The organism is Kitasatospora sp. NPDC091207, from assembly GCF_044768625.1.
Lineage (GTDB): Bacteria > Actinomycetota > Actinomycetes > Streptomycetales > Streptomycetaceae > Kitasatospora.
On the sequence record NZ_JBIVVS010000006.1, the window covers coordinates 55,843 to 147,466 of the forward strand.

Genomic DNA, 91,624 nt, shown 5'->3' on the forward strand with positions numbered 1-91,624 from the left:
CTTCTCCAGCCGCTCGACGATGAACCCGTCGTGCAGTTCCCCGCCCTCGCGCTGGCCCCTCACCACCCGCGCCCCGAACCGGACCCGGACCCGGACGCCGGGCCGGGCGTCCTGCGCCATCACGGCGGGCACCTCGTAGTCGAAGAACTTGTCGATGGTCAGGACGCCCTTGTCCACCACCACCCGGGCCACTGGCAGGTGCTCGGCCCGCTTGGCTCCGTGCCACGTCCGGGGCTTGGCCCGGCGGACGGTGTCCCGGATGAAGGCAAGCTGCTCCGGCGCCGCCCCGGCCTCGTCACTCCCCTGCGTGTTGCTCATCGCTCCCAGTACTACCAGGTCACACCGACAGGACGCCCACGGCGCCCGCGCCGCACCGCACGCCACAACGCCGCAGGCGGCGGCCGCCCCCGGTTCGGGGCGACCGCCGCCTGCGGTCCGATCCGATCAGCCGACCGCGGGTCAGTCCTGCACGGCCTTCTTCAGCTGCTCGACCCGGTCGGTCCGCTCCCAGGTGAAGTCCGGCAGCTCACGGCCGAAGTGGCCGTACGCGGCGGTCTGCGAGTAGATCGGGCGGAGCAGGTCCAGGTCGCGGATGATCGCGGCCGGACGGAGGTCGAACACGTCGGTGACGGCCTTCTGGATGGCGAGCACCGGCACCGTCTCGGTGCCGAAGGTCTCCACGAAGAGACCGACCGGCTCGGCCTTGCCGATCGCGTACGCGACCTGCACCTCGGCGCGGCTGGCGAGGCCGGCGGCGACGATGTTCTTCGCCACCCAGCGCATCGCGTAGGCGGCCGAGCGGTCCACCTTGGACGGGTCCTTGCCCGAGAAGGCGCCGCCGCCGTGGCGGGCGAAGCCGCCGTAGGTGTCGATGATGATCTTGCGGCCGGTGAGGCCGGCGTCGCCCATCGGGCCGCCGATCTCGAAACGCCCGGTCGGGTTGACCAGCAGGCGGTAGCCCTCGGTCACCAGCTTGATGCCCTGCTCGGCGAGCGCCTTGAGCTCCGGCTCCACGACGAACTCGCGGATGTCCGGGGTGAGCAGCGAGTCGAGGTCGATGTCGCTCGCGTGCTGCGAGGAGACGACCACGGTGTCGAGGCGGACGGCCTTGTCGCCGTCGTACTCGATGGTGACCTGGGTCTTGCCGTCGGGGCGCAGGTACGGGATGGTCCCGTTCTTGCGGACCTCGGAGAGGCGACGCGAGAGGCGGTGGGCCAGCGTGATCGGCAGCGGCATGAGCTCGGGCGTCTCGTCGGACGCGTAGCCGAACATCAGGCCCTGGTCACCGGCGCCCTGCTTGTCCAGGTCGTCCTCGTCACCCTCCACCCGGGCCTCGTACGCCGTGTCGACACCCTGTGCGATGTCGGGCGACTGGGCACCGATGGACACCGACACGCCGCAGGAGGCGCCGTCGAAGCCCTTCTTGGAGCTGTCGTAGCCGATCTCCAGGATCTTGTCCCGGACGAGCTGCGCGATCGGCGCGTACGCCTTGGTGGTCACCTCGCCGGCCACGTGCACCTGGCCGGTGGTGATGAGCGTCTCCACGGCGACCCGGGACGTCGGGTCCTCTCGCAGGAGAGCGTCAAGGATCGTGTCGCTGATCTGGTCAGCGATCTTGTCGGGGTGTCCCTCGGTCACGGATTCCGAGGTGAACAGGCGGCGAGACACAGCGCTCCCTGGGGTTGCAGCGGCTGCTGACTGAAGGCCCCCGGCGAACCGGGGACATCCGGAAAGACTTGATTCCTGGAGTGTAACGGTCAGCTACCGGCTATCGGGACTCGATTCCGGAAAAGGAGACCGGATGCCCACCTCTTGAGATCAGTCGGCGACCGGTTGCCACCGCTTCACGACCAGGTCCCAGACCACGTCGGCGAGCGCCTCCTTCGGGCCCACCGGCACGGCCGTCTCACTGCCGTCCGAGCCCAGCACCACGGCCTCGTTGACGTCCGTACCGAACGCCTTGCCGTTGCCGACCTCGTTCACCACCAGCAGGTCACAACCCTTGCGCGCGAGCTTGGCGCGGCCGTTCGCCAGCACGTCGTCGGTCTCCGCCGCGAAACCCACCACCAGTTGACCCGAACGGGGCCGGCGGGCCGAGAGCTCGGCCAGGATGTCCGGGTTGCGGACCAGCGCGACCGGCGCCGGCTCGACCCCGTCGACCTTCTTGATCTTGCCGGCGGCGTACTCGGCCGGTCGGAAATCGGCCACCGCGGCGGCCATCACCACCGCGTCGGCGTCCTGCGCCGCCTTCGCCGCGGCCTCCCGCAGCTCCAGCGCGGTGGACACGTGCACCACGTCCACCCCGGCCGGGTCGGGCAGCTCCGCGTTGGCCGAGAGCAACGTCACCCGGGCGCCGCGCGCGGCGGCGGTCGCGGCGAGCGCGTAGCCCTGCTTGCCGGAGGAGCGGTTGCCGAGGTAGCGCACCGGGTCCAGCGGCTCACGGGTGCCACCCGCCGAGACCACCACGTGCCGGCCGGCCAGATCGGCGGCGGCGACGCCCCGGCGCAGCAGCGCCCGGCAGGCGTCGAAGATCGCGGACGGCTCGGGCAGCCGCCCCTTGCCGGTGTCCTTGCCGGTCAGCCGCCCGACGGCGGGCTCCAGCACGATGACACCCCGGCGGCGCAGCGTGGCGACGTTCTCCCGGGTCGCCGGGTGCTCCCACATCTCGGTGTGCATCGCGGGCGCCAGGACGACCGGGCAGCGCGCGGTGAGCAGGGTGTTGGTCAGCAGGTCGTCGGCCAGCCCGTGGGCCGCCTTCGCCATCAGGTCGGCGGTCGCGGGGGCGACCACGACGAGGTCGGCGCTCTGCCCGATCCGCACGTGCGGCACCTCGTGGACCCGCTCCCAGGTCTCGGTGGCGGCCGGCCGGCCGGAGAGCGCGGCCCAGGTGGCCTCGCCGACGAAGTGCAGCGCGGCCTCGGTGGGCACCACGGTGACCTGGTGGCCGGATTCGGTGAACCGCCGCAGCAGCTCGCACGCCTTGTAGGCGGCGATGCCGCCACTGACGCCGAGGACGACGCGCGGGGCGTCCGCCCGGTCCGTGCTCGCGCTCATGCTTCCCACTCTCTCCTCGCTCGGGACGTGCTCACCCTACGGCCCCCCGCCGGACGGCGGCGCGGAGGACCCCGCCCCACCGCGGGCCCGCCGGCGGCACCGGCCGGCCCGCGGCCGCGGGAACGCCGAAGGGCCCGCCGGAACGAGTCCGACGGGCCCTTCGAACAGCATGAGGGGACCGGGTCAGGCCGCCTCGACCGCCTCGGCGGTGAGCATGCCGGCGTTGATCTCGCGCAGCGCGATCGACAGCGGCTTCTCGTGCACGTGGGTGTCGACCAGCGGGCCGACGTACTCCAGCAGGCCCTCACCGAGCTGCGAGTAGTACGCGTTGATCTGGCGCGCGCGCTTGGCGGCGTAGATCACGAGGCTGTACTTGGAGTCGGTGGCCTCAAGCAGCTCATCGATCGGCGGGTTGATGATGCCCTCGGGCGCGGTCATCGAAGAGGACACGCTAGAACCTTCCGAAAGGGTGGAAAAGACAGACAGGTCAGGCTACACCGAGCAAGGCTAGCAGTTCGGCCGCTACCTGCTCGACCGAGGTGTTGACAAGACTCGTGTCGAACTCCGGCTCGGCGGCCAGCTCGACGGTGGCCGCCTCCAGCCGCTTCGCGATCACGTCCTGCGGCTCGGTGCCCCGGCCGGTGAGCCGGCGGACCAGCTCGTCCCAGCTCGGCGGAGCCAGGAAGACGAGCTGTGCCTCGGGCATCGACTCGCGCACCTGGCGGGCACCCTGCAGGTCGATCTCCAGCAGGACCGGCACGCCGGCTTCCAGCTTCTCCAGCACGGCCTGGCGCGGGGTGCCGTAGCGGTTGCCCGCGAACACCGCCCACTCCAGCAGCTCACCGTTGGCGATCAGCTTGTCGAACTCGTCGTTGTCGACGAAGTGGTACTGGACCCCGTGCTGCTCGCCCGGCCTCGGGTGGCGGGTCGTCGCCGACACCGAGAGCCAGACTTCGGGGTGCTGCTTCCTCATATGAGCGACGACCGTGCTCTTGCCGACCCCCGAGGGGCCGGAGAGCACGGTCAGCCGCGGACGCTCACTCATGCACCGATTATCCCGGATCGCGGACGCTCCCGGGACCACGGGGCACGGTCAGGCGGCACCGCCGCCGAACTCCCGCTCCAGGGAGGCGATCTGGTTCGTGCCGAGGCCACGGACACGACGGCTCTCGCTGATGCCGAGGCGCTCCATGATCTGCTTGGCGCGGACCTTGCCCACGCCGGGGAGGGACTCCAGCAGCGCGGAGACCTTCATCTTGCCGATCACGTCGTTGTCGGCCTTGCCGGCCTTGATCACCTCGTGCAGGGAGGCGCCGGAGTGCTTGAGCCGATTCTTGACCTCGGCGCGCTCCCGGCGAGCCTCGGCGGCCTTGGCGAGCGCGGCGGTGCGCTGTTCAGGGGTAAGGGGCGGAAGAGCCACGCCGTTCACCTCAGGGTGTGGAAGGAAGGGATTGAGCTATGACTGGTTTGGTTCCCAGGGCACCGGCCGCAGGGGAACCTCACGGCTCCTGACCTGCGAGAGCAACGGGAATCGCGGCTCTTCGATGACCTATCGCCGGACACTACCCGGATTGCGGCGCCGCGTCAGGAAAAGAACACGAAAAGTCCTGGTCAGCCAAGGCCGACCAGGACTTTCCCGGGCAAAATGACCGCGATTGCGGACCTTTGGCACCACCGATGTGACGGCGCTCACGTCAAGTCCGGAGACCTCGCGCCACCCCGTCGCGCCATCGCGGCACCTCACGCCACCTCCGCGGCGGCCGTTCCGCGCCCTCCGACAGCGCTGCGGCGCCCGCTACTTCACCGCGTCCGCGTACTCCTGGACGAAGCGCTCCGCGGCCTCCCGCAGGGCCGGCACCGACGGGCCGTGCCGCAGGACGTCACGGCTGACGCTGGGCACCACGTTGCGCACCGAGGCGCCGAACACCCGCGGCAGGTCGGCCATCGTGGCGCCCTGGGCGCCGATCCCCGGGGCCAGCAGCGGGCCGTTGATCGCCAGGTCGACACCGGCGTCGGCCAGCGTCGCGCCGACCACCGCGCCGAAGGAGCCGAGCGGCTCGGCTCCGGCGTTCTCGGCGGCCAGCTGCCGCAGCACCGAGGCCGCCACCGACGCGCCGTCCGCGCCGGTCGCGCGCTGCACCTCCGCGCCCTCCGGGTTGGAGGTGAGCGCCAGCGCGAACACCCCGGCGCCGTTGGCCGCCGCCAGGTCGAGCGCGGGGCGCAGCGAGCCGAAGCCCAGGTAGGGACTGACGGTGACGGCGTCCGAGAAGAGCGGGCTGCCCGGCGCCAGGAAGGCCTCGGCGTAGGCGGCCATGGTGGAGCCGATGTCGCCGCGCTTGGCGTCCATCAGGACCAGCGCGCCGGCCGCCCGGGCCTCCTCGACGGACTTCTCCAGCACCGCGACGCCCTTGGAGCCGAAGCGCTCGAAGAAGGCCGCCTGGGGCTTGAGCACGGCCACCCGGTCGGCCAGGGCCTCCACCACGGTGCGGCTGAAGGTCTCCAGGCCCGCCACGGAGTCCTCCAGGCCCCAGGCGGCGAGCAGGGAGGCGTGCGGGTCGATGCCGACGCAGAGCTGGCCGCGGGTGTCGAGGGCGTGGCGCAGGCGGGCGCCGAAGGGGGCGAGGGTCATGACGTCCTTCCGGGGCGTAGGGCGTGGGTGAGGGGGCGGGGGGTGGGGGGTGCGGAGGGCGCGGGGCCCGGCGGCGGGCCTCAGGAGGCCTTGGCGCTGCCGACGGCGGCCGCCAGGTCGCGGAAGCCGCCGGCCCGGACGCGGGCCGAGAGGCCCTTGTGGACGCGCCGGCACCAGAACGGACCCTGGTAGATGAAGGCGCTGTAGCCCTGGACCAGGTCGGCGCCGTGGACGATGCGCTGCCAGGCGTCCTCGGCGGTCTCGATGCCGCCGACCGAGACCAGGGTCAGCCGGCCCTCGGTGCGGGCGCGCAGGCGCTGCAGCACCTCCAGCGCGCGGGCCTTGAGCGGGGCGCCGGACAGGCCGCCCATGCCGATCTCCTCGATCCGGGCGGCGCTCTCGCGCAGGCCCTCGCGGCCGATCGTGGTGTTGGTGGCGATGATGCCGTCCAGGCCCAGCTCCAGCGCGAGGTCGGCGACCGCGTCGACGTCCTCGTCGGCCAGGTCGGGGGCGATCTTGACCAGCAGCGGCACGTGGTGCGCGGTGGAGCGGTCGGCGGCCTCGCGGACGGCGGCGAGCAGCGGGCCGAGGTGCGAGACGGCCTGGAGGTTGCGCAGGCCCGGGGTGTTCGGGGAGCTGACGTTGACCACCAGGTAGTCGGCGTACTTGGCCAGCCGCTCGGTCGACTTCACGTAGTCGGCGGTCGCGTCGGCCTCCTCGACCACCTTGGTCTTGCCGATGTTGATGCCGACGACCGGGGTGGAGGAGGTGTGCGGGCGCTGGGCGAGGCGGGCGGCGACCCGGGCCGAGCCCTGGTTGTTGAAGCCCATCCGGTTGATCAGCGCGCGGTCCTCGACCAGGCGGAACAGCCGCGGGGCCGGGTTGCCGGGCTGCGGCTCACCGGTGACGGTGCCGATCTCGACGTAGTCGAAGCCGAGCATCGACAGTCCGTCGATGCCGACGCCGTTCTTGTCGAAGCCGGCCGCCAGGCCGAACGGGCCGGGCAGGTCGAGGCCGAGGGCCGTGGTGCGCAGCGCCCGGTCGCGCGGGGCGAGCACCAGCCGCACCAGGCCGCGCAGGCCGGGCACCGAGGAGGCCAGCCGGACCCAGAAGAAGGCCAGGTGGTGGGCCTTCTCGGGGTCCATCTTCTTGAAGACGAGGTCGAACAGGAGCTTGTACAAAGCGGTCCTCCATCGGGGGGCGGGCCCAGTCCGTCGGAAGAACGGTGATGGCGGGCCTGGGGGTACCCCCGGCCGAAGGCTGGGGGAGGGTGGGAATGGAAGTGGGGGGCACCCGGCGGTTCGGTGCCCCCCACTGAGGTGGTGCTACTTCGCGCGGCCGGCGTTGATCAGCTGGGCGTGCTCCTGGAGCGACATCACCCCGACCTCGTCGCGCAGCAGCGCGTCGATGCCCTGGACGGCCGCGCCCATGGCCTGGACGGTGGTCAGGCACGGCACGCCGCGCGAGACGGCGGCGGTGCGGATCTCGTAGCCGTCGAGGCGGCCACCGGTGCCGTACGGCGTGTTGATGATGAGGTCGACCTCACCGCCGTGGATCAGCTGGACGATGGTCTGCTCGCCGTTCGGGCCCTCGCCCTCGCTGTGCTTGCGCACCACGGTGGCGGGGATGCCGCCGCGCTGCAGCACCTCGGCGGTGCCGGCGGTGGCGAGCAGCTCGAAGCCGAGGCCGACCAGCGCGCGGGCCGGGAAGACCAGGTTGCGCTTGTCCCGGTTGGCGACGGAGACGAAGACCTTGCCCTTGGTCGGCAGCGCGCCGTAGGCACCGGCCTGCGACTTGGCGTACGCCGTGCCGAAGACCTTGTCGATGCCCATGACCTCGCCGGTGGAGCGCATCTCCGGGCCGAGCACGGTGTCCACGCCGCGGCCGTAGATGTCGCGGAAGCGGCTCCACGGCATCACGGCCTCCTTGACGGAGATCGGGCAGTCGGCGGGCAGGGTGCCGCCGTCGCCCTCGGCCGGGAGCAGGCCCTCGGCGCGCAGCTCGGCGACGGTGGCGCCGAGCGAGATCCGGGCGGCGGCCTTGGCCAGCGGCACCGCCGTGGCCTTGGAGGTGAACGGCACCGTGCGGGAGGCGCGCGGGTTGGCCTCCAGCACGTACAGGATGTCGCCGGAGAGGGCGAACTGGATGTTGATCAGACCGCGCACGCCGACGCCGCGGGCGATCGCCTCGGTGGAGGTCCGCAGCCGCTTGATGTCGTAGCCGCCGAGGGTGATCGGGGGCAGCGCGCAGGCGGAGTCGCCGGAGTGGATGCCGGCCTCCTCGATGTGCTCCATCACGCCGCCGAGGTAGAGCTCGGTGCCGTCGTAGAGCGCGTCGACGTCGATCTCCACCGCGTCGTCGAGGAAGCGGTCGATCAGCACCGGGTGCTCGGAGATCAGACCGGCGTGCCGCTCCAGGTAGGAGGCCAGCGAGGGCTCGTCGTAGACGATCTCCATGCCGCGGCCGCCCAGCACGTACGAGGGGCGGGCCAGCACCGGGTAGCCGATCTCGTCCGCGATCGCCTTGGCCTCCTCGAAGGAGAAGGCGGTGCCGTGCTTGGGGGCGGGCAGGCCGGCGTCGCGCAGCACGCGGCCGAAGGCGCCGCGCTCCTCGGCGAGGTCGATCGCCTCGGGCTGGGTGCCGACGATCGGCACGCCGTTGTCCTTGAGCGCCTGGGCCAGGCCGAGCGGGGTCTGGCCGCCGAGCTGGACGATCACGCCGGCCAGCGGTCCGGCCTGCTGCTCGGCGTGGACGATCTCCAGCACGTCCTCCAGGGTGAGCGGCTCGAAGTAGAGCCGGTCGGAGGTGTCGTAGTCGGTGGAGACGGTTTCCGGGTTGCAGTTGACCATGACGGTCTCGTACCCGGCGTCGGCCAGCGCGAAGGAGGCGTGGACGCAGGAGTAGTCGAACTCGATGCCCTGGCCGATGCGGTTCGGGCCCGAGCCAAGGATGATCACCGCGGGCTTGGTGCGCGGGGCGACCTCGTTCTCCTCGTCGTAGGACGAGTAGAAGTACGGGGTCTTGGCGGCGAACTCGGCGGCGCAGGTGTCGACGGTCTTGAACACCGGGCGGATGCCGAGCGCGTGCCGGACCTCGCGGACCACGTCGGTCCGCAGGCCGCGGATCTCGCCGATCTGCTGGTCGGAGAAGCCGTGCCGCTTGGCGTGCCGCAGCAGCTCGGGGGTGAGCTCGTCGGCCTCGGCCAGCTCGGCGGCGATCTCGTCCAGCAGGAAGAGCTGGTCGACGAACCACGGGTCGATCTTGGTGGCCTCGAACACCTCCGCCGCGGTGGCGCCGGCCCGGATGGCCTCCATGACGGTGTTGATCCGGCCGTCGGTGGGCACCACGGCCTTCTCCAGCAGCGCGGCCTTGTCGCCGACCGGGCCGGCCCAGGTGAACTGGGAGCCCTTCTTCTCCAGCGAGCGGAGCGCCTTGTTGAGCGCCTCGGGGAAGTTGCGGCCCATGGCCATGGCCTCGCCGACCGACTTCATGGTGGTGGTCAGCGTCGCGTCGGCGCTCGGGAACTTCTCGAACGCGAACCGCGGGACCTTCACCACGACGTAGTCGAGGGTCGGCTCGAACGACGCCGGCGTCTGCTCGGTGATGTCGTTGGGGATCTCGTCCAGGGTGTAGCCGACGGCGAGCTTCGCGGCGATCTTGGCGATCGGGAAGCCGGTCGCCTTCGAGGCCAGCGCCGAGGAGCGCGAGACGCGCGGGTTCATCTCGATGACGATGACCCGGCCGTCCACGGGGTCGACCGCGAACTGGATGTTGCAGCCGCCGGTGTCGACGCCGACCTCGCGGATGACGGCGATGCCGACGTCGCGCAGGATCTGGTACTCGCGGTCGGTCAGCGTCATCGCCGGGGCGACGGTGATCGAGTCGCCGGTGTGCACGCCCATCGGGTCGAAGTTCTCGATGGAGCAGACGACCACGACGTTGTCGTTCTTGTCGCGCATCAGCTCCAGCTCGTACTCCTTCCAGCCGAGGATGGACTCCTCCAGGAGCACCTCGGTGGTCGGCGAGAGGGTCAGGCCCTGGCCGGCGATCCGGCGCAGCTCCTCCTCGTCGTGGGCGAAGCCGGAGCCGGCGCCGCCCATGGTGAAGGAGGGGCGGACCACGACCGGGTAGCCGCCGAGGGTGTCGACCCCGGCCAGCACCTCGTCCATGGTGTGGCAGATCACCGAGCGGGCGGACTCGCCGTGGCCGATCTTGGCGTTGACGGCCTCGACGACGCCCTTGAAGAGCTCGCGGTCCTCGCCCTTGTGGATCGAGTCGACCTTCGCGCCGATCAGCTCGACGTTGTACTTGGCGAGGACGCCGTTGGCGTCCAGCGCGATCGCGGTGTTGAGCGCGGTCTGCCCGCCGAGGGTCGGCAGCAGCGCGTCGGGGCGCTCCTTGGCGATGATCTTCTCGACGAACTCCGGGGTGATCGGCTCGACGTAGGTGGCGTCGGCGATCTCCGGGTCGGTCATGATCGTGGCCGGGTTGGAGTTGACCAGGATGACCCGCAGGCCCTCGGCCTTGAGCACCCGGCAGGCCTGCGTGCCCGAGTAGTCGAACTCGGCGGCCTGGCCGATCACGATCGGGCCGGACCCGATGACCAGGACGGACTTGATGTCGGTGCGCTTAGGCACGCTGGCCCTCCATGAGCTCAACACTGTTCTTGTCGTCGCCTCGCATGAGCTCGACGAACCGGTCGAAGAGGTAGGCCGCGTCGTGCGGGCCGGCTGCCGCTTCGGGGTGGTACTGGACACTGAAGGCGGGCACGTCCAGCGCCTGGAGTCCCTCGACCACGTCGTCGTTCAGGCAGACGTGGGAGACCTCGACCCGGCCGAAGGGCGTGTCGCTCACCTTGTCCAGCGGCGCGTTCACGGCGAAGCCGTGGTTGTGCGCGGTGACCTCGACCTTGCCGGTGGTGCGGTCCTGCACCGGCTGGTTGATGCCGCGGTGGCCGTACTTGAGCTTGTAGGTGCCGAAGCCCAGCGCCCGGCCGAGGATCTGGTTGCCGAAGCAGATCCCGAAGAACGGGGTCCTGCGCTCCAGCACGCCCTGCGCCACGGCGACCTGGTGGTCGGCGGTGGCCGGGTCGCCCGGACCGTTGGAGAAGAAGACGCCGTCCGGGTCGACGGCGTAGATGTCCTCCAGTGTGGAGTTCGCGGGCAGCACGTGCACCTCGATGCCGCGCTCGGCCATCCGCTGCGGGGTCATCGCCTTGATGCCGAGGTCCAGCGCGGCGACGGTGAACTTCTTCTCGCCGACGGCGGGCACCACGTACGCCTCGGTGGTGGCGACCTCGGGGCAGAGGTCGGCGCCCTTCATCTCGGGCGACTGCTGCACCCTGGCCAGCAGGGCGGCGTCGTCCGCCAGCGCCGGGCCGGAGAAGATGCCGCAGCGCATCGCGCCGCGCTCGCGCAGGTGGCGGGTGAGGGCGCGGGTGTCGATGCCGCTGATGCCGACGACGCCCTGGTTGACGAGCTCCTCGTCGAGCGGGCGGCGCGAGCGCCAGTTGGAGGCGACCCGGGCGGGGTCGCGGACGATGTAGCCGGCGACCCAGATCCGGCGGGACTCGTCGTCCTCGTCGTTCCAGCCGGTGTTGCCGATCTGCGGGGCCGTCATCGCGACCACCTGGCGGTGGTACGACGGGTCGGTCAGGGTCTCCTGGTAGCCGGACATGCCGGTGTTGAAGACCGCCTCGCCGAAGGTCTCGCCGATCGCGCCGTAGGCCTGGCCGCGGAAGGTCCGGCCGTCCTCCAGGACGAGCACGGCGGGGACACGGTCCCGCCGTTGGCGCTGCGTGGTGGGGGCAGGTGCGGTCATTGAGCGGCCTCTTCCGTCTTCGTCTGCGTACGTGTTGCGAGGTGAGCGATCGCCTCGACCCAGGCGGTGTGCTCGTCGGGGTGGTCGGCCCGGAAGCCGGAGTCCAGCGCGGTGCCCTCGTGCGTCCAGGTGACGACGAGGAGTCCGGACGGGACGACCTTGCCGGCGATCCCGGAGTCCGTCCGGGCACCGGTCAGGTGCTCGGCCGGGATCCAGAAGTCGATGTCGCCGGGGCGCTGCACCAGCAGGCCGTCCGCGCCGAGGGTCAGGTCGGCGCGGCTGCGGGTGCCCAGGCCGTGCGCCACGACCCGGTCCAGCCAGTTCCCGGCGGTGGTGGTGCCGTGGTACCGGCCGCTGGTCTCCAGGATGGTCCGGCCGGCACGGGCCGGCACGGCGGGCAGCGGCGGGATGCCGGACTGCAGGGTGCGCCGCCAGTTCCAGCCCTGGCGCATCAGCCAGTAGATCAGCCCGATCACCAGCAGCAGGCCGACGGCCCAGCCGATGTACGCGGGCCAGTCGGTGACCCTGGCCTGCTCCTGGGCGAGCCGGGTGACGGTGCTCACGCGAGCCCGCCCTGCTCGACCAGCTCGCCGGCCAGCACGGTGGCGGCGCCGCGCAGGAAGGTGGCGTGCACCCGTCCGGGCAGGTCCAGCCCGCGGTAGGGGGTGTTGCGGCTGCGGGTGGCGAAGCTGTCGGGATTCACGGCACCACGGTACGCGGGATCGAAGAGCACCAGGTTGGCGGGCTCACCGACCGAGACGGGCCGTCCGTGGCCGGTGAGACGGCCGATCCGGGCCGGGCGGTGCGACATCCGGTCGGCGACGCCCTCCCAGTTCAGCAGGCCGGTGTCGACCATGGTCTGCTGCACCACCGAGAGCGCGGTCTCCAGGCCGACCATGCCCATCGCGGCGACGGCCCACTCGCAGTCCTTGTCCTCGGACGGGTGCGGGGCGTGGTCGGTGGCGACGGCGTCGATGGTGCCGTCCGCGAGCGCCTTGCGCAGTGCCTGGACGTCGGCCGCGGTGCGCAGCGGCGGGTTCACCTTGTACACCGGGTCGTAGGAGCGGACCAGCTCGTCGGTCAGCAGCAGGTGGTGCGGGGTCACCTCGGCGGTGACGTTCCAGCCCTTGGCCTTGGCCCAGCGGATGATCTCCACCGAGCCGGCCGTCGAGACGTGGCAGACGTGCAGGCGGGAGCCGACGTGCGCGGCGAGCAGCACGTCGCGGGCGATGATCGCCTCCTCGGCGACGGCCGGCCAGCCGCCGAGCCCGAGCTCGCCGGAGACCTGGCCCTCGTTCATCTGGGCGCCCTCGGTGAGCCGCGGCTCCTGGGCGTGCTGGGCGACGACCCCGTCGAAGGCCTTCACGTACTCCAGCGCCCGGCGCATGATCACCGCGTCGTCCACGCACTTGCCGTCGTCGGAGAAGACCCGCACCTCGGCGGCCGAGTCGTGCATCGCGCCCAGCTCGGCGAGCTTCTTGCCCTCCAGGCCGACGGTGACGGCGCCGACCGGGCGCACGTCGCAGTAGCCGGACTCCTGGCCGAGCCGCCAGACCTGCTCGACGACGCCGGCGGTGTCGGCCACCGGGAAGGTGTTGGCCATCGCGTGCACGGCGGTGAAGCCGCCCATCGCGGCGGCCTGGGTGCCGGTGAGCACCGTCTCGGCGTCCTCGCGGCCGGGCTCGCGCAGGTGGGTGTGCAGGTCGACCAGGCCGGGCAGGACGATCAGGCCGGTGGCGTCGATCTCGATGTCCGCCTCGACCGCGAGGCCGGTGCCGATCTCCTTGACCACGCCGTCGGCGAGGTGGAGGTCCTGCGGGGCGCCGCCGAGGATCTGGGCGTTGCGGATCAGGTAGGTGGTCACTGAGCGGTCTCCACGGAGTCGGTGCGGGGGGCGGCGTCGGCGAGCGTGGCGCCGCCGAGCAGCAGGTACAGGACGGCCATCCGGACGGAGACACCGTTGGCGACCTGCTCGACCACGGTGCAGCGCGGCGAGTCGGCGACGTCGGCGGTGATCTCCATGCCGCGGACCATCGGGCCCGGGTGCATCACGATGGCGTGGTCGGGCAGCTGCGCCATCCGGCTGCCGTCCAGCCCGTAGCGGCGGCTGTACTCGCGCTCGGTCGGGAAGAAGGCGGCGTTCATCCGCTCGCGCTGCACCCGGAGCATCATCAGCGCGTCGGTCTTGGGGAGCACGCTCTCCAGGTCGTAGCTGACCTCGCAGGGCCAGTTGTCGATGCCGATCGGCAGCAGCGTCGGCGGGGCCACGAAGGTGACCTGGGCGCCGAGGGTGGTGAGCAGGTGGACGTTGGAGCGGGCCACCCGGCTGTGCAGGATGTCGCCGACGATGGTCACCCGCCGGCCGGCGAGGTCGCGGCCGAGGCCCGCGTTGAGGTGGCGGCGCATGGTGAAGGCGTCGAGCAGGGCCTGGGTGGGGTGCTCGTGGGTGCCGTCACCGGCGTTGATGACGCTGCCGTGCAGCCAGTCGGACTGGGCGAGCCGGGCCGGCGCGCCGGAGGCGTGGTGCCGGATGACGACCGCGTCCGCGCCCATCGCCTGCAGGGTCAGCGCGGTGTCCTTGAGGCTCTCGCCCTTGGAGACCGAGGAGCCCTTGGCGGAGAAGTTGATGACGTCGGCGGAGAGCCGCTTCTCGGCGACCTCGAAGGAGGTCTTGGTGCGGGTGGAGTCCTCGAAGAAGAGGTTGACGACCGTTCGACCACGGAGCGTAGGCAGCTTCTTGACGGCCCGTCCGGAGAGCTGGGCCAGCTCCTCGGCGGTGTCCAGGATCAGCAGCGCGTCGTCGCGGGTGAGATCGGCGGCGGAGACGAGGTGGCGCTTCACGCGGGCTACTCCGGGAGGTGCGGTGCGGACGGCTGGGAGTCGGGGGCCGGCGGGGTGCGCTCACCACGCGGGGGCCGCGAGGAGGCCGCGTGGTCGCGGTCGCCGACCAGGACGGCGTCCACGCCGTCGCTGTCGGCCAGGCGGACCTGCACCGCCTCGCGCAGCGAGGTGGGGAGGTTCTTGCCCACGTAGTCGGCGCGGATCGGCAGCTCGCGGTGGCCCCGGTCGACCAGGACGGCGAGCTGGACGGCGCGCGGGCGGCCGATGTCGCTGAGCGCGTCGAGCGCGGCCCGGATGGTGCGGCCCGAGAAGAGCACGTCGTCGACCAGGACGACGAGCCTGCCGTCGATGCCGCCGGCCGGGATCTCGGTGTGCTCCAGGGCGCGGGCGGGCTTCAGCCGCAGGTCGTCCCGGTACATGGTGATGTCCAGCGTCCCGAACGGGATCTCCCGGCCGGTGATCTGGACCAGCCGGTCGCGCAGGCGGCGGGCGAGGTGCACGCCCCTGGTGTGGATGCCGAGCAGCACGACGTCCTCCGCGCCCTTGGCGCGCTCGACGATCTCGTGCGCTATCCGGGTGATCACCCGGGCGATGTCCGTGCCGTCCAGCACCTGGTGCGGTGGACGCGGCGTGGATTCGTGATGTGTGGTCATGCCGAAGCGGACCTCCTTCCCCGCCTCACTGGACGGGCCTTAAAGGATGTCTGGAACGCCCCCGCCGACGCGGCGCGGGCTCCGGTCATCGTACCAGCGCGACTGACGGCAAACCGGCGTCCATGATTCCGCTTCATCGGGTTAACGTCCTCGACGCATCGCCGACGCGGGCCATTCGCACGACTGCCCCATTCGGCTTGACGCAGCTACCTCACTCTACGTAACCTCACAGTGAGTTACGAGACTGACGTCGAACCCACCGGTAACGGCGTCGGCAATCGCCCGTGACCCACCACTGAACGCGAAGCAATCTCGTCCGGGGAGATCAATGTCCAGCGACTACGCGAAGCAACTCGGAGGAAAACTCCGAGCGATCCGCACTCAGCAGGGGCTCTCCCTGCACGGTGTCGAGGAGAAGTCCCAGGGGCGCTGGAAGGCAGTCGTCGTCGGCTCGTACGAGCGCGGTGACCGTGCGGTCACCGTGCAGCGGCTGGCCGAGCTGGCGGAGTTCTACGGCGTCCCGGTGCAGGAGCTGCTGCCCGGCGGCACGCCCGGTGGTGCGGCCGAGCCGCCGCCGCGCCTGGTGCTGGATCTGGAGAGACTGACCCAGGTCCCCTCCGAGAAGGCCGGCCCCCTGCAGCGCTACGCCGCGACCATCCAGAGCCAGCGCGGCGACTACAACGGCAAGGTGCTCTCGATCCGCCAGGACGACCTGCGCACCCTGGCCGTGATCTACGACCAGTCCCCGTCGATCCTGACCGAGCAGCTGATCTCCTGGGGTGTGCTCAACCCCGACGCGCGCCGTGCGGTGCGCGAGGAGGAGGCGAGCTGAGGCTCGCCCCACCGGCTTCCACCAGCAGGAACAGGCGGGGCCCAGCAGAAACGTCACGGCGCGGCACCCCGGACGGGGGGCCGCGCCGTCGCGCGTCCGGCCGCCGGCGCCGGGCCGGGTCCGGCAGGCAGGGTCCGACGGGCCGGACTCAGCAGACCGTGCCCAGGCTGTACCCGGGCTCCGCCGCCACCCCGTCCAGTCGCACGGCCGCCGAGGCCGGCGCCCAGTCCTGCCCGCCGCTGGCCCAGGCCCACGCCCTCCGGCGGAGGTCCTGGTCACCGGCTCCGTCGCCGGGCCGGCCGGCGGCCTCCTCGCGGTCCGCGCCGTCCACCGTCGAGCCCCGCGTGCCGTGCAGCACCGCGAGCCCCGGCAGCTCCCGGGCCAGACCCGCGCAGAGCACCGCGCAGACCAGCTCCAGGTCCTCGTCGTTGATCCGCACCACGCCGTCCTCCCACTGGAGCACCCGGGCGGCGGCCGTCAGCCGGCCACCGGGCGCGTCCACCGCGAGGCGCAGCTCGTACACCCCGCCACCGGCGCCGACCAGCATCCGCCGGAACACCTCGGCGCCGCGCCGGTACGCCTCCCGCACGGCGCGGCCGTGCTCCTCGTAGAGCCCGCCGTCCAGCAGCAGGTCCGCGTGGCGCAGGGTCAGCCCGCTCTCCCGGGCCCGGACCAGCCGGGGCACGAAGTCCAGGGCGAGCTCCTCGCCCTGGTAGGCGAGCAGCTGGGTCTGCAGCGGCGGATTGACCAGGTAGCGGTCGCGGGCACCCGGCTCGGCCGGGTCGAGGCCGTGCAGCAGGCAGAACTCCTCGAAGTCCTGCGGGTGGAACATCCGGGCCCGGACGGTGTCGAAGCCGCGCCGGGCCTCGGTGAGCAGGTCGGCGGTCTCCCGCAGGTAGGTCTCGTAGTCCGGGGCGTCGGAGAGGCGCCAGGCGCCGGCGCGCTCGAAGTCGGCGGCGCTGGTCAGGACACCGATGACGAAGGCCTGCTCGGCGCCGTCCGCCCGGCGGCGCTCGTGCCGCGCCCGCGCCCGCGCCCGCGGGCGGGGGCCGGCGGCGGTGCAGTCGGGGGTGCGGCGGGCGCGGCCGTTGCGGCTCATCGGTGGCTCCTGGGGCGGTGGCGGTCAGCGGCGGGGTTGCCGCCGACCTTGTCCTCCCCAGCCCCGCGTGTCGCACACGTACGGCGTGTCACAGGAATGTAACCGACCGTGAGACCGGCGTGTCGCGCGCCCGCCGGGCCGGGCGCGGCCCGTCCGTCAGGCCGGGCCGGTCACGCCGGACGCGGGACCCGGGCGAGCTGGCGGGACTGGGCGACGAGGCGGCCGGACTCGTCCCAGACCTCGGCGTCCTCCTCGAAGTAGCCGCCGGCCACGTTGCGGGTGGCGTGGGTGACGCGCAGCCAGCCCGGCACCGGCTTCGCCCGCAGGTGGACGGTCAGCTCGACGGTGGGGGCCCAGCCGGGCATGCCGAGGTCGAAGGTGACCGGCGGCAGCGCGTCGGCGACCAGCAGGAGCAGCAGCGGGTCGGGCTCGCGGCCGTCGGCGAGCCGGAACCAGCCCTGGATCCGGCCGTGGCCGGAGGGCTGCCCGAGCGCCCAGCCGATGGTGGCCGGGTCGAGCCGCAGGTCGAACCGCTCCAGCAGGGCGGCCTGCGCGATCAGCTCCTTGGGGGCGTGCTCGACGCCGACGCACTGGTCCGGCGGCGGCAGCTGCGGTGGCACCGCGGTGGTGCGCACGTCGCCGGCCGCGTCGGCGAGGTCGCCGTGGGTGGCGACCACCCGCAGCCGCTCCACGCCGTCCTGGCTGAGCGAGGCGGTGCCGGTGGAGAGCGAGCGGCCGCTGCGCAGCACCTCGGTGCGGACGGTGGCCGGGCCGGGGTGGGAGGCGGAGAGGTAGTAGCCGCTGATCGAGACCGGGTCGGCGTGCCCGCCGTGCTCCAGGGAGAGGGCGTGACCCGCCATCGCGAGCAGCAGCCCGCCGTTGACGCCGCCGCCGATCTGCCAGCCGGCGCCCAGTTCACCGTCGTAGCGGCCCGGCTCGGCCGGGTGCCGGCTGAGGGCGATGCCCTGGTCGAACTCGCTGCGGATCGCCGTGGTCATGGGGGGTGGCCTGCCCTTCGCTGCGGGATCACCGGCGAGCGGGGTCACCGGCGCACCAGGTTACTGGCGAGTAGGACCCAACATACGCCACCCGGCCCGAACGCACGACGGCCGCCGGACCCCTGTTCGGGGTCCGGCGGCCGTACGTCGGGTGCCGCTACCGGCGGATGCTCGGCTTGAGCTCCAGGAAGCGGGCGAGCAGGCCGTTGACGAAGGCCGGGGAGTCGTCCGTGGAGAACTCCTTGGCGATCTCGACGGCCTCGTCCAGGACGACCGCGTCCGGGACGCCGTCCTCCCAGATGAGCTCGTACGCACCGAGCCGCAGGACGTTGCGGTCCACGATCGGCATCCGGTCGAGCGTCCAGCCCACCGCGTACTCGGAGATGAGGTCGTCGATCCGGCGGGCGTGCTGGACGTACCCCTCGATCAGCTCCATGGTGTACTCACCGACCTGCGGGGTGCCCTCGTCCGGCTTGGGCTCCCGGGCCCGGGCCACCCAGTCGGCGAGGACCCGCTGCGGGTCGACCCCGCGGTGGTCGGCCTCGAAGAGGATCTGGAAGGCTCGCGTACGGGCCTTACTGCGTGCGGCCGACACGGACTTACTTCACCCGGCCGAGGTAGCCGCCGTCGCGGGTGTCGACCTTGATCTTCTCGCCGGTCACGATGAACAGCGGCACGGCGATCTCGGCACCGGTCTCCAGGGTGGCCGGCTTGGAGCCACCGGTGGAGCGGTCGCCCTGGACGCCCGGCTCGGTGTGGGAGATGGTCAGCTCGACCGAGGCCGGGAGCTCGATGTACAGGGGGGCGCCCTCGTACATGGCGACCAGGGCCTCGAAGCCCTCCAGCAGGTACTTCGCGGCGTCGCCGACGACGGCGGGCTCGATCGTGGTCTGGTCGTAGGTGTCCGTGTCCATGAACACGAAGTTCTCGCCGTCCTTGTACGAGAACTGCATGCCACGCTTGTCGACGTTGGCGGTCTCGACCTTGGTGCCGGCGTTGAAGGTCTTGTCGACGACCTTGCCCGTCAGGACCTCCTTGAGCTTGGTGCGCACGAAGGCCGGGCCCTTACCGGGCTTGACGTGCTGGAACTCGACGACGGACCAGAGCTTGCCGCCCTCCAGCTTGAGAACCATGCCGTTCTTGAGATCGTTCGTGGAAGCCACGGGCGCACTTACTCCTGGATATAGCTGTCAAGGAACCAAGGGACGCGTCCTGCCGCCCGCGGCCGCCTCCGGGCGGTCACGGATCACAGGGCGAGGAGCTCCTTGGTGGTGATGGTGAGCAGCTCGGGCCCGCCCTCTTCGAGGGGGCGCACCACGAGCGTGTCCTCGATCCGGACACCGCCCCGGCCCGGGAGGTGAACCCCTGGACCGACGGTGACCGGCACGCGGCTGTCCAGTTTACCCATGTCCGACGGCCCGAGGCGCGGGGCCTCCCGGATCTCCAGCCCGATGCCGTGCCCGACGGGGTGCGGCGAGCTCTCGGTGTGCCCGGCCGCGTGGAGGATCTCCCGGGCGGCCTGGTCGGGCACGTACTGCTCGACGCCCGGACCGAGCGCCTCCCGCCCGGCCCGCTGGGCCCGGAACACCAGCCGGTGCAGCTCCACCTGCCAGGGCGCGGGGGCCGCGCCGATCACGAAGGTCCGGGCGGTGGAGACGCCGTACCCCCGGTACTGCGCGCCGAGGACGACGGTGAGGAAGTCGCCCTCCTCCACCCGCCGGTCGGTGGGCTGGTGGGCCTGCTGACCGGAGTGGCTGCCGGTGCCGACCGAGACCGGGAAGGCCGCCCGGTCCGCGCCGTGGTCGATCATCCGGCGTTCCAGTTCCATCGCCAGGTGCCGCTCGGTGCGGCCCACCAGGATCGACTCCAGCAGTTCGCCGAGCGCCTGGTCGGCGATCTCGGCCGCGATCCGCAGGTCGGCGATCTCGTGCTCGTCCTTGACCACCCGCAGCCGCTCGACCGCCCGGCCGAGATCGGCCAGCCGGACGCCCTCGGCCAGGCCCGCCACCGCCCGGTGCCGGGTGACGGTCAGGTCGTGCTCCTCCACCGCGAGGTCGCCGACCCGGAGCCGGGCCGCGGCCGCGGCGCCGGCCAGCGCGGTGTCCGCCCCCGCCGCCACCGGTACCCGGGTGACGTCCTCGGCGATCAGGTGCTCACCGGTGTCGTCCGGCGGCAGGTCGTCCGGCAGCGCCAGCAGGACCTGCTCCCGGGTCAGCAGCAGCGTCGCGCCGCACGGCGGGCACCCGGTCAGGTACCGCACGTTCGCCGCCCGGGTGATCAGCGCCGCATCGGCCCCGGTCGCACTGCAGTGCACCCTCAGACGCTCCCGCCGGCCCGCGTACGCATCAGACATGCGTCGAGCCTACGGAGCCGCACCACGATCCGCCCGCCGAGCGGATCCGACCGGGCCCCGGACCGGGCAGCCGGGCCGGTGGCGGGCGGACGGGCATGGCCGGGCGGCCTCCCCGGACGGGCGGTCGGAGCGGGCCCGGCCGTCGTGAGCCCCGGCGTGTGCGCGGTCGCGCGCGGCCGACGGCAGTACCTCCGACGGCCCGCGGCCGAGCCGGGCCCGACGGCCCGGGAATGGGCCGGGCGGCGGCCGCGTTGGACCACACGAAAACGACTTCCATTTCGGTGTCCGGCCTCGACCGGGCGCCGGGGCGGCCCCGCCGGGCCGCCCGGACCAGGAGGAGGACCCATGGCCAGCAGCGAACTGCGCCCCGTCGTGAGGCTCAGGTCCACGGCCGGAACGGGCTTCACGTACGTGACCCGCAAGAACCGCCGCAACGACCCGGACCGGCTGGTGCTGCGCAAGTTCGACCCGGCCGCGCGCCGGCACGTCGACTTCCGCGAGGAGCGCTGACCCCGGCCCGCACCGGCCCGCACCCCGACTCCCCCGCCCCACCCTCCGACCCGAGAGGAGCCCCGCTGATGAAGCCCGGCATCCACCCCTCCTACCGCCCGGTCGTCTTCCGCGACACGGCCGGCGGCCTGACCTTCCTGACCCGCTCCACCCTGACCGGCGACCGGACGATCACCCGGGAGGACGGCACCACCCGTCCGGTGGTCGACGTCGAGATCTCCGCGGCGAGCCACCCCTTCTACACCGGCCGGTCCCGCGTCCTGGACACCGCCGGCCGCGTCGAGCGCTTCCACCAGCGCTACGGCACGCGGCACGGCTGATCCGGCGGACAGCCGGAGGCGGCGCCCACCCGATCCGCTCGGGTGGGCGCCGCCTCGCGCGTCGAGGACGCCCGGCTACGTGGCGAGGTCGGCGGCGTCCTCGGCCGCCGCCCCCTGGGCGGGCACGTCACCCGCGGGCAGCGTGGACCGCGGACTCCAGCGCCGCTCGACACCGGCCAGCCGCCAGTAGGCGATCGCCGCTGCCCAGACCACCACGAACAGCCCGACGATGACGTAGCCGACGTTGTCCAGCGAGAGGTCGGCGATCCAGCCGCTCACCGGGTCGGTGAGGTCCAGCTTCTCGTGCAGCACCCCGACCAGCTCGATGGTGCCGATGATGAAGGCCACCGCGATCGACAGCCCAGTGATGGTCAGGTTGTAGTACACCTTGCGCACCGGATTGGAGAACGCCCACTGGTACGCGAAGTTCATGAACGTCCCGTCCAGCGTGTCGAACAGGCTCATCCCCGCCGCGAACAGCAGCGGCAGGCAGACGATCGCGTACCAGGGCAGCCCGGAGGCCGCGCCGGAGCCGGCCATCACCATCAGCGTCACCTCGGTCGCGGTGTCGAAGCCGAGGCCGAGCACCATCCCCACCGGGAACATCTGGCCGGGCCGGGTGATCGAGCGGGTCGCCCGGTTCAGCACCCGGGCCAGCAGGCCGCGCGCGTTGAGGTGCTCCTCCAGCTCCGCCTCGTCGAAGCGGCCCTCGCGCATCGACCGGAACACCTTCAGGATGCCGAACAGGGCGGCCAGGTTGAGCGCGCCGATCAGGTACAGGAAGGCACCGGACGCCGAGGTGCCCACCACGCCCAGCCACTGGTGGGTGGGGGACTCGTCGTCCATCAGCGTGTTGGCCAGCTGGGCGCCGCCCGCCACCAGGGCGGCCATCAGGACCACCATCGAGGAGTGCCCGAGGGCGAACCAGAAGCCCACCGAGACGGGCCGCTTGCCGTCCGCCATCAGCTTGCGGGTGGTGTTGTCGATCACCGCGATGTGGTCGGCGTCGAAGGCGTGCCGCATGCCGAGGGTGTAGGCGGTGATCCCCAGGCCCACCCCGAAGACCTGCGTACCGACCGCGTAGCCCTCGGGTGCCACCAGGAAGAAGAGCGTCCCGAACGCCACCACGTGCATGGCCAGGATCACCCCCATCAACCCGGCCGTACGGATGGTGTCCTCACGCTTCCAGCGGAAGGCGGGCAAGGCGGACGGCGCCGCGGGGGCGGCGGTTTCGGGCAGGTTCATCGTGGGATCACGCTCCAGCACCTCGTGGAAAGTCGTTCGTGAGATGCCGTGGCCGGTCTCCTGGCTTACGGGGCTCCCGTGCCCGCCTTCCCGGGTGCGCGAGGCACCCAGTGGCGTCGTGGGCACGGACGACTCCCCCGATCACAGTGGCGAGGGCCGCTCCGGACTCCGGACTCCTGAGAGTCCGTCACCGGTCTTCCCGAACACCACGGCGGGCAACACCGTAGGGTCCCCCGCCACACCCTTGCAAGGCTGCGCACCTACGCAGGTGTCCGGAATCACAGCCCCGGGGCTGCGAGAATGTCCGCATGCATCTCGTACCGGCCGACCGCGCGGGCCACCGCACCATCGACGGGCACCGGGTCTGCGAGGCCATCGCCGCGATCGGCGACACCGGGCACGTCCGGTCCTGGGCCGAGCGGTTCTCGTTGCTCGCCGACCCCGGGCGGCTCGCCCTGCTGCTCGCCCTGCACCGGGCCGGCCCGCTCGCCGTCACCGACCTGGCGGTCGCCACCGGGATGCGCGACCCGGCCGTCTCGCAGGCACTGCGGCTGCTGCGCACGGCGGGCGTGGTCACCGGCGACAAGGACGGGCGGGTGGTGCGCTACCGGCTTCTGGACGAGGCGATGCGCCCCCTGCTGGACGCGTGCGCCGCCGCCGAGCACCACGAACCGGCCGGCTCGCCCGAGCACCACGAGCCCGCCGGCTCGCCCGGGCACCACGAGCCCACCGCCGCACCCGGGCACCACGAACCGGCCCCCGTGGCCGGGCCCCACGAGCCCACCACCGCGGCCGGCTGACCCACCGTCCGGCCACCGCCCCGGCGCACGCCCGGATGAGTACGATCATCGCGTGCTGATCCGCCGCAGGCCCCGGGGCCGGGCCTGGCCCGACGACGACCGCTGGAACACCCGGCCGGTCGAGGCACGCGTCCTCGCGGTCGTCCGCACCCTCACGTCCGCCACCCGCGTCCTCGACGCGCTCACCCTGCTCCGCGACCGCGACAGCGTCCGCTTCTACCTCACCGTCAACCCCGGCTCGGCCTTCACCGCCGGACTGGACGCGTTCCTGCGCGGCCTGCCCGGGTTCACCCTCCTGGACTGGCGGGAGGCCACCCGGCACCGCTTCGACCTCGCCGTCGCCTGTGCCGTCCACTCCTCGATGGGCCGGCTGGACGCCCCGCTGATCGTCCTGCCGCACGGAGCCGGCTACAACCGCCTGGTGTCCCAGTCCACCGGGGACACCGTCACCCCCGCCGGCCTCTCCCGCCGCGAACTGACCCACCGCGGGCGGGTGTTCGTCGAGGTCCTGGGCCTCTCGCACGAGGAACAGCTGGACCGGCTGCGGATCTCCTGCCCCGAGGCCCTGCCGCGCGCACGGGTGGTCGGTGACCCGTGCTTCGACCGGATGCTGAACAGCCTCGACGCCCGGGACGGCTACCGGGCCGCGCTCGGCGCCGTGGACGGCCGCCGGCTGGTCGTGGTCAACTCCACCTGGAGCGAGCACTCCCTGTTCGGCCGCCACCCCCGGCTGCCGCTGCGGCTGGTCGACCGGCTCCCCGCCGACGAGTACACGGTGGCCGTCGTCCTGCACCCCAACATCTGGGCCCGGCACGATCCGCGGGCCCTGCTCGCCGCCGCCGAACGCTCCGGGCTCCGGCTCGTCCCGCCGCACCAGGGCTGGCAGGCCGCGCTGGTCGCCGCCGACTGCCTGATCGGCGACCACGGCTCGGTCTCCTTCTACGGCGCCGCGCTGGAACGCCACACCCTGCTGGTCGCCACCGGCGCCGACGAGCTCGACCCGCGCTCCCCCAGCTACGCCTTCGGCCAGGCCGCGCCGCCGCTCGACCCGGACGGCGATCTGCTGGCCCAGCTCGAACAGGCCGTGGCCGAACACGATCCGGCGGCCCTGCGACCGCTCACCGACCGCTCGCTCGGCGCGCGCGGGCAGTCGGCCCGCCTACTGCGCCCGCTGCTCTACTCCTACCTGCCACGGCTGGACGAACCGGCCGGCGAACCCCGTCTGCCGCCCTACCCCGAACCGCGCCTGCTGCCGGGCACCACCCGCGGCCCGTCGGCGTACGACGCCGAGGGGACGGTCTCGGGCACCGAGGTCGCCCTGCGGCGCTACCCCGTCGGGCCGGACCACGGGCCCGCCCGCGGCATCTACGCGGTCGCCGCCGAAGAGCACCGGCTCGAACTGCGCGACGTCGCCGAGGTGCTGGCCCGTACCGAGGTCCGGGCCGAACTGCCCGCCGAACGCTGGCTGGCCGATGCCTTCCGCTCCCCCGGGCTCGGCCTGGCGGTGGCCGCCCTCGGCAAGAGCCGCCACCTGCTGCGGCTGCCCGCCGGCCTGCTGCTGGAGGCCCGAGCCGAGCGGCCGTGGGGGGCACCGAAGCCTCTGCTCGACCCGCTGCTGCTCGGCGCGGCCGTGGCCCTCTGGCTCCAGCACGGCGGTGACCCGGCGGCCCTGCCGCAGAGCGGGCTCACCGTCCGCACGGGCGAGCGCCGCGTCCGGGTCACGTTCACCGCCCGGCCGTGACGGCGCTCGGCGGCCCCGGACCGGGCCCGTCACCGCCCGGCCGTGACGGCGCTCGGCGGCCCGTCTACGCCTCGCGCCCGCCGAGGACGCCGGCCCGCCCGCGCAACTCCCGCAGCCGGGCCCGCGCACCCGCGGCCAGCGCCCGGTCGCCCAGTTCCTCCGCCAGTTCGGCGAGCAGCTCGCGAGCCTCGGCCTCCTTGACCAGCTCGTCCCGCGCGGCGGCCCGGTCCGCCGCCGAGGTGACCAGCCGCACGGCTTCGGCCGGCTGCCCCAGCGCCCGGTGCGCACGCCCCTGGACGAGCGGCAGCTTCACCAGCATCGAGCGGTCCCGCGTCCGCTCGGCCAGGTCGGTCGCCTCGGCCAGGACGGCCAGCGCCGCCTCCGCGCGACCCGCCGCGACCAGGGCCCGGCCCAGCTGGTAGCTCTGCACCACCACACCGTGCGGGTCCCCCGCGTTGGCCTCCCGGGCCCGGGTGAACAGCTCCACCGCCCGCTCCGGCCGCCCGTCGGCCAGGCAGAGCAGTGCCTCGGTCTCGACCAGCACACCGGCCAGTCGCGGGTCGTCCACCAGCGGCAGCAGCTCGGCCGCGGCGGCCAGTTGCTCGGCCGCCGCCGGGTACCGCCCCAGCTCGTAGTGGGCCCGGGCCAGCTGGTTGCGCATTCGGATCCCGGCGTCCGGGCGGTTGTCCCACTGCGCCGCCTCGACGCCCAGGAGATGGGAGGCGATCCAGTCGCCGTAGTGCTTCCGGCCGTGGTACAGCGGCCAGAGCGACTCGCAGAGCCGCCAGACCTCACCGTGCCAGCCCTGCTCGGCGGCCGCCGTCAGGACCGCCAGCAGATCGGCCCGCTCGACCTGCAGCCAGGCCATCGCCCCGACCGGGTCGGCGAAGCCGGGCACCGACGGCTCCGGGGGCTCCTGCAGCCGCATCCGGTCACCGAGCGCCCGGTCGGCCGCCGCCGCCCGGCCCCGGTAGTGGGCCACGATCCGCCGCAGCAGCTCCTCCCGCCCGGGGTCGGCCCGCGCGTGCCGCCGGGCGTGCAACCGCACCAGGTCATGGGTGCGGTACCGCTCCGCCGGGTCCGCGGTCTCGTCCACCACCGGGCGCAGCAGATGGGCCCGCACCAGCTCGCCCAGGGCCTCGCCGGCCCGCTCGACACCGGCGGCCTCGGCCAGCTCGGGCGTGAGGTGCCAGCCCGGGTGCAGCCCCAGCAGGTGGTAGAGCCGGCGGGTGTGCGCGGGGAAGTGCGCGTACACGGCCTCGAACGGTTCGATCACGGAGCCCTCCCGGTGCTCGATCGCCGCCAGCCGGCCGGCCTCGTCCGCCAGTTCGGTCACCACCCGCTCCACCGGCAGTCCGCTGCGGGTGATCAGCTCGGACCCGACCGCCTGGAGTGCCAGCGGCAGTCCGCCGCAGAGCCGCACCAGGTCGTGGAGCTGGTCGTCGGTGCCGCGCCCCGGGCCCAGCCAGCTGCGGACCAGCTCCGAGCCGGCCTCCGGCCGCAGCGGCTCGACGTCGAGCAGGGTCGCGCCCACCATCGCCAGACCCGGCAGCCGCGCCCGACCGGTGACCACGACCAGCCCGGCCGTCGGGAGCAACGTCCTGACCTCCGAGGCGTGTTCGACGTTGTCGAGGAAGACCAGCAGCCCGCCCGCCGAGGTGACCGTCCGGAACAGCGCCGCGCGCTCGGGCAGCCGCTCGGGCACGAAGTCCCGGTGGACCCCGAGCGCCCGCAGGAAGCCGCCCAGCACCTCGCCCAGGTCGACGCCGCCCTGGTGGCGCACGGTGGTGAGGTCCGCGTACAACTGGCCGCCCGGGAAGCGGCGGGCGTGCTCCTCGGCCCACCGCGCGACGACCTCGGTCTTGCCGACACCACCGAGCCCGGTCAGCGCGACGACGGACGGCCGCAGCGGCTCCGCCCGCTCCAGCGCGGCGGTCAGCGCGGCGAGTTCCACGCCCCGGTTGACGAACGCGCCGCTGGACGGCCGGATCTGGCGGGGCACCCCGGCGGGCGGCGCCGGCGCCTGGACGAAGGTGTGCGCCTGCACCACGTTGCCGTACACCGTGCCCGACACGCTGTTGGTCGCCTCGTAGCCGTCCATCCGCCCGCTCCCTCCGTGCCGGCCCTCAGCCTACGGTGGATCCTGAGCCCGCATCATCCCTCCCGCACCAGCCGGGCGAACCGGCCGAGCGAGCGCCGGGCCAGCGGGTCGGTGGCGGGCCGCAGCGCGCGGCCCACCAGAGCGCCGGCCGGTGTGCGGAAGGCGCCGAGGAAGGCGAAGCGGGTGCCCTCCGCTTCCGCCCGGGCCGCCATGCCGCCGAGCAGGAACCGGCTGCGCATCAGGCACCAGCCGGGCTCCAGCTCAAGGTCGAAGCGGGCCCGCAGCCTGGTCCGGCCGACCACCAGGGCCTGCCGGCGGCCCCCCTCCCGGGGTGCGGCCAGCCGGACCTCGCGGATGTCCGGCAGCCAGCGCGGCAGCCCGCCCTCCAGGTCGGCCGCGGCCGCCCAGACCTGGTCGAACGGCGCGTCCAGCAGCGCCTCCCGGACGGCCGCGCCGGGGGTGACGGCGGCGATGACGTGCAGGCGGCGCACCGGGTCGAAACCGGCCACCGGCCAGGGGGTCTGCGCACTCACTGCTGCCACGCCTTTCGGAAACCGAGCCGGGCCCGGGACAGCCGGGACTTCACGGTGCCGGTCGCCACGCCCAGCAGTTCGGCGGTGGAACGCTCGTCCAGGCCTTCGAGGTCACGCAGCACCAGGACGGCGCGGTGCTCGGGCGTCAGCCGGGCCAGAACGTCCTCGATGTCGGTGGCGAGCTGCGGGTCGTCCGGGCGCGGCAGCTCCGACAGGTCGGCGGGGACGCAGGACGCGACCCTCCGGACGTGCCGGACGGCCTCGCGGACGGCGATCGAGCGGACCCAGCCGAACAGCGCGGCCGGCTCCCGGAGCTGGCGCAGCTTGCGGAAGACCGCGATCAGCGCCTCCTGGGTGGCGTCGGCGCCGTCGTCCAGCGCGATCGGGCCGCAGAGCCTGCGCACGTAGGGCGTGACCAGCTCCAGCAGTTCGCCCACGGCCAGCTGGTCGCCCCGCTGGGCGGCGCGGACCAGCGCGGCGACATCCGGCTCGGCCGGGGCGGCATCGGGTTCTTCGGGACCATCCACATCCGGGTGAGAGGCCCCGAACCGGCCGGACGTTCCCTCGCCCCCGCCGGTTTCGGTGTGACGCTCGCCACCGGAACGGACTGCCGCGCCGCCCACTCCTGCGGGGTGACACACCGTCGGGACCCCTGGAGGACTCCGTGAACCGCCACCGCAGCGCCGCCCTCGCCGTCGCCGTCGTGCTCGCCGCCGACGGCCTGCTGCACGTGTACTGGGCCACCGGCAGCACCTGGCCCGCACCGGACGCGGCATCGCTCTCGCGCGCGGTGCTCAACGCCGAGGTGCCGTTCACCCCGCGCGTGGTACTGCCCCTGGCCGCCCTGCTGTGCTCGGGCGCGACCGTCGTGCTCGCCCGCGGCGGGCTGCTCGACGGCGCGGCCCGGCGGCTGCCCGCCGTCGTGCTGCGCTGGGGCCCGCGCGCGGTGGCCGGCGGGCTGCTCGCGCGCGGGCTGGCCGGGCTGGTCTGGGCGAGCGGGACCGGCACCGAGCCCGGCTCGGCCTTCCACCGGCTCAACCTGGCCCTCTACACCCCGCTCTGCCTGGCCGGCGCGGCCGCCGCCCTGGCCGTGGCCCGCGGGCCGCTCACCCGCGCCACCGGACGGCGCCCGGACGCTCCGGGCGGCGGGCGCGGGTGAGCGGCCCGGCTAGGTCCGCTGGCAGGCGGGGCACCAGAACAGGTTGCGCGCGGCGTGCTGCTCCGTCCGCACGTCGGTGCCGCAGACCAGGCAGGGCAGGGCGGCCCGGCGGTAGACGTACACCTCGCCGCCGTGGTCGTCCACGCGTGGGGGCCGCCCCATCGCCTCGGGGGTGTGCTCGGGCCGGACGGTGTCGATCCGGCCGGCGCCGACGCCCTCCCGCATCAGCGCGACCAGGTCGGCCCAGACGGCCTCCCACTCGGCCCGGGTGAGGTCGCGCCCGGCCCGGTGCGGGCTGATGCCGTGGCGGAACAGCACCTCGGCGCGGTACACATTGCCGACGCCGGCCAGCACCTTCTGGTCCATCAGCAGCGCGGCGACCGTCGTCCGGCTGCCGGAGACCCGCCGCCAGGCGAGCTCCGGATCGGCGTCGGCGCGCAGCGGGTCGGGCCCGAGGCGGGCCGCGACGGCGTCCTTCTCGGCACCGGTGATCAGCGCGCAGGTGTTGGGACCGCGCAGGTCGGCGTAGGCGTCGTCGTTCTCCAGCCGCAGCCGGACCAGGCCGACCGGCACGGGCGCCGGTCCGGCGCCGAAGCTGAACCCGCCGTAGAGGCCGAGGTGGACGTGCACCCAGCCGCCGCCCTCGAAGCCCAGGAAGAGGTGTTTGCCGATCGCCTCCGCCCCGGTCAGCACCTGGCCGTCGACCAGCGCGGCGCCGTCGGCGAACCGGCCCTGCGGGCTGCCGGCCCGGACGGGTCGGCCGCCGAAGACCCTGGCGTTCTCGGCGGCGAGGCGGTGGATGATGTGGCCTTCCGGCACGGGCGTCGGCTCCCCCGGGTGGTCGAACAGGACGCGTCCATCATCGCAGCCGGCAGCGACAGGGCCCGGGGCCCGCGGCCCGGGCTCAGCGGACCGGGCGGACCGGGCGGACCGGGCGGACCGGGCTCAGCGGACCGGGATGCCCATCAGCCGGGCCAGGATCACCCGGTCCAGCTCGGCGGCGGTGGCGGCGACGTCCAGCTGGGAGTTGTCGATGATCGGCAACCCGGAGTTGTACCAGCCGGCCATCCGCCCGTGGATCCGGGCCACCTCCTCGTCGCTCAGCCGCCGGTTGCCGCTGCGCCGGGCGTTGCGGCTCAGCACGGAGTCCAGGCTGGGCAGCAGCACCACCGGGATCATCCCGGGGCCGATGTGCCGCTTCCAGCCGCCGAGGCCGATCGCCGGGCGGTCCGGGAAGACGGCGTCGTCGATGATGCAGGAGATGCCGTTGGCCAGGTAGTTGCGGCAGGCGAAGCCACAGGTGCGGCGGGCCAGCCGGTACTGCGCCTCGGAGGCGTTGTTCCAGCCGGACTGCGGGTTGGCGAACCCGGCCTGCACCCACTCGCGGACGTCGTCGAGGCTGATGTGGGCGGTGGGCGTCGGCCGGCGCTCGGCCCAGTGCCGGGCGACGGTGGTCTTGCCAGCGCCGGCCGGGCCGATCAGCAGCACGGCGAGCGGTCCGGACGGCGTGTGCGGCTGCGGCGGGTGGGCCGGGAGCTGCACGGGCGAGCCGGAGGGCAGCAGGAAGTGCCCGGTGGCCCCGGCGGGAACCGGCGCGGGCGGCGCCACCACGGGAGCCGAGGGCGGCACGGGCCGCGCCGGCGCGGGCGGCGCGGCGGGCGCCGGCGGGGTACCGGTCGGCGGCACGGCGGGACGGCCGCCGTACGGTACCCGGCCCGCGGGCTCGCGCACGGACTGGGCCACGCCGTGGCGGACGGAGTGGGACGCTGTCTGCGGTACTCCCCGGGGCGCCCCCGGAGCGGTACCGGCGGTGGCGCTGCCGGCGTACGGCGGGGCCGGCGGAGCGACGGGACGTGGGGGGACCTGTCCACCCCCGGCGTACTGCGTCACGGTCACCTCCCGACTTCTTTCAGCGGGGACACTACACGGCGGCCCCGCGGCGGGCACAGTCCGCCGGCGGGCCGCTGACGAGGGCCGGGACACCGGATCGGGCCGGCCGGGGCCGCGCCGATCCGGTGTCCCGGCCCCGCGTGTCAGCGTGCGGTGAGCTGCCCGCCGAGGGCCCGCAGGGCCAGCTCGTACGAGCCGAGGCCGAATCCGGCGATGGTGCCGGAGGCGACGGCGGCGATCACCGAGGTGTGCCGGAAGGTCTCCCGGGCGTACGGGTTGGAGATGTGCACCTCGATCAGCGGGGCGGTCCGCTGGGCGGCGGCGTCGCGCATCGCGTACGAGTAGTGGGTGAAGGCGCCCGGGTTGATCACCACGGGCACCTCGCCGTCGGCCGCCTCGTGCAGCCACTCCACCATCTGCTGCTCGGAGTTGGTCTCGTGCACCTCGACCTCGAAGCCGAGCTCCTTGCCGAGCGCGGTGCAGCGCTCGACCAGCCCGGCGTAGGAGGTGGCGCCGTAGACATCCGGCTCGCGGCTGCCGAGCCGGCCGAGGTTGGGGCCGTTGAGGACCATCACCCGGGTCACGAGGAGACCTCCGCGTAGGCGGCGGCCAGCAGCGACGGGTCGGGGCCCTCCAGCATGGAGGTCCGGCCGAGGCCGTCCAGGACGATGAAGCGCAGCAGGTCGCCGCGCGACTTCTTGTCGATCTTCATCGCGTCCACCAGCTTCGGCCAGGCGTCCGCGCGGTAGCTCAGCGGCAGGCCGACCGCGGCGAGCACGGTGCGGTGCCGGTCGGCCGTCTCGTCGTCCAACCGGCCGGCCAGGCGGCCCAGTTCGGCGGCGAAGACCATGCCGATGGAGATCGCCGCGCCGTGCCGCCACTTGTAGCGCTCGTTGCGCTCGATGGCGTGGCCGAGGGTGTGGCCGTAGTTGAGGATCTCGCGCCGGCCGGACTCCTTGAGGTCCCCGGAGACCACGTCGGCCTTGACCTGGACGGCCCGCCGGATCAGCTCGACGGTGTGCGGCCCGGACGGGGTCCTGGCACCCTCCGGGTCCGCCTCGATCAGGTCGAGGATGACCGGGTCGGCGATGAAGCCGCACTTGATGACCTCGGCCAGACCGGAGACGTAGTCGTGCCGGGGCACCGTCTCCAGGGTGTCGAGATCCGCCAGCACGCCGACCGGCGGGTGGAAGGACCCGACCATGTTCTTGCCCTCGGCGATGTTGATGCCGGTCTTGCCGCCCACCGCCGCGTCGACCATGCCGAGCAGCGTGGTGGGCATGGAGACCCAGCGCACCCCGCGCAGCCAGGTGGCCGCCACGAAGCCGGCCAGGTCGGTGGTGGTGCCGCCGCCGAGACCGACGATCACGTCACTGCGGGTGAAGCCGGTCTGGCCGAGCACCGACCAGCAGTACGCGGCGACCTCGGCGCTCTTGGCGTCCTCGGCGTTGGGCACCTGGAGGACGATCGCCTCGTAGCCCTCGCCGAGCAGGTCCTCGCGGATGGCGTCGGCGGTGGCGGCCAGCCCCTCGGGGTGGATCAGCGCGACCCGCTTGGCCCTGGTCCCGATCAGCCGGCCCAGCTCGCCGAGCAGTTGGTGTCCGATCAGCACGTCGTACGGGTCGTGGCCGGCGTTGCCGCCGACGTGAATCCTGACGATGTCACTCATGGGGGGTCTTCAGCTCCAGTGCTTCCATTACGGCGTCCGCGACCTGCCCGGGGGTACGGTCCGCGGTGTCGACGACGGCGGTGGCCACCTCCAGGTACAGGGGCCGACGCGCCTCCATCAACTCACGCCAACGCGCCCGGGGATTGACCGCGAGCAGCGGCCGCGGCGCGTCCAGCCCGACCCTGCGCACCGCGTCCGCCAGTGGTACCTCCAGGAACACCACCGGCAGATCGCGCAGCAGCGCCCGGGTCGCCTCGGCCATCACCGCGCCGCCGCCCAGCGCGAGCACGCCGTCGTGGCTCTGCGCGGCGCCGCGCACGGCGGCCGACTCCAGCTCGCGGAAGTGCGGCTCGCCCTCGTCGATGAAGATCTCCGGAATCGACTTGCCCGCCGACCGCTCGACATCGGCGTCGGTGTCCCGGAAACCGACGCCCAGGCGCTCGGCGAGGTCCCGCCCGACGGTGGACTTGCCACTGCCGGGCGGACCGACCAGCACCACCAGGGGCGCGGTCATCGGACGATCAGGTTGTCCAGGTACCCCTGGACGTTGCGACGGGTCTCGGACACGTGGTCACCGCCGAACTTCTCGCTCACCGCGTCCGCCAGCACCAGCGCCACCATCGCCTCCGCGACGATCCCCGCCGCCGGCACCGCGCACACGTCCGAACGCTGGTGGTGCGCCTTCGCCGGCTCACCCGTCCGCACGTCGAAGGTCCGCAGCGCCCGCGGCACCGTCGCGATCGGCTTCATCGCGGCCCGGACCCGCAGCAGCTCACCCGTCGACAGACCGCCCTCGGTCCCACCCGAACGACCCGACACCCGCTTCGCGCCCTCCGGCGTCGGCACGATCTCGTCATGCGCCAGCGACCCCGGCACCCGGGCCAGGTCGAAACCGTCACCGACCTCGACACCCTTGATCGCCTGGATCCCCATCAACGCCGCCGCCAGCCGCGCGTCCAACCGCCGGTCCCAGTGCACGTGCGAACCCAGACCCACCGGCACGTTGTACGCCAGCACCTCGACCACACCCCCCAGGGTGTCGCCGTCCTTGTGCGCCTGGTCGATCTCCGCCACCATCGCCTTCGACGCGTCCGCGTCCAGGCATCGCACCGGATCCGCGTCCAACCGCGCCTCGTCCGACGGCAACGGCAGCACACCCGCCGGAGCCTTCGCCGCCGCCAGCTCCACCACATGGCTGACGATCTCGATCCCGCAGGTCTCCCGCAGGTACGCCCGCGCCACCGCGCCCAACGCCACCCGGGCCGCCGTCTCCCGGGCACTCGCGCGCTCCAGGATCGGCCGCGCCTCCGCGATCGAGTACTTCTGCATCCCCGCCAGGTCCGCGTGACCGGGACGCGGCCGGGTCAGCGCCTCGTTGCGGCCCAGACCGGCCAGCACCTCGGGATCGACCGGATCGGCCGACATCACCTGCTCCCACTTCGGCCACTCGGTGTTGCCGACCATGACCGCCACCGGGCTGCCCATGGTCTCACCGTGCCGGACCCCGCCGAGGAAGGTGACCTCGTCCTGCTCGAACTTCATCCGGGCGCCGCGACCGTAGCCCAGCCGCCGACGCGCGAGCGCCTCGGCCACCACCTCGGTGGTCACCGGAACACCGGCGGGCAGGCCCTCCAGCGTCGCGACAAGTGCCGGACCGTGCGACTCCCCCGCCGTCAGCCAGCGCAACGTACCCAACGGAGCTCCTTCATCAGCGGACCGACCACGGCACAACCGCGACCCGCCCGGGCGTTCCTCTGTCTCTGAATCCTTTCATGCCGTCGGCATGCCCGGGAGCAGAGTCCGGGTGACGGACAGCAACCGGTCGTCCCTCGGACCCGGTGCACGGGGGAACCGGCCCGGTTTCCCGACCCCGGCGAGGCCGCCCCGGCGGAGCGCGACACCGCGGCAGACCGTGCCGAACCGGCACAGAACGCCGCCACGACACGGCACGCCGCCCTGGCACGACACGCCACAGTGGCACGAGCCGCCGACATGGCACGACCCGCCACTCCGGCACGGGCCGCCGACATGGCACGACCCGCCACAGTGGCACAATCTGCCACTCACGCCCCGGCCGCCTCAGCGGGCGGTGAGCGCCGCCTCACCCGCGGCCCGGATGGCCGCCAGCGGACCGGGCGTCCGACCGGTGAACCGCTCGTTCTGCAGCACCGCCTGGTGAACCAGCAGGTCCAGGCCGCCCAGCACGGCCCCGCCGCGCTCCGCGCAGGCGGCGGCCAGCGCCGTCGGCCACGGGTGGTACAGCACGTCGAACAACGCCCCGGGCGCTGCGGGCAGCCCGGCGGCGAACGCGTCCGTCGCCCCCACCGGCGTGGTGGACACGGTGAGCGGCTGCGCGAGCGCCTCGGCGCCCCGCTCCCAGTCGGCCGTCCGCACGGCCACGCCCAGGCGCTCACCGAGTTCGGCCATCTCCCGGGCCCGCTCGGCACCGCGGACGTAGACCGTCACCTCGCCGGTGCAGATTTGGGCGAGCGCCGCCAGCGCGGAGGAGGCGGTGGCCCCGGCGCCCAGCACCGCGGCACCCGCCACCTGGGTGATGCCGCGTTCGCGCAGCGCGTTGACCAGGCCGGGAATGTCGGTGTTGTCCCCGGTGCGCCGCCCGTCGGCCGTGAAGACCACCGTGTTGACGGCCTCCACCGAGCGCGCGGTCGCGCTCACCTCGTCGAGCAGCGGGATGACCGCCCGCTTCAGCGGCATGGTGAGCGACAGGCCCGCCCACTCGGACTCGTCCAGGCCGTCGAGGAAGGCGGGCAGCCCGGCCTCGTCCACCTCGAACGCGTCGTACCGCCAGCCGTCCAGCCCGAGCGCCGCGAAGGCGGCCCGGTGCAGGTGCGGCGAGAGCGAGTGGACGATCGGCGAGCCGAGGACGCCGGCCCGGTGCTTGCTGGTCACGCTGGTCTCTCCCTGGGTGACGGCTACTTCGTGGTGCAGTGGCCGGCCGCCTTGTCGTACTTCTGGCCGGCCGCCTTGCAGTACGCCTCGACGTTGGCCGCGTGCTCGGTGTCCGTGTCGGCGAACAGGGTCAGCTCCGGCGACATCGCGATGAAGTACAGCCACTTGCCGTCCGCCGGGTTCAGCGTCGCCTTGAGCGCGTCGTCGCCGGGGTTGGAGATCGGCCCGGGCGGCAGACCCGGGTTGATGTAGGTGTTGTACTTGTTGGAGCCGTCGTTGATGTCCTTCTTGTCCAGCACCTTGCGGCCCAGCGAGTACTGCAGCGTGGTGTCCATGCCGAGCTTGCCGTCGATCTTCTCCTTGTCGGCGAGCCGGTTCTGGATGGTCCTCGCCATCTTCGCGAAGTCCTGCGGGTTGTTGCCCTCGGCCTGGAGGATGCTCGCCTCGATGACCACGTCGTAGGCGGTCTTGAGACCGATCTTGGAGGCCTGCGCGTCCAGGCCCGCATAGCGGTCGACGGCGTTCTTGACCATCTGCTTGAGCAGGTCCTCGGGCTTCATGCCCGCGGCGATCGAGTAACGGGCCGGCCAGAGGAAGCCCTCGATGTTGCCGCCGGCATACGCGGGCAGGCCGAGGTTGGCGATCTGGGCCTTGGCCACGTCGGCCGTGGTGCCCTTGGGCAGTTGCAGCTTGTCGTCGATCTTGGCGTAGGTGGCGGCGGCCGTCAGCCCCTCCTGGACGATCAGCTTCTCACCGCCGTTCGCCTCCACCAGGTTCGCGACCGCGGCCTCGCCCGACATCTCCTTGGGCATGGTGTAGGTGCCGTACTGGATGCCGGTGCACTTCGGGTTCTTCCCGCACGCCTGGGTGAAGGCCTCGACGCTCTTGACCACGCCGGCCTGCTTCAGCGTCATGCCCATCTGGGCCCCGACGGCGCCCTTCTTGATCTCCACCGTGACCGAGCCGCTGCCCTGGCCGGTGAAGTCCGGCGGCGGGCCGAAGTGGTCCTGGTAGAAGCCGTAGCCCCACCAACCGCCGCCGGCGACGCCGCCGAGCATCACCAGCGCGACCAGCAGGCACGCTCCACCGTTGCGCCGGCCGGACTTCTTGCCCTTCTCCTTGCGCTTCTTCTTGCCCTCGCGGGAGTTGTCCTCCTCGCCGAGGAAGCCGTGCTCGTCCTCGCCGTCCTCGGCGAAGTCGTCCTCGTGGCCGTTCCACTCGTCCTCGTCGGGCACGTGCGCGGCCTCGACCTGGTCGGCGCCGGCCTCCAGAGCGGCGGCCTCCGCCTCCCAGTCGATGCCGTCGGGCCCGGGCCCGGCCGGGGCCTCGGTCTCCTGGCGACGCCGGGCGGCCCGCCCGCCCGGCGGCTGCCCGCCAGGCTGGGGCACACCCGGCTGGGGCGCACTCGGCTGCTGCGGCGGCACCTGCTGCTGCTCGGGCTGGGGCACACCCTGCTGGGGCATCCCGGGCTGCGGTGCCCCCGGCTGCGCCATCTGCCGCGGATACCCCTGCTGCCCCTGGTACCCCTGGAAGTCCGGCTGCTGCCCGGGGAACCCCTGCTGCGGGTAACCCTGCTGCTGATCCTGGTAACCCTGCCCGCCCGGGAACCCCTGCTGTCCGCCCTGGCCCTGCTGCGGGTAGCCCTGCTGGCCGCCGTACTGCTGCGGCTGCTGCGGCGGGAACTGCTGGCCGCCCCCGTACTGCTGCGGCTGCTGCGGCGCCTGGCCGCCGCCCGGGTACCCCTGCTGCGGGTAGCCCTGCTGCTGCGCCGGCTGCTGCACCTGCTGCGGGTACCCCTGCTGCTCCGCGAAGCCCTGCTCGCCGCCGTACTGCTGCTGCTGCTGGGGATGCTGCTGCCACTGGCCGTCCTGCTGGCCGGGAACCGGCTGCCGGCCACCGTACCCGGGGTCTCCCGGGTGCCACGGCTCGGAGCCCTGGGGGCCGTAGCCCCGACCCAGATCGGTCATTGATCCCCTTACACCGACGGAGACGGCCGGAGGATCGGACCGGCCGTCCGGGACGGCGTCCCGGCTGATTCTCGAACCGGCGTGCTACTGCATCGCCTGGAGGGAGACGTTACCGTACCGCAGACCGGCCTCCGGCAGGGCCGACGTCGCCCTACTGCCCGGTCGGAACGCCCGGCGCGGCCGTCGCCTGGCCCGTGGCCGCCCCGTCCGGAGCACCGGTCGACCCGCCCGCCGGCGCACTCGCCGGGGCACTCGCCGAAGCGCTCGGCTGCGCGGCCCGGACGGCGTTGAACTCGGCCACGTTGCGCTGCTGCACCTCGAAGCTGTCGGTGAAGCGGGTGTCCCCCGGCTTCACGGTGACGAAGTACAGCCAGTCGCCCTGCGCCGGGTCGACCGCCGCCATGATCGCCTGCCGCCCCGGGTTGCCGATCGGCGTCGGCGGCAGTCCGGTGTGCAGGTAGGTGTTGTAGGGAGAGTCCAGTTTGGTCTCGGTGACGGTGGTGTTCAGGGTCGAGCGCCCGAGCGCGTAGTTGATCGTGGAGTCCAGCTGGAGCGGCATGTTCTTGGCCAGCCGGTTGTAGATCACCCGGGCCACCTTGGCCATGTCCTCGGTGTTGTCCGCCTCGCCCTGCACCATGCTGGCGATGGTCACCAGCCCGTACAGGCTCTGCCCGAGGTTCTGCGCGACGACCTCCGCGTCGTCCCGGGAGAACTCCTTGCCGGCCCGCTCCACCATCTGCTTCAGCAGGTCCACCGCGGTGGTGTCGTCGGTCACGCTGTACGTCGCGGGAAAGAGGTAGCCCTCCGGGCTGCCCTTGGCGAACTCCGGGAGGCCCAGCTCGGCGCCCTGTTCCTGGGCAGCCCGCTGGGTGCTTCCCTCGGGGAGGTTCAGCTTCTTGTCGATCGCCGTGAAGATCTGGCTACCGCGCCAGCCCTCGGGGATGGTCAGGCCGTTGGCGTTGGCGGGGTCGACCAGGATCGCCAGCGCGGCGGCCGCCGACATCTTCTGCTTCAGCGTGTAGGTGCCGGGCTGGATCCGCCCGGCGGCGGCCGCGCTGCCCTTGGCCGCCCGGGTGAAGGCGAGCGAGCTGGCCACCACGCCGTTGCGCACCAGCGCGGAGGCGATCTGGGTGAGCCCGGCACCCTCGGGCACCGAGACCTGGACGTCGCCGGTGCCCGCCCCCGCGTAGTCGGCGGCGGCCGGCGGCTTCTGCTGCCCCTGCAACCAGGTGTAGCCGGTCAGACCGGCCCCGCCGAACACGACCAGGAGGGCGAGCGCCGTCAGCCCGCAGGCCAGCCCGTTGCGCCGGCGGTGCGGATCCGGCGCATCGGGGCGGGGGCGGGGCGCACCGGGCGGACGACCCTCGGGCTCCAGCACCGGCGCACCGAGGTGGCCGGGTGTGAGCCCGGGCGTGAAGTCCTGGTCGGTCATTGCGCCCCCTCGGCGGTCCCGGCACGAGCAGAAGGGGCCCGTGCGGACGCGTCCGCACGGGCCCCTTCACCGGGACGTTAGATCAGGCCGGTCAGCCGACCGCCTCGACGCTCTCACCGGGCGGACGTCCGCTCACCCGTTCGGACTCAAGGGCGGTCTGCAGGATCACCACCGCGGCGGCCTGGTCGACCACCGAGCGGCCCTTCTTGGCCTTGACCCCGGAGGCGCGCAGCCCGTGGGTGGCCGTGACGGTGGACATCCGCTCGTCGACCAGCCGGACCGGCACCGGGTACAACCGGTTGGCCAGCCGGGTGGCGTACGCGCGGACCTTCTCCGCCGCCGGCCCCTCCTTGCCGCTGAGCGAGCGCGGCAGGCCGACGATCACCTCGACCGCGTCGTACTCCTCGGCGATGGCGGCGATCCTGGCCTGCGACTTCACCCCGGCGGGGACGGTCTCCACCGGCGTGGCGAGCACCCCGTCGGGGTCGCAGGACGCGACCCCGATCCGGGCGTCACCGACGTCGACGGCGATCCGCCGGCCGCGGCGGAAGGGCCGTTCCTGGTCCTGGTCGACCATCAGCTGGCGCGCTCCGCGACCAGGCCGCGCACCGCGGCGATGGCCTCGTCGACCGCGCCCGGGTTGGAGCCGCCGCCCTGGGCGACGTCGTCCTTGCCACCGCCACCGCCGCCGAGGGTCTTGGCGGCGACCCGGACCAGCTCGCCGGCCTTGATGCCGCGCCCGCGCGCGTCCTCGTTGGTGGCGATCACGGTCAGCGGGCGGTCGTTGGCCACGGTGAAGGCGGCGACCACGGCCGGGCGCGCGCCGAGCCGGCCGCGCACGTCCAGGACCAGCTTGCGCAGCTCGTCGGCCCCGGTGCCGTCGGCGATCCGGGCGGCCACCACGGCGATGCCCTGGATGTCCTCGGCGGCGTCGGCCAGGCCGGCCGCGGCGGCCAGGACCTTCTCGGCGCGGAAGCGCTCGATCTCCTTCTCGGCGTCCTTGAGCTTGGCGAGCATGCCGGAGACCTTCTCCGGGAGCTCCTCCGGGCGGCCCTTGACCAGGTCGGTCAGCTGGGCGACCACGGTGTGCTCACGGGCGAGGAACTTGTAGGCGTCGACGCCGACCAGTGCCTCGACGCGGCGCACGCCGGAGCCGATCGAGGACTCGCCGAGCAGCTTCACCAGGCCGAGCTGGGCGGTGTTGCCGACGTGCGTGCCACCGCAGAGCTCCTTGGAGAAGTCCCCGATGGTGACGACGCGGACCTCGTCGCCGTACTTCTCGCCGAACATCGCGATGGCCCCGGCCTTGCGGGCCTGGTCCATCGTCATGACCTCGGCGGTGACGTCCAGCTCGCGGGTCAGCACGTCGTTGATCTTCTGCTCGACGTCGACCAGCACGCTGCCGGGCACGGCGGCGGGCGAGCCGAAGTCGAAGCGGAAGCGGCCGGGCGCGTTCTCCGAGCCGGCCTGGGCCGCCGTCGGGCCGAGCGCGTCCCGCAGCGCCTGGTGGGTCAGGTGGGTGGCCGAGTGGGCACGGGCGATCGCCCGGCGGCGCTCCACGTCGATGGTGGCGTACGCCGAGGCGCCGAGCACGACCTCGCCGAACAGCACTCCGCCGGAGTGCACGGTCACCCCCGGGACGGGCTGCTGCACGTCGCGGATCTCCACCACCGCGCCGGAGTCCAGCCGGATCCGGCCGTGGTCGGCGAGCTGGCCGCCGCCCTCGGCGTAGAACGGGGTGCGGTCGAGGATGATCTCGACCTCGTCGCCCTCGCTCGCGGCCGGCGCCGGGACGCCGTCCACCAGCAGGCCGACCACGGTGGCCTCGCCCTCGGTGAGGTGGTAGCCGGTGAAGACGCTGGCGCCGGACTTGTCGGCGACCTCGCGGTACGCGGCGACGTCGGCGTGGCCCATCTTCTTGGCCTTGGCGTCGGCCTTGGCGCGGTCCCGCTGCTCCTGCATCAGGCGGCGGAAGCCGGCCTCGTCGACCTGGAGGCCCTGCTCCTCGGCCATCTCCAGGGTGAGGTCGATCGGGAAGCCGTAGGTGTCGTGCAGCTTGAACGCCTGCTCGCCGGAGAGCACCGCGCCGCCGGACTGCTTGGTCTCGGTGACCGCGGTGTCCAGCAGGCTGGTGCCGGCCTTCAGCGTCTGCAGGAAGGCCGCCTCCTCGCCGACGACGACCGTCTCGATCCGCTTGCGGTCGGACTCCAGCTCCGGGTACTGCGGGGCCATCGCCTTGATGGCGACGTCCGTCAGGTCCTTGGCGACCACACCTGTGGCGCCCAGCAGGCGCATGTTGCGGATGGCGCGGCGCAGGATGCGGCGCAGCACGTAGCCGCGGCCCTCGTTGCCGGGGGTGACGCCGTCGCCGATCAGCATCAGCGCCGTGCGGATGTGGTCGGTGACCACGCGCAGCGAGACGTCCGACTTGTGGTCGGCGCCGTAGGTGTGGCCGGTCAGCTCGGCGGCGCGGTCGAGGATCATCCGGCTGGTGTCGATCTCGAAGAGGTTGTCGACGTCCTGCAGGATGGCGGCGAGGCGCTCCAGGCCGAGGCCGGTGTCGATGTTCCGGCTCGGCAGGTCGCCGAGGATCTCGAAACCGTCCTTGCCGTCGCCGTGGCCGCGCTCGTACTGCATGAAGACCAGGTTCCAGATCTCCAGGTAGCGCTCGCCGTTGACGGCCGGGCCGCCCTCCTCGCCGTAGGCGGGGCCGCGGTCGTAGTTGATCTCCGAGCACGGGCCGCACGGGCCGGGGACGCCCATCGACCAGAAGTTGTCCTTCATGCCGAGACGCTGGATGCGCTCGGAGGGCACGCCGATGACGTCGCGCCAGATCTGCTCGGCCTCGTCGTCGTCCTTGTAGACGGTGATCCAGAGCTTCTCCTTCTCCAGGCCGTAGCCGCCGTCCGCGACGGGAGTGGTGAGCAGCTCCCACGCGAACTTGATGGCTCCTTCCTTGAAGTAGTCACCGAAGGAGAAGTTGCCGCACATCTGGAAGAAGGAGCCGTGCCGGGTGGTCTTCCCGACCTCCTCGATGTCCAGGGTGCGCACGCACTTCTGGACGCTGGTGGCCCGGGAGAACTGCGGCTTGACCTCGCCGAGGAAGTACGGCTTGAAGGGCACCATGCCGGCGTTGACCAGCAGCAGGGTGGGGTCGTCGGCGACCAGGGACGCCGACGGAACGACGGTGTGGCCGCGCTCCTCGAAGAAGCGCAGCCAGCGGCGGCGAATCTCTGCCGACTCCATTAGTGGTCCTTCCGGTTCGGGGTACCGCCCGGCTGCGGCAGTGCGCGGCCGGGCGTCTTTTCGATGGCTGGGGTGGTGCGGGCACCGTCGGACGATGCGCGGGCGCTGCTGGACGGAGGCAGGGCGGCGGCCGGGCTGCCGGGCGCCGCCGAGATAGCTCGGTACTGGGGCTCGCCGCGCGGTACCCGGCGGCGGGGCTCGACGACGGCGGTGCCGTCCAGTCCGAGGTCCTCGCGCAGCTGCTCCTCGCGCTCGGCCATGCCGGCCTTCACGTCCCGGGCGAACCGCTTGGCCGCGTCGCCCAGGTGCAGCGCGCCGCGGGCGGCGGTGCCGGAGAGGCTGTCCGGGGTGAGCCGGTGCACGGCCTCGTTGGCCTTGTTCATGGCCCAGACGGTGGCGCCGGCGCCGACCGCCATCCAGAAGATGCGTCGCACCATGCCGTCAGCCCCTCACCGCGCGCCGGACCCGGGCGAACAGGCCGCTCCTGGCCGCCGTCGCGGCGCGCACCTCGGCCCGGACCAGGCGGGCCAGCTCCTCGCGCTCGCCCGGCTGAGTGGGCAGCGCCGCGGTGCCGTTCTGCTTGGCGACGGCCTTGCGGACGCCGTAGCTGAAGGCCGCGACCTTGACCAGCGGCCCGCCCAGGGTGGCCGCGACGGTGGAGGAGAGCGCGTTGGCGTTGGCGGCGGCGTCCTGGACGTTGGCGGTGATCTCGTCCACCCGCTCCAGTTGCTCGTTGGCGCTGCGCACGGCGGCGCCCGCCTCGCTCAGCAGCGGCACGGCCTGCTCGGTCACGGCGGAGACCAGCACGGTGGCCTCCTTGAGCACCCGCGAGAGCCGCACCAGCACGACGGCGAGCAGGGTGACCAGGACCGCCCAGAACACGGCGACGAGCAACCCGGCCAGCTCTCCCACGGACACCTTGTGCGCTCCCTCGCCTTGCTGTTCTCCGAAGGAGACCCTATCGCGACCACGGCCGGTTTCCGGACCGGATATCGGCCGGGGGCGTCCCCGGGCCTGCCGCGCGGATCCGGTCGGGTGTACGAGCCGCGCGCGTAACCTACCGGCCGGTCACCTCGTTCTGCCAAGCGGGCCGTCGCCTGTGCGGCCCGCGCACACGTCCGGGCCGGCCAGGTCCGGGCCCGGACCCGGGAGCAGCGTTTGGCCGGCGACTCGACAGCACGGCCCCCGGCGGCGGCACCGGGGGAGCCGGTACCCGGCCGGCCGGCGGCCGAGGTGACCAGCTTCGTCGGACGGCGGCAGGAGCTGACCGAGCTGGCCCGGCTGCTCGCCGCCGCCCGGCTGGTGACCGTGACCGGGCCGGGCGGCGTGGGCAAGAGCCGGCTGGCCCTGCGCGCGGCGGCCCGGGCCGCCGGTGCCTTCCCGGACGGCACCTGGCTGGTCGAGGTCGCCCCCGTGCAGGACCCGCTGCTGCTCGGCCACGCCGTACTGGAGGCGCTGCGGCTGACCGACGGCACCGCCCGGCCGCCGCTGGACGTGCTGACCGAGCAGCTCGCCGGGCGCCGGACGCTGATCGTGCTGGACGGCTGCGAGCACCTGGTGGACGCCTGCGCGGAGCTGGCCGACGCGCTGCTGCGGGCACTGCCGGGCCTGCGGGTGCTGGCCACCAGCCGGGCGACGCTGCGCGCCCCGGGCGAGCACCTGCTCGTCCTGGCGCCGCTGCCGGTGGACCCGGCCGGACCCGGCGCGCTGCCGGACGCGGTGCGGTTGTTCGCCGACCGGGCCCGGGCGGTCCTGCCGTCCTTCGAGATCACCGCCGCCTCCACCGACGGAATCACCCAGCTCTGCCGCCGGCTGGACGGCATCCCGCTGGCCGTGGAGCTGGCCGCCGGCCGGCTGCGCGCGCTCTCGGTGGAGCAGATCGACGCCCGGCTGAACGACCGCTTCCGGCTGCTCACCGGCGGCTCCCGGACCGCCCTGCCACGCCATCAGACGCTCCGCACCACGATCGGCTGGAGTCACGAGCTCTGCACGGAGCAGGAACGTTTGCTCTGGGCACGCCTGTCGGTGTTCGCGGGGAGCTTCGACCTGGAGGCCGCCGAGTTCGTCTGCGCCGGCGAGGGCATCGAGCCGGACGACCTGCTCGACCTGCTGTCCGAGCTGATCGACAAGTCCGTGGTCCTGCGGGGCGAGGCGCCTCCCGGCCACCGGGCCGAGAACGGCGGCGGCGGCGTCCGGTTCCGGCTGCTGGACACCCTGCGCGAGTACGGCCTGCAGTGGCTGCGCGCGGCCGGCGAGGAGCACCGGCTGCTGCGCCGCCACCGGGACTGGTACCTGGGCGTGGCCACCTGGGGCGAGGTCGAGTGGTTCGGCCCCCGGCAGGCGGAGACCGCCGAGCGCACCGAACTCGCCCACCCCAACCTCCGCGCGGCACTGGAGTTCTGCCTCGCCGAGCCGGGCGAGGAGCAGCTCGCCCTGCTGCTGGCGGGCACGCTCTGGTTCTACTGGGTCGGCTGCGGCCACCTCGGCGAGGGCCGGCACTGGCTGGACCGCGCGCTCGCCCTCGACCCCGAGCCGACCGAGGCCCGCGCCAAGGCGCTCTGGGTCACCGGCTACATGGCGACCCTCCAGGGCGACCTGCTCACCGCGCGCCCGGCGCTGGAGGAGTGCCGCCGCCAGGCACTGGACACCGGTGACGACCGGGCACTGGCCTACGCCGTCCACCGGCAGGGCTGCGCGGCCCTGATCGGTGACGAGCCGGCCCGCGCCGCCGAGCTCTTCGAGGAGGCGCTCTGGCACTACCGGACGATCGGCGAGCTCAACAGCAACGTCCTGATGGCCATGTTCGAGCTGGGCATCGCCTACCTGTTCCAGGGCGAGCAGGAGAACGGCGAGTTCTGGCTGTGCCAGGTCCGCGAGCTGTGCGAGGAGCACGGCGAGCAGTGGGCGTACGCCTACGGGCTCTACGCGCTCGGGTACTCGCACTGGATGGACGGCGAGGTGCGGCTGGCCCGCGCGCGGGCCCGGGAGAGCGTCCGGCTCAACCACCTCTTCCACGATCTGCTGGGCATCGTGCTGGCGATCGACCTGCTGGCGCTGCTGGAGACCGAGCCGGTCGGGCCGGGCCGGCCGGGCGACCTGCGCGAGGCCCGGGTGCTGCAGGGCGCCGCGCACCGGATCTGGCAGGCCGTGGGCAAGCCGTTCTTCGGCTCGCGCACCTTCAACGGCCCGCACCGGCACTGCGAGGAGCGGGCCAGAGCCGGGCTGACCGAGCAGGAGTTCACCGAGTGCTTCGACCGCGGAGCCCGACTGGACCTCGACGCCGCCGTCCGCCGGGCGCTGGGCGGTGGCCGCGCGGGCGGTCCGGGAGCGCTGCCGGGCCCCTGTCCGGTGTCGCCCGCGCCGAGGCCCTCACCGGCCAGGAATAGTTGAATCTTGTCCATTGCTACAGCGGTCGGCAGCGCGTCCGGCAACACCGCCGGGCGGACGCCGGAAGGAGCGACCGTGACCATCCACACCGCCGACGCCGAGTACCGCCTCGCGACGTTCCACTTCGACTCCAAGGCGTACGCCGAAGCCGCCCGCCTGCTGGAGGGCGTCCTCGCCGAGGAGCCGGCCAACCTCTCGGTCCGGCTGCTGCTGGCCCGTAGCTACTACCACTCGGCCCAGCTCACCCGCGCCGAGGCCGAGCTGCGCCGCATCCTCGACGCCCACCCCGCCGAGGACTACGCCCGGCTGATGCTGGGCCGGACCCTGGAGCGCCGGGGCCGCGCCGAGGAGGCCCGCCCGCACCTGCGACTGGCCGCCGCGATGGCCGGCGAGGAGATCTGAGCCCGACCCCTCGACAAGGGGTACGCCCGGGAAAGGGCGAGCCCCCGCCGCCTGGAGAGGCGACGGGGGCTCGCTGGGTACGGCAGGCGTACCGCTCGCGGGTCAGCGCGAGTAGTACTCGACGACGAGCTGCTCGTCGCAAATCACCGGGACCTCCTTGCGCTGCGGCGCGCGGTCCAGGCGGAAGGCCAGGGCCTTCAGGTTGACCTCGAGGTACTTCGGGGTCTGGCCCTCGCCCGCGTAGCCACCCTCACGGGCGACCTGGAACGGGACCTTCTCCTTGCTGCGCTCGCGAACGGTCACGACGAAGCCCGGCTTCAGCTGGTACGACGGCTTGTTGACCTTGCCGCCGTTGACCTCGATGTGGCCGTGGACGACCATCTGGCGGGCCTGGTAGATGGTGCGGGCAATGCCCGAACGCAGCACCAGGGAGTCCAGACGGGTCTCCAGCTCGGCGACGAGCGCCTCACCGGTCTTGCCCTCGGCCTTCTTCGCGCGGTCGAACGCGCGCGCCATCTGCTTCTCGCTCAGGTCGTACTGGGCGCGCAGACGCTGCTTCTCGAGCAGACGGACCTTGTAGTCCGAGTTCTGCTTGCGGCCACGGCCGTGCTGGCCGGGCGGGTACGGGCGGGCCTCGAAGTACTTGACGGACTTCGGGGTCAGCGGCACGCCGAGCGCACGCGCGATCTTGACCTTGGGACGCTTCTGGTTCGCCATGAACCAAACCTTCCTTGCTTACGAATACGGCTTCACCAGGTGTTGACGGAGGTCGCTCCTCGCGGCCCGGAGACAACCCCACCGCCCGGGGGCAGTGTGATCAGCCGCTCTCCGAGGCCGGGCACGAATGTGCAAGCACACGAGTGGCCCACCGAACCGGGGTTGGTGGGCTGCACGCGACACCGAAACGGTGCGCGACGCTCCTGGGGCCTCCCGAAGGAGACCGCGGCCATTGCCCCGCTGGTGTGGCCGGTCGGTCAGGGTCTCCCCTGCCGCCGCGCCCGGGACACGGCACTCCGCACGAGTATACGCTGCGATTTCGCCCGCTCACCTCCGGGCCGCTTGACCCGGTGCCGACGGTCGTCGCTCCAACGCCCTTCGTCCCTCAGGGCGTCCTCGCTCCTCCCTTTCGGCACCGGCGCGGCCCTTCGGCTCGGGGCGGCGTACGGCCCGTGCCTCCCGGGTCGGTCACTCGCCCTTGAGTCGGGCCCTGGTCCACTCCACGATGTCCGCGTACCGGGCCTCCCCGCCGTGCCGGGTCGGCCGGTAGTACGCCTTGCCGTGCACGGCGTCCGGCGCGTACTGCTGCGCCGCGATGCCCTCCGGCAGATCGTGCGGGTACTGGTAGCCCTGTCCGTGCCCGAGCTTGCCCGCGCCGCCGTAGTGCGCGTCCCTCAGGTGCGGCGGCACGGCGCCCGCCAGACCCTGCCGGACGTCCGCCAGCGCCGCGTCGATGGCCAGGTAGGCGGCGTTGGACTTGGGTGCCAGCGCCAGCGCGATCGCCGCCTGGGAGAGGATGATCCGCGCCTCCGGGAAGCCGATCAGCGCCACCGCCTGGGCGGCCGCGACCGCCGTGGCCAGCGCCGTCGGATCGGCCAGGCCGACGTCCTCGCTGGCCGAGATCATCAGCCGCCGGGCGATGAACCGGGGGTCCTCCCCCGCCTCGATCATCCGGGCCAGGTAGTGCAGGGTGGCGTCCACGTCACTGCCCCGGATCGACTTGATCAGCGCGCTGGCCACGTCGTAGTGCTGGTCGCCGTCCTTGTCGTAGCGCACCGCGGCCTGGTTGACGGCCGTCTCGGTGGTGGCCAGGGTGATGCTCGGCTCACCCTTCTCCAGCGCCGCCCCGGCCGCCGCCTCCAGCGTGGTGAGCGCCCGCCGGGCGTCCCCGCCGGCCAGCCGGACCAGGTGGTCCTCCGCCTCCGCGGTGAGCTCCAGCGCGCCCCCCAGGCCACGCTCGTCGGCCACCGCGCGGTGCAGCAGGGCGCGGACGTCCTCGTCGGTCAGCGACTCCAGCGTGAGCAGCAGCGAACGCGACAGCAGCGGGGAGATCACCGAGAAGTACGGGTTCTCGGTGGTCGCGGCGATCAGGGTGACCCAGCGGTTCTCCACGGCGGGCAGCAGCGAGTCCTGCTGGGCCTTGGAGAAGCGGTGGATCTCGTCCAGGAAGAGCACCGTCTCCCGGCCGTTCATCCCGACCGCCCGGCGGGCCCCGTCGATGACCGCGCGGACCTCCTTGACGCCCGCGGTGATCGCCGACAGCTCCACGAAGCGGCCCTCGACGGCCTGACTGATCACGTGCGCCAGGGTGGTCTTGCCGGTGCCCGGCGGGCCCCAGAGGATGACCGAACTGGTCGCCGCCGGGCCGCGCGAGCCCGACACGAGCCGGCGCAGCGGCGAGCCGTCCTTCAGCAGCTGCCGCTGCCCGGCGACCTCGTCCAGGGTGCGCGGGCGCATCCGCACGGCGAGCGGTGCCCGGCCGGGCTCCTTGGCCTGGCGTTCCTCGGCGGCGGCGGTGAAGAGGTCCGGTTCGTCCACACCGGAAGCCTATGCGAGCCGACCGACAGCCCCGGCCCCGCCAGCTCCTGTCCGGCCCGGCGGGACCGGCCCGACCGGCCCGCTACGGCCGCCCGGGCAGGTCCAGCAGGACGGCCTCGAACTCCTCCAGCGAGCGCAGGCTCGCCCCGCCCTCGGCCACCGCCTTCGCGCGGGCCTGCGCGACCGGGCCCCGGGAGGCCACCAGGGCGGCCTCGTCGGCGAACAGCAGGCCCACCGCACCGCGCTCGTCCTCGGCACTGAGCAGCATGGACCCGCCGAGGAACCCGTCGAGGCTCCGCATCGCGGGCAGTGCCCCCTCCCGGAAGGCGGCGGCCACCCGGTCGGCCTCCGCGCGGCGGAGGTCGAAGGTGGTCAGCCGGAACCAGGCGCCCTCGCCGGCCCGCGCGGGCCGGGCGGCGACCACCGCCTCCCAGCGGCTCCGGGTCACCGTCCCCCCGAACGGTGCGAGCAGCTCCGCGCGCCGCCCGCTCAGCCGCTCCTCGCTGTCCCGTTCCGCCTGCTCGCTGTCCCACCAGGAACCCATGGTGATGATGCCGAGCTCCCGGTTGGCGAACAGGCCGTAGCCCCGGTAGCCGGGCTGCCCGGAGAGCAGCCCGACCGACTCGGCGCGCAGCCCGTCGAGGGTCGGGCCGAGCCTGGCCGGGTCACCGGTCGCGTAGACGGTGCGAACGAACATGGGCGGGTCTCCTGCCGTCCGGCGGGCACCGCGGCGGGCGCCCGCGCCTTCGTGAGCACCTCCCATCGCACGCGCCGCGACCGGACCCGGCAACGCCGCGGAGCCGTTCGGAGGAGCGCTACCCGAGCCCCGCCGCGTGGTCCGGCACATAGCTCTGCAGGTCGCGCGGCGGCCGCTGGTAGCCGCGCGAGCGCGGCCGGGGCGGCAGCTCGACCGTCTGCGGGGCCACCTCGTGGTAGGGGACGGTGGAGAGCAGATGGGCGATCATGTTGATCCGCGCCCGGCGCTTGTCGTCGCTCTCCACGACGTTCCACGGCGAGTCCGGGATGTCGGTGTGGACGAACATCTCGTCCTTGGCCCGCGAGTAGTCCTCCCAGCGGCTGATCGACTCGATGTCCATCGGGGAGAGCTTCCAGCGGCGCATCGGGTCCTCCAGCCGGGCCCGGAACCGCCGCTCCTGCTCGGTGTCGCTGACCGAGAACCAGTACTTGCGCAGCAGGATGCCCGCCTCGATCAGCATCCGTTCGAAGGTCGGGCACTGGTGCAGGAACTGCCGGTGCTCCTCGGGCGTGCAGAAGCCCATCACCTTCTCGACGCCGGCCCGGTTGTACCAGCTGCGGTCGAAGAGCACGATCTCCCCGGCGGCCGGCAACTGCTCGACGTAGCGCTGGAAGTACCACTGGGTGCGCTGGCGCTCGGTGGGGGTGGGCAGCGCCGCCACCCGGGCGATGCGCGGGTTCAGGAACTCCGTCACCCGCTTGATCGCGCCGCCCTTGCCGGCCGCGTCGCGCCCCTCGAAGACGACCACCAGCCGGGCGCCCTCGGCCCGCACCCACTCCTGGAGCTTCACCAGCTCGTTCTGGAGCCGCACCAGCTCCCGCTCGTACGGCTTCTTCGCCAGCCGCTCCTGCCGGTGCTCGGGCCCGGTGCCGGGAACGCGCTCGGACTTGGCTGCCACCTGGGTGCCTCCGTTCGGCAACGACTGATGAGCCCTCACCGTAGGCGCAACCCCGGGACGGCGCAGGTCGTCGCGGCCGGTCCGGCAGCGGCGGCCCCCTGAACCGCCGCTGCCGGGCTCCCCCGTGGCCCGGCCGCGCGGGCCGAACGATCCACCTTGTCCCAGACCTGCCGGGCCGGTCCAATATCCCGTTCCATAACCTTGGGGCATGGATGTGGACACCCGACTGCTGCGCAGTTTCGCCGCGGTCTGCGAGGAGGGCCAGCTGACGGCCGCGGCGGCCCGGTTGTTCGTCTCGCAGCCGACCCTCACCAAGCAGATCCGCCAGCTGGAGACCCTGCTCGGGGTGGAACTGTTCGAGCGGTCGCGGCGGGGCATGGCCCCCACCCGCGCCGGCCGGGCCCTGGCCGAGCGCACCGGCACGATGCTGGCCGGCTGGGACGACGCGCTGCGCGCCACCCGGGCGGCGGCGGCCGAGCAGGGCTCGACGCTGCGGGTGGGCTTCGAGGGCGGCATCATCAACCTGATGACCCGCCGGACGGTGACGGACTTCACCCGGCGGATGCCCGGCTGGCAGGTCGAACTGCGGCAGAACAACTGGTTCGACCCGACCTCGGGCCTGGCCTCCGGGGAGATCGACCTGGCGCTCTGGCACGCGCCGTCGTCGATCTCCGAGCAGTACCACGTCGCGGTACTGGGCGAGGAGCCGCGTTGTGCGGCGCTGCCGGCCGGGCACCGCCTGGCCGGCCACGACGTGATCGAGTTAACCGAGCTGCTGGACGAGCCCTTCGTGGCGCTCCCGCCGGAGGCCGGACCGTGGCGCGACTACTGGCTGGCGGTCCGGGAGCGGGGCGGGCGGCCGGTGCGGATCGGCGCGGTGGCGCACAACTCCGACGAGTGGCTGGCCGCGGTGGTGTGCGGCCAGGGCATCGGTTTCGCCCCGGAGACGATGAGCAGGCTGGCGGCGCGGGAGGATGTCGCGTACCGGCCGGTGCGGGGGTTGAGCCCGAGCCAGGTCGGGCTGTACTGGCCGAAGGACCGGGAACTGACGCCCGCCATGACCGCCTTCGTGCGCAGCTGCCGGGCAACGGTCGGGTTCTCGGCCGGCCCGGCGGTCCCGGTCCGCTCGGGCTAGACCGCCTCGAAGGGATCCGGGTAGCGGCAGAGGCCGCGCGGGCCGCCGTCGTACGCCGGCAGGGCGAGCGCCTGGAAGTAGACGGCCGGCACCTCGAACGGACCGGTGACCTCGTGCTGCCCGGCCGGGGCGAAGCCGAACCTGCCGTAGTAGTCCGGATCGCCGAGGACGACGACGAGCTTCTCCGCCGCCTCCTCCGCCGCCGTCAGCGCGGCCTTGACGACCAGTTCGCCGACGCCCTTGCGCTGCCACTCCGGGGCGACCGCGACGGGCGCGAGCGCCAGACCCGGGCCGTCGCCGACCCGCAGCCGGGTGAGCAGCGCGTGGCCGACCACCAGCCCGGTCTCGTCCACCGCGACCAGGGACAGCCCGGGCAGCCAGGCGGGGTCGCGGCGCAGCGCGTCCACCAGGTCGGCCTCGTCGGGGCCGGGGAAGGCGGCCATGTGGACCCGTCTGGTGGCGGGCGCGTCCTCGGGACACTCGATTCTGGTGGTGACCTTCATGGGGGAAGCCTCTCTCCGTCGCACACCGTTGTGGACCGGCCCCGGACGGCGGGTGTGCCGTCCGGGGCCGTGAAAGGTTAGCCGATTGAGCGTCAGGCCTTGGGCTGGGCCTCGGACTTGGCCTCGGCGGCCTTGGCGTCCTCGCGGACCTTGGGCTGGGCGTCGACGCCGGCCTCGCGACGCTGCGCCGGGGTGATCGGGGTCGGCGCACCGGTCAGCGGGTCACCGCCGGTGGACGTCTTCGGGAACGCGATGACGTCCCGGATGGTGTCGTACCCGCCCAGCAGCGTGACGATCCGGTCGAGGCCGAAGGCGACGCCACCGTGCGGCGGCGGGCCGTAGTTGAAGGCGTCCAGCAGGAAGCCGAACTGCGAGGCCGCCTCCTCCTCGGAGAGGCCGATCGCGTCGAACGCCCGCTTCTGCACGTCCCGCTGGTGGATACGGATCGAACCGCCGCCCAGCTCCGACCCGTTGAGGACGAGGTCGTAGGCGTTGGAGAGCGCCGAGCCCGGGTCGGTGTCGAAGGTGGCGAGCGACTCGGCGGTCGGGGCGGTGAACGGGTGGTGCACCGCGTGCCAGCCCTGGAACTCGCCCTTGTCGTCCTCGATCGGCTCGAACATCGGGAAGTCGACGACCCAGAGGAAGGCCCACTGGGACTCGTCGATCAGCTCGCAGCGCCGGCCGATCTCCAGGCGGGCGGCGCCGAGCAGCTCCTGCGAGGGGCGCTCCTTGCCGGCCGCGAAGAAGATCGCGTCACCGTTCTTGGCGCCCGCGGCGGCGGCCAGGCCGGCCAGGTGCTCCTCGGAGAGGTTCTTGGCGACGGGGCCGCGCAGCTCGCCGGTCTCGGCGTCGATGAGGACGTAGGCGAGGCCCTTGGCGCCGCGCGCCTTGGCCCAGTCCTGCCAGGCGTCGAGCTGCTTGCGCGGCTGCGAGGCACCGCCGGGCATGACCACGGCGCCGACGTACGGGGCCTGGAAGACCCGGAACGAGGTGCCCGCGAAGTACTCGGTCAGGTTGGTGAGCTCCTGGCCGAAGCGGACGTCGGGCTTGTCCGAGCCGTAGCGGCCCATCGCGTCCGCGTAGGTCATCCGGGGCAGCGGGGCGGGGATCTCGTACCCGTGCACGTCGCGCCAGATCGAGCCGATGATCTTCTCGCCGAGGGCCAGGATGTCCTCCTGGTCGACGAAGGAGGCCTCGATGTCCAGCTGGGTGAACTCCGGCTGGCGGTCGGCGCGGAAGTCCTCGTCGCGGAAGCAGCGCGCGATCTGGTAGTACCGCTCCATGCCGGCCACCATCAGCAGCTGCTTGAACAGCTGGGGCGACTGCGGCAGCGCGTACCAGTGGCCGGGCTGCAGGCGGACCGGGACGAGGAAGTCGCGGGCGCCCTCGGGGGTGGAGCGGGTGAGGTACGGCGTCTCGATGTCGAGGTAGTCGTTCTCCTCCATCACCCGGCGGATGATGTTGTTGACCTTGGAGCGCAGGCGCAGGCCCTTGGCCGGGCCCTCACGGCGCAGGTCCAGGTAGCGGTAGCGGAGGCGGACCTCCTCGTTGACCGTACCGGGCTCGTACTCGGCGACCGGGAAGGGCAGCGGGGCGGCCTCGGAGAGCACCTCGATCTCGCTGACCACGACCTCGACGGCGCCGGTCGGGATGTCCGGGTTCTCGTTGCCCTCGGGCCGCACCCGGACGTCGCCGACGACCTTGACGCAGTACTCGGCGCGCAGGCCGTGCACCGAGTCGAGGTCACGGACCACGATCTGCACGGTGCCGGAGGCGTCCCGCAGGTCGATGAAGGCCACGCCGCCGTGGTCTCGGCGGCGGGCGACCCAGCCGGCCAGGGTGACGGTGGTGTCTGCGTGCTCCGGGCGGAGCGTGCCCGCGTCGTGCGTGCGGATCACAGCTGCTTCTCCTTCAGGGTGGTGACGAGAGCGTCGAGGGCGACGGGGTTCTGCTCGCCGGTGGTCATGTCCTTGAGCTGGACGACGCCGTCGGCGAGGTCCCGGTCACCGGCGAGCACGGCGAAGCGGGCGCCGGAACGGTCCGCGGACTTCATCGCGTTCTTGATGCCCTTGACGCCGAAGGCGAGGTCGGTGGCGACGCCCGCGCGGCGCAGCTCGACCACCTTGGCGAACAGGACGTTCTTGGCTTCGTCGCTGAGCGCGACGGCGTAGACGGAGGTGGCGGCCGGCAGGTCGAGGACGACGCCCTCGGCCTCCATCGCCAGGTAGCTGCGGTCCACCCCGAGGGCCCAGCCGACGGACGGCAGCACGGGGCCGCCGATCATCTCGGAGAGCCCGTCGTAGCGGCCGCCGCCCCCGATCGCGGACTGCGCGCCGAGGCCGTTGTGCACGAACTCGAAGGTGGTGCGGGTGTAGTAGTCCAGCCCGCGGACCAGCTTGGGGTCGTCGGTGAAGGCCACGCCGTTGGCGGTGAGCAGCTCGCGGACCTTCTCGTCGTAGGCCTTGCACTCCTCGCAGAGGAAGTCGCGCAGCATCGGCGCGCCGCCGAGCTGGGCCTGCACCGACTCGCGCTTGTCGTCCAGCACGCGCAGCGGGTTGATCTCGGCCCGGCGGCGGGTGTCCTCGTCCAGGTCGAGGCCGGCCAGGAACTCGACCAGCGCGGCCCGGTAGACCGGGCGGCACTGCTTGTCGCCGAGGCTGTTGAGCAGCAGCGAGTAGTCGCGCAGGCCCAGCGAGCGGAAGGCGTCGTCGGCCAGGATGATCAGCTCGGCGTCCAGCGCCGGGTCCTCGGCACCGATCGCCTCGGCGCCGACCTGCGAGAACTGGCGGTAACGGCCCTTCTGCGCCCGCTCGTAGCGGTAGTAGGAGCCGGAGTACCAGAGCTTGACCGGCAGGTTGCCCTGCTTGTGCAGGTTGGCCTGGAGCGCGGCGCGCAGCACCGAGGCGGTGCCCTCGGGGCGCAGCGCGAGCTCGTCGCCGCCCTTGGTGGTGAGGCTGTACATCTCCTTGCTGACGATGTCGGTGGACTCGCCGACGCCGCGGGAGAAGAGCTTCACGTCCTCGAAGACCGGGGTCTCGATGTAGCCGTACCCGGCCCGGCGGGCCGGCGCGGCGATCCGCTCGCGGATCGCCAGGAAGGTCGCGGAGCTGGGGGGCAGCAGGTCGTAGGTGCCCTTGGGGGCGGTGAAGGTGCTCAACTTCTCTTCCGTCACATTCCTCGTCGCGGGAAGGCCGGGGCGCCTGGCGCTCCCGCCACCTGTCGGAGGTAGGGGTTGGTGGCGCGCTCGCGGCCGATGGTGGTCTGTCCGCCGTGGCCGGAGAGGACCACGGTCGCGTCGTCGAGGGGCAGGCACACCCGGGCCAGCGACCGCAGGATCGCCTCGCTGTCTCCACCCGGGAGGTCGGTACGCCCGATGGAGCCGGCGAAGAGCAGGTCACCCGAGAAGAGCACCGGAGGCAGCTCCTCCGCGCCGGGCGTCCGGAACGTCACCGACCCCTTGGTATGGCCGGGCGCGTGGTCGACGGTGAGCTTCAGGCCGGCCAGCTCCAGCACGCTGCCGTCGGTGAGCTCGCGCACGTCGTCGGGCTCGCCGACGGTGATCTCGCCCATCAGCTGGGTGCCGAGCGAGCGGCCGAGCGCCCTCTCCGGGTCGGCCATCATGTAGCGGTCCTCGGGGTGGATCCAGGCCGGGACGCCGCGCGCGCCGCAGACCGGGACCACGGACGCGACGTGGTCGATGTGGCCGTGGGTGAGGACGACCGCGACCGGCTTCAGCCGGTGCTCGCGGACCAGCTCCTCCACGCCGCGGGCGGCCTGGTGCCCCGGGTCCACGATGACGCACTCCTCGCCGGCGGCCGGTGCGACCAGGTAGCAGTTGGTGCCCCAGGCTCCAGCGGGGAATCCGGCGATGAACAACGCGCGTCCTTCGTGATTCGGGTCGGCCGTGGCGGCTGCGGGATGCGGCTACACGAGGTGGTGTAACGGAAGCCTACCGGCGGTCCGGGTCCGGTTGCGAACCAGATAGGGGTGACAGGTTCACTTCGTCCTGACAGGTTCACCGCGTTCTTACGGTCGCGGTCCCTACACTTGGCCGCCGATGGATGCGATGATCCGCTTCAGCATCCGCGTACACACTCCCCCGCTGTCCGCCCCTGGACGGCAGGGGCCGACAGCACCCATGTAGGAGACACGGCCGGTGGTCAGCAGCGAACAGCGGCGGCGGCAGCTCGCCCGCGAGAAGTACGAGCGCCAGGCGCAGCGCCGGGCCGAGATCCACACCGCGCGCCGGCGTCGCAACACGATCCTCGGCAGCTCGCTCGCCGTGGTCGTGCTGGCGGGCGGCGGTGCCCTGGTGGGCACGGGCGCCTTCGACTCGGACGACAAGAAGGACACCACGTCCTCGGCGCAGGCCGCGCCCACCGCCACCGACGAGCCCACCACCCCGACCCGCAAGCCGGTCGAGGGCTGCGCCGACCCGGCGCCGGGCACGCCGAACGGCAAGCAGTGGCAGACCGAGCCGGCCATGAGCGTCGACGCCACCGGCGCCTACACGGCGACGCTGGACACCAACTGCGGCAAGGTGACGCTCTCACTGGACGCGGCCAAGGCGCCGCACACGGTGAACTCCTTCGCCTTCCTGGCCGGTCAGCAGTACTTCGACCACACCAAGTGCCACCGGCTGACCACCGGCGGCATCTACGTGCTGCAGTGCGGCGACCCGACCGCCAGCGCGACCAACCCGGGCGGCACCGGCGGCCCCGGCTACAAGTTCGCCGACGAGAACCTGACCGGTGCGACGTACCCGGCGGGCACCCTGGCGATGGCCAACTCCGGTCCGGGCACCAACGGCAGCCAGTTCTTCCTGGTCTACAAGGACACCCAGCTCGGCCCGAACTACACCCCGTTCGGCAAGATCACCGGCGGCCTGGACGTGCTGCAGAAGATCGCCGCCGCGGGCACCCTGGAGGGTGGCACCGACGGCCACCCGATGGCCGACGTCACCCTCAACTCGGTGACCGCCGCGAAGGGTTGACCCGTACCGGGACCGCGCCGCGCCCGCTCGCGCGGCGCGCCGGCGCGGTCCCGGCCCGAAATCGCCCGGCCCCGGATGCGGACAGCACCCGGCCTGGTCGCCTATGTTGGCGTTGTGTAGGGTGCCCAGACCCGCCGGCCGTCACCCTCGGCAGCAAAAGCACGGCGGACGGGACGGCGGACCCATCGGTCCGCCGCACATCAACTGTGGACGACGTACGCGTACCGCCCCGGCGCGGGCGCGACGTCATGTGGAGGACGCGCTATGAGCAGCGACCCGTGGGGCCGTGTCGACGAGCAGGGCACGGTCTACGTCAGGACCGCCGACGGCGAACGTGTCGTGGGTTCCTGGCAGGCCGGCTCGCCCGAGGAGGCCCTCGCCTACTTCGAGCGCAAGTACCAGGGCATCGAGGTGGAGATCGGCCTGCTGGAGAAGCGGGTGCGCACCACCGACCTGGCCGCCAAGGACGCCCAGACCGCGCTGGACCACCTGCGCGCCCAGGTGACCGAGGGCCACGCGGTCGGCGACCTGGACGCGCTGGCCAAGCGGCTGGACACGCTGACCGGTGAGATCGAGAGCCGCCGCGAGGAGCGCAAGGCGGCCCGCGCCAAGGCGCAGGACGAGACCCGGACGGCCAAGGAGGAGCTGGTCGCCGAGGCCGAGCGGCTCGCCGAGTCCACCCAGTGGCGGGAGGCCGGGGACCGGCTGCGCGCGCTGGTGGACACCTGGAAGGGCCTGCCCCGTCTGGACCGCAAGAGCGACGACGAGCTGTGGCACCGGTTCTCGCACGCCCGCTCGGTCTTCTCGAAGCACCGCAAGGCGCACTTCGCGACCCTGGACGCCGAGCGCGACCAGGCCCGGGCCACCAAGGAGCGGCTGGTCACCGAGGCCGAGGCGCTCTCCTCGTCCACCGAGTGGGGCGACACCGCGGCCCGCTACCGCGACCTGATGGCACGCTGGAAGGCCGCCGGGCGCGCCCAGCGCGACATCGAGGACGAGCTGTGGGCGCGGTTCCGCGGCGCCCAGGACGTCTTCTTCCAGGCCCGGTCCGCGGTGTTCAGCGAGCGCGACGCCGAGCAGGTCGGCAACCAGAAGCTCAAGGAGGCGCTGGCGGCCGAGGCCGAGACGATCCTGCCGATCACCGACCTGAAGGCCGCCAAGGCCGCGCTGCGCGAGATCAACGAGCGCTGGGAGGCGATCGGGCACGTGCCGCGCGACGCCCGCCCGAAGCTGGACGCGCGGCTCGGCACCGTCGAGCGGGCGATCCGCGAGGCCGAGGACAGCGAGTGGAAGCGCTCGAACCCGGAGGCCAAGGCCCGCGCCGCCGGCATGGTCGGCCTCTTCGAGGCCAAGGCCGAGAAGATCCAGGCCGACCTGGCCAAGGCCCGCGCCGCCGGCAACGCGAGCCGGACCGCCAAGCTGGAGTCCGAGCTGGCCGGCGTGCAGACCCTGCTGGAGCAGGCGCAGCGCAGCCAGGAGGAGTTCAGCGGCTGATCCGCCGAGGAACGCGACACGCCGAAGGGCCCCGGGAGAACCCGGGGCCCTTCGGCCGTTCCTGGGCGCCAACGCCGACGGGGCGCGGAGTGTCCCCCGCGCCCCGTCGGCGTTCGCGCTACTTGCGGGCCGAGGTGACCCGGTAGACGTCGTAGACGCCCTCCACGCCGCGCACGGCCTTCAGGACGTGGCCGAGGTGCTTCGGGTCACCCATCTCGAAGGTGAAGCGGCTCATCGCCACCCGGTCGCGCGAGGTCTGCACCGCCGCCGACAGGATGTTGACGTGCTGGTCCGAGAGGACCCGGGTGACGTCCGAGAGCAGCCGGGACCGGTCCAGCGCCTCGACCTGGATGGCCACCAGGAAGACGGAGGACTGGGTGGCCGCCCACTCGACCTCGATCATCCGCTCGGGCTGCTGGCTGAGCGCCTCCACGTTGACGCAGTCGGCGCGGTGCACCGAGACGCCGTTGCCGCGGGTGACGAAGCCGACGATCGGGTCGCCCGGCACCGGGGTGCAGCACCGCGACAGCTTGACCCAGACGTCCTCGACGCCCTTGACGATGACGCCCGGGTCGCCCTTGGCCCGGCGGCGCACCGCCCGGCGGGTGTCATGGGTCGGCGTGGCGGTCTCGGCCAGGTCCTCGGTGGCACCCTCCTCGCCGCCGAGCGCCTGCACCAGCTTCTGCACGATGTTCTGCGCGGCGACATGGCCCTCGCCGATCGCCGCGTACAGCGAGGAGATGTCCGGGTAGCGCATCTCGTGGGCCAGGGTGACCAGCGAGTCGCCGGTCAGGATCCGCTGGATCGGCAGGCCCTGCTTGCGCATCGCCCGGGCGATGGCCTCCTTGCCGTGCTCGATCGCCTCCTCGCGGCGCTCCTTGGAGAACCAGGCGCGGATCTTGTTGCGGGCGCGCGGGGACTTGACGAAGCCCAGCCAGTCGCGGGACGGCCCGGCGTTCTCCGCCTTGGAGGTGAAGACCTCGACGCTGTCGCCGTTCTCCAGGGTCGACTCCAGCGGCACCAGCCGCCCGTTGACCCGCGCCCCTATGCAGCGGTACCCGACCTCGGTGTGGACGGCGAAGGCGAAGTCCACCGGGGTGGCGCCGGCCGGCAGCGCTATCACGTCGCCCTTGGGCGTGAAGACGAAGACCTCGTTGTTGGAGAGGTCGAAGCGCAGCGACTCCAGGAACTCGCTCGGGTCCTCGGTCTCCTTCTGCCAGTCCAGCAGCTGCCGCAGCCAGGCCATCTCGTTGACGGCGCCGGCCTTGTCGTCCTTGCGGGTCTGGGTCGGGGTGTCGGTGCGGACCTTGGAGGCGCCGGCCACCGCGCGCTGCTTGTACTTCCAGTGCGCGGCGATGCCGTACTCGGCCCGGCGGTGCATGTCGAAGGTGCGGATCTGCAGCTCGACGGGCTTGCCCCCGGGACCGATCACCGTGGTGTGCAGCGACTGGTACATGTTGAACTTGGGCATCGCGATGTAGTCCTTGAACCGCCCCGGCACCGGGTTCCACCGCGCGTGGATGGTGCCCAGCGCCGCGTAGCAGTCGCGGACGGTGTCGACCAGGACCCGGATGCCCACCAGGTCGTAGATCTCGGCGAAGTCCCGGCCCCGGACGATCATCTTCTGGTAGACCGAGTAGTAGTGCTTCGGCCGGCCGGTGACGGAGGCGGTGATCCGGGCGCCGCGCAGGTCGCCCTGGACCTGGTCGATGACGGTCGCCAGGTACTCGTCCCGCTTGGGGGCGCGCTCGGCGACCAGCCGCACGATCTCGTCGTACATCTTGGGGTAGAGGATCGCGAAGGCGAGGTCCTCCAGCTCCCACTTGATGGTGTTCATGCCCAGCCGGTGCGCCAGCGGGGCGTAGATCTCCAGCGTCTCGCGGGCCTTCTTCTCCTGCTTCTCCCGCTTGAGGTAGCGCATGGTGCGCATGTTGTGCAGGCGGTCGGCCAGCTTGATCACCAGGACCCGCGGGTCCTTGGCCATCGCGACGACCATCTTGCGGACGGTCTCGGCCTGCGCGGCCTCGCCGAACTTCACCCGGTCCAGCTTGGTGACGCCGTCGACCAGCAGGGCCACCGAGTCGCCGAAGTCCTTGCGCAGGGTCTCCAGGCCGTAGTCGGTGTCCTCGACGGTGTCGTGCAGCAGCCCGGCCATCAGGGTGGCGGCGTCCATGCCCAGCTCGGCCAGGATGGTCGCCACCGCCAGCGGGTGGGTGATGTACGGGTCGCCGCTCTTGCGCTTCTGCCCGCGGTGCCACTTCTCCGCGACGGCGTACGCCTTCTCGATGTCCCGCAGCAGGGCCGGGTCGGCCTTGGGGTCATTGGCCCGGATCGAGCGGAACAGCGGCTCCAGCACCGGGTTGAGCACGCTGGAGCGCTGGCCGCCGAGGCGGGCCAGCCGGGCGCGCATGCCCCCGGAGGAGGACGGGCGGCTCGCGGGAGCCACCGGGCGCGAGGAGGTCGGCGCCGGGCGTGCCGGGGTGGCCCCCGAGGGCGTGGGACGGTTTTCGGGGGCGGCCGCTTCGGCCGTTGGCACAACCTCGTCGGGCAAGGACACTCCTCGGGGCACCGGGCCGGCCCCTCGTGCGGCTCGCACCATCACGCACAACCGGGAGGGGATGAACCTTCATGGTACCGAGCCCGGCGCCCCCGTGTTCAGCCGCCCGGTCCCGGACACGCGGAGGGCGGCGGTCGGATGATCCGACCGCCGCCCTCGCCTGCTTCCTCCGACCGGCCCCTCCGGGCCGTTCGCTCAGACCGTGACCAGCGTTTCCAGCGGCGCGCCGCCCAGGTGGCCGGTCAACCGCTCCCGGCCGTCCAGGAAGCCCAGCTCCATCAGGACCACGACGCCCGCCAGCTCGGCGCCGGCCTCCTTGACCAGGTCCAGCGAGGCACCGATCGTCCCGCCGGTGGCCAGCACGTCGTCCACCACCAGCACCCGCTCACCGGGCGCGAAGGCGTCGCACTGCACCTCCAGCGTCGCCGAGCCGTACTCCAGCTCGTACGAGCGCCGGAACACCTCGCCGGGCAGCTTGCCCGCCTTGCGGATCGGCACGAAGCCGAGCCCGGCCGCGAAGGCCGCCGGGGCCGCCAGCACGAAGCCGCGCGCCTCCAGGCCCACCACCTTGGTCGCACCGAGGGTCGCGGCCCGCTCCGCCAGCGCCTTGGTGAGGGCCGCGAAGGCCTCGGCGTCGGCGAGCAGCGGCGCGATGTCCTTGAACAGCACACCCGGCTTCGGGTAGTCCGGGACGTCCCGGATCCGGCTGTTCAGCAGCTCGGCCAGTGCGGTGTCGGCGGTGGTCACGAAGAGTCCTTACGGTCGGTCGGGCGTCAGTGCTTGGTGGACGGACGGCCCTTGGCACGCGCGGTGCCGGCCGCCCGGCCGCGCTGACCGACCATACCCGCCGGCAGGTCGCCGTCGGCGATCTCCTCGCCCTCCGGCGCCTCGGCCGCCGCCGCGGCGGCCTTGGCCTCCGCGGCACGCCGCTGCGCGACCCGCTTGGCCAGCGCCTTCATCTCCGGCTGCTCCTCCTTGAGCTGCGCCAGCAGCGGGGTGGCGACGCAGATCGAGGAGTAGGCACCGGCCGCGAGGCCGATGAACAGGGCGAGCGAGATGTCGTTCAGCGTGCCGGCGCCCAGCAGGCCACCGCCGATGAACAGCAGCGCCGCCACCGGGAGCAGGGCGACCACCGTGGTGTTGAGCGAGCGGACCAGGGTCTGGTTGAGGCCCGCGTTGGCCGCCTCGCTGTAGGTGATCTTGTTCTGCTTGGTGAGCCCCTTGGCGTTCTCCTTCACGGTGTCGAAGACGACGACCGTGTCGTAGAGCGAGTACCCGAGGATGGTCAGGAAGCCGATCACCGTACCGGGGGTGACCTCGAAGCCCACCAGGGCGTAGACCCCGATGGTGATCAGGAGGTCGTGGATGAGGGCGACCAGGGCGGCCACCGCCATCCGCCACTCGAAGGCGATCGCCAGGTAGACCGTCACCAGGATCATGAAGATGATCAGGCCGGTGAGGGCCTTGTTGGAGATCTGCTCACCCCAGCTGGGGCCGATCACCTGGGTGTCGATCTCGGCGACCGGCACGCCGATCTCCTTGGACAGCTTGTCGGTGAAGACCGACGAGGAGACCTGCTCCTCGGAGCTGACCTGGATGCGGATCTTCTTGCCGTTGTCCACCTCCTGCACCAGCGGGTGCGAGTGGATGATCTTGTCCACCGCGTCCTGCGCCTGCGAGATGGTCAGCCCCGGCTTGGCGACGGTGTAGACCGAGCCGCCCTTGAACTCGATGCCGAGTTTCAGGCCCATGGCCAGGCCGACGGCGGCGACCAGCACGATCACGCCGGAGATGCTGTACCAGAGCTTGCGGCGACCGACGAAGTCGAAGCTGATTTCGCCCTGGTAGAGCCGGTGACCCAGATTGGAGAAGCGCGACACGGTGTCAGGCCTCCTTCACGGCGGCAGAGGAGGAGGAGCTGCGGCGACGGCTGCTGCGCAGCGGCGGGCGGGCGCCCAGGCGCTTCGGGTCCAGACCGGACCACGGGTGACCCTCGGAGAAGAACTTCCGGCGGGCCAGCAGGGTGATCAGCGGCTTGGTGAAGAGGAAGATCACCACGACGTCGAGCGCGGTGGTCAGGCCCAGCGTGAACGCGAAGCCCTGCACCTTGCCGACCGACACCAGGTACAGCACCGCGGCACAGAGGAAGGACACGAAGTCCGACACCAGGATGGTGCGCCGGGCGCGCGGCCAGGCCCGCTGGACCGCCGGGCGCAGCAGGGCGCCCTCGCGGACCTCGTCGCGGATGCGCTCGAAGTACACGATGAAGGAGTCGGCGGTGATACCGATCGCGACGATCGCGCCGCAGACGGCCGGCAGGTTCAGCGCGAAGCCGATCCCCGCGCCGAGCAGGCTCATGATCGAGTAGGTCAGGATGGCCGAGACGATCAGACCAGCGATCGAGACCAGGCCGAGGCCGCGGTAGTAGACCAGCGAGTAGAGCACCACCAGGACCATGCCGATCAGGCCGGCGATCAGGCCCGCCTTCAGCTGGTCCCCGCCGAGCTGCGGCGAGACGGTGGTGACGTCGTCGGTGGTGAACTCCAGCGGCAGGGCGCCGAAGCTCAGCACGTTGGCGAGACTCTGCGCCTCGGTCTGGGTGAAGCCGCCGGAGATCACGGCCGAGCCGCCGGGGATGGCGCCGCGGACGTACGGGTGGGAGACGACCTGGCCGTCCAGCACGATGGCGAACTGGTTGCTCGGGGCCTGCTGAGCGGCCAGCTTGGTGGTGATGTCGGTGAAGGCGTCGGTGCCCCTGCCGTTGAACTGGAGCTGGACCTGCCAGCCGCCGCCCTGCTGGGTGTCGATGGTGGCCTGCGCCTTGGAGACGTCGGCACCCTTCACCGAGACCGGGCCGAGGGCCAGCTTGTAGTAGATCCCGCGCTCGTCCTTCTGGGTGCAGGCGACGGCCGGCTGCTCCTCGGACTTCTGCAGGTTCTTGCGCTGCCCGGTCTGCGAGCAGTCGATGGCGGCGAACTCGGCGGCCAGCTCCGGCGGCACGGTGCCCGAGGTCATCGCCGCGGAGAGGTCCGCGTCACTCGGCGCGGTGGCCGGCGGGGTCGCGGCGGCACTGCCGGTGGCGCCCGGGGACGGGGTGGCGTCGGCGGCGAGGGCCTCGCCGACGGCGCGGCCCTGCTTGGTCGCGCTGGCGCTCGCGCTGGGCGCGCCCGCGGTGGCGGCGGCCGTTCCGGTGGCCGACGGGGTCGCGCTCGGGGCGGCGCTGCCGCTCGCCGAGGGGGACGCGGTCGGCGGCGGGACCTGGACACCGCTCGGGGCGAGGGCGAGGACCGGGCGGAAGTACAGCTGCGCGGTGGTACCGACCTGGTCGGCCGCCGTCTGCTTGTCGCCACCCTTGGGGATGTTGACGATGATGTTCCGGTCGCCCTGGGTCTGGACCTCAGCCTCGGAGACGCCCATCCCGTTGACCCGCTGCTCGATGATCCCGGTGGCGATGTCCATGTTGGACTTGTTGATCGCCTTGGGGTCGGTCGACTTCGCGCTCAGCGTGATGCTGGTACCGCCGGCGAGGTCGATACCCAGGCGGGGCTTGGTGTGGCCCGTCCCGAACATGAGGGCGACCAGTCCGACGGTGACCACCAGGATGAGGGCCAGCGCCCGCCCCGGGTAACCGTCGCGCGGGCGCGACTTGGGTGTTGCCACCTTGCTCGTTTCTCCCTGTCCATGCCACCTCCCCTACCGGACCCCCGTCCGGCTCGTGGCGGACGGGGGCGTGGCGGATCTGCGGCCCTGAGATCCTGTGGGCTCGCGGCCATGCGCCGCGCGGCCGGGCGAGTGCCCGACCGTACTACTTGCTCGCGTGAGCCCCGCCCTCGACGTCGCCCTTGTCGGCACCGTCCTTGGTGAGCGTCAGCGGCTTGTCCTCGACCGGCTCGGCGTCGGCGTCCTCGGCCTCCGGCTCGGACAGCTCGTCCTCGGCCGGGCGGCCGTTGATGATCGCGTCGTACTCCTGCGGGTCCAGGACCGCCGCGATCGCGCTCTTGGTGAAGTGGGAGACCACGCCGGGCGCGATCTCCAGCTCGACGGTCTCCTCGTTGACCGCCTTCACCTGGGCGTACAGGCCGCCGATGGTGCGCACTCCCGCCCCGGGCTCCAGCGCGGTCTGCATGTGCTGCTGCTGCTGCTGGCGCTTCTTCTGCGACCGGAACATGAGCACGATCGCGATGATCGGGAGGAGAAGGATGATGAGGTTCACTGCAGCCAGGGTCCTTTACGGGCCGCCGGCCGGCGGCCTGTGTGGTAATGGTCGGCCCGTCAGGTGAGAGGGGCGGTCCGGCGGAGTCTAGGCGACCCCGAACTGATCGGACAACGCCAAGCATCGCATCCTGCCGCCGAAAGTGGCGAGCCTGCGCCTGCACAGATTCCCCGGACTTCTCCCCCGGCTTCTCCGCGCGGACCTGCCGGGGCGTACCGGTGCCCCGATCGTCCCGGTGTCACCCGTTCAGCCCTCGTCCGCCGGGAAGAGTTCCGACTGGGCCGGCACCGCGCCCCGGGTGATCTGGACCGGCGGGGTCAGCCCGAGGTGCTGCCAGGCCGCGGCGGTGGCGATCCGGCCGCGCGGGGTCCGGGCCAGCAGGCCCTCGCGGACCAGGAAGGGCTCGGCGACCTCCTCGACCGTCTCGGCCTCCTCGCCCACCGCGACCGCCAATGTCGACAAGCCGACCGGTCCGCCGCCGAACAGCCGCAGCAGCGCGTCCAGCACCGCGCGGTCCAGCCGGTCCAGGCCGCGGGCGTCCACCTCGTAGACGTCCAGCGCCTGGGCGGCGATCTCCGGGGTGACCACGCCGTCGTGCCGGACCTGGGCGAAGTCGCGGACCCGGCGCAGCAGCCGGTTGGCGATCCGCGGGGTGCCCCGGGAGCGGCCGGCGATCTCGGCCGCGCCGGCCGGGTCGATCTCGACGTCCAGCAGCGCGGCCGAGCGGTGCACCACCCGCTGGAGCTCGGCGGGCGCGTAGAACTCCATGTGCCCGGTGAAGCCGAACCGGTCGCGCAGCGGCGGCGGCAGCAGCCCGGCCCGGGTGGTGGCGCCGACCAGGGTGAACGGCGGCAGCTCCAGCGGGATGGCGGTGGCCCCCGGGCCCTTGCCGACGATCACGTCGACCCGGAAGTCCTCCATCGCCATGTAGAGCATCTCCTCCGCCGGCCGGGACATCCGGTGGATCTCGTCCAGGAAGAGCACCTCGCCCTCGGCGAGCGAGGAGAGGATCGCGGCCAGGTCGCCCGCGTGCTGGATGGCCGGGCCGGAGGTGATCCGGATCGGCGCGCCCAGCTCGGCCGCGATGATCATGGAGAGGGTGGTCTTGCCGAGCCCGGGCGGGCCGCTCAGCAGGACGTGGTCGGGCGCGGTGCCGCGCTGGCGAGCGGCCTGCAGCACCAGGGACAGCTGCTCGCGCACCCGCTCCTGGCCGATGAACTCGTCCAGCTGCTTGGGGCGCAGCGCCGCCTCGACCGCCTGGTCCTCGCCGTCGGCGGCGGCCGTCACCAGCCGGTCGGCCGGGTCGGAGTCGTACGGGCTCATCGGTGCGGGCTCCAATGTCGACAAGGTGACAGATGGTCGGTGGGCGGCGGGTGGCGGGCGCGCCGCGGGTCAGCGGGTCCGGTTGAGGGTGCGCAGCGCGGCCCTGAGCAGCGCGCCCACATCGGTGACGGCCTGCGCCTCCGCCTCGGGCGTGACGGCGGTGACCGCCTCGTCCGCCTCGCGCGGCGCGTAGCCGAGGCCGACCAGTGCCGTGTGCAGCTGCTCGCTCCAGGGCGCCGGCCGGGCGGCGACCGGCTTCTGGGCCGGGACGCCGCCGTGCGGGGCGCCCAGCTTGTCCTTGTACTCCAGCAGCAGCTTGGCGGCCTTCGCCTTGCCGATGCCGGGGACGGCGATCAGCGCCTTCTCGTTGCCACCGGCCACGGCGGCGCGCAGCTCGTCCGGGCTGTGCACGCCGAGCATGGCCTGGGCGAGGCGCGGCCCGACGCCGGGCGCGGCCTGGAGGATCTCGAAGACGGCCCGCTCGTCGTCGTCGGCGAAGCCGTACAGGGTGAGCGAGTCCTCCCGGACGACCAGGGAGGTGGCGAGCCGGGCCGGCTCCCCCGGGCGCAGGCCCGCGGCCGTCGCCGGGGTGCACTGGACGGCCATGCCCACCCCGCCGACCTCGACGACGACGGTGCCGCCGCTGACGGCGGCCACCGGCCCTTGGACGAAGGCGATCATCGGGCGGCTCCTCGGGGGGATCGTGCGGAGTACGGGGCTCGGGCGCCGGTCGCGGTCCGGGCCGGCGCCCCGGCCGGCGCCGCCTTGGCGAGGGCGACGGCGATCCGGTCGCTCGCGCCGCCGCGCCAGATGTGGCAGATGGCCAGCGCCAGCGCGTCGGCGGCGTCGGCCGGCTTGGGCGGGGCGTCCAGTCGCAGCAGCCGCTGCACCATCGCGGTGACCTGGGCCTTGTCGGCCCGGCCGGAGCCGGTCACGGCGGCCTTGACCTCGCTGGGGGTGTGCAGGGTGACGGGGATGCCGCGCCGGGTCGCGCAGAGCATGGCGACCGCGCTGGCCTGGGCGGTGCCCATCACGGTGCGGACGTTGTGCTGGGCGAAGACCCGCTCGACGGCGACCAGGTCGGGCCGGTGCTCGTCGAGCCAGCTCTCTATCCCCTGCTCGACCAGCAGCAGCCGGGGCCCGATGTCCGCCTCGGCGGGCGTGCGCACCACCCCGACCCCGACCATCGTCAGCGGCCGGCCCGGCGCGCCGTCGACCACCCCGATCCCGCACCTGGTCAGCCCCGGGTCCACACCCAGTACCCGCACCACGGCCCCGCCTCTCAGTAACGCGTCGTTCGCCCGCGGGCGCTCCGGCCCACCGCCGGCACCCTGGCCGGCTCGCGCCGCGGCGACCAGCGAAGGCTACCGCCAGGGTCGGACAGTCCCGCCGACGACACCGGCCCGGTGGTCGTGGGACCACCGGGCCGGGAGGTGAGAACGATCACTCGGCGTCGAGCTGCGCACCGACCTCGTCGCTGATGTCGAAGTTGGCGAAGACGTTCTGCACGTCGTCGCTGTCCTCCAGGGCGTCGATCAGCTTCAGGATCTTGCGGGCGCCCTCGACGTCCAGCTCGACCTGCATGCTCGGGAGGAAGTTGGCCTCGGCCGAGTCGTAGTCGATGCCGGCGTCCACCAGCGCGGTCCGGACGGCGACCATCTTGGCGGCCTCGGAGACGATCTCGAAGGACTCGCCGAGGTCGTTGATCTCCTCGGGCTCCTGGTCGAGGACGACCTCGAACAGCTTGTCCTCGTCGACCCCGTCGGCCTTGGGGACGATCACGACGCCCTTGCGGTTGAACAGGTACGAGACCGAGCCCGGGTCGGCCATCGAGCCGCCGTTGCGGGTCATCGCGACGCGCACGTCGGAGGCGGCGCGGTTGCGGTTGTCGGTGAGGCACTCGATGAGGACGGCGACACCGTTCGGGCCGTAGCCCTCGTACATGATCGTCGAGTAGTCGGCCCCGCCGGCCTCGGCACCCGAGCCGCGCTTGACGGCGCGGTTGATGTTGTCGATCGGGACCGAGCTCTTCTTCGCCTTCTGGATGGCGTCGTAGAGCGTCGGGTTGCCGGCCGGGTCGCCGCCGCCGGTGCGCGCCGCCACCTCGATGTTCTTGATCATCTTGGCGAAGAGCTTGCCGCGCTTGGCGTCGATCACGGCCTTCTTGTGCTTGGTGGTAGCCCACTTAGAGTGGCCGGACATCGCCAGCTCCTTTACGTCGCCAAAGGGAAATGAACAGGAGGGATCTTACCGGTGCCGCGCACCGGCGGGGCGCACACGGTCCGCGTGCGGCGGCGAAGCGTTACCGGACCGCGGCCGCCAGGTGCTCCTCGACCATCCGCACGAAGTAACCGTGCACCCGGTGGTCTCCGGTCAGCTCGGGGTGGAACGAGGTCGCCAGCAGATTGCCCTGACGGACGGCCACGATCCGGCTCTCCGGACCGTCGGCGGCCGGCAGCTCGGCCAGCACCTGGACACCCGCGCCGACGGCCTCGACCCAGGGGGCGCGGATGAACACGCCGTGCACCGGGGCGTCGTCCAGGTCCTGGAAGGCGACACCGGACTCGAAGGACTCGTTCTGGCGACCGAAGGCGTTGCGACGCACGGTCATGTCGATGCCGCCCACGGTCTCCTGGTCCTCACGGCCGTCCAGGATCTTGTCGGCCAGCATGATCATGCCCGCACAGGTGCCGTAGACCGGCATGCCCGCCGCGACCCGCGCGCGCAGCGGGTCCATCACGCCGAACAGCAGCGCCAGCTTGGACATGGTGGTGGACTCCCCGCCGGGGATCACCAGCGCGTCGACCTCGGCCAGCTCCTCGGCACGGCGCACCGGGCGGGCGAGCGCGTCGGCCTCGGCCAGCGCGACCAGGTGCTCGCGGACGTCCCCCTGCAGGGCGAGGACGCCGATGACTGGAGTGCTCACGGTCTCAAACCTCTTCGATCGTTACGTCGTGTGTACGTGGCGCGGGGGGCCGACTACCAGCCGCGGTTGGCGTAGCGCTCGCTCTCGGGCAGGGTGTCGCAGTTGATGCCGACCATGGCCTCGCCCAGGTTGCGGGAGGCGTCCGCGATGATCTTCGGGTCGTCGTAGAAGGTGGTGGCCTTGACGATGGCGGCGGCACGCTTGGCCGGGTCGCCCGACTTGAAGATGCCGGAGCCGACGAAGACGCCCTCGGCACCGAGCTGGCGCATCAGCGCGGCGTCGGCCGGGGTGGCCACACCACCGGCGGAGAACAGCACGACCGGCAGCTTGCCGAGCTCGGCGACCTCCTTGACCAGCTCGTACGGAGCGCGCAGGTCCTTGGCGGCGGCGAACAGCTCGTTGTTGTCGAAGCCGCGCAGGCGGGCGATCTCGTTCTTGATCTGACGCAGGTGGCGGACGGCCTCGACGACGTTGCCGGTGCCGGCCTCACCCTTGGAGCGGATCATGGCCGCGCCCTCGGCGATACGGCGCAGGGCCTCGCCCAGGTTGGTGGCGCCGCAGACGAACGGCGTGGTGAACGCCCACTTGTCCGAGTGGTTGACCTCGTCGGCCGGGGTCAGCACCTCGGACTCGTCGATGTAGTCCACGCCGAGCGACTGCAGGACCTGGGCCTCGACGAAGTGGCCGATCCGGGACTTGGCCATGACCGGGATCGAGACCGCGGCGATGATCTCCTCGATCATGTTCGGGTCCGACATGCGCGCGACGCCGCCGTCCTTGCGGATGTCGGCGGGGACGCGCTCCAGCGCCATGACGGCGACAGCGCCGGCGTCCTCGGCGATCTTGGCCTGCTCGGCGTTGACCACGTCCATGATCACACCGCCCTTGAGCTGCTCGGCCATGCCGCGCTTCACCCGGGCGGTACCGATCTGCGGCTGGTCTGCGGTGGTGGGGGTGGTGGACACGTGAGACCTCACTCGAAGATGAACCAGTGCTATCGCCCTATGGTAGGCGGAAAAAGTGGTCTCTCCATGCGCCTTCAAGTCCAGCCTGGCCGACGGGATACGACAAACAGGCCGGATCCGGGCACCCCCGGTCCGGCCTGTGAGACGGCGAACGCTCAGGCCGGAGCGCCCTCCGGGGTCAAGGCGAGCGGCGGGGCGTCGTCCATCTCGAAAGCCATCGGGAACGGCGCCTTGCCCGCCAGTCGGAAGTAGCGCACCAGCCGGTGCTCGCGCACCGCCCGGGCCGCGCGCACCGCGTCGTTGTGGAACCGACGCGCCATCGGCACCCGGCGCACCGCGGCCGTCAGCTCCTTCACCGCCTCCTCGCCGCCCGGTTCGGCGACCAGCACGGCGACCTGCTCCGGCTCGGCGAACACCGCCCGCAGCGCCATGCTGAGCTGACTCTCCGCCACCTCGCGCTGCTCGTCGTCGGCCTGCCGGGCCGCGTGCGCGGCGTCCAGCAGCAGCAGCGAGGCCGCCGGGTCCAGCAGCGAGGAGGCGGCCAGCTCGATCGCCACCGAGGCCCGCCGGACCAACTGCGCGTCCAGCGCCGCCCGCGCGGCGTCGATCCGGGCGTGCAGCCGGTCCAGCCGGCCGGCCGTCCAACTCAGGTACATGCCGAACAGCACCACGGCCACGCCGGCCCAGATCCAGGTAGTCACGGGGCGCTACGCTACCCCGTGCCCGGCATCAGCCCTCGGCGGTGGCACTGCGGTAGCTGTCCCGGTCGATGTCCGCGATGTTGACGGCGGTGAACAGCCGGGTGCCCGGCGCGGGCGCGATCCGCTCGGCCAGCAGCGCCAGCACGGCGTCGCTCAGCGCGGCCTTCGCCGCCGGGGTGCGGCCCGGGAAGATCTGGAACTCGACGTACACCTGGGCGTCACCGCCCTCGCCGTCGCCGTCGCCGACCACGAAGTCCCGCGCCTCGCGGAAGACCGTCTTGCACGCCCCGGGGCTGGCGTCGATGGTCTTCACGACGAGCCGGTTGATGGCCAGGCCCAGCTCCCGGCGGTCGAAGGCGCCGGCCAGGCTCGGGGAGTAGTCGACGGAGATCTGCGGCATCCGGTGCCTCCAGGGGTCACGATGATCGGTTGGTCCGGCAGCCCCAACCCCGCGGGGCCCCCGTCGATTCCCGGCCCGGCCCGGAACGGCCCAGGTCAGTCCCGGGCCAGCCCGAACCGGCCGCGCCGGCCCCCGCGCTCGTCCTCCCCGACCACCGCCACCGTGCCGGCCGTCACCGTCTCGTACACCGCCAGGATGTCCGCGCCGACCGTCGACCAGTCGAACCGCCGTACGTGCCGGGACGCCGCCTTGCGCAGCTCCTCCAGCCGGCCCGGGTCCCCCAGCAGCCGCAGCGCCGCCGCGGCCAGCGCGTCCGCGTCCTCGACCGGGAACAGCTCCCCCGCGTCACCCCCGTCCAGCACCTGCTTGAACGCGTCCAGGTCACTCGCCAGCACCGGGGCGCCCGCCGACATCGCCTCCACCAGGATGATCCCGAAGCTCTCGCCGCCGGTGTTCGGCGCCACGTACAGGTCGACGCTGCGCAGCAGCCGCGCCTTGTCCCGGTCACTGACCATGCCGAGGAACTCCACCTGGGCGCGGACCTCGGGCGCCAGCCCGGCGACCGCCTCCTCCTCGTCACCCTTGCCGGCCACCAGCAGCCGCACCCCCGGCCGCGCGGCCAGGATCCGCGGCAGCGCGGCCAGCAGCGTCGGCAGGCCCTTGCGCGGCTCGTTGATCCGGCCGATGAAGCCGATCGTGCCGGGCTCGCCGGCGGCCGCCCCACCGGTCCAGCGCGCGTCCGGCTCCGCCTCCGCGAAGAACCCGACGTCCACGCCGTTGGGGATCACCACCGCGTCGCCGCCCAGGTGCTCGACCAGGGTCCGCCGGGCGTACTCGCTCACCGCGATCCGGGCGCGCATCTTCTCCAGGCCCGGCTGGAGGATCGGCGAGGCCGCGATCATCGCCCGCGAACGCGGGTTGGAGGTGTGGAAGGTGCCGACCATCGGCCCGGACGCCGACCAGGCCGCCAGCATCGACAGGCTCGGCGAGGCCGGCTCGTGCACGTGCAGGATGTCGAACCGGCCCTCGTTCAGCCAGCGCCGGACCCTCGCCGCCGACAGGATGCCGAAGCTCAGCCGCGCCACCGAGCCGTTGTACGGCACCGCCACCGCCCGCCCGGCCGAGACCACGTACGGCGGCAGCGCCTCGTCGTCCTCGGCGGGCGCCAGCACCGACACGTCGTGGCCGAGGCCGATCAGGTGCTCGGCCAGGTCACGGATGTGGAACTGCACCCCGCCGGGAACGTCCCAGTCGTACGGGCAGACGATGCCGATCTTCACTGGTTCCTCGTGATCCTGTAGGTACGGCGGGTCAGGGCCCGGAGGCCTCGGCGGCGGGCTCGCCGGCCGGGGCGGGACGGGCGGGGTCGGCCGGGTGCCCGGCCCGGTGGCCGGCCCCGGCCGGCAGCGCCGCCTCGTCCACCGTCGCACGGACCGGCAGGTCGGCCAGCCAGAACCGCTGCAGCATGTGCCAGTCCTCGGGGTGCTCGCGGATGCCCCGCTCCCAGACGTCCGCCATCGCCTGCACCATCGCCTGGGTCTTCTCCCGGCGGTCCCCCTCCGCCGGCACGGGCACCTCGGGGTGGATCCGCACCCGCAGCAGCGGGCCGTCGTACCAGAGCGAGACCGGCAGCAGCGCCGCCCCGGTCCGCTGGCAGAGCGCCGCCGGACCGGCCGGCATCCTGGTCGCCTCACCGAAGAAGGTCACCTCGATCCCGGCCTCGGAGAGGTCCCGGTCGCCGACCAGGCAGACCAGCTTCCCCTCGCGCAGCCGGCGGGCCAGCGTGCCGACGACATTCACCCCGCCGCCGGTCAACGCGAGCACCTCCATGCCGAGGCTCTCCCGGAACGCCACGAAGCGGTCGAACAGCTTCTCTGGCTCCAGCCGCTCCGCGACCGTGGTGAACGGGTACCCCTCCAGCGCCACCCAGGCGCCCGCGAGGTCCCAGTTGCCCATGTGCGGCAGCGCGGCCAGCGCGCCGCGGCCGGACTCCATCGCCGCCCGCAGCTGCTCGAAGCCCTCCACCTGGACATCGCGCGCCACCCGCTCCCGGCTCCACACCGACAGCCGGAAGGACTCCATCCAGTACCGCATGTACGAGCGCATCCCGGCCCGCGACAGCTCCCGCAGCCCGGCCTCGTCCAGCCCCGGACGGACCCGCCGCAGATTCGCCTCCAGCTGGAGCACCCGCTTGCCGCGCCTGCGCCACGCGAAGTCGGCGATCCGGTCGAACAGACCCCGCGCCGCCGGCTCGGGAAGGTGCCGCAGCACCGCCCAGCCCGACGCGTAGGCCGCGTACACCAGTCGGTCCTTCACCGAAGGCCCGCCCCCCTTCAGTTCCCGGCCGCCGCTCGGTCGGCCTCGAACGCCTCCCGGCGCACCGTCACCATCCGCTGGACCACCGTGACCAGACTGCCCGCGGCCACCAGCCACAGCGCGACCGGCAGCAGCCACTCCACGTAGGGCACCCCGAAGGTGTGCAGGCCCGCGACGCCGGCCGCGACCAGGCTGATCACCAGCCGCTCGGCCCGCTCCACCAGCCCCGAGACATCGCAGGGCAGACCCTGGCTCTCCGCCCGCGCCTTGGTGTACGAGACCACCAGGCCGCTCGCCAGGCAGAAGATCGCCACCGCGCAGAGCAGATTGTTGTCGCCCTGGCCCGCGTACCACATCGCCAGTCCGCCGAAGATCGCCGCGTCCGCCACCCGGTCCAGCGTGGAGTCCAGGAAGGCACCCCACTTGCTGGTCCGGCCCAGCTGGCGGGCCATGTTCCCGTCCACCAGGTCCGAGAAGATGAACAGCGTGATCGTGATGGTGCCCCAGAAGAACTCCCCACGCGGGAAGAACACCAGCGCACCGGCCACCGACCCGGCGGTACCGATCAGCGTCACCGCGTCCGGGCTCACGCCCAGCCGGATCAGGAACGCGGCGAACGGGGTCAGGACACGTGTGAAGAAGGCACGCGCGTATTTGTTGAGCATGGCCTTCCGGACCGCTCCGATCTCCCTGGTACCCGCCTGCGGCAGAGTGCGCGGCAGACGGCCGGACGGATCAGCCCACCCGGCGCACCCATGGTAGCCACGCCGACGACACGCCTGAGCGCACCGCACCGCCCACCGGCCCCCGCCGCCCCGCCCGCCCGGCGGACCCGCCACCCTCGGCGCACGGGCGCGCACACCCGGTCACCGCGCTCCCCACGACACGCGGCGCCCCGAAGACCGCCCCTAGACTTTTCACGACAGTCTCGGCGCGACGGGAGGAGACCCCGATGCCCGACCGCAGCACCGCACGATCCGGCCAGGCGCCCACCGTCACCGACCCGGGGCAGCTGCGCAACGTCGTCCTCATCGGCTGCGGCGGCGTGGGCAAGACCACGCTCGCCGAATCCCTCGCCCTCGCCGCCGGCGCGGTCGGCCGGGCCGGACGCGTCACCGACGGCAACACCGTCTCCGACCACGAGGAGATCGAGCACCAGCAGCAGCGCTCCGTGCAGCTGTCGCTGCTCCCCCTCGAATGGAACGGCGTCAAGATCAACCTGATCGACCCGCCCGGCCACCCCGACTTCACCGCCGACCTGCGGGCCGCCCTGCACGCCGCCGACGGCGCCGTCTTCGTCGTCTCCGCCACCGACCCGGTCACCAACCCCACCCGAGCCCTGTGGCGCGAGTGCGCCGCCGAAGGCATCCCCCGGGCCATCGCCGTCGCCAAGTTCGACATCGCCCGCAGTGACTTCGACGACATCCTCACCGCCTGCCACGACGCCTTCGGACTGGGCCCGGACACCCTGCGCCCGCTCTTCCTCCCCGTCCACCACGACGGCCACCCGGCCGGCACCGTCGACCTGCTCACCGGCCGCGCCTACGGCGCCGCCGAGCCGCTGCCCGACACCGGCCCCGCCCGCGAGAGCCTCGTCGAGGCCATCTCCGGCCAGGACGACACCCTGATGGAGCGCTACCTCGCCGGCGAACCGCTCGACACCGACGCCCTCGAAGCCGGACTGCGCCGCGAGGTCCTCGCCTGCGCCCTGCACCCCGCCCTGCCCACCACCGACCGCGGGCTCGGCGCCGCCGAACTCCTCGACCTGATCACCACCGCGTTCCCCGACCCCACCGAACGCACCCGCCCCGGCCCCGACTGCGACCCCGACGCCCCCCTCGCCGCCCAGGTCGTGCGCGTCACCGCCGACGCCTACGTCGGCCGGATCAGCCTGCTGCGGATCTACGCCGGCACCCTGCGCCCCGATACCCGCGTCCACCTGTCCGGCCCGGACCACCCCGGGGAGCAGGACGGCGACGAACGCGTCACCGGCCTCACCAGCCCCTTCGGCAAACTGCAACGGCCCGTGCCGCACGCCGTCGCCGGAGACCTCGTCTGCGCCGCCAAGGTCACCACCGCCCGCGCCGGCGACACCGTCCACGAGCCCGGCCACCCCGTGAAGCTCGACGGCTGGCCGCTGCCCGAGTCACTGCTGCCGATCGCCATCGAGGCGCACAGCAAGGCCGACGACGACCGGCTCTCCCAGGCCCTCGCCCGGCTCACCGCCGAGGACCCGGCGCTGCGCCTGGAGCAGAACCCCGACACCCACCAGCTGGTCCTCTGGTGCACCGGCGAGGCCCACGCCGACGTCGTCCTCGACCGGCTCCGCGGCCGGCACGGCGTCCACGTCGACACCGTCGAGCCGAAGGTCGCCCTGCGCGAGACCTTCGGCACCGCCGCCGCCGGCCACGGCCGGCTGGTCAAGCAGTCCGGCGGGCACGGCCAGTACGCGATCTGCGAACTGGAGGTCGAACCGCTGCCGGCCGGCGCCGGCTTCGAGTTCCAGGAGCACGTCGTCGGCGGCGCCGTGCCCAAGCACTTCATCCCCTCGGTCGAGAAGGGCATCCGCGCCCAGCTCGCCAAGGGCGTCGGCGCCGGCTACCCGCTCGTCGACATCCGGGTCACCCTCACCGACGGCAAGGCGCACTCCGTCGACTCCTCGGACTCCGCCTTCCAGAACGCCGCCGCCCTCGCCCTGCGCGACGCCGCCGAGCACGCTGTCATCCGCCTGCTCGAACCCGTCTCGGCCGTCAGCGTCCTGCTGCCCGACGACTACCTCGGCGCCGTCCTCGGCGACCTCTCCGCCCGCCGCGGCCGGGTCCTGGGCACCGAGACCGGCGGGCCCGGCCTCACCCTGCTGCGCGCCGAGGTCCCCGATCTCGAACTCGCCCGCTACCCCGTCGACCTGCGCTCCCTCACCCACGGCACCGCCGAGTTCTCCCGGGCCCACCTGCGCCACGAACCGATGCCCGCCGCCCTCGCGGCGAAGTACGCCGACCGGCCGGCCCCGTCCGCCTAGCGCCGCGGCAGCGCGCAGGCCGGCGTACCCCCCGGCATCCGGTGCCGGTTCCTCGCCACCCAGCGGTACAGCACGCCCGCGACCGGCCGTACCGGGGCCAGCGCCAGCGCCCCGCCCAGGTACGCCCAGGCCCCGCCCGAACGCATCAGCAGCCGGGCCACCGCCTGCGCGCCGCCGTACACCCGGCCCGCCGGCGTCACCCAGAGCACCTCGCGCTCGGCGCGCTCCCAGGACACCTCACCGTGCCCACCGGCGTGCGCGTCCAGCTCCGCCAGGTCCGCGAACTGGAACGGCACCGCCTCCCAGCCGCCCGACGCCAGCGTCTGCCGCAGGTACCGCTCCGCCCAACCGGCACACGTCGTGCAGAACGCGCAGTCCCCGTCGAAAACCAGTACCGGATCCTTCATGACGACTCCCTGCGTACGGTCCATGCGCCCATCGTGCCCCACTGCGCCGGATCGCTCCCGCACAGGGGTATCGCGCCACCGAAAGCTGGGCATCATGCCCCACGAGCCCGTCGTGGCCCGAACGTGACGGCACTTCAGACGATCATCCGCGCGCCGGTACCGCGGCACGGTAACCTGCCGCTGACAAGGGGAGGAGGGGACGCCACCGTGACGACACTCGACATGACCCCGGGTGCGCAGATACCCCGGACCGACACCGGCCCGCAGACCGCCGTCACCCAGGCGCTCTCCTCGGCCGCCTACCGCGACGGCGAGGTCCGCGGGTTCGTCGAGACGGTCACCCACGCCACGGAGAAGAAGGGGCGCTTCGCCCTCTTCCGCCCCAATCTCGGTGAGGCCTTCAGCCGCGCCGTCGTGGGCCGCACCCTCGGCGGCGACCGCAAGCCGCTCGTCCCGTCCTTCGGCATCGACACCCGCCAGATCGTCGAGCACTGCCTGGCCGCCGAGGACCTCCGGGCCGCCCGCGACCGCAGGCTCACCACCGTCACCGTCGTCACCGGCGTGCTGTTCCTGCCCGGCACCCTGCTCTGGCTCGGCGCCTTCCAGCTGCGTGCCTGGCTGAAGCGGGACAACCCCAAGAACGCGGCCTTCTTCGGTGCCCTGGTGCTCGCCGCGGCCGCCGCCGTCGCCGTGCTCCTCGCCGTCAAGCCGCCCGCCGGCGGCCTGTTGGGCGTCTACCTGCGCATCGTGATGCTCGCGCCGGTGGTCGGCTGGTACCTCGCCAAGCGCATCGTGGTCGCGTCCGCCGTCGACCTGCGCGCCCGCTGGCTGGACCTCGTCGAGGGCAACGCCGTCGCCGCCACCGTCCCCCGGGCCGTCCCCCGGGACGACCTGGACAAGAAGGCCGCCGACCTGCGCGCCAAACTCGGCCGCCTGGAGGGCGAGCAGGAGACCAACATCCAGCACTACGCCGGCCCCAAGGGCATCCTCGGCGCCGGCCGGCGCTGGGGCGAGTGGAAGATGGTCGACGCCCTGCGCCCGGCGGAGGGCCACGCCGACTTCCGCGCGTTCCACCCCTGGGACCTCGTCCGCAAGATCGCCGGCCATCTCAAGGGCCTCGGCATCAGCGAGGTCGCCAACAGCGGCATCCCCAACGTCGCGGTCAAGCAGTGGGTGGTCTACGAGGTCGGCGAGGGCGCCGACGAGATCGGCCGGCCCGACAACGCCGACATGGACGGCGACCGGATGCGCGAGTTCGCCGTCCAGACCATCGCCGACAAGCAGACCTTCCCGGGCGGGCCGCGGCACTATCTGGCCACCCAGTTCGTGACGCACGACGGCAAGCTGGTCCTCACCTTCACCGTCACCGTCGTCCTGCTCGCGCACACCCTGAACGTCAGCGTGGCGGGCTACGCGCTCGGCCCGGTCAACGGCGTCTTCTCCGACAAGCCCAAGGACAAGGAGAAGTCCGTCCCGAAGAGCCTGAAGTTCTGGGAGGAACGGACGGTCAAGCTCCCCCTGATCGACAACGACGAGGTGGTCCGGCAGGCCGTCCGCGCACCCCTCTACCGCAGCCCCGGCCTGCTCGCCTGGCTCGGCGGCGGCCTCGGCCTGCCCGAGCCGTTCGGGATGCGGCACGTCTGGGCCGCACCGCCCTGGAACACCCGGTCGATGACCGACAACGCGCTCAACGCGGCCACCCCCGTGCTCACCGCCGTCCACGCGGCCGTCCTGGAGTTCCTGGAGGAGCACGACCTCGACACCGAGCGCTTCTTCAAGAACCGCGCCTCGATCATCAAGTCCGAGGCCCAGGGCACCCGGCCCTACAAGGTCGACCAGTACGACGCGGGCTGACCGGCACGACGCGTGGGGCCCCGCCGGAGGAATCCGGCGGGGCCCCACGCGTGTTCGCCGGGCTCAGCCCCGCGGCCAGGCCTCGGCCAGCATCTTGCGGGTGTCCGCCAGCAGCTGCGGCAGCACCTTGGTGTGGCCGACCACCGGCATGAAGTTGGTGTCCCCGCCCCAGCGCGGCACCACGTGCTGGTGCAGGTGCGCCGCGATCCCGGCACCGGCCGCCGCGCCCTGGTTCATCCCGATGTTGAACCCGTGCGCCCCCGAGGCCGCCCGCAGCGCCGCCATCGCCTTCTTGGTGAACACCGCCAGCTCGGCCGTCTCCGCCTCGTCCAGCTCGGTGTAGTCCGCGACGTGCCGGTACGGGACCACCATCAGGTGCCCGCCGTTGTACGGGTACAGGTTCAGCACCGCGAACACGGCGCCGCCACGAGCGACGACCAGCCCGTCCTCGTCGCTCAGCGACGGGATCGAGCAGAACGGACAACCGTCGTCCGGAGCCGGGCCGGTGGGCTTGTTCTCGCCCTGGATGTAGGCCATCCGATGGGGGGTCCACAGGCGGCGGAAGCCGTCCGGCTCACCGACGCCCCGCTGCAGTTCCGGCTCAGTCGTCATGCTGATCAGCATATTCGTACGGCGTGGCTTGCAAAGCAGTGCGGGGCAGACTCCCTGGGGAGACTGCCCCGCACCGGGTGCCGTTCCCGGCGTCACACCTGGACGCGGCGCTCCACGGCGTCCACGATCTCGGCGACGGCGTCCGCGACCGGCACGCCGTTCTTCTGCTCGCCGTTGCGGTAGCGGAAGGACACCGCGCCCGCCTCGACGTCGTCGTTGCCGGCGATCAGCATGAACGGCACCTTGGTCTTCTGGGCGTTGCGGATCTTCTTCTGCATCCGGTCGTCCGAGGTGTCCACCTCGACCCGGATCCCGCGCTTCTTCAGCTCGGCCGCGACCTCCAGCAGGTACGGCACGTGCTCGTCGGTGATCGGGATGCCGGTCACGGTGACCGGGGCCAGCCACGGCGGCATGGCGCCGGCGTAGTGCTCCAGCAGCACCGCGAAGAACCGCTCGATCGAGCCGAACAGCGCCCGGTGGATCATGACCGGCCGCTGGCGCGAGCCGTCCGCCGCCGTGTACTCCAGGTCGAAGCGCTCGGGCAGGTTGAAGTCCAGCTGGATGGTCGACATCTGCCAGGTGCGGCCGATGGCGTCCCGCGCCTGGACCGAGATCTTCGGGCCGTAGAAGGCCGCGCCGCCCGGGTCCGGGACCAGCGGCAGGCCCTGCTTCTCGGCCACGCTCGCGAGCACCGCGGTGGCCTCCTCCCAGGCCTCGTCCGATCCGACGTACTTGACCGGATCCTTGGTGGAGAGCTCCAGGTAGAAGTCGGTCAGACCGTAGTCGCGCAGCAGGTTGAGCACGAAGGTCAGCGTGGAGTCGAGCTCCTCCGCCATCTGCTCACGGGTGCAGTAGATGTGCGCGTCGTCCTGGGTGAAGCCGCGGGCCCGGGTCAGGCCGTGCACCACACCGGACTTCTCGTACCGGTACACCGTCCCGAACTCGAAGAGGCGCAGCGGCAGTTCACGGTAGGAACGGCCGCGCGCGTCGAAGATCAGGTTGTGCATCGGGCAGTTCATGGGCTTCAGGTAGTAGTCCACGCCCTCGTCGAGCTGCATGGGCGGGTACATACCGTCGGCGTACCAGTCGAGGTGGCCGCTCTTCTCGAAGAGCTTCCCCTTGGTGGCGTGCGGGGTGTAGACGAACTCGTAGCCCTCGTCCTCGTGCCGCTTGCGCGAGTAGTCCTCCATCGCGCGGCGGATGATGCCGCCCTTGGGGTGGAAGACGGCGAGGCCGGAGCCGATCTCCTCCGGGATGGAGAAGAGGTCGAGCTCGTTGCCGAGCTTGCGGTGGTCGCGCTTCTCGGCCTCGATCAGGAAGTCGAGGTGCGCCTTCAGCTCGTCCTTGGTCGGCCAGGCGGTGCCGTAGATGCGCTGCAGCATCGGGTTCTTCTCGCTGCCGCGCCAGTAGGCGGCCGCGTTGCGCATCAGCTTGAACGCCGGGATCATCCGGGTGGACGGCAGGTGCGGGCCGCGGCAGAGGTCGCCCCAGCACTGCTCGCCGGTCTTGGCGTCCACGTTGTCGTAGATGGTCAGCTCGCCCGCGCCGACCTCGACGTCGGCGCCCTCGCCGGCGGTGGCGGCGGAGCCCTTGAGGCCGATCAGCTCCAGCTTGTACGGCTCGGCGGCCAGCTCCTCGGCGGCGGCCTCGTCGGTGACCACCCGGCGGGAGAACTTCTGGCCCCGCTTGATGATCTCCTGCATCTTCTTCTCGATGGCCTTGAGGTCATCGGGGTGGAACGGCTTCTCGACGTCGAAGTCGTAGTAGAAGCCGTCCTTGACCGGCGGGCCGATGCCGAGCTTGGCCTCCGGGAAGAGCTGCTGCACGGCCTGGGCCATGACGTGCGCGGTGGAGTGGCGCAGGATGTCCAGGCCGTCCTTGCTGCCGATCTCGACCGGCTCGACCTCGTCGCCGTCCTGCACGGCGTACGCGAGGTCCTTGAGCCGGCCGCCGACGCGGGCGGCGATGATCGAGCGGTCGTCGGCGAAGAGCTCGGCGGCCGTAGTGCCCGTGGTCACCACGCGCTCTTCCCGATCGGGTTCGCGGTTGATGATTACCCGGACGTCCGTCACCGGTCTCTCCTGACGTGCTGGATTCATAGGACGCAACACTGCGCTGCGCGTGACGATGGTACCGAGAGCGCCGGACCCGCCGTGCACCTATGCCCCCGGTCCCCCTTCTCCCAGGGTCTTCAGCAGCCGCTCCCGCTCGTCCTCCTCCAGGCCGCACGGTTCCAGGGCGCCCGGGTGGGTGAGCCGCCGGAAACCGCCGCGCCGCTCCAACCGGCCGCTGACCCGCACCGGGGCGCCCGCCAGATGGGCTTCGACGGCCACCCGGTAGGCCCGGTCGACGAGCCGCACCCGCACCTCGCTGACCTCCGCGCCGCCGAGCACCTTCAGCCGGACGCTGCCCGGCCCGGCCGGGTCCGCGCGCTTGAGCCGGACGACCAGGCCGACCACGGTGACCGCGACCGCCGGTTCGATCCGCTCCAGCAGGGCGGCGGCCTCCTCCAGCGCGGGCAGGTCCCCGGGCGAGAACTCCAGCGCGATCCGCCGGTCGCCGAAGCCGCCGGGCGGGCCGGCGGCGGCCGACCAGGCGACGGTCAGCTGCGCCGCCGTCGCGCCGCGCACCAGTTCCTCGACGGACTGCACCAGCTCCCGGCTGACCCCGGCCTGCACCGCGTTCTCGAAGGCCTCCGGGCCCCCGCTGACCCGGCGGTAGTCCACGGCGTCCCGCAGCGCCTCCAGCGCGCGGACCAGGGTGGTGACCACGACCCGTCCCTCGGGCGCGGGGGTGTACGCGGTGAGCCCGGCGCCGCTGTCCGCCACCGGGCCGCCGCCGACCACCAGCACCTGCTCCAGGAAGTCCCCGGCCCAGGTGTCCAGCCGGGCGCCGAAGTAGGCGGCCCTGCTCCGCCCCGCCTTGGCCCCGGCGGCGAGCATCGCCCGGGCCGCCCGCTGGAGCCGCTCGGCGTCGTCCCAGGGCGTGGCGTGGGCCGGTCCCGGCAGCTCGCGCCGCCACCGCAGCTCGTCCCCGGGCACCGTCAGCGCGAGCAGGATCGAGCGGGCGGACGGGCTGCGCGAGCGCGACAGCGCGGTGACGGCGTCGGCGAGCAGCTCGACGGCGTCGTCGAAACCCCCGGCGGCCGGCACCAGCAGACTGGTGCCGGGGTCGGAGTCGCCCGGGGGTGTCCACCGGCCGTACCGGGCCGAGGGGCCGCCGCGCCGGACCCAGCCGTGCCGGGCGAGCAGGGTGGCGAGCACCGCCGGGTCGACGGCCGCCGGGTCGGGCAGCGCCCGGACGGCCTCCTGCGGCCCGTGTGGCAGCGTCATGGTCCTGCTCCTCCCCGCCGGGGCCGGGCCGTCACGGGCTGCCGCCCGCACCGACCCGCGCCATGATGTCGCACAGTGCCCGGTCGTCGAAGACCTTCGCGGTGGGCACCCGGACGTTGGTCCGCCGCTGCCCGGTGACCGGGTGGCCGGCCAGGTTGACCCAGTAGCAGCAATGCCGCAGCTCCAGCGCGTCCGGCCCGGCCGACAGCCAGCGCTCGACCCGGCGCGGCAGCAGCATCACGACGAGGATCCTGGGCACCGCGACCCGCGCCCGCGCCAGTTTGCGCAGGTGGTCGTTGTCCAGGGTGAAGCTGAAGAACGGGCCGCGCGGACCGGGCGCGATCTGCTGGGTGGCCTTGAGCTGGATCTTGATGGTGACCTCGTCGTCCACCGCGTGGTCGCGCGAGCCGTGGCTGACCTGCCAGTCGATGCCGTTGTCGGGGAAGGGCTGGGACAGCGAGCAGCCCGCCGCCGCCACCACCGCGTGCAGATAGCCGACCTGCAGGGTCTCCATGCAGGCCGTCACGGCCAGATCGCCCCGCAGGACGGCCGCCGCCTCCTCGGGCTGCGGCTCTGTCAGCGTCATCGCCCCGTAGCCTCCCCCGGCCCCGGGCCCGTCCGGATTCGAACAGGGCATCTGACCGCAGGGTGCCCGGCCCGGACACCGCCAAACGGTTGAACGGGCGTCAGGGGCGGTATCAAGGGAACGGAACGCAGTACCTGAGGGGCAGTCATGCAGCAGCACTGGTACACCGGCCCGCTCGCCTCCTTCGACACCGAGACCACCGGCGTGAACGTCGAGACCGACCGGATCGTCTCGGCCGCCCTGGTCGTCCAACTCAGCCCGGGCGCACCCCCGCAGACCACCTGCTGGCTGGCCGACCCCGGCGTGCCGATACCCGACGGCGCCCGCGCGATCCACGGCATCGGCGACGAGCGGGTCCGCGCGCACGGCCGCCCGGCCCCGACGGTGGTGGCGGAGGTCGCCCGCGCCCTCGCCGAGCAGGCGCGCGCCGGGCGCCCGGTGGTGGTGATGAACGCGCCGTACGACCTGACGCTGCTGGACCGGGAGTTGCGCCGCCATCGGGCCACCGCGCTGGCGGACGTGCTGGGCCCGACCGGGCTGCTGGTGCTCGACCCCCGGGTGCTGGACAAGCACGTGGACCGCTACCGCAAGGGCCGGCGCACGCTGACCGACCTGTGCGCGCACTACGGGGTGGAGCTGACCGGGGCCCACGACGCCGCGGCCGACGCGACGGCGGCGCTGGGGCTGGTCCGCACGATCGGCACGCGCTACCCCGCGGCGCTGGGCGGGCTGTCGGCGGCCGAGCTGCACCTGCGGCAGGCGGTCTGGCACGCGGCACAGGCCCGGGGGCTGCAGAACTGGTTCGACCGCTCGGGGGCCCAGGAGCGGGTGGACCTCTCCTGGCCGTTGCGCCCGGCCCGCTGCGGCTGCGGGCGGCGGTTGTCGGCGGAGCACCGCTGCGAGATCGCGGCGTAGTGACCGGGCCCCGGTGGCGGCCGCCCGGTCGGTCGGCCTACGAACGCACCCATGCGACAGGCCCCGATCGGTCTCCCGATCAGGGCCTGTCTGCTGTCCGGTGGGCGATACTGGGATCGAACCAGTGACCCCTTCGGTGTGAACGAAGTGCTCTCCCGCTGAGCTAATCGCCCGGGCAACGAGATGAACAGTAGCACCATTCGGGGGGTGCCGTACAACTCGCATCCGGCCGGACGGCTGACACATCCGCAGAACTCGCGCTCCGCACGGAAGGTGACTGCGCCTCAGTCCGATTCCCCGGCAGCAGTTCACCGGGGATTACGGAAATACATGTGAGGCCCAGCCGATAATCGACTGGGCCTCACATATCACAATGCATTCCGGTGGGCGATACTGGGATCGAACCAGTGACCCCTTCGGTGTGAACGAAGTGCTCTCCCGCTGAGCTAATCGCCCGGGTGCAGGGAAAACATTACCGCATCTCCCGGGGTGCTCCGAACACCCCCGTCCCGGGCTCCCCTCCCCGGCCCGTCACCCGAACGGGCCGCCACCGGTTGCCGCCGGCCGGGTCAGCTCCGGTCGATCTTCCAGGGCATGGTGATCCCGTACTTCCAGAGGTACCAGCCGCCGATCCCGGCGATCACCGCCAGGCCGATCGCGGTGAGGGTGATGTTGCGGCGGCGGACCCTCGGGTCCATCGCCTTCTGGGCCGCCTCGGCCACCTTGCGGCGGGTCCACCGAAGGGCCAGCTGGGCCCAGACGAACTCGGTCGCCCAGATGCCCATGCCCAGGAAGATGACCACCCAGCCGGGACCGGGCAGCGGCAGCATGATCACGCCGGCCACCACCACCGCCAGGCCGACCAGGAAGACGGCCACCTGCCAGCTCAGGTGCAGCGGCCTGGACCGCCGGATGAAGTGCGGCGCGCGCGAGCCCAGCGGACGGCCGCCGTCCGCGCCCGTCCCGCCCTCGCCCCCGTCCGGCGCGTGTACCCCCGAGTCGTCCGGCACGACCGCATCACCCGTTCTCGTGTTCCCGCCCGCGTTCCCGCGCGCCTTGTCGCTTCGCACAGTCATGCCAGGAAACTAACCGAGAAGTGGCCCGGTAATGCCCCGCCGGGCACTCCGTGCCGATTCCGCAATGCGCCGTAAGGGGTACGACTCGGCCCCGAATCGGGACAGAGGGGTTTACATCGGTCGTGGAGGTGGGATGGTCCGTTCGCCGACGTGCGATTCCCCGAGCGCACACTGAGCGAAAGGCCATGGCGCTTATGAACACCACGGTCAGCTGCGAGCTGCACCTGCGCCTCATCGTGTCCAGCGAGTCCTCACTGCCCGTCCCCGCGGGCCTGCGCTACGACACCGCCGACCCCTATGCCGTGCACGCCACGTTCCACACCGGCGCCGACGAGACCGTGGAGTGGGTGTTCGCCCGAGATCTCCTTGCGGAGGGGCTGCACCGACCCACCGGCACCGGCGACGTCCGGGTCTGGCCGTCGCGCAGCCACGGGCAAGGGGTGGTCTGCATCGCGCTGAGCTCTCCGGAAGGAGAAGCCCTGCTGGAGGCCCCGGCCCGAGCGCTTGAGTCGTTTCTCAAGCGGACGGACGCCGCCGTGCCACCCGGCACCGAACATCGTCACTTCGACCTCGACCGGGAGCTGTCCCACATCCTCGCCGAAAGCTGACCCCACCCGGAGGCGGTCACGCCCCGCCGACAGCGGGGCCGTAACCCCCTGCCGCCACCGCAGCCGTCCTACTCGGGGGCACGGCAGCACGACTCAGCCGCGCACGACGCGGTCTCGGGGCCGGTGAAACGGTTCGCCTCCATCGGGGCGGGCCTCAGCACCGCAGGCGCCCGGCACCGGAGCCGGCCATCCGTACGGGTGGCCGGCCTCGCTGCCGGGCGCCACTGGTTTCCCGACGCGCTCTCCCGCGGGCGGCACCGCGCCGCGGGGAGCGGGCGCGTGGTCGCCGCGACCGCGCGGCGAACCGGACGGCGCGACCAGCGCCACGGCCGACCCGCACGCCCTGGCGTGATCCGTACACCCCTTCGAACGAAGCGGCGGCCCGCCGCCGCGGGGCCCGGTAAGGTCTGAGACTGACCGTAGACGCGGGGTGCCGACGGCCCCCTCCGCGTGAGGAGCCCCCACGTGCTGATCACCCATGACACCGAGTGCGCGCTGAGCATCCTCGTCGAGCTGCTCAACACCGCGCCCGAGGTGTGCGGCAGCGAGCTGCTGCCCGACGTGGCCGCGCTGGACGCCTTCGTGATCCGCCAGGAGATCAGCGAGATCGACTCGCTGACCGAGAACGACCTGCGCACGGTGCACGAGCTGCGCACCCGGCTGCGGGAGGTGTTCGGCACCGAGTCCACGGCGGAGGCCGCCGAACTGGTCAACGCGCTGGTCGCGGCCGCCGGCACCACGCCGCGACTGACCAACCACGACCACCACGGCTGGCACATCCACTACTTCGCCCCGCACGCCGCGCTGCGCGACCACCTCGCGGCCGAGCTGGGCATGGCACTGGCGTTCATCCTCACGGCGGGCGAGCGCGAGCGGCTGCGCCGCTGCGAGGCGCCGGACTGCGCCCGTGTCTTCGTGGACCTCTCGCGCAACCGCTCACGGCGGTACTGCGACAGCCGGACCTGCGGCAACCGGCTGCACGTCGCCGCCTACCGGGCGCGCCAGCGCTCGGCGGAGGCCGTGACCTCCGCCTGAGCCCTCCCGGCCGGCACCCTCCCCGCCGGGGCCGTGCCCGGCACGGTCAGATGCCGCGGCGGCGCAGGATCTCCTCGATGTCGGAGAAATCACCCAGGCCGTCGTCCTGCTGCCCCGCCTTCGGGCCGCTCTTCGGGCCCGCGGCCTTCGGGGCGGCGCTCTTCGGGGCGGCGGCCCCCGAGCCGGCCGGCGCCCCGGTGACGGCAGCCCGCCCCGGGGCGGGCCCGGTGACGGCCCGGCCGTCGCCGGTGGCATCCACCGCCCGGCGGCGGCCCACCCAGCGGGTGGCGAGCAGCAGCGCGGCCGAGACCGCCAGCAGCACGATGCCCGTCCAGACCCGGGGGTCGAACACCAGCTTCGTCGCCCAGTCGGCGAACTCACTGCCGATCGTGCGGGCCACGGGGAACAGACCGGTCAGATAGAGCCCGACCGGCAGCAGCGCCACGGCGAACCAGCGGGTCGCGGAGAGATAGCGCCGGCGGTAGGCGCGCAGACCCGCGACCGCCACGCCTCCGGCGGTGAGCACCAAAGAGACCGCCGCCGTCAACACGGCCGCGCTCCGTCACGTCCAGTCGTCCTGGTCATCGGATCGGACCTCCCGTCGCTTCCGGCCGGCGCCCGGGCCCACCGCCGGGACGGCGTGGGACCCACTAGTGGAACACTGGGAGCATGATCGAAGGTTCCCTCCCCCGTCTTGAGTTCTGGTGCGAGCTCCAGTGCCCGGACTGCCGTACGGCCCTGGACGACGTACGAGCGCTGCGCGAGCGGTACGGCGACGCGCTCGTCGTCGAGTTGCGCCACTTCCCGCTGGAGAAGCACAAGCACGCGTACGCCGCGGCGCAGGCTGCCGAGGAGGCGTTCGCCCAAGGCCTGGGATGGCCGTACGTCGAGGCGCTGCTGGAGCGGGTCGACGACCTCTCGGCGCGCGGCGAGGACGTGCTGCTGGAGGTCGCCCGCGCGGTGGGAGTGGACGCCGAGGAGGTCGACACCGCGTTGGTCGACGGCCGGCACACGCTGATCGTGGACGCCGACCAGGCCGAGGGGAAGGCGATCGGGGTGCAGGGCACCCCGACGTATGTGATCGGCGGGCAGCGACTGGACGGCGGGCAGAGCCAGGACGGCCTGCGGGCCCGGATCGTCGCCGCCGTCGAGGCCTCGAAGGCCTCCTGACGCACGGTCAGGTCAGCGGCTTGCCGTAGACCCGGTTGGTGATCCGGTAGCCGAGCGACTCGTAGAGCCGGATCGCGACCCCGTTCCCGGTGAACACGTTGAGCCCGAGGTCGCGCACTCCGGCGGCCAGGCACTCGCGTTCGGCGAGCAGCATCAACGAGCGGCCGTGGCCGGCGCCCCGGTGCGCCGCGGCCACCTCGACGACCATCACCCAGGCGAGCGGGGCGCCGTCGGGCAGGTCCCGGACCCGCAGGGCCAGCCAGAGCGAGCCCAGCGGGTCCGGCGCGTCCCCGTACAGCCGGCGCAGGGCCACCCCGGGGCTGTCCGCGCCCTGCGGCAGCAGGGACAGGTGGTCGGCGTCCGACTTGGCGCAGGCCTGCTCCGCGCCGAGGCCGGAGGAGACCAGGTCGGACAGATAGCCCTCCTTCGCGGCGGCCAGCCACCCCGGGAAGTCCGCGCTGTCGATCCGGCGCGCGGCGACGCCGGCCGGCAGCGCGGGCGGGGCGTCGAGGCGCTTGGCCATGTTCCGCATCCGCTCGGTGTAGCCCAGGGTGACGGCGAGGGCGCGGCCGACCTGTGCCGCCTCGGGGATGTCGGCGTCGACCCGGGTGCAGCCCCAACCGCGGAGCACCTCCTCGGCCGCCAGCGCACCGAAGGTGCCGCGCCCCCGGCCGCGCCCCTCGGTCACCTCCAACTCCGATATCTCACCCCAGAGTTGAGGGCCACGAGGAACGGATGTGGTGCGCAGCGCGCCGACCGGGCGGCCGTTGGCGCAGATCTGCCAGCGTCTGGTGCGACCGCCGGCGACGGGTGACTCCGGCCCCTCGGGGCGCAGCGTGGTGGTCATGTCGTGGTCCCTTCCCCGCCGTCCGGGTGTTCTATCCGCCCGGGGCCGTCGAGGAGTCCGGGGCCGGCACGGCGGGGCTCAGGGGTCGAGGTCGTCCCCGCTGCGCTCGGCGAAGACGGCCATCGCCTTGGCGGTGACGGGCCCGGGCCCGGCGAGCTCGCGGTCGTCGACCCGGGTGACGGCCTGGACGTCGCGCAGGGTGGAGGTCAGGAAGATCTCCTCGGCCTCCCGGAGCACGTCCGACGGCAGGTCCGTCTCCTCGGCGCCGCACCAGTCGATGACGAGCCGGCGGGTGATGCCGGCCAGGCAGCCGGAGGCGAGGGTGGGGGTGAGCAGCCGGCCGCCGAGGACGACGAAGACGTTGGAGCCGGTGCCCTCGCAGAGCTGTCCGGCGGTGTTGGCGAGCAGCGCCTCGGAGGCGTGCGCGCGGTGGGCGGCGGCGAGCGCGACGACGTTCTCGGCGTACGAGGTGGTCTTGAGGCCGGCGACGGCACTGTGCTCGTTGCGGCGCCACGGGACGGTGGCGACGGCGGTGGTGTCGGGGCGGTGCGCGGCGGCGGCGAGGGAGACGACCAACGTGGGGGCGCCGTCGCCGCGCTCGGAGCCGAGCGGGGCGAGGCCGCCGGTGTAGGTGAGGCGCAGCCGGCCGAGCGGCATCGGGTTGGCGGCCAGCACCTGGGCGCAGGCCGCGCGGACCAGGTCGTGGTCGGGATCGGGCAGGCCGAGGCCGCGGGCGGAGCGGGTGAGCCGGTCGAGGTGGCGGGTGACGGCGAAGGCCCGGCCGTCGACGGCCTTCATGGTCTCGAAGACGCCGTCGCCCGTGGTGAGTCCGTGGTCGAGGACGGACAGGGCGGCGTCGGCGGAGTCGACGAGTGAGCCGTTGACCCAGCTCTTGGTGGGGTGTTGCATCGAGGGCTGCTCCTCAAGACGGTTGGGTGGTGCGGTGGGCCCGGGCCGATGGCGGCCCGGGGGCGTTCGTCCCGCTTCAGTCGGTTTCGGTGCCCGAAGCTATCGCGACCAGGCGGGCGGCCTTCAGTTCGGTTTCCGCCCACTCGCGCGCGGGGTCGGAGCCCCAGGTGATGCCCGCGCCGGTGCCGAAGCGCAGCACGGGCGCGTCGGGGTCGTTCCGGTCGATCCAGAACGTCCGGATGCCGACGGCGAGTTCGGCCTCGCCCCGGTCGGCGTCGACCCAGCCGACGGCGCCGCAGTAGGGGCCGCGCGGGGCGGTCTCCAGGGCCTCGATGATCCGCAGTGCGCTGGACTTGGGGGCGCCGGTGACGGAGCCGGGCGGGAAGGTCGCGTCGAGGAGCTCGGGCCAGCCGGCGTCCGCGCGCAGGGTGCCCTGGACGGTGGAGACCAGGTGGACCAGTCCGGGGTGCTTCTCGACGACACAGAGGTCGGGAACGGTGACGGTGCCGGTGTCGCAGACCCGGCCGAGGTCGTTGCGGACCAGGTCGACGATCATCACGTTCTCGGCGTGGTCCTTCTCCAGCAGGTCGTCCTCGGTGCGGCCGGTGCCCTTGATCGGGCCGGAGGAGACGGTGCGGCCGTCGCGGCGCAGGTAGAGCTCGGGCGAGGCGGTCGCGATCTCGACGCCGTGCCCGGGAATCCGGATCGTGCCCGCGTAGGGGGCGGGGTTGCCGCGCGCGAGCAGACCGGTGAGGGCGTCGATGTCGGTACGGGCCCGGTCCGGCAGCGGTGCGGAGAGGACGCGGCAGAGGTTGGCCTGGTAGACCTCGCCGGCCGCGATGTGGTCGCGGACGCGGCGGACGCCGGCCTCGTAGGCGGCACGGTCCAGGGAGCTGTGCCAGCTGCCGGCGGCCGGGCCGAGCCAGCCGGCACCGGACGGGGGTACGGGGGCGGGGCGGACGTCGTCGAAGCGGGCGCAGGTGAGGCGGCCCTCGAAGTCGTGGGCGACGGCCCAGAAGCCGGCGGAGTCCAGGGCGGCCGGGTCCGAGGTGACGTCACGCAGCCCGGTGGCGATGCGGCCGCCGAAGCGGGCGAGCGGGCTGTGGGGGACGGGGTGGCCGGACACGGTTCTCCTGCGCGGGGTGGCTGGGCTGCGGTGCCTGAAGTGTAGGTCGGGGGCGCGAACGGAGGTCGAGCTGCTGCGGGGGGGCGTGAGCAGCTGTGGGCGTCGCGCGGGTGTGCGCCGGGTGACCTGCGGCTGACCGTCGGGGTGCGCCGCAGGTGGGGGACGGCGGCCCCGCGGCACGGCGCTCCGGAGGCACCCCCGCGGCACGCTGCGGGAACGGATTTTTAGCTGGCCCGGGAATCCGCTAGAGTTCAACACGTCGCCAGGGAGCGCAGCCGAAGAAAAGCGGTGAAGCCCCCGGGAGACAGGCGGACGTGGCTCAGTTGGTAGAGCATCACCTTGCCAAGGTGAGGGTCGCGAGTTCGAATCTCGTCGTCCGCTCGATGGAGAACAGTGTAAGATCGTTCTTCGAGTGTTGCCTGGTGGAGTGGCCGAGAGGCGAGGCAACGGCCTGCAAAGCCGTCTACACGGGTTCAAATCCCGTCTCCACCTCCAAGAGGTTCGACCGGTTCGACCGGCCGACCTCCCCGCGCGATTAGCTCAGCGGGAGAGCACTACCTTGACACGGTAGGGGTCACTGGTTCAATCCCAGTATCGCGCACGTCGGATCCTTCGGGGTCTGCTGCAGGACCGCCACACCAGGCGCGATTAGCTCAGCGGGAGAGCACTACCTTGACACGGTAGGGGTCACTGGTTCAATCCCAGTATCGCGCACGTCGGGCCCTTCGGGGTCTGCTGCAGGACCGCCACACCAGGCGCGATTAGCTCAGCGGGAGAGCACTACCTTGACACGGTAGGGGTCACTGGTTCAATCCCAGTAT

At 72.8% G+C, this 91,624-nt stretch carries 87 protein-coding genes, 6 tRNA genes, 1 pseudogene and 1 riboswitch (1 of these 95 cut by a window edge); of the genes and pseudogenes, 22 read left to right on the forward strand and 72 right to left on the reverse strand.

What is annotated here, in order from left to right; all coding sequences use genetic code 11:
- The 14 genes from ACIQTO_RS13340 to pyrR form a co-directional block, all read right to left on the reverse strand.
- Positions 1–318, reverse strand: partial view of a primosomal protein N' gene (locus tag ACIQTO_RS13340; protein ID WP_402387153.1) — the 5' portion only. 1,773 nt of this gene lie to the left of the window's left edge; the window shows 318 of its 2,091 coding nt (coding positions 1–318); its start codon is at positions 316–318; the stop codon falls past the left edge of the window.
- Between the two features lie 141 nt (positions 319–459).
- Positions 460–1,668, reverse strand: a complete 1,209-nt coding sequence (metK, locus tag ACIQTO_RS13345; RefSeq protein ID WP_402387156.1) for a methionine adenosyltransferase — start codon at positions 1,666–1,668, stop codon at positions 460–462.
- Positions 1,669–1,818: 150 nt separating this feature from the next.
- On the reverse strand, positions 1,819–3,054 hold the full coding sequence (coaBC, locus tag ACIQTO_RS13350; RefSeq protein ID WP_402387159.1) for a bifunctional phosphopantothenoylcysteine decarboxylase/phosphopantothenate--cysteine ligase CoaBC: 1,236 nt from the start codon (positions 3,052–3,054) through the stop codon (positions 1,819–1,821).
- 183 nt (positions 3,055–3,237) lie between these two features.
- The gene (gene rpoZ / locus ACIQTO_RS13355; protein WP_030056185.1) at positions 3,238–3,504 is read right to left on the reverse strand and encodes a DNA-directed RNA polymerase subunit omega; all 267 of its coding nucleotides are present in this window, start codon (positions 3,502–3,504) and stop codon (positions 3,238–3,240) included.
- A 37-nt stretch (positions 3,505–3,541) separates the two neighbouring features.
- Positions 3,542–4,099 (reverse strand): guanylate kinase, encoded by a 558-nt coding sequence (gene gmk, locus ACIQTO_RS13360; RefSeq protein WP_402387162.1) that lies wholly within the window; start codon positions 4,097–4,099, stop codon positions 3,542–3,544.
- A gap of 48 nt (positions 4,100–4,147) precedes the next feature.
- On the reverse strand, positions 4,148–4,474 hold the full coding sequence (gene mihF / locus ACIQTO_RS13365) for an integration host factor, actinobacterial type (protein ID WP_030056187.1): 327 nt from the start codon (positions 4,472–4,474) through the stop codon (positions 4,148–4,150).
- 375 nt (positions 4,475–4,849) lie between these two features.
- Complete coding sequence (gene pyrF, locus ACIQTO_RS13370; protein ID WP_402387165.1) at positions 4,850–5,683, reverse strand: orotidine-5'-phosphate decarboxylase; 834 nt, start codon at positions 5,681–5,683, stop codon at positions 4,850–4,852.
- A gap of 80 nt (positions 5,684–5,763) precedes the next feature.
- Positions 5,764–6,864 carry a quinone-dependent dihydroorotate dehydrogenase gene (locus ACIQTO_RS13375; RefSeq protein ID WP_402387168.1) on the reverse strand — a complete coding sequence of 367 codons (1,101 nt, stop codon included), beginning with the start codon at positions 6,862–6,864 and terminating at the stop codon, positions 5,764–5,766.
- Between the two features lie 144 nt (positions 6,865–7,008).
- Positions 7,009–10,320, reverse strand: coding sequence for a carbamoyl-phosphate synthase large subunit (carB, locus tag ACIQTO_RS13380; RefSeq protein ID WP_402387171.1), 3,312 nt, complete (start codon positions 10,318–10,320; stop codon positions 7,009–7,011).
- Positions 10,313–11,503, reverse strand: a complete 1,191-nt coding sequence (carA, locus tag ACIQTO_RS13385) for a glutamine-hydrolyzing carbamoyl-phosphate synthase small subunit (protein WP_402387174.1) — start codon at positions 11,501–11,503, stop codon at positions 10,313–10,315. Before carA ends, carB begins: the two co-directional genes overlap by 8 nt.
- Positions 11,500–12,066 carry a hypothetical protein gene (locus tag ACIQTO_RS13390; protein ID WP_380574897.1) on the reverse strand — a complete coding sequence of 189 codons (567 nt, stop codon included), beginning with the start codon at positions 12,064–12,066 and terminating at the stop codon, positions 11,500–11,502. Before ACIQTO_RS13390 ends, carA begins: the two co-directional genes overlap by 4 nt.
- A complete protein-coding gene (locus tag ACIQTO_RS13395; RefSeq protein WP_380574896.1) occupies positions 12,063–13,367 on the reverse strand; it encodes a dihydroorotase in 1,305 nt (434 codons plus the stop codon). The genes ACIQTO_RS13390 and ACIQTO_RS13395 overlap by 4 nt, the downstream gene beginning before the upstream one ends.
- Positions 13,364–14,344 carry an aspartate carbamoyltransferase catalytic subunit gene (locus ACIQTO_RS13400; protein WP_402387178.1) on the reverse strand — a complete coding sequence of 327 codons (981 nt, stop codon included), beginning with the start codon at positions 14,342–14,344 and terminating at the stop codon, positions 13,364–13,366. Before ACIQTO_RS13400 ends, ACIQTO_RS13395 begins: the two co-directional genes overlap by 4 nt.
- 5 nt (positions 14,345–14,349) lie before the next feature.
- Positions 14,350–14,997 (reverse strand): bifunctional pyr operon transcriptional regulator/uracil phosphoribosyltransferase PyrR, encoded by a 648-nt coding sequence (gene pyrR, locus ACIQTO_RS13405; RefSeq protein ID WP_402387180.1) that lies wholly within the window; start codon positions 14,995–14,997, stop codon positions 14,350–14,352.
- A gap of 328 nt (positions 14,998–15,325) precedes the next feature.
- Here pyrR and ACIQTO_RS13410 point away from each other — a divergent pair, with 328 nt between their 5' ends.
- Positions 15,326–15,829 carry a transcriptional regulator gene (locus ACIQTO_RS13410; RefSeq protein WP_031072501.1) on the forward strand — a complete coding sequence of 168 codons (504 nt, stop codon included), beginning with the start codon at positions 15,326–15,328 and terminating at the stop codon, positions 15,827–15,829.
- Positions 15,830–15,977: 148 nt separating this feature from the next.
- Here the strand turns inward: ACIQTO_RS13410 and ACIQTO_RS13415 are convergent, their stop codons facing one another.
- The 5 genes from ACIQTO_RS13415 to ACIQTO_RS13435 form a co-directional block, all read right to left on the reverse strand.
- On the reverse strand, positions 15,978–16,928 hold the full coding sequence (locus tag ACIQTO_RS13415; RefSeq protein ID WP_402387184.1) for a hypothetical protein: 951 nt from the start codon (positions 16,926–16,928) through the stop codon (positions 15,978–15,980).
- 170 nt (positions 16,929–17,098) lie between these two features.
- Positions 17,099–17,926, reverse strand: coding sequence for a thioesterase family protein (locus ACIQTO_RS13420; protein WP_402387186.1), 828 nt, complete (start codon positions 17,924–17,926; stop codon positions 17,099–17,101).
- A 157-nt stretch (positions 17,927–18,083) separates the two neighbouring features.
- Positions 18,084–18,521 (reverse strand): transcription antitermination factor NusB, encoded by a 438-nt coding sequence (gene nusB / locus ACIQTO_RS13425; protein WP_329486782.1) that lies wholly within the window; start codon positions 18,519–18,521, stop codon positions 18,084–18,086.
- A 4-nt stretch (positions 18,522–18,525) separates the two neighbouring features.
- Positions 18,526–19,089, reverse strand: a complete 564-nt coding sequence (gene efp / locus ACIQTO_RS13430; protein ID WP_402387189.1) for an elongation factor P — start codon at positions 19,087–19,089, stop codon at positions 18,526–18,528.
- An 83-nt stretch (positions 19,090–19,172) separates the two neighbouring features.
- Positions 19,173–20,279, reverse strand: a complete 1,107-nt coding sequence (locus tag ACIQTO_RS13435) for a M24 family metallopeptidase (protein WP_402387192.1) — start codon at positions 20,277–20,279, stop codon at positions 19,173–19,175.
- 345 nt (positions 20,280–20,624) lie between these two features.
- On the opposite strand from ACIQTO_RS13435, the gene rpmG reads away from it, so the two are divergent.
- Together rpmG and ACIQTO_RS13445 are read left to right on the forward strand one after the other, a co-directional pair.
- Positions 20,625–20,789, forward strand: a complete 165-nt coding sequence (rpmG, locus tag ACIQTO_RS13440) for a 50S ribosomal protein L33 (RefSeq protein WP_402387195.1) — start codon at positions 20,625–20,627, stop codon at positions 20,787–20,789.
- 68 nt (positions 20,790–20,857) lie between these two features.
- Positions 20,858–21,109: a type B 50S ribosomal protein L31 gene (locus ACIQTO_RS13445; protein WP_402387198.1), complete on the forward strand. Its 252-nt coding sequence runs from the start codon at positions 20,858–20,860 to the stop codon at positions 21,107–21,109.
- A 75-nt stretch (positions 21,110–21,184) separates the two neighbouring features.
- Here ACIQTO_RS13445 and ACIQTO_RS13450 read toward each other — a convergent pair whose 3' ends face one another.
- Positions 21,185–22,354, reverse strand: coding sequence for a HoxN/HupN/NixA family nickel/cobalt transporter (locus ACIQTO_RS13450; RefSeq protein ID WP_402387201.1), 1,170 nt, complete (start codon positions 22,352–22,354; stop codon positions 21,185–21,187).
- Between the two features lie 32 nt (positions 22,355–22,386).
- Positions 22,387–22,580, reverse strand: a riboswitch (cobalamin riboswitch).
- An 82-nt stretch (positions 22,581–22,662) separates the two neighbouring features.
- Between ACIQTO_RS13450 and ACIQTO_RS13455 the strand changes: the two are divergent.
- Both ACIQTO_RS13455 and ACIQTO_RS13460 read left to right on the forward strand, forming a co-directional pair.
- Positions 22,663–23,004: pseudogene (locus ACIQTO_RS13455) on the forward strand (ArsR/SmtB family transcription factor); the annotation flags it as partial.
- Between the two features lie 202 nt (positions 23,005–23,206).
- The gene (locus ACIQTO_RS13460) at positions 23,207–24,895 is read left to right on the forward strand and encodes a hypothetical protein (RefSeq protein ID WP_402387204.1); all 1,689 of its coding nucleotides are present in this window, start codon (positions 23,207–23,209) and stop codon (positions 24,893–24,895) included.
- 64 nt (positions 24,896–24,959) lie between these two features.
- Here ACIQTO_RS13460 and ACIQTO_RS13465 read toward each other — a convergent pair whose 3' ends face one another.
- The 3 genes from ACIQTO_RS13465 to ACIQTO_RS13475 are packed head-to-tail and all read right to left on the reverse strand — an operon-like array spanning position 24,960 to position 28,056.
- On the reverse strand, positions 24,960–26,996 hold the full coding sequence (locus ACIQTO_RS13465) for a hypothetical protein (RefSeq protein WP_402387207.1): 2,037 nt from the start codon (positions 26,994–26,996) through the stop codon (positions 24,960–24,962).
- Between the two features lie 53 nt (positions 26,997–27,049).
- The gene (locus tag ACIQTO_RS13470; RefSeq protein ID WP_402387210.1) at positions 27,050–27,529 is read right to left on the reverse strand and encodes an SRPBCC family protein; all 480 of its coding nucleotides are present in this window, start codon (positions 27,527–27,529) and stop codon (positions 27,050–27,052) included.
- Positions 27,526–28,056, reverse strand: a complete 531-nt coding sequence (locus ACIQTO_RS13475) for an RNA polymerase sigma factor (RefSeq protein WP_402387213.1) — start codon at positions 28,054–28,056, stop codon at positions 27,526–27,528. Before ACIQTO_RS13475 ends, ACIQTO_RS13470 begins: the two co-directional genes overlap by 4 nt.
- 137 nt (positions 28,057–28,193) lie before the next feature.
- On the opposite strand from ACIQTO_RS13475, the gene ACIQTO_RS13480 reads away from it, so the two are divergent.
- The gene (locus ACIQTO_RS13480; RefSeq protein ID WP_402387216.1) at positions 28,194–28,688 is read left to right on the forward strand and encodes a DUF3995 domain-containing protein; all 495 of its coding nucleotides are present in this window, start codon (positions 28,194–28,196) and stop codon (positions 28,686–28,688) included.
- A 9-nt stretch (positions 28,689–28,697) separates the two neighbouring features.
- Here ACIQTO_RS13480 and ACIQTO_RS13485 read toward each other — a convergent pair whose 3' ends face one another.
- The 8 genes from ACIQTO_RS13485 to mltG (ACIQTO_RS13520) all read right to left on the reverse strand — a co-directional run bounded on the left by ACIQTO_RS13485 (position 28,698) and on the right by mltG (ACIQTO_RS13520) (position 36,392).
- Positions 28,698–29,507 (reverse strand): Fpg/Nei family DNA glycosylase, encoded by an 810-nt coding sequence (locus ACIQTO_RS13485; protein WP_402387219.1) that lies wholly within the window; start codon positions 29,505–29,507, stop codon positions 28,698–28,700.
- Positions 29,508–29,633: 126 nt separating this feature from the next.
- Positions 29,634–30,578 (reverse strand): AAA family ATPase, encoded by a 945-nt coding sequence (locus ACIQTO_RS13490; RefSeq protein ID WP_402387719.1) that lies wholly within the window; start codon positions 30,576–30,578, stop codon positions 29,634–29,636.
- Between the two features lie 143 nt (positions 30,579–30,721).
- On the reverse strand, positions 30,722–31,150 hold the full coding sequence (gene aroQ / locus ACIQTO_RS13495) for a type II 3-dehydroquinate dehydratase (RefSeq protein ID WP_402387722.1): 429 nt from the start codon (positions 31,148–31,150) through the stop codon (positions 30,722–30,724).
- 8 nt (positions 31,151–31,158) lie between these two features.
- Complete coding sequence (aroB, locus tag ACIQTO_RS13500) at positions 31,159–32,247, reverse strand: 3-dehydroquinate synthase (RefSeq protein WP_402387222.1); 1,089 nt, start codon at positions 32,245–32,247, stop codon at positions 31,159–31,161.
- Complete coding sequence (locus tag ACIQTO_RS13505; protein ID WP_402387225.1) at positions 32,240–32,761, reverse strand: shikimate kinase; 522 nt, start codon at positions 32,759–32,761, stop codon at positions 32,240–32,242. Before ACIQTO_RS13505 ends, aroB begins: the two co-directional genes overlap by 8 nt.
- Positions 32,758–33,942: a chorismate synthase gene (gene aroC, locus ACIQTO_RS13510; protein WP_402387228.1), complete on the reverse strand. Its 1,185-nt coding sequence runs from the start codon at positions 33,940–33,942 to the stop codon at positions 32,758–32,760. Before aroC ends, ACIQTO_RS13505 begins: the two co-directional genes overlap by 4 nt.
- A gap of 384 nt (positions 33,943–34,326) precedes the next feature.
- Positions 34,327–35,157, reverse strand: coding sequence for a shikimate dehydrogenase (locus ACIQTO_RS13515; RefSeq protein ID WP_402387231.1), 831 nt, complete (start codon positions 35,155–35,157; stop codon positions 34,327–34,329).
- A 23-nt stretch (positions 35,158–35,180) separates the two neighbouring features.
- Positions 35,181–36,392 (reverse strand): endolytic transglycosylase MltG, encoded by a 1,212-nt coding sequence (gene mltG / locus ACIQTO_RS13520; RefSeq protein WP_402387234.1) that lies wholly within the window; start codon positions 36,390–36,392, stop codon positions 35,181–35,183.
- Between mltG (ACIQTO_RS13520) and ACIQTO_RS13525 the strand changes: the two genes are divergently transcribed.
- The gene (locus tag ACIQTO_RS13525) at positions 36,363–37,127 is read left to right on the forward strand and encodes a hypothetical protein (RefSeq protein WP_402387237.1); all 765 of its coding nucleotides are present in this window, start codon (positions 36,363–36,365) and stop codon (positions 37,125–37,127) included. The genes mltG (ACIQTO_RS13520) and ACIQTO_RS13525 overlap by 30 nt on opposite strands.
- A gap of 148 nt (positions 37,128–37,275) precedes the next feature.
- Here ACIQTO_RS13525 and mltG (ACIQTO_RS13530) read toward each other — a convergent pair whose 3' ends face one another.
- The 5 genes from mltG (ACIQTO_RS13530) to ACIQTO_RS13550 form a co-directional block, all read right to left on the reverse strand.
- The gene (mltG, locus tag ACIQTO_RS13530; RefSeq protein WP_402387240.1) at positions 37,276–38,556 is read right to left on the reverse strand and encodes an endolytic transglycosylase MltG; all 1,281 of its coding nucleotides are present in this window, start codon (positions 38,554–38,556) and stop codon (positions 37,276–37,278) included.
- Positions 38,557–38,647: 91 nt separating this feature from the next.
- Complete coding sequence (gene ruvX, locus ACIQTO_RS13535; RefSeq protein WP_402387243.1) at positions 38,648–39,133, reverse strand: Holliday junction resolvase RuvX; 486 nt, start codon at positions 39,131–39,133, stop codon at positions 38,648–38,650.
- Entirely contained in the window at positions 39,133–41,802 is a 2,670-nt protein-coding gene (alaS, locus tag ACIQTO_RS13540) for an alanine--tRNA ligase (protein ID WP_402387246.1), read from the reverse strand. The genes ruvX and alaS overlap by 1 nt, the downstream gene beginning before the upstream one ends.
- Complete coding sequence (locus ACIQTO_RS13545) at positions 41,802–42,239, reverse strand: DUF6167 family protein (protein WP_402387249.1); 438 nt, start codon at positions 42,237–42,239, stop codon at positions 41,802–41,804. Before ACIQTO_RS13545 ends, alaS begins: the two co-directional genes overlap by 1 nt.
- 4 nt (positions 42,240–42,243) lie before the next feature.
- A complete protein-coding gene (locus tag ACIQTO_RS13550) occupies positions 42,244–42,720 on the reverse strand; it encodes a DUF948 domain-containing protein (RefSeq protein ID WP_402387252.1) in 477 nt (158 codons plus the stop codon).
- A 315-nt stretch (positions 42,721–43,035) separates the two neighbouring features.
- Here ACIQTO_RS13550 and ACIQTO_RS13555 point away from each other — a divergent pair, with 315 nt between their 5' ends.
- Together ACIQTO_RS13555 and ACIQTO_RS13560 are read left to right on the forward strand one after the other, a co-directional pair.
- On the forward strand, positions 43,036–45,192 hold the full coding sequence (locus ACIQTO_RS13555; RefSeq protein ID WP_402387255.1) for an ATP-binding protein: 2,157 nt from the start codon (positions 43,036–43,038) through the stop codon (positions 45,190–45,192).
- 72 nt (positions 45,193–45,264) lie between these two features.
- Positions 45,265–45,591: a tetratricopeptide repeat protein gene (locus ACIQTO_RS13560; RefSeq protein WP_402387258.1), complete on the forward strand. Its 327-nt coding sequence runs from the start codon at positions 45,265–45,267 to the stop codon at positions 45,589–45,591.
- Positions 45,592–45,693: 102 nt separating this feature from the next.
- Here ACIQTO_RS13560 and rpsD read toward each other — a convergent pair whose 3' ends face one another.
- From rpsD to ppk2, 4 genes are all read right to left on the reverse strand, one after another.
- Complete coding sequence (gene rpsD / locus ACIQTO_RS13565; RefSeq protein ID WP_402387261.1) at positions 45,694–46,308, reverse strand: 30S ribosomal protein S4; 615 nt, start codon at positions 46,306–46,308, stop codon at positions 45,694–45,696.
- Positions 46,309–46,776: 468 nt separating this feature from the next.
- Positions 46,777–48,126, reverse strand: coding sequence for a replication-associated recombination protein A (locus ACIQTO_RS13570; protein ID WP_402387264.1), 1,350 nt, complete (start codon positions 48,124–48,126; stop codon positions 46,777–46,779).
- An 82-nt stretch (positions 48,127–48,208) separates the two neighbouring features.
- Positions 48,209–48,823, reverse strand: coding sequence for a hypothetical protein (locus tag ACIQTO_RS13575; protein ID WP_402387267.1), 615 nt, complete (start codon positions 48,821–48,823; stop codon positions 48,209–48,211).
- A 118-nt stretch (positions 48,824–48,941) separates the two neighbouring features.
- On the reverse strand, positions 48,942–49,724 hold the full coding sequence (ppk2, locus tag ACIQTO_RS13580) for a polyphosphate kinase 2 (protein WP_402387725.1): 783 nt from the start codon (positions 49,722–49,724) through the stop codon (positions 48,942–48,944).
- Positions 49,725–49,989: 265 nt separating this feature from the next.
- Here ppk2 and ACIQTO_RS13585 point away from each other — a divergent pair, with 265 nt between their 5' ends.
- Complete coding sequence (locus ACIQTO_RS13585; protein ID WP_402387270.1) at positions 49,990–50,916, forward strand: LysR family transcriptional regulator; 927 nt, start codon at positions 49,990–49,992, stop codon at positions 50,914–50,916.
- On the opposite strand, the gene ACIQTO_RS13590 is transcribed toward ACIQTO_RS13585, so the two are convergent.
- From ACIQTO_RS13590 to ACIQTO_RS13605, 4 genes are all read right to left on the reverse strand, one after another.
- Positions 50,913–51,419, reverse strand: a complete 507-nt coding sequence (locus ACIQTO_RS13590; protein ID WP_402387273.1) for a GNAT family N-acetyltransferase — start codon at positions 51,417–51,419, stop codon at positions 50,913–50,915. The genes ACIQTO_RS13585 and ACIQTO_RS13590 overlap by 4 nt on opposite strands.
- A gap of 92 nt (positions 51,420–51,511) precedes the next feature.
- A complete protein-coding gene (aspS, locus tag ACIQTO_RS13595) occupies positions 51,512–53,317 on the reverse strand; it encodes an aspartate--tRNA ligase (protein WP_402387276.1) in 1,806 nt (601 codons plus the stop codon).
- A complete protein-coding gene (hisS, locus tag ACIQTO_RS13600; protein WP_380577392.1) occupies positions 53,314–54,576 on the reverse strand; it encodes a histidine--tRNA ligase in 1,263 nt (420 codons plus the stop codon). Before hisS ends, aspS begins: the two co-directional genes overlap by 4 nt.
- An 11-nt stretch (positions 54,577–54,587) precedes the next feature.
- On the reverse strand, positions 54,588–55,295 hold the full coding sequence (locus ACIQTO_RS13605; RefSeq protein WP_402387279.1) for an MBL fold metallo-hydrolase: 708 nt from the start codon (positions 55,293–55,295) through the stop codon (positions 54,588–54,590).
- A 280-nt stretch (positions 55,296–55,575) separates the two neighbouring features.
- Here ACIQTO_RS13605 and ACIQTO_RS13610 point away from each other — a divergent pair, with 280 nt between their 5' ends.
- Positions 55,576–56,412, forward strand: a complete 837-nt coding sequence (locus tag ACIQTO_RS13610; protein ID WP_402387282.1) for a peptidylprolyl isomerase — start codon at positions 55,576–55,578, stop codon at positions 56,410–56,412.
- A gap of 264 nt (positions 56,413–56,676) precedes the next feature.
- The gene (locus tag ACIQTO_RS13615) at positions 56,677–57,906 is read left to right on the forward strand and encodes a DUF349 domain-containing protein (protein WP_402387285.1); all 1,230 of its coding nucleotides are present in this window, start codon (positions 56,677–56,679) and stop codon (positions 57,904–57,906) included.
- Positions 57,907–58,024: 118 nt separating this feature from the next.
- Here ACIQTO_RS13615 and ACIQTO_RS13620 read toward each other — a convergent pair whose 3' ends face one another.
- From ACIQTO_RS13620 to pgsA, 16 genes are all read right to left on the reverse strand, one after another.
- Entirely contained in the window at positions 58,025–60,505 is a 2,481-nt protein-coding gene (locus ACIQTO_RS13620; protein WP_402387288.1) for a RelA/SpoT family protein, read from the reverse strand.
- A gap of 153 nt (positions 60,506–60,658) precedes the next feature.
- Complete coding sequence (locus ACIQTO_RS13625) at positions 60,659–61,210, reverse strand: adenine phosphoribosyltransferase (RefSeq protein WP_402387291.1); 552 nt, start codon at positions 61,208–61,210, stop codon at positions 60,659–60,661.
- 26 nt (positions 61,211–61,236) lie between these two features.
- Positions 61,237–62,343 (reverse strand): protein translocase subunit SecF, encoded by a 1,107-nt coding sequence (gene secF, locus ACIQTO_RS13630; protein WP_402387294.1) that lies wholly within the window; start codon positions 62,341–62,343, stop codon positions 61,237–61,239.
- A gap of 4 nt (positions 62,344–62,347) precedes the next feature.
- Positions 62,348–64,123, reverse strand: coding sequence for a protein translocase subunit SecD (secD, locus tag ACIQTO_RS13635; RefSeq protein WP_402387297.1), 1,776 nt, complete (start codon positions 64,121–64,123; stop codon positions 62,348–62,350).
- A gap of 145 nt (positions 64,124–64,268) precedes the next feature.
- Entirely contained in the window at positions 64,269–64,676 is a 408-nt protein-coding gene (gene yajC / locus ACIQTO_RS13640) for a preprotein translocase subunit YajC (protein WP_402387299.1), read from the reverse strand.
- 246 nt (positions 64,677–64,922) lie between these two features.
- A complete protein-coding gene (gene ruvB, locus ACIQTO_RS13645; protein ID WP_402387302.1) occupies positions 64,923–65,999 on the reverse strand; it encodes a Holliday junction branch migration DNA helicase RuvB in 1,077 nt (358 codons plus the stop codon).
- Positions 66,000–66,068: 69 nt separating this feature from the next.
- Positions 66,069–66,680, reverse strand: a complete 612-nt coding sequence (ruvA, locus tag ACIQTO_RS13650; protein WP_402387305.1) for a Holliday junction branch migration protein RuvA — start codon at positions 66,678–66,680, stop codon at positions 66,069–66,071.
- Complete coding sequence (gene ruvC, locus ACIQTO_RS13655; protein WP_402387728.1) at positions 66,677–67,267, reverse strand: crossover junction endodeoxyribonuclease RuvC; 591 nt, start codon at positions 67,265–67,267, stop codon at positions 66,677–66,679. The genes ruvA and ruvC overlap by 4 nt, the downstream gene beginning before the upstream one ends.
- Before the next feature lie 175 nt (positions 67,268–67,442).
- Positions 67,443–68,201, reverse strand: a complete 759-nt coding sequence (locus tag ACIQTO_RS13660) for a YebC/PmpR family DNA-binding transcriptional regulator (RefSeq protein WP_380577380.1) — start codon at positions 68,199–68,201, stop codon at positions 67,443–67,445.
- Positions 68,202–68,301: 100 nt separating this feature from the next.
- On the reverse strand, positions 68,302–68,925 hold the full coding sequence (gene pdxT, locus ACIQTO_RS13665) for a pyridoxal 5'-phosphate synthase glutaminase subunit PdxT (protein ID WP_402387308.1): 624 nt from the start codon (positions 68,923–68,925) through the stop codon (positions 68,302–68,304).
- A gap of 53 nt (positions 68,926–68,978) precedes the next feature.
- A complete protein-coding gene (pdxS, locus tag ACIQTO_RS13670; RefSeq protein WP_402387312.1) occupies positions 68,979–69,890 on the reverse strand; it encodes a pyridoxal 5'-phosphate synthase lyase subunit PdxS in 912 nt (303 codons plus the stop codon).
- Positions 69,891–70,045: 155 nt separating this feature from the next.
- A complete protein-coding gene (locus tag ACIQTO_RS13675) occupies positions 70,046–70,546 on the reverse strand; it encodes a hypothetical protein (RefSeq protein WP_360627364.1) in 501 nt (166 codons plus the stop codon).
- A gap of 73 nt (positions 70,547–70,619) precedes the next feature.
- On the reverse strand, positions 70,620–70,991 hold the full coding sequence (locus ACIQTO_RS13680; protein ID WP_402387315.1) for a 5-carboxymethyl-2-hydroxymuconate Delta-isomerase: 372 nt from the start codon (positions 70,989–70,991) through the stop codon (positions 70,620–70,622).
- Positions 70,992–71,086: 95 nt separating this feature from the next.
- Entirely contained in the window at positions 71,087–72,271 is a 1,185-nt protein-coding gene (locus ACIQTO_RS13685) for a glycosyltransferase family 4 protein (RefSeq protein ID WP_402387318.1), read from the reverse strand.
- 31 nt (positions 72,272–72,302) lie between these two features.
- On the reverse strand, positions 72,303–73,307 hold the full coding sequence (locus ACIQTO_RS13690) for a phosphatidylinositol mannoside acyltransferase (RefSeq protein WP_402387321.1): 1,005 nt from the start codon (positions 73,305–73,307) through the stop codon (positions 72,303–72,305).
- 17 nt (positions 73,308–73,324) lie between these two features.
- On the reverse strand, positions 73,325–73,972 hold the full coding sequence (gene pgsA / locus ACIQTO_RS13695; RefSeq protein ID WP_402387324.1) for a phosphatidylinositol phosphate synthase: 648 nt from the start codon (positions 73,970–73,972) through the stop codon (positions 73,325–73,327).
- 287 nt (positions 73,973–74,259) lie between these two features.
- Here pgsA and ACIQTO_RS13700 point away from each other — a divergent pair, with 287 nt between their 5' ends.
- The gene (locus tag ACIQTO_RS13700) at positions 74,260–76,326 is read left to right on the forward strand and encodes an elongation factor G-like protein EF-G2 (RefSeq protein ID WP_402387327.1); all 2,067 of its coding nucleotides are present in this window, start codon (positions 74,260–74,262) and stop codon (positions 76,324–76,326) included.
- Here ACIQTO_RS13700 and ACIQTO_RS13705 read toward each other — a convergent pair.
- Complete coding sequence (locus tag ACIQTO_RS13705) at positions 76,323–76,757, reverse strand: thiol-disulfide oxidoreductase DCC family protein (RefSeq protein ID WP_402387330.1); 435 nt, start codon at positions 76,755–76,757, stop codon at positions 76,323–76,325. The two genes, ACIQTO_RS13700 and ACIQTO_RS13705, sit on opposite strands and share 4 nt — an antisense overlap.
- Before the next feature lie 183 nt (positions 76,758–76,940).
- Between ACIQTO_RS13705 and ACIQTO_RS13710 the strand changes: the two genes are divergently transcribed.
- Complete coding sequence (locus tag ACIQTO_RS13710; protein ID WP_402387333.1) at positions 76,941–78,587, forward strand: hypothetical protein; 1,647 nt, start codon at positions 76,941–76,943, stop codon at positions 78,585–78,587.
- A 63-nt stretch (positions 78,588–78,650) separates the two neighbouring features.
- On the opposite strand, the gene ACIQTO_RS13715 is transcribed toward ACIQTO_RS13710, so the two are convergent.
- The 4 genes from ACIQTO_RS13715 to ACIQTO_RS13730 all read right to left on the reverse strand — a co-directional run bounded on the left by ACIQTO_RS13715 (position 78,651) and on the right by ACIQTO_RS13730 (position 83,117).
- The gene (locus tag ACIQTO_RS13715; RefSeq protein WP_402387336.1) at positions 78,651–79,211 is read right to left on the reverse strand and encodes an HIT family protein; all 561 of its coding nucleotides are present in this window, start codon (positions 79,209–79,211) and stop codon (positions 78,651–78,653) included.
- 80 nt (positions 79,212–79,291) lie between these two features.
- The gene (thrS, locus tag ACIQTO_RS13720; RefSeq protein ID WP_402387339.1) at positions 79,292–81,271 is read right to left on the reverse strand and encodes a threonine--tRNA ligase; all 1,980 of its coding nucleotides are present in this window, start codon (positions 81,269–81,271) and stop codon (positions 79,292–79,294) included.
- Positions 81,272–81,358: 87 nt separating this feature from the next.
- Positions 81,359–82,531 carry a hypothetical protein gene (locus ACIQTO_RS13725; protein ID WP_402387341.1) on the reverse strand — a complete coding sequence of 391 codons (1,173 nt, stop codon included), beginning with the start codon at positions 82,529–82,531 and terminating at the stop codon, positions 81,359–81,361.
- Between the two features lie 31 nt (positions 82,532–82,562).
- The gene (locus ACIQTO_RS13730; protein WP_402387344.1) at positions 82,563–83,117 is read right to left on the reverse strand and encodes a DUF4365 domain-containing protein; all 555 of its coding nucleotides are present in this window, start codon (positions 83,115–83,117) and stop codon (positions 82,563–82,565) included.
- 147 nt (positions 83,118–83,264) lie between these two features.
- Between ACIQTO_RS13730 and ACIQTO_RS13735 the strand changes: the two genes are divergently transcribed.
- Positions 83,265–84,032, forward strand: a complete 768-nt coding sequence (locus ACIQTO_RS13735) for an exonuclease domain-containing protein (RefSeq protein ID WP_402387347.1) — start codon at positions 83,265–83,267, stop codon at positions 84,030–84,032.
- A 101-nt stretch (positions 84,033–84,133) separates the two neighbouring features.
- On the opposite strand, the gene ACIQTO_RS13740 is transcribed toward ACIQTO_RS13735, so the two are convergent.
- From ACIQTO_RS13740 to ACIQTO_RS13750, 3 genes are all read right to left on the reverse strand, one after another.
- Positions 84,134–84,205: transfer RNA gene (locus ACIQTO_RS13740), tRNA-Val, on the reverse strand.
- A gap of 211 nt (positions 84,206–84,416) precedes the next feature.
- A tRNA-Val gene (locus tag ACIQTO_RS13745) sits at positions 84,417–84,488 on the reverse strand.
- Between the two features lie 113 nt (positions 84,489–84,601).
- Complete coding sequence (locus ACIQTO_RS13750; protein ID WP_402387349.1) at positions 84,602–85,108, reverse strand: TIGR02611 family protein; 507 nt, start codon at positions 85,106–85,108, stop codon at positions 84,602–84,604.
- 194 nt (positions 85,109–85,302) lie between these two features.
- On the opposite strand from ACIQTO_RS13750, the gene ACIQTO_RS13755 reads away from it, so the two are divergent.
- Positions 85,303–85,716, forward strand: a complete 414-nt coding sequence (locus tag ACIQTO_RS13755) for an SsgA family sporulation/cell division regulator (protein WP_030056266.1) — start codon at positions 85,303–85,305, stop codon at positions 85,714–85,716.
- Between the two features lie 465 nt (positions 85,717–86,181).
- Entirely contained in the window at positions 86,182–86,751 is a 570-nt protein-coding gene (locus ACIQTO_RS13760) for a CGNR zinc finger domain-containing protein (RefSeq protein WP_402387352.1), read from the forward strand.
- 46 nt (positions 86,752–86,797) lie between these two features.
- On the opposite strand, the gene ACIQTO_RS13765 is transcribed toward ACIQTO_RS13760, so the two are convergent.
- On the reverse strand, positions 86,798–87,301 hold the full coding sequence (locus ACIQTO_RS13765) for a hypothetical protein (RefSeq protein ID WP_402387355.1): 504 nt from the start codon (positions 87,299–87,301) through the stop codon (positions 86,798–86,800).
- Positions 87,302–87,420: 119 nt separating this feature from the next.
- Here ACIQTO_RS13765 and ACIQTO_RS13770 point away from each other — a divergent pair, with 119 nt between their 5' ends.
- Positions 87,421–87,921: a DsbA family protein gene (locus ACIQTO_RS13770; protein ID WP_402387358.1), complete on the forward strand. Its 501-nt coding sequence runs from the start codon at positions 87,421–87,423 to the stop codon at positions 87,919–87,921.
- A 7-nt stretch (positions 87,922–87,928) separates the two neighbouring features.
- Here ACIQTO_RS13770 and ACIQTO_RS13775 read toward each other — a convergent pair whose 3' ends face one another.
- From ACIQTO_RS13775 to ACIQTO_RS13785, 3 genes are all read right to left on the reverse strand, one after another.
- Positions 87,929–88,768 (reverse strand): GNAT family N-acetyltransferase, encoded by an 840-nt coding sequence (locus ACIQTO_RS13775; protein ID WP_402387361.1) that lies wholly within the window; start codon positions 88,766–88,768, stop codon positions 87,929–87,931.
- A 78-nt stretch (positions 88,769–88,846) separates the two neighbouring features.
- On the reverse strand, positions 88,847–89,677 hold the full coding sequence (locus ACIQTO_RS13780; RefSeq protein ID WP_402387364.1) for an aminotransferase class IV: 831 nt from the start codon (positions 89,675–89,677) through the stop codon (positions 88,847–88,849).
- A 76-nt stretch (positions 89,678–89,753) separates the two neighbouring features.
- Complete coding sequence (locus tag ACIQTO_RS13785; protein ID WP_402387366.1) at positions 89,754–90,803, reverse strand: chorismate-binding protein; 1,050 nt, start codon at positions 90,801–90,803, stop codon at positions 89,754–89,756.
- Positions 90,804–91,111: 308 nt separating this feature from the next.
- Between ACIQTO_RS13785 and ACIQTO_RS13790 the strand changes: the two genes are divergently transcribed.
- The 4 genes from ACIQTO_RS13790 (at position 91,112) to ACIQTO_RS13805 (ending at position 91,517) form a co-directional block, all read left to right on the forward strand.
- A tRNA-Gly gene (locus ACIQTO_RS13790) sits at positions 91,112–91,184 on the forward strand.
- 40 nt (positions 91,185–91,224) lie between these two features.
- Positions 91,225–91,298 (forward strand) — tRNA-Cys (locus ACIQTO_RS13795).
- Positions 91,299–91,332: 34 nt separating this feature from the next.
- A tRNA-Val gene (locus ACIQTO_RS13800) sits at positions 91,333–91,404 on the forward strand.
- 41 nt (positions 91,405–91,445) lie between these two features.
- A tRNA-Val gene (locus ACIQTO_RS13805) sits at positions 91,446–91,517 on the forward strand.
- The last annotated feature ends 107 nt before the right edge of the window (positions 91,518–91,624 follow it).

Coding starts and splice junctions, on each gene's coding strand:
- coaBC (WP_402387159.1), bottom strand. CDS start 3,054: ATGAGCGCGAGCACGGACCGGGCGGACGCCCCGCGCGTCGTCCTCGGC.
- gmk (WP_402387162.1), bottom strand. CDS start 4,099: ATGAGTGAGCGTCCGCGGCTGACCGTGCTCTCCGGCCCCTCGGGGGTC.
- pyrF (WP_402387165.1), bottom strand. CDS start 5,683: ATGACCCTCGCCCCCTTCGGCGCCCGCCTGCGCCACGCCCTCGACACC.
- carA (WP_402387174.1), bottom strand. CDS start 11,503: ATGACCGCACCTGCCCCCACCACGCAGCGCCAACGGCGGGACCGTGTC.
- pyrR (WP_402387180.1), bottom strand. CDS start 14,997: ATGACCACACATCACGAATCCACGCCGCGTCCACCGCACCAGGTGCTG.
- ACIQTO_RS13410 (WP_031072501.1), top strand. CDS start 15,326: ATGTCCAGCGACTACGCGAAGCAACTCGGAGGAAAACTCCGAGCGATC.
- ACIQTO_RS13415 (WP_402387184.1), bottom strand. CDS start 16,928: ATGAGCCGCAACGGCCGCGCCCGCCGCACCCCCGACTGCACCGCCGCC.
- ACIQTO_RS13420 (WP_402387186.1), bottom strand. CDS start 17,926: ATGACCACGGCGATCCGCAGCGAGTTCGACCAGGGCATCGCCCTCAGC.
- ACIQTO_RS13435 (WP_402387192.1), bottom strand. CDS start 20,279: ATGTCTGATGCGTACGCGGGCCGGCGGGAGCGTCTGAGGGTGCACTGC.
- rpmG (WP_402387195.1), top strand. CDS start 20,625: ATGGCCAGCAGCGAACTGCGCCCCGTCGTGAGGCTCAGGTCCACGGCC.
- ACIQTO_RS13445 (WP_402387198.1), top strand. CDS start 20,858: ATGAAGCCCGGCATCCACCCCTCCTACCGCCCGGTCGTCTTCCGCGAC.
- ACIQTO_RS13450 (WP_402387201.1), bottom strand. CDS start 22,354: ATGAACCTGCCCGAAACCGCCGCCCCCGCGGCGCCGTCCGCCTTGCCC.
- ACIQTO_RS13465 (WP_402387207.1), bottom strand. CDS start 26,996: ATGGACGGCTACGAGGCGACCAACAGCGTGTCGGGCACGGTGTACGGC.
- aroQ (WP_402387722.1), bottom strand. CDS start 31,150: ATGGTCCTCAACGGCCCCAACCTCGGCCGGCTCGGCAGCCGCGAGCCG.
- aroB (WP_402387222.1), bottom strand. CDS start 32,247: ATGAGTGACATCGTCAGGATTCACGTCGGCGGCAACGCCGGCCACGAC.
- ACIQTO_RS13505 (WP_402387225.1), bottom strand. CDS start 32,761: ATGACCGCGCCCCTGGTGGTGCTGGTCGGTCCGCCCGGCAGTGGCAAG.
- mltG (WP_402387240.1), bottom strand. CDS start 38,556: ATGACCGACCAGGACTTCACGCCCGGGCTCACACCCGGCCACCTCGGT.
- ruvX (WP_402387243.1), bottom strand. CDS start 39,133: ATGGTCGACCAGGACCAGGAACGGCCCTTCCGCCGCGGCCGGCGGATC.
- alaS (WP_402387246.1), bottom strand. CDS start 41,802: ATGGAGTCGGCAGAGATTCGCCGCCGCTGGCTGCGCTTCTTCGAGGAG.
- ACIQTO_RS13545 (WP_402387249.1), bottom strand. CDS start 42,239: ATGGTGCGACGCATCTTCTGGATGGCGGTCGGCGCCGGCGCCACCGTC.
- rpsD (WP_402387261.1), bottom strand. CDS start 46,308: ATGGCGAACCAGAAGCGTCCCAAGGTCAAGATCGCGCGTGCGCTCGGC.
- ACIQTO_RS13575 (WP_402387267.1), bottom strand. CDS start 48,823: ATGTTCGTTCGCACCGTCTACGCGACCGGTGACCCGGCCAGGCTCGGC.
- ACIQTO_RS13585 (WP_402387270.1), top strand. CDS start 49,990: ATGGATGTGGACACCCGACTGCTGCGCAGTTTCGCCGCGGTCTGCGAG.
- ACIQTO_RS13590 (WP_402387273.1), bottom strand. CDS start 51,419: ATGAAGGTCACCACCAGAATCGAGTGTCCCGAGGACGCGCCCGCCACC.
- ACIQTO_RS13615 (WP_402387285.1), top strand. CDS start 56,677: ATGAGCAGCGACCCGTGGGGCCGTGTCGACGAGCAGGGCACGGTCTAC.
- ACIQTO_RS13620 (WP_402387288.1), bottom strand. CDS start 60,505: ATGGTGCGAGCCGCACGAGGGGCCGGCCCGGTGCCCCGAGGAGTGTCC.
- ruvB (WP_402387302.1), bottom strand. CDS start 65,999: ATGAGCCCGTACGACTCCGACCCGGCCGACCGGCTGGTGACGGCCGCC.
- ruvA (WP_402387305.1), bottom strand. CDS start 66,680: ATGATCGCCTTCGTCCAAGGGCCGGTGGCCGCCGTCAGCGGCGGCACC.
- ACIQTO_RS13660 (WP_380577380.1), bottom strand. CDS start 68,201: ATGTCCGGCCACTCTAAGTGGGCTACCACCAAGCACAAGAAGGCCGTG.
- ACIQTO_RS13675 (WP_360627364.1), bottom strand. CDS start 70,546: ATGTACCTGAGTTGGACGGCCGGCCGGCTGGACCGGCTGCACGCCCGG.
- ACIQTO_RS13680 (WP_402387315.1), bottom strand. CDS start 70,991: ATGCCGCAGATCTCCGTCGACTACTCCCCGAGCCTGGCCGGCGCCTTC.
- pgsA (WP_402387324.1), bottom strand. CDS start 73,972: ATGCTCAACAAATACGCGCGTGCCTTCTTCACACGTGTCCTGACCCCG.
- ACIQTO_RS13700 (WP_402387327.1), top strand. CDS start 74,260: ATGCCCGACCGCAGCACCGCACGATCCGGCCAGGCGCCCACCGTCACC.
- ACIQTO_RS13705 (WP_402387330.1), bottom strand. CDS start 76,757: ATGGACCGTACGCAGGGAGTCGTCATGAAGGATCCGGTACTGGTTTTC.
- ACIQTO_RS13715 (WP_402387336.1), bottom strand. CDS start 79,211: ATGCTGATCAGCATGACGACTGAGCCGGAACTGCAGCGGGGCGTCGGT.
- ACIQTO_RS13725 (WP_402387341.1), bottom strand. CDS start 82,531: ATGACGCTGCCACACGGGCCGCAGGAGGCCGTCCGGGCGCTGCCCGAC.
- ACIQTO_RS13730 (WP_402387344.1), bottom strand. CDS start 83,117: ATGACGCTGACAGAGCCGCAGCCCGAGGAGGCGGCGGCCGTCCTGCGG.
- ACIQTO_RS13735 (WP_402387347.1), top strand. CDS start 83,265: ATGCAGCAGCACTGGTACACCGGCCCGCTCGCCTCCTTCGACACCGAG.
- ACIQTO_RS13750 (WP_402387349.1), bottom strand. CDS start 85,108: ATGACTGTGCGAAGCGACAAGGCGCGCGGGAACGCGGGCGGGAACACG.
- ACIQTO_RS13755 (WP_030056266.1), top strand. CDS start 85,303: ATGAACACCACGGTCAGCTGCGAGCTGCACCTGCGCCTCATCGTGTCC.
- ACIQTO_RS13770 (WP_402387358.1), top strand. CDS start 87,421: ATGATCGAAGGTTCCCTCCCCCGTCTTGAGTTCTGGTGCGAGCTCCAG.
- ACIQTO_RS13775 (WP_402387361.1), bottom strand. CDS start 88,768: ATGACCACCACGCTGCGCCCCGAGGGGCCGGAGTCACCCGTCGCCGGC.
- ACIQTO_RS13780 (WP_402387364.1), bottom strand. CDS start 89,677: ATGCAACACCCCACCAAGAGCTGGGTCAACGGCTCACTCGTCGACTCC.